This is a genomic window from Streptomyces sp. NPDC031479 (assembly GCF_055581065.1).
In genome coordinates this window covers 1-85,192 of record NZ_JBVIKC010000036.1, presented here as the reverse complement: position 1 = coordinate 85,192, position 85,192 = coordinate 1, and the positions used below count along the sequence as shown (strand labels likewise).

Annotated in this window: 69 protein-coding genes and 1 pseudogene; 44 read left to right on the top strand and 26 right to left on the bottom strand. The window is 72.6% G+C overall.

Annotated elements, in window-relative coordinates; genetic code table 11:
- Nucleotides 1–106: 106 nt before the first annotated feature.
- The 6 genes from ACZ5D2_RS30335 to ACZ5D2_RS30310 form a co-directional block, all read right to left on the bottom strand.
- Nucleotides 107–1,012 (bottom strand): DMT family protein, encoded by a 906-nt coding sequence (locus ACZ5D2_RS30335; protein ID WP_468933731.1) that lies wholly within the window; start codon nt 1,010–1,012, stop codon nt 107–109.
- Between the two features lie 90 nt (nt 1,013–1,102).
- Nucleotides 1,103–2,194 carry an LOG family protein gene (locus tag ACZ5D2_RS30330; protein WP_371676448.1) on the bottom strand — a complete coding sequence of 364 codons (1,092 nt, stop codon included), beginning with the start codon at nt 2,192–2,194 and terminating at the stop codon, nt 1,103–1,105.
- A 26-nt stretch (nt 2,195–2,220) separates the two neighbouring features.
- The gene (locus ACZ5D2_RS30325) at nt 2,221–3,303 is read right to left on the bottom strand and encodes a hypothetical protein (RefSeq protein WP_371676447.1); all 1,083 of its coding nucleotides are present in this window, start codon (nt 3,301–3,303) and stop codon (nt 2,221–2,223) included.
- Nucleotides 3,285–4,040: an ABC transporter ATP-binding protein gene (locus ACZ5D2_RS30320; RefSeq protein ID WP_371676446.1), complete on the bottom strand. Its 756-nt coding sequence runs from the start codon at nt 4,038–4,040 to the stop codon at nt 3,285–3,287. Before ACZ5D2_RS30320 ends, ACZ5D2_RS30325 begins: the two co-directional genes overlap by 19 nt.
- Nucleotides 4,041–4,264: 224 nt before the next feature.
- On the bottom strand, nt 4,265–5,644 hold the full coding sequence (locus tag ACZ5D2_RS30315) for an aspartate aminotransferase family protein (protein ID WP_371676445.1): 1,380 nt from the start codon (nt 5,642–5,644) through the stop codon (nt 4,265–4,267).
- On the bottom strand, nt 5,629–6,132 hold the full coding sequence (locus tag ACZ5D2_RS30310; protein WP_007266859.1) for an Lrp/AsnC family transcriptional regulator: 504 nt from the start codon (nt 6,130–6,132) through the stop codon (nt 5,629–5,631). The genes ACZ5D2_RS30315 and ACZ5D2_RS30310 overlap by 16 nt, the downstream gene beginning before the upstream one ends.
- Before the next feature lie 170 nt (nt 6,133–6,302).
- Between ACZ5D2_RS30310 and ACZ5D2_RS30305 the strand changes: the two genes are divergently transcribed.
- Together ACZ5D2_RS30305 and ACZ5D2_RS30300 are read left to right on the top strand one after the other, a co-directional pair.
- Nucleotides 6,303–7,742: a gamma-aminobutyraldehyde dehydrogenase gene (locus tag ACZ5D2_RS30305; protein WP_468933735.1), complete on the top strand. Its 1,440-nt coding sequence runs from the start codon at nt 6,303–6,305 to the stop codon at nt 7,740–7,742.
- Nucleotides 7,743–7,857: 115 nt separating this feature from the next.
- Complete coding sequence (locus ACZ5D2_RS30300; protein ID WP_371676443.1) at nt 7,858–9,036, top strand: polyamine ABC transporter substrate-binding protein; 1,179 nt, start codon at nt 7,858–7,860, stop codon at nt 9,034–9,036.
- Between the two features lie 17 nt (nt 9,037–9,053).
- Here the strand turns inward: ACZ5D2_RS30300 and ACZ5D2_RS30295 are convergent, their stop codons facing one another.
- The 5 genes from ACZ5D2_RS30295 to ACZ5D2_RS30275 all read right to left on the bottom strand — a co-directional run bounded on the left by ACZ5D2_RS30295 (nt 9,054) and on the right by ACZ5D2_RS30275 (nt 14,121).
- Nucleotides 9,054–10,295, bottom strand: a complete 1,242-nt coding sequence (locus ACZ5D2_RS30295; RefSeq protein ID WP_468933724.1) for a serine hydrolase domain-containing protein — start codon at nt 10,293–10,295, stop codon at nt 9,054–9,056.
- 149 nt (nt 10,296–10,444) lie between these two features.
- Entirely contained in the window at nt 10,445–11,125 is a 681-nt protein-coding gene (locus ACZ5D2_RS30290; protein WP_468933721.1) for a response regulator, read from the bottom strand.
- The gene (locus ACZ5D2_RS30285; RefSeq protein WP_468933718.1) at nt 11,122–12,372 is read right to left on the bottom strand and encodes a sensor histidine kinase; all 1,251 of its coding nucleotides are present in this window, start codon (nt 12,370–12,372) and stop codon (nt 11,122–11,124) included. The genes ACZ5D2_RS30290 and ACZ5D2_RS30285 overlap by 4 nt, the downstream gene beginning before the upstream one ends.
- Nucleotides 12,369–13,058, bottom strand: a complete 690-nt coding sequence (locus tag ACZ5D2_RS30280) for a glycerophosphodiester phosphodiesterase (RefSeq protein ID WP_371676440.1) — start codon at nt 13,056–13,058, stop codon at nt 12,369–12,371. The genes ACZ5D2_RS30285 and ACZ5D2_RS30280 overlap by 4 nt, the downstream gene beginning before the upstream one ends.
- Nucleotides 13,059–13,095: 37 nt before the next feature.
- Nucleotides 13,096–14,121, bottom strand: coding sequence for an adenosine deaminase (locus ACZ5D2_RS30275; RefSeq protein ID WP_371676439.1), 1,026 nt, complete (start codon nt 14,119–14,121; stop codon nt 13,096–13,098).
- A 358-nt stretch (nt 14,122–14,479) separates the two neighbouring features.
- Here ACZ5D2_RS30275 and ACZ5D2_RS30270 point away from each other — a divergent pair, with 358 nt between their 5' ends.
- Nucleotides 14,480–14,947 carry a DUF4190 domain-containing protein gene (locus ACZ5D2_RS30270; RefSeq protein ID WP_468933713.1) on the top strand — a complete coding sequence of 156 codons (468 nt, stop codon included), beginning with the start codon at nt 14,480–14,482 and terminating at the stop codon, nt 14,945–14,947.
- A 60-nt stretch (nt 14,948–15,007) separates the two neighbouring features.
- Here the strand turns inward: ACZ5D2_RS30270 and ACZ5D2_RS30265 are convergent, their stop codons facing one another.
- A complete protein-coding gene (locus tag ACZ5D2_RS30265) occupies nt 15,008–15,427 on the bottom strand; it encodes an NUDIX hydrolase (RefSeq protein ID WP_468933711.1) in 420 nt (139 codons plus the stop codon).
- Nucleotides 15,424–15,981, bottom strand: a complete 558-nt coding sequence (locus ACZ5D2_RS30260) for an NADAR family protein (RefSeq protein ID WP_371676436.1) — start codon at nt 15,979–15,981, stop codon at nt 15,424–15,426. Before ACZ5D2_RS30260 ends, ACZ5D2_RS30265 begins: the two co-directional genes overlap by 4 nt.
- Nucleotides 15,982–16,163: 182 nt before the next feature.
- Here ACZ5D2_RS30260 and ACZ5D2_RS30255 point away from each other — a divergent pair, with 182 nt between their 5' ends.
- From ACZ5D2_RS30255 to ACZ5D2_RS30220, 8 genes and pseudogenes are all read left to right on the top strand, one after another.
- The gene (locus ACZ5D2_RS30255; RefSeq protein WP_371681141.1) at nt 16,164–17,678 is read left to right on the top strand and encodes a gamma-aminobutyraldehyde dehydrogenase; all 1,515 of its coding nucleotides are present in this window, start codon (nt 16,164–16,166) and stop codon (nt 17,676–17,678) included.
- Between the two features lie 46 nt (nt 17,679–17,724).
- Nucleotides 17,725–18,975, top strand: a complete 1,251-nt coding sequence (locus ACZ5D2_RS30250) for a polyamine ABC transporter substrate-binding protein (protein WP_468933708.1) — start codon at nt 17,725–17,727, stop codon at nt 18,973–18,975.
- Between the two features lie 81 nt (nt 18,976–19,056).
- Nucleotides 19,057–20,205 carry an ABC transporter ATP-binding protein gene (locus tag ACZ5D2_RS30245; protein WP_371676434.1) on the top strand — a complete coding sequence of 383 codons (1,149 nt, stop codon included), beginning with the start codon at nt 19,057–19,059 and terminating at the stop codon, nt 20,203–20,205.
- Nucleotides 20,202–21,131 (top strand): ABC transporter permease, encoded by a 930-nt coding sequence (locus ACZ5D2_RS30240; protein ID WP_371676433.1) that lies wholly within the window; start codon nt 20,202–20,204, stop codon nt 21,129–21,131. Before ACZ5D2_RS30245 ends, ACZ5D2_RS30240 begins: the two co-directional genes overlap by 4 nt.
- Nucleotides 21,131–21,937 (top strand): ABC transporter permease, encoded by an 807-nt coding sequence (locus ACZ5D2_RS30235; protein ID WP_371676432.1) that lies wholly within the window; start codon nt 21,131–21,133, stop codon nt 21,935–21,937. Before ACZ5D2_RS30240 ends, ACZ5D2_RS30235 begins: the two co-directional genes overlap by 1 nt.
- Nucleotides 21,938–21,967: 30 nt before the next feature.
- A complete protein-coding gene (locus tag ACZ5D2_RS30230; protein WP_371676431.1) occupies nt 21,968–23,386 on the top strand; it encodes an NAD(P)/FAD-dependent oxidoreductase in 1,419 nt (472 codons plus the stop codon).
- Between the two features lie 160 nt (nt 23,387–23,546).
- Nucleotides 23,547–24,020: a hypothetical protein gene (locus ACZ5D2_RS30225; protein WP_468933705.1), complete on the top strand. Its 474-nt coding sequence runs from the start codon at nt 23,547–23,549 to the stop codon at nt 24,018–24,020.
- 87 nt (nt 24,021–24,107) lie between these two features.
- A pseudogene (locus ACZ5D2_RS30220) lies at nt 24,108–24,860 on the top strand (carbohydrate binding domain-containing protein); the annotation flags it as partial.
- Between the two features lie 146 nt (nt 24,861–25,006).
- Here the strand turns inward: ACZ5D2_RS30220 and ACZ5D2_RS30215 are convergent.
- Entirely contained in the window at nt 25,007–25,552 is a 546-nt protein-coding gene (locus tag ACZ5D2_RS30215) for a phosphatase PAP2 family protein (RefSeq protein ID WP_371676429.1), read from the bottom strand.
- A gap of 412 nt (nt 25,553–25,964) precedes the next feature.
- Entirely contained in the window at nt 25,965–27,299 is a 1,335-nt protein-coding gene (gene gabT, locus ACZ5D2_RS30210; protein WP_371676428.1) for a 4-aminobutyrate--2-oxoglutarate transaminase, read from the bottom strand.
- Between the two features lie 236 nt (nt 27,300–27,535).
- Between gabT and ACZ5D2_RS30205 the strand changes: the two genes are divergently transcribed.
- The 11 genes from ACZ5D2_RS30205 to ACZ5D2_RS30155 all read left to right on the top strand — a co-directional run bounded on the left by ACZ5D2_RS30205 (nt 27,536) and on the right by ACZ5D2_RS30155 (nt 44,022).
- Entirely contained in the window at nt 27,536–29,899 is a 2,364-nt protein-coding gene (locus ACZ5D2_RS30205) for a type IV secretory system conjugative DNA transfer family protein (RefSeq protein ID WP_468933702.1), read from the top strand.
- A gap of 109 nt (nt 29,900–30,008) precedes the next feature.
- Entirely contained in the window at nt 30,009–31,589 is a 1,581-nt protein-coding gene (locus ACZ5D2_RS30200) for a PucR family transcriptional regulator (protein WP_468933700.1), read from the top strand.
- Between the two features lie 166 nt (nt 31,590–31,755).
- On the top strand, nt 31,756–33,201 hold the full coding sequence (locus ACZ5D2_RS30195; protein WP_371676425.1) for an aldehyde dehydrogenase family protein: 1,446 nt from the start codon (nt 31,756–31,758) through the stop codon (nt 33,199–33,201).
- A gap of 169 nt (nt 33,202–33,370) precedes the next feature.
- Nucleotides 33,371–35,323, top strand: coding sequence for an acyl-CoA dehydrogenase family protein (locus ACZ5D2_RS30190; protein ID WP_371676424.1), 1,953 nt, complete (start codon nt 33,371–33,373; stop codon nt 35,321–35,323).
- A gap of 62 nt (nt 35,324–35,385) precedes the next feature.
- On the top strand, nt 35,386–36,702 hold the full coding sequence (locus ACZ5D2_RS30185) for a serine/threonine-protein kinase (protein ID WP_468933697.1): 1,317 nt from the start codon (nt 35,386–35,388) through the stop codon (nt 36,700–36,702).
- 21 nt (nt 36,703–36,723) lie between these two features.
- The gene (gene dxr, locus ACZ5D2_RS30180; protein WP_468933693.1) at nt 36,724–37,977 is read left to right on the top strand and encodes a 1-deoxy-D-xylulose-5-phosphate reductoisomerase; all 1,254 of its coding nucleotides are present in this window, start codon (nt 36,724–36,726) and stop codon (nt 37,975–37,977) included.
- The gene (locus tag ACZ5D2_RS30175) at nt 37,974–39,275 is read left to right on the top strand and encodes a M50 family metallopeptidase (RefSeq protein WP_468933691.1); all 1,302 of its coding nucleotides are present in this window, start codon (nt 37,974–37,976) and stop codon (nt 39,273–39,275) included. The genes dxr and ACZ5D2_RS30175 overlap by 4 nt, the downstream gene beginning before the upstream one ends.
- 175 nt (nt 39,276–39,450) lie before the next feature.
- Nucleotides 39,451–40,608, top strand: a complete 1,158-nt coding sequence (gene ispG, locus ACZ5D2_RS30170; RefSeq protein ID WP_468933689.1) for a flavodoxin-dependent (E)-4-hydroxy-3-methylbut-2-enyl-diphosphate synthase — start codon at nt 39,451–39,453, stop codon at nt 40,606–40,608.
- A gap of 140 nt (nt 40,609–40,748) precedes the next feature.
- Nucleotides 40,749–41,594, top strand: coding sequence for a GNAT family N-acetyltransferase (locus ACZ5D2_RS30165; RefSeq protein ID WP_468933688.1), 846 nt, complete (start codon nt 40,749–40,751; stop codon nt 41,592–41,594).
- Between the two features lie 100 nt (nt 41,595–41,694).
- Entirely contained in the window at nt 41,695–42,300 is a 606-nt protein-coding gene (locus ACZ5D2_RS30160) for a GNAT family N-acetyltransferase (protein WP_468933686.1), read from the top strand.
- A 9-nt stretch (nt 42,301–42,309) separates the two neighbouring features.
- Complete coding sequence (locus ACZ5D2_RS30155) at nt 42,310–44,022, top strand: proline--tRNA ligase (protein WP_468933684.1); 1,713 nt, start codon at nt 42,310–42,312, stop codon at nt 44,020–44,022.
- Here the strand turns inward: ACZ5D2_RS30155 and ACZ5D2_RS30150 are convergent.
- Genes ACZ5D2_RS30150 through ACZ5D2_RS30135 form a run of 4 tightly spaced genes read right to left on the bottom strand, consistent with a single transcriptional unit; the run spans nt 44,019 to nt 46,989 of the window.
- On the bottom strand, nt 44,019–44,945 hold the full coding sequence (locus ACZ5D2_RS30150; protein WP_371676417.1) for a slipin family protein: 927 nt from the start codon (nt 44,943–44,945) through the stop codon (nt 44,019–44,021). The two genes, ACZ5D2_RS30155 and ACZ5D2_RS30150, sit on opposite strands and share 4 nt — an antisense overlap.
- A gap of 43 nt (nt 44,946–44,988) precedes the next feature.
- Nucleotides 44,989–45,891, bottom strand: coding sequence for an aminoglycoside phosphotransferase family protein (locus ACZ5D2_RS30145; RefSeq protein WP_371676416.1), 903 nt, complete (start codon nt 45,889–45,891; stop codon nt 44,989–44,991).
- Between the two features lie 16 nt (nt 45,892–45,907).
- A complete protein-coding gene (locus ACZ5D2_RS30140; RefSeq protein WP_468933681.1) occupies nt 45,908–46,366 on the bottom strand; it encodes a ferritin-like domain-containing protein in 459 nt (152 codons plus the stop codon).
- On the bottom strand, nt 46,363–46,989 hold the full coding sequence (locus ACZ5D2_RS30135; protein WP_468933679.1) for a hypothetical protein: 627 nt from the start codon (nt 46,987–46,989) through the stop codon (nt 46,363–46,365). The genes ACZ5D2_RS30140 and ACZ5D2_RS30135 overlap by 4 nt, the downstream gene beginning before the upstream one ends.
- 114 nt (nt 46,990–47,103) lie before the next feature.
- On the opposite strand from ACZ5D2_RS30135, the gene rimP reads away from it, so the two are divergent.
- The 9 genes from rimP (at nt 47,104) to ACZ5D2_RS30090 (ending at nt 59,563) form a co-directional block, all read left to right on the top strand.
- Nucleotides 47,104–47,616, top strand: a complete 513-nt coding sequence (rimP, locus tag ACZ5D2_RS30130) for a ribosome maturation factor RimP (protein ID WP_266842692.1) — start codon at nt 47,104–47,106, stop codon at nt 47,614–47,616.
- Between the two features lie 2 nt (nt 47,617–47,618).
- A complete protein-coding gene (gene nusA, locus ACZ5D2_RS30125) occupies nt 47,619–48,701 on the top strand; it encodes a transcription termination factor NusA (RefSeq protein ID WP_468933677.1) in 1,083 nt (360 codons plus the stop codon).
- 144 nt (nt 48,702–48,845) lie between these two features.
- Nucleotides 48,846–49,133: a YlxR family protein gene (locus tag ACZ5D2_RS30120; protein WP_371676412.1), complete on the top strand. Its 288-nt coding sequence runs from the start codon at nt 48,846–48,848 to the stop codon at nt 49,131–49,133.
- Between the two features lie 148 nt (nt 49,134–49,281).
- Nucleotides 49,282–52,386, top strand: coding sequence for a translation initiation factor IF-2 (gene infB / locus ACZ5D2_RS30115; RefSeq protein ID WP_371676411.1), 3,105 nt, complete (start codon nt 49,282–49,284; stop codon nt 52,384–52,386).
- Nucleotides 52,387–52,574: 188 nt separating this feature from the next.
- Nucleotides 52,575–52,868, top strand: coding sequence for a DUF503 domain-containing protein (locus tag ACZ5D2_RS30110; RefSeq protein ID WP_030227569.1), 294 nt, complete (start codon nt 52,575–52,577; stop codon nt 52,866–52,868).
- Between the two features lie 33 nt (nt 52,869–52,901).
- Nucleotides 52,902–53,354, top strand: a complete 453-nt coding sequence (rbfA, locus tag ACZ5D2_RS30105; RefSeq protein WP_266842698.1) for a 30S ribosome-binding factor RbfA — start codon at nt 52,902–52,904, stop codon at nt 53,352–53,354.
- Nucleotides 53,351–54,259, top strand: a complete 909-nt coding sequence (gene truB / locus ACZ5D2_RS30100; protein WP_371676410.1) for a tRNA pseudouridine(55) synthase TruB — start codon at nt 53,351–53,353, stop codon at nt 54,257–54,259. The genes rbfA and truB overlap by 4 nt, the downstream gene beginning before the upstream one ends.
- 260 nt (nt 54,260–54,519) lie before the next feature.
- Entirely contained in the window at nt 54,520–58,494 is a 3,975-nt protein-coding gene (locus tag ACZ5D2_RS30095) for a trypsin-like peptidase domain-containing protein (RefSeq protein WP_468933674.1), read from the top strand.
- A gap of 112 nt (nt 58,495–58,606) precedes the next feature.
- Entirely contained in the window at nt 58,607–59,563 is a 957-nt protein-coding gene (locus tag ACZ5D2_RS30090; RefSeq protein WP_266842703.1) for a bifunctional riboflavin kinase/FAD synthetase, read from the top strand.
- Between the two features lie 77 nt (nt 59,564–59,640).
- On the opposite strand, the gene ACZ5D2_RS30085 is transcribed toward ACZ5D2_RS30090, so the two are convergent.
- The 3 genes from ACZ5D2_RS30085 to eccE form a co-directional block, all read right to left on the bottom strand.
- Nucleotides 59,641–62,037: an SCO5717 family growth-regulating ATPase gene (locus ACZ5D2_RS30085; RefSeq protein WP_468933672.1), complete on the bottom strand. Its 2,397-nt coding sequence runs from the start codon at nt 62,035–62,037 to the stop codon at nt 59,641–59,643.
- A 164-nt stretch (nt 62,038–62,201) separates the two neighbouring features.
- Nucleotides 62,202–62,924 carry a hypothetical protein gene (locus ACZ5D2_RS30080; protein ID WP_371676407.1) on the bottom strand — a complete coding sequence of 241 codons (723 nt, stop codon included), beginning with the start codon at nt 62,922–62,924 and terminating at the stop codon, nt 62,202–62,204.
- Nucleotides 62,921–64,195, bottom strand: a complete 1,275-nt coding sequence (gene eccE, locus ACZ5D2_RS30075) for a type VII secretion protein EccE (RefSeq protein WP_468933668.1) — start codon at nt 64,193–64,195, stop codon at nt 62,921–62,923. The genes ACZ5D2_RS30080 and eccE overlap by 4 nt, the downstream gene beginning before the upstream one ends.
- A 254-nt stretch (nt 64,196–64,449) precedes the next feature.
- Here eccE and eccB point away from each other — a divergent pair, with 254 nt between their 5' ends.
- From eccB to ACZ5D2_RS30055, 4 genes are all read left to right on the top strand, one after another.
- The gene (gene eccB, locus ACZ5D2_RS30070) at nt 64,450–66,030 is read left to right on the top strand and encodes a type VII secretion protein EccB (RefSeq protein ID WP_468933665.1); all 1,581 of its coding nucleotides are present in this window, start codon (nt 64,450–64,452) and stop codon (nt 66,028–66,030) included.
- Nucleotides 66,027–67,292, top strand: a complete 1,266-nt coding sequence (gene mycP / locus ACZ5D2_RS30065) for a type VII secretion-associated serine protease mycosin (RefSeq protein WP_468933662.1) — start codon at nt 66,027–66,029, stop codon at nt 67,290–67,292. Before eccB ends, mycP begins: the two co-directional genes overlap by 4 nt.
- A gap of 213 nt (nt 67,293–67,505) precedes the next feature.
- Nucleotides 67,506–67,841, top strand: a complete 336-nt coding sequence (locus ACZ5D2_RS30060; protein ID WP_030227588.1) for a WXG100 family type VII secretion target — start codon at nt 67,506–67,508, stop codon at nt 67,839–67,841.
- Nucleotides 67,842–67,883: 42 nt separating this feature from the next.
- Nucleotides 67,884–68,192: a WXG100 family type VII secretion target gene (locus ACZ5D2_RS30055; RefSeq protein ID WP_371676403.1), complete on the top strand. Its 309-nt coding sequence runs from the start codon at nt 67,884–67,886 to the stop codon at nt 68,190–68,192.
- Between the two features lie 84 nt (nt 68,193–68,276).
- Here ACZ5D2_RS30055 and ACZ5D2_RS30050 read toward each other — a convergent pair whose 3' ends face one another.
- Both ACZ5D2_RS30050 and eccCa read right to left on the bottom strand, forming a co-directional pair.
- Complete coding sequence (locus ACZ5D2_RS30050; RefSeq protein ID WP_266842718.1) at nt 68,277–68,510, bottom strand: DUF397 domain-containing protein; 234 nt, start codon at nt 68,508–68,510, stop codon at nt 68,277–68,279.
- Between the two features lie 155 nt (nt 68,511–68,665).
- The gene (gene eccCa, locus ACZ5D2_RS30045) at nt 68,666–72,622 is read right to left on the bottom strand and encodes a type VII secretion protein EccCa (RefSeq protein WP_468933657.1); all 3,957 of its coding nucleotides are present in this window, start codon (nt 72,620–72,622) and stop codon (nt 68,666–68,668) included.
- 140 nt (nt 72,623–72,762) lie between these two features.
- On the opposite strand from eccCa, the gene eccD reads away from it, so the two are divergent.
- The 6 genes from eccD (at nt 72,763) to ACZ5D2_RS30015 (ending at nt 79,943) form a co-directional block, all read left to right on the top strand.
- Nucleotides 72,763–74,337, top strand: a complete 1,575-nt coding sequence (gene eccD, locus ACZ5D2_RS30040) for a type VII secretion integral membrane protein EccD (RefSeq protein WP_468933654.1) — start codon at nt 72,763–72,765, stop codon at nt 74,335–74,337.
- A 171-nt stretch (nt 74,338–74,508) separates the two neighbouring features.
- Nucleotides 74,509–74,796: a 30S ribosomal protein S15 gene (gene rpsO, locus ACZ5D2_RS30035; RefSeq protein ID WP_030227598.1), complete on the top strand. Its 288-nt coding sequence runs from the start codon at nt 74,509–74,511 to the stop codon at nt 74,794–74,796.
- A gap of 285 nt (nt 74,797–75,081) precedes the next feature.
- A complete protein-coding gene (locus ACZ5D2_RS30030) occupies nt 75,082–77,304 on the top strand; it encodes a polyribonucleotide nucleotidyltransferase (protein ID WP_266844075.1) in 2,223 nt (740 codons plus the stop codon).
- Entirely contained in the window at nt 77,301–78,680 is a 1,380-nt protein-coding gene (locus ACZ5D2_RS30025; protein ID WP_371676400.1) for a M16 family metallopeptidase, read from the top strand. Before ACZ5D2_RS30030 ends, ACZ5D2_RS30025 begins: the two co-directional genes overlap by 4 nt.
- A 26-nt stretch (nt 78,681–78,706) precedes the next feature.
- Nucleotides 78,707–79,459, top strand: coding sequence for a 4-hydroxy-tetrahydrodipicolinate reductase (gene dapB / locus ACZ5D2_RS30020; RefSeq protein ID WP_371676399.1), 753 nt, complete (start codon nt 78,707–78,709; stop codon nt 79,457–79,459).
- 16 nt (nt 79,460–79,475) lie between these two features.
- A complete protein-coding gene (locus ACZ5D2_RS30015; RefSeq protein ID WP_356222759.1) occupies nt 79,476–79,943 on the top strand; it encodes a hypothetical protein in 468 nt (155 codons plus the stop codon).
- Nucleotides 79,944–79,982: 39 nt separating this feature from the next.
- Here ACZ5D2_RS30015 and ACZ5D2_RS30010 read toward each other — a convergent pair whose 3' ends face one another.
- Together ACZ5D2_RS30010 and ACZ5D2_RS30005 are read right to left on the bottom strand one after the other, a co-directional pair.
- Nucleotides 79,983–80,537 carry a PH domain-containing protein gene (locus ACZ5D2_RS30010; protein WP_371676398.1) on the bottom strand — a complete coding sequence of 185 codons (555 nt, stop codon included), beginning with the start codon at nt 80,535–80,537 and terminating at the stop codon, nt 79,983–79,985.
- Nucleotides 80,538–80,585: 48 nt separating this feature from the next.
- Nucleotides 80,586–80,825, bottom strand: coding sequence for a hypothetical protein (locus tag ACZ5D2_RS30005; RefSeq protein WP_266573617.1), 240 nt, complete (start codon nt 80,823–80,825; stop codon nt 80,586–80,588).
- A gap of 262 nt (nt 80,826–81,087) precedes the next feature.
- Between ACZ5D2_RS30005 and thyX the strand changes: the two genes are divergently transcribed.
- From thyX to ACZ5D2_RS29990, 3 genes are all read left to right on the top strand, one after another.
- A complete protein-coding gene (gene thyX / locus ACZ5D2_RS30000; protein WP_030227608.1) occupies nt 81,088–81,828 on the top strand; it encodes an FAD-dependent thymidylate synthase in 741 nt (246 codons plus the stop codon).
- Between the two features lie 200 nt (nt 81,829–82,028).
- The gene (dapA, locus tag ACZ5D2_RS29995; protein ID WP_266842731.1) at nt 82,029–82,928 is read left to right on the top strand and encodes a 4-hydroxy-tetrahydrodipicolinate synthase; all 900 of its coding nucleotides are present in this window, start codon (nt 82,029–82,031) and stop codon (nt 82,926–82,928) included.
- A gap of 115 nt (nt 82,929–83,043) precedes the next feature.
- A complete protein-coding gene (locus ACZ5D2_RS29990) occupies nt 83,044–84,729 on the top strand; it encodes a ribonuclease J (RefSeq protein ID WP_371676397.1) in 1,686 nt (561 codons plus the stop codon).
- Nucleotides 84,730–85,192 lie beyond the last annotated feature (463 nt).

The following is an 85,192-nucleotide window of genomic DNA, read 5'->3' as shown; positions in this document are numbered from 1 at the left end:
CCCCCCCCCCCCCCCCCCCCCCCCCCCCCCCCCCCCCCCCCCCCCCCCCCCCCCCCCCCCCCCCCCCCCCCCCCCCCCCCCCCCCCCCCCCCGGGGCGCCCGCGCGTCAGGACACGGGCTCGGGGACGGGCTCCGGCGCCGGTTCCCCGGCCCCTTCGTGGTTGCCGTACCAGGCCACCGCCACGGCGCCCGTGACCGCCAGGACGAAGCCCAGTACGGCCAGCCAGGCCAGTCCCGGCCGGGAGGCGTCGCCGAGCCAGAGCACGCCGATGGCTCCCGGGAGCACCGTCTCGCCGACGACCAGCGCCGCCGTCGCACCGTTGACGGAGCCGATCTGGAGGGCGACGGTGTGCAGGTACATGCCACCCGCGCCGGCCAGCACGATGGCGTAGAGGGCCGGGTCGGCGAGCATCGTCCCCAGGGCGAAGGGCTCGACGCCGTCCAGGATCCGCACCCCGACGCCCAGCGCGCCGAAGGCCAGCCCCGAGAGCAGACCCGCCAGGATCGCCGCCCGGGCGCCGAGGAAGCGCACGGCCACCGTGCCGCCGACGATGATCAGCGCGGTCACCGCGAGCAGCCACCAGTGCGTGGCCATCGGGGCGTGGTGGCCGCCCTCGTGACCGGCGGCCGTGGCGAGCAGCACCAGCGCCGCGCACACCACTCCGATGGAGGCCCACTCCTTGCGGGTCAGCCGGATGCCCAGCATCTTGACGCTCAGCACGGCGGTGATGACCAGGTTCGCGCTGATGACCGTCTGGGACAGGAACAGCGGCAGCATCCGGGCGGCCAGCGCACCCAGTCCGAACCCGACGAAGTCGAGGATCGTGCCGACGATGAACTCCCAGGTCATCGCCGCCTTGGCGGTCGAGGTGAGGTTCGGTCCGCCGTGCGCCGTGACCCCGGCGGCGGCCGGCGAGGTCCGGGCGGCCCGGCGCGAGCCCACGGCTTGCAGGACGGATCCCGTGCCGTAGCAGATGGACGCCGCGACAGCGGTCAGCAGGCCTATGAGCACAGAGGGCTCCGTTCACGTCTGGCAGGTTTTGCGGTACCTAGACCAGACGTGTGAACGGCCCCGGAAGTTGCCTGCGGAGCGGGTGAGAAGTCAGCGCATCGAGGCGAGGGCGTCCGGGACCTCGTCCACGGAGTCCACCAGCGCGATCCGGGACTCCATCGCGCGGCCGCGCGCCAGCGCCTGGAGCAGCGGCCACACCGGCAGGTGCCCGGTCCAGTGGGCGCGGCCGACCAGGACCATAGGGGCCGGTACGGACCCCGACGCGTAGTAGTTGGGCGTCGCGTTGTCGAAGACCTCCTGCACGGTGCCCGCCGCGCCGGGCAGGAACACCACGCCCGCCGTCGACCGGGCGAGCAGCCCGTCCTCGCGGGTGGCGTTCGCGAAGTACTTGGCGATGTGGCCCGCGAAGGGGTTCGGCGGCTCGTGACCGTAGAACCACGTCGGGATGCCGACGGAGTCGCCGCCCTCGGGCCACCGCTCCCGTACGGCGAAGGCGGCGCGCGCCCAGTCGGAGACCGACGGGGCGAAGGAGGGCGCCTTGGCGAGCATGTCGAGCGCCTCGGTGAGGGCTCCGTCGGGGGCCGGCGCCAGGTAGGCGCCGAGGTTGGCGGCCTCCATGGCACCCGGCCCGCCGCCGGTGGCCACGGTCATGCCCGACCGGGCGAGCTCCCGGCCGAGTTCGGCGGCGCCCCGGTAGTCGCGGCCGCCGCGGTCCACGGCGTGGCCACCCATCACGCCGACCACGCGGGCACCCGCGAGGTGCTCGTCGAGGGCGTCGGAGACCGCGTCGTCGTGGACGGAGCGGAGCATCGAGGAGAAGACGTCCCCGTCGGCCTTGGTCTCCTGGAACCAGGCGTAGGCCTGGGCGTCCGGGGTGGACCCGTAACCGTCGGCGAGGCCGGCGAAGAGCTCGTCGGCCGTGTACAGCCGCCCCCGGTACGGGTCGAAGGGCAGGTCCGGCACCGGGGGGAAGACGAGCGCGCCGTCCGCGCGGACCTTCGCCGAGGCGTCGGGCTCCATCGCGCAGCCCAGGAACACGGCGTCGGAGGTGTCGGCGGACAGCAGCGCGAACGTCCGCTCCAGAAGGCTGACCGACTGGACGCGGTAGCCGCTCAGTGAGCCCCGGGCCGCGACCCGGTCGAATTCCGCGAGCGTCTCGATCTCGATGTCTGCGTTGACCATTCGGCCCACACTAGGCGCTGGTCCGCTCAGCGGGTCAAGGCGAGCGACGTCAGCTGCGCCACACCCCAGCTGAGCGGGAGGCACACGACGAGGAGTGCGGCGGCCCGCACGGTCACGGCCGTACGCAGGACCGTTCCCGGTGTTCCGAGGTCCAGGAGGGCCGCCCGGGCGGCGGAGCGGGAGTGGCGGGATTCGGCGGCCGATGTGAGAAGGGTCGCGCCCGCGCACAGGGCCACGAGGGCGGCGGCCGGACCGGTCAGCGGTCCGAGCGGGGTGAGGGAGCCGCCCCGGTCGCCCAGGGCCATCGAGGTGAGGGCGGCGGCGCCGACGGCGCACAGCACCCCGAGGGGCCGGCCGAGACGGGGGGCCTCTTCCTGGAGGGCCCGCCCGGCGAGCAGCCGCAGCGCGCCGGGGCGGACGGCCTGGACGAGGGTGCCGCAGGCGTAGGCCAGACCGGGCCCGGCGAGGGCCAGCCCGACCGCGATCAGGACCCAGCCGGCCGGAACGGCCGCGCCGCGAGGGCCGGCGTAGGTCTCGACGGCGAGCCCGCTGGCGGCCAGCGCCACGCCCCAGGGCACTCCCGACCGGGGACTGAGCCCGGCCGCCGGGGGGCGGGGGCGCAGGGCGACGACGGTGGCGGCGGAGGCCGTGAGGGGGATCAGGGACAGCAGGGTGAGGGCCCCGGCCACCGGCAGCGGCTGGTCGGCGTGGAGCAGCCCGGCCCCCGCGCCGTCGAAGGGCAGGCCCGTCAGTTCGCCCCGCAGGTGCAGGAAGACGGCCAGGGCCAGGGCGCTGCCGAGGGCGCAGGCGACGGCGGTGGAGACCGCGCCGACCAGGGAGAGCCGTACGGGTCCCAGGCCGACGGCGTCGAGGCCCTCGCGGGGCCGGGTCGCCGGGTCGGTCCGGGCCACCGCCACCGCGAACTGCACGGTGGCGGCGAGCGGCACGAGGGCCCACAGCAGCCGGGGCAGCGATCCGGCGGGCCGGGCCATCGCCTCAGCGAGGACGTACAGCAGCAGGAACCCGGTACCGGCCGAGGCGGCGGCGACGAGCATCCGGCGCAGCTGGACCGCGGGGCGGGAGCCGCGGGCTAGGCGGAGAGCGAGCACGCGGCCTGGTCCTCCGTGGTCCGGGGGGAGTCGGCCGCCGTGGCGGCCCCGGCCGGGCGGCCGTCGAGCAGGTCCAGCCGGTGGTCCGCCTGGGCGGCGGTCTCCTCGTCGTGGGTGGCCAGCACCACGGTGATCCCGTGGGAGCGGGCGGCGGTGGTGAGCGTCCGCAGCAGCAGGGCGCGCTCGGCACGGTGCAGCGGGGCGGTCGGCTCGTCGGCGAAGAGCACGGCGGGCTCGCCGACCAGGGCCCGGGCGAGGGCGACCCGCTGGCATTCGGCGCGGGTCAGGGCGCCGGGGCGCTTGCGGGCGAACCCGCCGATGTCGAGGCGGTCCAGCCAGGCGCAGGCGGCGTTCTTGGCGGCGCGGTGCGTGGCGCCGGTGAGCAACAGGGGCAGGGCTGTGTTCTCCCACACCTTGAGCTCCGGCAGCAGCTGGGGCTCGGGTCCGATCCAGGCGAACCGGTCGCGGCGCAGCCGCTCGCGGGCGACGGGTCCCAGGGTGTGGACGGGGACGCCGTCGAACCAGACCTCGCCCTGTTCGGGCACCAGCCGGCCGGTCAGGCAGCGCAGCAGCGTGGTCTTCCCGCTGCCGCGCGGGCCGGTCACGGCCAGGATCTCGCCCTGGCGCACTCCGGCGGTGACCCCGATGAGTCCGGGGGAGCCGCCGTGGGAGTAGTGAAGGGACCGTGCCCAGAGCACGTCATTGTCCGGTGGGGCATTGTCCGATGGAGCCACCATGGCGTACACACCTCCGTCCGGGGGAACGAAGCGGAGCCCCTTCGGTCACTGGCGCCGCACTGAGATGTAAAGAGATGAACGTCTTGGATGGTGACAGCACACGGCCCGGACCCCCGCGTTCTCACTCGAACGGAGGATCCGGGCCGTGTGATCGGACTATCGCTACGTCCGGCCGCTGCCGTGCCGGACGGTTCGGCGCCCGGCCGGGGCCGGGGGCGCCGGGGTTACAGCTTGGTCCAGGCCTCGGTGAGCACCGAGCGCAGGATGCCTTCGATCTCGTCGAAGGTGCCCTGGTCCGCGATCAGCGGCGGGGCCAGCTGGATGACCGGGTCCCCACGGTCGTCGGCGCGGCAGTACAGGCCGTTGTCGAAGAGCGCCTTGGAGAGGAAGCCGTAGAGCACGCGCTCGGTCTCCTCGTCCGTGAAGGACTCCTTGGTGACCTTGTCCTTGACGAGCTCGATGCCGTAGAAGAAGCCGTTGCCGCGGACGTCGCCGACGATCGGGAGGTCGTGCAGCTTCTTCAGGGTGTTGAAGAAGTTGCCCTCCTGGTCCAGCACGTGCTGGTTCAGGCCTTCCTTGTCGAAGATGTCGAGGTTGGCCAGGGCCACGGCGGAGGACACCGGGTGGCCGCCGAAGGTGTAGCCGTGCAGGAAGGTGTTGTCGCCCTTGTAGAAGGGCTCCGCGAGGCGGTCCGAGATGATGCAGGCACCGATCGGGGAGTAGCCCGAGGTCATGCCCTTGGCGCAGGTGATCATGTCCGGCACGTAGTTGAACTTGTCACAGGCGAACATCGTGCCGAGACGGCCGAAGGCGCAGATCGTCTCGTCGGAGACGAGGAGCACGTCGTACTCGTCGCAGATCTCGCGGACGCGCTGGAAGTACCCGGGCGGCGGCGGGAAGCAGCCACCGGCGTTCTGCACCGGCTCCAGGAAGACGGCGGCGACGGTGTCGGCGCCCTCGAACAGGATCTCCTGCTCGATCTGGTCGGCGCACCAGCGGCCGTAGGCCTCCGGGTCGTCGCCGAAGATCGGGGCGCGGTAGATGTTGGTGTTCGGCACCTTGTGCGCGCCGGGGACCAGCGGCTCGAAGGGGGCCTTGAGGGCCGGCAGGCCGGTGATGGACAGGGCGCCCTGCGGGGTGCCGTGGTAGGCGACCGCGCGGGAGATGACCTTGTACTTGGTGTGCTTGCCCTGCAGCTTGAAGTACTGCTTGGCGAGCTTCCAGGCGGTCTCGACGGCTTCGCCGCCACCGGTGGTGAAGAAGACCTTGTTCAGGTCGCCCGGGGCGTAGTGGGCGAGGCGCTCGGCCAGCTCGACGGCCTTGGGGTGCGCGTACGACCAGATGGGGAAGAACGCGAGTTCCTGCGCCTGCTTGTAGGCGACCTCGGCCAGTTCCTTGCGGCCGTGACCGGCGTTGACCACGAACAGGCCCGCGAGGCCGTCCAGGTAGCGCTTGCCCTTGTCGTCCCAGATGTAGGTGCCCTCGCCCCGGACGATGGTGGGGACGGGGGAGTTCTCGTAGGACGACATGCGGGTGAAGTGCATCCACAGGTGGTCGTACGCGGTCTTGGAGAGGTCCTGGCTCACGGTTATCTGGTTCCCCACATGTAGGTCTGCTTCTTGAGCTTCAGGTAAACGAAGCTCTCGGTTGATCGCACGCCGGGGAGCGTGCGGATCTTCTTGTTGATCGTCTCCAGCAGGTGGTCGTCGTCCTCGCAGACGATTTCCACCATGAGGTCGAACGACCCCGCGGTCATCACGACGTATTCGCACTCGGCCATCGCGGTCAGCGCGTCGGCCACCGGGTCGAGGTCGCCCTCGACGTTGATGCCGACCATGGCCTGGCGTCTCAGCCCCACGGTGAGCGGGTCGGTGACGGCGACGATCTGCATGACGCCCTGGTCCAGCAGCTTCTGGACGCGCTGGCGGACGGCGGCTTCGGAGAGGCCGACGGCCTTGCCGATCGACGCGTAGGGACGGCGACCGTCCTCTTGGAGTTGCTCGATGATCGCCAGGGACACAGCATCGACCGAAGGGGACGGTTGTCTGTTCCTGGAATCTGCGCTTCGACTGACCACGACCTCACTGTGCACGAGGAGTCGTCCGTTCCGCAACCCGTAATCGATGAAATCCGTTGCGGGAGGTCTCCGATTGCACGGATTTCGTAGTTGGTGGTGTCTGGCTCTGTCGAAAGCGTCGCCGGAGGGGCTAGTCTTTGGGGGTCGTCTCAATCATTGGACATGTGATCAGGAGAGTGGCTGTAGTGACCACCGAACTGCGTCGTCTGCGCAACTACATCGGCGGGGAGTTCAAGGACGCCGCCGACGGGCGGACCACCGAGGTGGTCAACCCCGCCACCGGAGAGGTGTACGCGACCGCCCCGCTGTCCGGCCAGGCCGACGTGGACGCCGCCATGGCCGCCGCCGCGGCCGCCTTCCCGGGCTGGCGCGACACCACGCCCTCCGAGCGGCAGAAGGCCCTGCTCAAGATCGCGGACGCCTTCGAGGCGCGCGCGGACGAGCTCGTCGCCGCCGAGTCGGAGAACACCGGCAAGCCGCTGGGCCTGACGGCCAGCGAGGAGCTGCCGCCGATGGTGGACCAGATCCGCTTCTTCGCCGGCGCCGCGCGCCTGCTGGAGGGCCGTTCGGCCGGCGAGTACATGGACGGGATGACCTCGATCATCCGCCGTGAGCCGGTCGGCGTGTGCGCCCAGGTCGCGCCGTGGAACTACCCGATGATGATGGCCGTGTGGAAGTTCGCCCCGGCGATCGCCGCGGGCAACACCGTGGTCCTGAAGCCCTCGGACACCACCCCGGCCTCCACCGTCCTGATGGCGGAGATCATCGACTCCGTACTGCCCAAGGGCGTCTTCAACGTCGTCTGCGGCGACCGCGAGACCGGCAAGGCCATGGTCGAGCACTCCACCCCGGCGATGGCCTCCATCACCGGTTCCGTGCGCGCGGGCATGCAGGTCGCCGAGAGCGCCTCCAAGGACGTCAAGCGCGTCCACCTGGAGCTCGGCGGCAAGGCCCCGGTCGTGGTCTTCGAGGACGCCGACCTGGCCAAGGCCGTCGAGGACATCGCCGTCGCCGGCTACTTCAACGCCGGTCAGGACTGCACCGCCGCCACCCGCGTACTCGTCCACGAGTCGATCCACGACGAGTTCGTTGCCGCGCTCGCCAAGGCCGCCGCGGAGACCAGGACCGGACAGCCGGACGACGAGGACGTGCTGTACGGCCCGCTGAACAACCCCAACCAGCTCCAGCAGGTCGCGGGCTTCATCGAGCGCCTCCCCGCCCACGCCAAGGTCGAGGCGGGCGGCCACCGGGTCGGCGACAAGGGCTTCTTCTACGCCCCGACCGTCGTCTCGGGCCTCAAGCAGGACGACGAGATCATCCAGAACGAGGTCTTCGGCCCCGTCATCACCGTCCAGTCCTTCACGGACGAGACGCAGGCCCTGGAGTACGCGAACGGAGTCGAGTTCGCCCTCGCCTCATCCGTGTGGACCAAGGACCACGGCCGCGCGATGCGCATGTCCAAGAACCTCGACTTCGGCTGTGTGTGGATCAACACCCACATCCCGCTCGTCGCCGAGATGCCCCACGGCGGCTTCAAGAAGTCCGGCTACGGCAAGGACCTCTCCGCCTACGGCTTCGAGGACTACACCCGCATCAAGCACGTGATGACCTCGCTCGACGGCTGATCCGCCGCGACCGTCGCGGTGACGTGCGCGCACTGATCACCGCAGGCCACTGAAGGGGCGGGCAGTAGACACCTTGTCTATTGCCCGCCCCTTCGCGTTCACCGAGGCTGGGGCCATGCCTGAACTCGCCTTCTCCCGCCGCGCGGCGCTGCGCGGCCTCGGTGCCGCGGGCCTGCTGGCCGCCCTCACCGGATGCGGTGTGCCCGCCGCCTACGTCCCCGAAGACCGGCGGCAGGCCCAGGACCTCTCGGACCGGGACCAGAGCGTCGCCTTCTCCAACTGGCCGCTCTACATCGACACCGACGACCAGGACGAGGAGAGCCGCCCGACGCTGGAGGCCTTCACGAAGAAGACCGGCATCGAGGTCCGGTACACCGAGGAGATCAACGACAACGACGAGTTCTTCGGCAAGGTCAGCCCGGCCCTGATGAACCACCAGTCGACCGGTCACGACCTCGTGGTCGTCAGCGACTGGATGGCCGCCCGCTTCGTCCACCTGGGCTGGGCCCAGAAGATGGACCGCTCCGCCCAGGGCAACGTGGCCAGGTACCTCGACCCCCAACTGCGTTCCCCCGCCTTCGACGAGGGCCGGCTGCACACCGTCCCCTGGCAGTCGGGGATCACCGGCATCGCCTACAACCGCAAGGCCCTGGGCCGGGAGATCAAGTCTGTCAGGGACCTCTGGCAGCCGGACCTGGCCGGCAAGGTGACGCTCTTCTCCGGTCTCGACGAGTCCTTCGCCCTGCTCATGCAGGGCAACGGCGCCGACGTCACCCGGTGGACCGAAACCGACTTCCACCGGATGTGCGACCAGGTCGAGAGCATGGTGAAGAAGAGGCACATCCGCCGCTTCACCGGCAACGACTACACCTCCGACCTCAGCAAGGGCGACGTCCTGGCCTGCCAGGCCTACTCCGGCGACGTCATCCAGCTCCAGGCCGACAACCCCGACATCGAGTTCGTGGTCCCCGAGGAGGGCGCCGAGCTCTGGGCGGAGAGCCTGCTCGTCCCCAACCTCGCCCGCCACAAGACCAACGCCGAGGCCCTCGTCGACTACTACTACGACCCCGCGGTGGCCGCGGAACTCGCGGCCGCGGTCAACTACGTCTGCCCGGTGCCCGCAGCCCGCGAGGTGCTGGCCGCCTCTCCGGACAAGGAGACCGCCAAGCTCGCCGAGAACCCGCTGATCTTCCCCGACGAAGGGATGCGCAAGCGCCTCGTCGTCGCCCGGGACATCTCCTCGGCCGAACGCTCGTCCTTCGCCAAGCGCTGGAACTCCATCGTCGGACTCTGACCGGGTCCGCCGCGCCCCTACTTGGCGAAGGCCGCACCCACGATGCCCATGGCCACCTTGTTCATTTCCCGGCCCTTGGCATCGGTGGAGTTCACCGAGTACACGAGGGTGCGGGAGAGGTCGCGGCTGCCGCCGATCACCGTGTTGTAGCCGAAGCGGCCACCGGTCTTGCCGTAGACCACGGCGCCGCCCGGCAGCTTGAACTCCTTCAGGCCGGCCGTCTGCACCGCGTGCCCGCCGGTCTCGGCGTCCTGCACGTCGGGGACGGTGAACATCTCCTCCAGCTGGGGCCGCGGGACCACCTTGCCGCCGAAGAGCGCCACCGTGAAACGTTCCAGGTCCGCCGTGGTCGATATGAGGTCCCCGGCAGCCCAGTTGGAGGAGGAGTTCCACTCCGTCACGTCCACCAGGGAGCTGCCCCCGCCCGGCCGCGGCACCGCCTGGTAGCCGTGGTTGTGGGGGCCCGGTATCCGGGTCTGGGTGCGGCCCGGGAACGAGGTGTCACGCAGACCCAGCGGCTTGAATATCCGCTGGGTCACCGCCTTCTCGTACGTCGTCCCCGTCACTTTCTCGATCAGCACGCCGAGCACCGTGTAGTGGATGTTGCTGTAGTGCTGCTTTTCGCCGGGCCGGGACTCGGGGCCCTTGGCCGCCGCGTTGGCGATCAGTGCCCGCGGGTCCACCACGTCGAAGCGGTGGGCGTACTCGTCCGCGAACTCGTCCCCCGGGCCGTCCGCCGACCTCAGGCCGCTCGTGTAGTTCAGCAACTGGCGCACGGAGACGGGCTCGAAACCGCCGGGGCCGCCGGGCAGCAGCCCCGGCAGGTACTCCTGCACCGGCCGGTCCAGATCCAGCCTGTGCTCGGCGGCCAGCTGCAGCACCACGGCCGCGGTGAAGGCCTTCGTCACCGAACCCGCCCGGAACCGGCCGTCCTCGATCGCCCCGCGCCCGCTGCGGACGTCCGCCACCCCGGAACTGCCCTTCCAGGAACCACTCGTACCGCCCACCCGCACCAGCGCGGCCGTCGCCTCCGGGTGGTCGGCGCCCAGACCCGCGATGGCCCGCTCCAGCGCCGCCGCGTCGGGCGGGGCCGAGAACAGGGGCGCCTTCACCCCGGCCGCCCGGACCGGGGCCGCCGAGGCAGCCGCGGCGGGCGCCGGCGTCCGGGCGGTGCCGGCGGCGTGCGCCGCGACCGCCGGGCCGGACGCGATGCCCAGCACCAAAGTGGCCGCGATCAGCGTGCGCGTACGTGCCTTCATGATGGTGATCCCCCTGTGTGCGATCCGTGGGGCCGACTGCCCCGATGTCCTCAATGGTGCTGTTCACAGGGGTGGTTGCGGATCACCGGTGAGAGGGGTCTTCCGCGGTACGACAACTCACCGGCGCGGGGGAGACGACACGCCGTTCCTCACTCTCCAGAGGGAGAACCGGCCGCGATCAGGCCCGTCTCGTACGCGCAGATCACCGCCTGGATCCGGTCCCGCAGACCCAGCTTCCCCAGCAGGTTGCCCACGTGCGACTTCACCGTGTGCTCGCTCACCGTCAGCGCCGCCGCGATCTCCGCGTTCGACAGCCCCCGCCCCAGGTGCAGCAGCGTCTCCCGCTCCCGGGCCGTCAGCACCTCCAGCCGGTCCTCCGACAGGGCCCGCGCACCCGCCGGCCGGGCCGTCGCCGCCGTGTACTCCTCGATCAGCCGCCGCGCCACCGAAGGCGCCAGCAGGGACTCGCCCGCCGCCACGACCCGTACCGCGTGCACCAGATCGTCCCGCCGCACGTCCTTCAGCAGGAACCCGCTCGCCCCCGCGTGCAGCGCCTCGTACACGTACTCGTCCGAGTCGAAGGTGGTCAGCATCACCGACCGGCAGGCGCCGCCCGCCGAGATCCTCCGGCAGGCCTCGATCCCGTCCAGCACCGGCATCCGGATGTCCAGCAGCGCGACGTCCGGCGCGAGCCGGGCGACCGCCTCCACCGCCGCCGCACCGTCCCCCACCTCCGCCACGACCTCGATGTCCTCCTGGACGTCCAGGATCATCGCGAAACCGCTGCGCACCAGTTCCTGGTCGTCGGCCACCACCACACGGATCGTCATTTCCCCACCTCCAGCGGCGAGGTTACAAGGACCACCCGCACCGAGAACCCCCCGTCGGGCCCCGGACCGCACCGGGCCGTCCCGCCGTGTGCCGCCGCCCGCTCCCGGATCCCGATCAGCCCGTGCCCGCCGTTCGCGGAGCCCGCCGAGGAGGCCGCCGAGGAGCCGTCCGAGGAGGCGTTCGCGAAGCCGCCCGCCGCGCCGTTCCGCGCACCGCCGCGCGCGCCGTCCGGTCCGCGGCCGTCGTCGGTGACCGTCACCGTCAGGTCCCCCACCCCGTACTCCAGGCGTACGTCCACCGTCGAGGCCCCGGCGTGCCTGACCACATTGGTCAGCGCCTCCTGCACCACCCGGTGCACCGTCGCCTCCAGCGCGGCCGGCAGCGCGCGCACCTCGCCCGTCCGCTCGTAGGAGACCTTCGGCCCGCTCGCCCGGACCCGGTCCAGCAGGGCCGGCAGCCCCGCGATCCCGGGCTGCGGCGCACGCGGAGCCGCCTCGTCCGTCCGCAGGACCCCCAGCATCGTCCGCAGCTGCGCCATTGCGTCGCGGCCCGTCTCGGCGATCGCCTCGAAGGCCGCCTCGGCCCGTTCCGGGGCCCGGCGCACCGCCACCGGACCCGCCTCCGCCTGCACGATCATGATGCTGACCGCGTGCGAGAGGATGTCGTGCATCTCCCGCGCGATACGGGCCCGTTCGCGCGCCGCCGCCTGTTCCGCCTCGATCCGGTTCGCCCGCTCCAGCTGCTCCGCCCGCTCCAGGGCCGCCTCGGTGTACGCCTGCCGGGTCGCCTGCAGCCGCCCCAGCGCGAACGCCGCCCCGAACACGAACAGCGCGAACAACAGCTCCCGTGCCGTCTGCGTGTTGAGCGCGACCGAACCGAGGATCACCACCACCACGACCGCGCCCATGACCAGCCGCACCCGCTCCGGGCAGTGCAGCGCGATCGTGTAGAGGGCGATCAGCCCGGCGTACGGCAGCGGCTGGCCGGGCCCGTCCAGGGCCAGCCGGTACACCGTCCCCGCCGCGACCACCCCGAACAGCGCCAGGACCGGGGCCCGGCGCCGCCACACCAGCGGCAGGTTGCCGAGCGTGGTCAGCAGGTACGCCGCCCAGGTCGCGGGCGACTCCCGCGGGTCGCGGGGCACCACGAACGGAATGGTCGTCGCCACCTGCACCAGCAGCGTCAGCCCCAGGTCCCGCCGACGCGGATCCGCCGTCCGGATCCGCTCCCCCCAGGCCCGGATCACCGGCCGGACTCGGCCCGGACCGCGGTCAGCGCGTCCACCCTGTTCGTGGTGACGGAGTCCACGCCCGCCGCGGCCAGGGCGCGCATCGACCGCTTGGTGTCCGCCGTCCAGGCCGACACCAGCAGCCCGTCCCGGTGCAGGGCGTCCGTGAGCTCCCGGTCGACCAGTCCGAAGCGGTAGTTGAGCCAGCGGGGGGCGACCGCGTCGATCAGCACCCGGCGCGGCGGCGAGAGGGTGGTCCAGGTCAGGGCGATCTCCGCGCCCGGGTCGGCGGCGCGGACCGCGAGCATGGTGTCCGGCCCGGCGCAGTAGTACGTGCGCTCGCGCGCCCCGCACTCGCGCACCAGGCCCACGACGGTCCGTACGGTCTCGGCCGTGGCGCCCGGCAGGTCCAGCATCAGCCGGCCGGCCCCGGCCGCCATCAGGGCCTCGCGCAGGGTGGGGATCCCGCCCTGCGCGAGCTCCTCCAGCTGTGCGGCGGTGACGTCGTCCAGCCGCACGTCGTGGCCCCACAGCCGCTGGAGGGTCTCGTCGTGGAGCAGGACCGGCACGCCGTCGCGGGTCAGCCGCACGTCGACCTCCACCGCGTCCGCCCCGCGCGCGAAGGCGGAGCGGACGGAGGCGAGGGTGTTCTCGCGGACTCGGTAGGGATCGCCGCGGTGACCGACGGCAGTCAGGGTGTTCATGTCCCCATTCTCAGGGGACGCCGGGTCCGACGGGACGTCAGCGGGCGAGCCAGTCAGCGGTGTACGCGTCGATCTCCGCGCTGAGCTTCTCCTTGCCGGCCTCGTCCAGGAAGGAGGCCTCGACGGCGTTCTTCGCGAGCCGCGCCAGTCCGCGCTCGTCGAGGCCGAGGAGGCGGGCGGCGACCGCGTACTCGTTGTTGAGGTCGGTGCCGAACATCGGCGGGTCGTCGCTGTTGATGGTGACGAGCACGCCCGCGGCGACCATCTCCTTGACGGGGTGCTGGTCGAGGTCCGCGACGGCGCGCGTGGCGATGTTGGAGGTCGGGCAGACCTCCAGCGCGATGCGGTGCTCGGCCAGGTACGCCAGCAGCTCCGGGTCCTTGGCGGCGCTCGTGCCGTGGCCGATGCGCTCGGCGCCCAGCTCGCGGACGGCGTCCCAGACCGTCTCCGGGCCGGTGGTCTCGCCGGCGTGCGGCACGCTGCGCAGGCCGGCGGCACGGGCACGGTCGAAGTACGGCTTGAACTGCGGGCGCGGCACGCCGATCTCGGGGCCGCCCAGGCCGAAGGAGACCAGGCCCTCGGGGCGCAGGTCGACGGCGAGGCGCAGGGTCTCCTCGGCGGCTTCCAGGCCGGCCTCGCCGGGGATGTCGAAGCACCAGCGCAGGATGACGCCCAGTTCGGTCTCGGCGGCCTTGCGGGCGTCCTCGATGGCCTCCATGAAGGCGTGCTCGTCGATGCCGCGGCGCGTCGAGGAGTAGGGGGTGATGGTGAGTTCGGCGTAGCGGATGTTCTGCCGGGCCATGTCGCGGGCGACCTCGAAGGTCAGCGTCCGCACGTCGTCGGGGGTGCGGACCAGGTCGACGACCGAGAGGTAGACCTCGATGAAGTGGGCGAAGTCCGTGAAGGAGAAGTAGTCGGCGAGGGCCTCGGGGTCGGTGGGGACCTTCGAGTCGGGGTGGCGGGAGGCGAGTTCGGCCACGATGCGCGGCGACGCCGAACCGACGTGGTGGACGTGGAGTTCGGCCTTGGGCAGCCCCGCGATGAAGGGGTGCAGATCGGGCATGGGGTGCCTCCGGGAGGACTCTGGTGCGGGCAGGTCGGCTTCATCGTAGGCAGCCCCGGGCCGTGTCGGCGGCAGCGCTTAGCATGGCCGTACGAGAGGGGGGCGCCGTATGACCGACCAGAGCCCTGAGCCGAGGGACCCGTGGGCCCCGCCCGAGAGGTCCGCGGCGGAGCCGGGCAAGCGGGCCGGGGCGGCGCCGGTGACGCCCTCCGTGCCCCCGGTGCCCCCCGGTCCGGCCGCACCCGCCGCCGTTCCACCGGTCCACGAGCAGGACCCGTCCGTACGGGCACCGGAGGCCCAGGGGGCGCCCGCCCCGCCGTCGCCGTACGCGCCGCCCCCGATACCTGCGCCGGCACCCGTGCCTGGGGCCACGGCCGCGTACGGGTACCCGGCCCAGCCGGACCCGGCGGCCTACGCGTACCCCGGCCCGCCGCCCCCCGCCCGGCCGGGGTACCAGGGCTACGCCGGCTACCCCGGTTATGCCGGGTACCCGCCCTACGCCCGGCCCGCCAGCAATGGCTTCGGCGTCGCCGCCCTGGTGCTCGGCATCCTCTCGGTGGTCGGCTGCGTGACCATGGTCGGGTCGATCGCCCTCGGCATCGCGGCCGTCGTCTTCGGCGCGCTGGGCCGGGGCAAGGCGAGCCGCGGCGAATCCACCAACGGCGGGATGGCCCTGGCGGGGATCATCCTCGGCGGGGTCGGCATCGTGCTGGGCATCGGCATGACCCTGCTGGTCTTCTTCGGCCCCACCCTGGAGGAATCCGGCGGTGGCCGGGGCGGCCCGTCGGTCTCCGTGACCGACGACCAGCCCCGCGCACGCGTCTGACGCCCCGGCCCGTACCGCACCCCGGGCGCGGGGCGGGCCACGGGGGTGAGGCCACGGGGGTCAGGGCGTGGCGGCCGACAGCAGGGTGGGGACCATGTAGGGCCCGTCCGCGCCGGTCCGGGGGAGGGGGACCCACGTCAGGCCCACCATCCGGGGGCAGTCGCACTCCAGCTCCGCGTCCACCCCCAGTACCGGCTCCCCGGCCGCCACCTCCACCCGGAAGCAGGTGGTCCAGCCCGAGGGGTACGGGGCCTCGAACGCGCGGCGCACCGACAGGGCCCGCAGCCCCGTCTCCTCGGCCACCTCGCGCCGCACGGCCGCCTCCAGGTCCTCCCCGGGCTCCACCCCGCCGCCCGGCAGGGTCCAGTACTCCGCCCCGTCATGCCGGCCGGACGGCCCCCGTCCCCGCTCGCGCACCATCAGCACGCTGCCGTCCCGCACGATGACCGCCGCCACCCGGCGCCGCTCCGCGGGATTCACCCCGCGTTCCCCTCCCGCAGCCGCTCCCGCGCCTCCATCAGCGCGAAGCCCAGCAGGTTCAGCCCCCGCCAGCGCGCCGGGTCGAGGGCGCGCTCGTCGTCGGCGGCCAGTCCGATGCCCCAGATCCGGTCCACCGGGCTCGCCTCCACCAGCACCCGGTTCCCCGTACCGAGCAGGTACGCCCGCAGCGCCGGATCGGAGCCGAACTTGTGGACGCTGCCCTCCACGACCAGCGCGAACCGCTCCCGCTGCCACACGGTCTCGTCGAAGCCGCGCACCAGCCGTCCGGCCGCCTTCGCCGCCCCCGGACTCCCGGCCCGCAGCGCCGCCCGCTCCGCCTCCGCGTCCCCGAACAACCGCGCCTTGCCGGCCATCATCCAGTGCTCGGCCGTGGCGTACCGGACATCACCCACAGTGAAAGCGGACGGCCACCACTGGCTCAGACAGCTCGGACCGAGCCGTCCGTCGGCCTGCGGCCGGTGCCCCCAGAAGGGCAGGTACTTCAGCCGCTCACCACGGCTGACCTGCCCGATCAACTTGTCGGTCATCTCCATGCACGCGAGTCTTGCAGTCACCACTGACACTTCGTACGGGATTTCGGGCGCGCCTCGACACATGGTCGACCGATTCCGTCGCGTAATCAAAAGGCAACAACGGAATCACTTGGCGGAGGGGAACGCCTCTGTCAGGATCGGCACTCAATTCGAGCTGTAGCTACGGAGAGCGTGAGAGCGTGATGGGTAACCGCTTCCAGGTTAAGGACCGCTTCGCAGACGGCGCGCAGTACATCGACGGCCGGCTCCGCTCCGGTACGTCGGGTCACTCGCACACGGTGGTCGACCCCGCGACCGGCCAGGAGGTCCTCACCTACGAACTGGCGGGCACGGCGGACGTGGACGAGGCCGTCGCCGCCGCCAAGCGGGCCTTCCCCGCCTGGTCGGCCGCGACCCCCGGGGAGCGTTCGGACGCCCTGCACCGGCTGGCCGGCGTACTGGCCGAGCAGGCGGAGGACTTCGCGTACGCCGAGTCCCTGCAGTGCGGCAAGCCGGTCAAGCTGTCCACGGAGTTCGACGTGCCGGGGACCATCGACAACACCGCCTTCTTCGCGGGTGCGGCCCGTCACCTCCAGGGCCAGGCGGCCGGCGAGTACTCCGGGGACCACACCTCCTACGTACGGCGCGAGGCCATCGGGGTCGTCGGCTCCATCGCCCCCTGGAACTATCCGCTCCAGATGGCCGCCTGGAAGATCCTCCCGGCCATCGCCGCGGGCAACACCATCGTCCTCAAGCCCGCCGAGCTCACCCCCCTGACCTCCCTGATGTTCGCCCAGGCGGCCAAGGAGGCGGGCATCCCGGACGGCGTGGTCAACATCGTCACGGGTGCCGGGCGGGACGCGGGCGAGCACCTGGTCGGCCACCCCGACGTGGTCATGACCTCCTTCACCGGCTCCACCGCCGTCGGCAAGCGGGTGGCCGAGATCGCCACCGCCACCGTCAAGCGGCTCCACCTGGAGCTCGGCGGCAAGGCCCCCTTCCTCGTCTTCGACGACGCGGACCTGGAGGCCGCCGCCCACGGCGCCGTCGCCGCCTCGCTCATCAACACCGGCCAGGACTGCACCGCGGCCACCCGCGCCTACGTCCAGCGCCCCCTGCACGACGCCTTCGTCGCCCGGGTCGCCGAGCTGATGGAGACCGTCCGGCTCGGTGACCCCTTCGCGCCCACCACCGATCTCGGCCCGTTGGTCTCGCACGCCCAGCGCGACCGGGTCGCCGCCTTCGTCGAGCGCGCCCGCGCGTACGCCACGGTCGTCACCGGCGGCGAGATCCCGGGCGGCGAGCTGGAGGCGGGCGCCTACTACCGGCCGACGCTGATCTCCGGTGCCGCGCAGGACAGCGAGGTCGTCCAGTCCGAGATCTTCGGCCCGGTCCTGGTCGTCCTGCCCTTCGACACCGACGACGAGGGCCTCGCGCTGGCCAACGACACCCCGTACGGGCTCGCCGCCTCCGCCTGGAGCCGGGACCTCTACCGGGCGAACCGGGCCACACGCGAGCTCAAGGCCGGCTGTGTGTGGGTCAACGACCACATCCCGATCATCAGCGAGATGCCCCACGGCGGCTACAAGGCCAGCGGCTTCGGAAAGGACATGTCAACCTACTCCTTCGAGGAGTACACGCAGGTCAAGCACGTGATGTACGACAACACCGCGGTGGCGGCCAAGGACTGGCACCGCACCATCTTCGGGGACCGATAACAGCCACCGCCCGACCAGCGGCACACCTCCCGAAAGGCCACAGCCAATGGAGCAGCTCGACCCCGACCGCCTCTCCGCGGCGCAGCTCGCCGCGATGCGGCGCAGTCTCACCAGCGGGCGGGGCGCCCTCACCCGCCGTTCGCTGCTGCGCGCGTCCGGCATCGGGGCGCTCACCCTCGGCGGCCTCTCCGCCCTGACCTCCTGCGGCATTCCGCCCGCCCGGCGCGAGGACGGCGCGGCCGCCGCCTCCGCCGACCACTCGGACCGGGAGAAGCAGCTCAACTTCTCCAACTGGACCGAGTACATGGACACCAGCGAGGACGAGAAGTCCCGTCCGACGCTGGAGGAGTTCGGCAAGCGCACCGGCATCGAGGTCAAGTACAGCGAGGACATCAACGACAACGTCGAGTTCTTCGGCAAGATCCGCCCGCAGCTGGCCGCCGGCCAGGACACCGGGCGCGACCTGATCGTCGTCACCGACTGGCTCGCCGCCCGGATCATCCGCCTCGGCTGGGCGCAGAAGCTGGACCCCTCCCACCTGCCGCACGCCTACGCCAACCTCTCCCCGCAGTTCCGCAGCCCCGACTGGGACCCGGGCCGCTCCTACAGCTATCCCTGGACCGGCATCTCGACGGTCATCGCCTACAACTCCAAGGCCACCGAGGGCAGGAAGGTCGACTCCGTCACCCAGCTGCTCGACGACCCCTCGCTCAAGGGCCGCGTCGGCTTCCTCACCGAGATGCGCGACAGCGTCGGCATGACCCTGCTCGACCAGGGCAAGGACCCGGCGAACTTCACCACCGCGGACTTCGACGGCGCCATAGGCCGGCTCCAGAAGGGCGTGGACACGAAGCAGATCCGCCGCTTCACCGGCAACGACTACACCGCCGACCTCGACAAGGGGGACCTCGCGGCCTGCCTGGCCTGGGCGGGCGACGTGATCCAGCTCCAGGCCGGCAACCCCGACATCAAGTACGCGGTCCCGGCGGCCGGGTACATCACCTCCAGCGACAACCTGCTGGTCCCGGCCCAGGCCCGGCACAAGGCCAACGCCGAGAAGCTCATCGACTACTACTACGAGCTCCCGGTGGCCGCCCGGCTGGCCGCGTTCATCAGCTACGTCTGCCCCGTGGACGGCGTCAAGGACGAGCTCGCCAAGATCGACCCCGCGCTCGCGGAGAACACGCTGATCGTCCCGGACAAGGCGATGACCGCCAAGTCCCACGCCTTCCGCTCCCTCAGCAGCGAGGAAGAGACGGCGTACGAGGAGAAGTTCACCCGGCTCATCGGCGCCTGACCCACCGCTCCGCCCCCCGCCAGACCCCTCCACCCCCGCGCTCCCGCACCCTTCCGACGACACCACCGAAGGCCGCGACCCATGACTGACAAGACCGCGAGCGGCGACGTCCGCCTCGCCGGGATCAGCAAGCACTACGGATCGTTCACCGCCGTGCACCCGCTGGACCTCACCATCCCCCAGGGCTCCTTCTTCGCCCTGCTCGGCGCCTCGGGCTGCGGGAAGACCACCACCCTGCGCATGATCGCCGGCCTGGAGGAGCCCTCCACCGGCACGGTCAGCCTCGGCGACCGCGAGGTCACCCACCTGCCGCCGTACAAGCGCCCGGTCAACACCGTCTTCCAGAGCTACGCGCTGTTCCCGCACCTGAGCATCTACGAGAACATCGCGTTCGGGCTGCGCCGCCGAGGCATCAAGTCCGTCAAGAAGCAGGTCGACGAGATGCTGGAGCTGGTGCAGCTCGGCCAGTTCGCCCAGCGCAAGCCCCACCAGCTCTCCGGTGGCCAGCAGCAGCGCGTCGCCGTCGCCCGCGCCCTGATCAACCACCCCCAGGTGCTCCTCCTCGACGAGCCGCTGGGCGCCCTCGACCTCAAGCTGCGCCGCCAGATGCAGCTGGAGCTCAAGCGGATCCAGACGGAGGTCGGCATCACCTTCGTGCACGTCACGCACGACCAGGAGGAGGCCATGACGATGGCCGACACGGTCGCGGTGATGAACGGCGGCCGGGTCGAGCAGCTGGGCGCCCCCGCCGAGCTGTACGAGAACCCGCGGACCACCTTCGTCGCGAACTTCCTCGGCACCTCCAACCTGATCCAGGCCTCGGTGGAGTCCGCGGGCACCGACGTCGTCGTCTCGGCCTCCGGCACGACGCTGCGCCTGCCCGGGCAGCGATGTTCGACCACGCCCAGCGCCGGCGGAAAGCTGCTGGTCGGAGTGCGCCCCGAGAAGATCTCCCTGGTCCACGCGGACGAGGAGGACACCGTCGCCGCCGGCCGGAACAAGATCAGGGGCCGGATCGCCGACTCCTCCTTCATCGGCGTCTCCACCCAGTACGTCATAGACAGCCAGGTCTGCCCGGAGCTGGAGGTGTACGCGCAGAACATCGAGCGCGACGCCCGCCTCGTCCCCGGCGCCGAGGTCATACTCCACTGGAACCCGGAGCACACCTTCGGCCTGGACGCGGCCATGGACATCGACGCCGGCGTCGAGACCGTCGAGGAGAGCGCGTGACCGCCGTCTCCGCGCCGCCCCGGGAGGCCGGCCCGGCCGAACCCCCGGTGCACAAGGCGTCCCTGCGCAAGCGCCTGATCCCGTACTGGCTGCTGCTCCCCGGCATCCTGTGGCTGCTCGTGTTCTTCGTGCTGCCGATGATCTACCAGGCCTCCACCTCGGTGCAGACCGGTTCGCTCGAAGAGGGCTTCAAGGTCACCTGGCACTTCCAGACCTACTGGGAGGCCTTCGGCGACTACTACCCGCAGTTCCTGAGGTCCCTGCTCTACGCGGGCACCGCGACCGCGCTGTGCCTGCTGCTCGGGTACCCGCTGGCCTATCTGATCGCCTTCAAGGCCGGCCGCTGGCGCAACCTCCTGCTGGTGCTGGTCATCGCCCCGTTCTTCACCAGCTTCCTGATCCGCACCCTGGCCTGGAAGACGATCCTCGCTGACGGCGGTCCGGTGGTCGGCGCCCTCAACGCCGTCGGCTTCCTCGACGTCACCAGCTGGCTCGGCATGACCGAGGGGGACCGGGTGCTGGCCACGCCGCTCGCGGTGGTCTGCGGCCTGACGTACAACTTCCTCCCCTTCATGATCCTGCCGCTCTACACCTCGCTGGAGCGCATCGACACCCGCCTCCACGAGGCGGCCGGGGACCTGTACGCCCGCCCCTCCACGGTGTTCCGCAAGGTGACCTTCCCGCTGTCGATGCCGGGCGTGGTCTCCGGGACCCTGCTCACCTTCATCCCGGCGAGCGGCGACTACGTCAACGCCGAACTGCTCGGCTCGACCGACACCCGGATGATCGGCAGCGTCATCCAGTCGCAGTACCTGCGCATCCTCGACTACCCGACGGCCGCCGCGCTGTCCTTCATCCTCATGGCCATCGTGCTGATCATGGTGTCCATCTACATCCGCCGTGCGGGGACGGAGGACCTGGTCTGATGAACAAGCCCCTTGGCTGGCTCCGCCGCAACTTCGTGGTCATCGCGGGACTCGGCACGCTCGCGTACCTGATCCTGCCCAACGTCGTCGTGACGGTCTTCTCCTTCAACAACCCCGCCGGGCGCTTCAACTACGCCTGGCAGGAGTTCTCGCTCGACGCCTGGAAGGACCCCTGCGGGGTCGCCGACCTGTGCGGATCCCTCTCGCTCTCCCTCCAGATCGCCTTCTGGGCCACCATCGGCGCGACCGCGCTCGGCACAGCGATAGCCTTCGCGCTCGTGCGCTACCGGTTCCGGGCGCGCGGCGCGGTCAACTCGCTGATCTTCCTGCCGATGGCCATGCCCGAGATCGTGATGGCGGCGTCCCTGCTCGCCCTCTTCCTCAATATGGGCATCCAGCTGGGCTTCTGGACCATCCTGATCGCCCACGTGATGTTCTGCCTCAGCTTCGTCGTCGCCGCCGTCAAGGCGCGCGTCCTGTCGATGGACCCGAGGCTGGAGGAGGCCGCGCGCGACCTCTACGCCGGACCGGTGCAGACGTTCCTGCGGGTCACCCTGCCGATCGCCGCCCCCGGCATCGCGGCGGGTGCGCTGCTGTCCTTCGCGCTCTCCTTCGACGACTTCATCATCACCAACTTCAACTCGGGCAACACCGTCACCTTCCCCATGTTCGTATGGGGGTCGGCCCAGCGCGGTACGCCCGTCCAGATCAACGTCATCGGTACGGCGATGTTCGTCATCGCGGTCCTGGTGGTGCTGGCCGGCCAGTGGGTCGGCAGCCGCCGCAAGAAGGCACAACCGAAGTAGTCAGTTCAGTTCCGTAGGGAGTTGGAAGCCATGGCCCCAGTCGCCATGCGTAGTGTCGCGAAATCCCTTTCCGAAGCGAAGCCGGTCGCGTACTGGCTGGACGACCCCGGCAAGCCCGCCGCGCAGCCGGCGCTCACCTCCGACGAGCGCTGCGACCTGCTCGTCGTCGGCGGTGGCTACAGCGGGCTGTGGACCGCCCTCATCGCCAAGGAGCGCGACCCCGGCCGGGACGTGGTCCTGATCGAGAGCAAGGAGGCGGGCTGGGCCGCCTCCGGCCGCAACGGCGGCTTCTGCGCGGCCTCCCTCACCCACGGGCTCGCCAACGGCATGGCCCGCTGGCCCGGCGAACTCGCCAAGCTGGAGGAGATGGGCGCCCGCAACCTCGACGAGATCGAGGCGGCGGTCGCCCGCTACGGCATCGACTGCGACTTCGAGCGCACCGGTGAGATCGACGTGGCCACCGAGCCCCACCAGGTCGAGGAACTGCGCGAACTCCACGAGGAGGCCCGCAAGCTCGGCCTCGCGGACGGCTCCGAATGGCTGGACCAGGAGGCGCTGCGCGCCGAGGTCGACTCCCCGACCTTCCTCGCGGGCCTGTGGGACCGCGAGGGCGTCGCGATGCTCAACCCGGCGAAGCTCGCCTGGGGCCTCAAGCGGGCCTGCCTGGAGCTGGGCGTGCGGATCTACGAGAACACGCGCGGTTTGAAGATGTCCTCCGTCGGCGCCGGGATGGCCGTCACCACCCCGTACGGCACGATCCTCGCCCGCCGGGTCGCGCTGGGCACCAACATCTTCCCCTCGCTGGTCAAGCGGATCCGTCCCTTCACGGTCCCGGTGTACGACTACGCGCTGATGACCGAGCCGCTCGACGAGGAGCAGCTCGCCGCCATCGGCTGGAAGGGCCGCCAGGGCCTGGGCGACAGCGCCAACCAGTTCCACTACTTCCGGATCACCAAGGACCACCGGATCCTGTGGGGCGGTTACGACGCCATCTACCCGTACCGGGGGAAGCTCGACTCCGAGTACGACCACCGGCCCGAGACCTACCTCAAGCTCGCGGAGCACTTCTTCACCGCGTTCCCGCAGCTGGAGGGAGTGAAGTTCAGCCACGCCTGGGGCGGGGCCATCGACACCTGCTCCCGCTTCTCGGCCTTCTTCGGTACGGCCCACTCGGGCCGGGTCGCCTACGCGGCCGGCTTCACCGGGCTCGGCGTCGGCGCCACCCGCTTCGGGGCCGACGTGATGCTGGACCTGCTGGACGGGGTGTCCAGCGAACGGACGCGGCTGGAGATGGTGCGCAGCAAGCCGATGCCGTTCCCGCCGGAGCCGTTCGCCTGGACCGGGATCACCCTCACCAAGTGGTCGCTGGCCCGGTCCGACGCCCGGGGCGGCCACCGCAACCTCTGGCTGCGCACCCTGGACCGCTTCGGGCTCGGCTTCGACAGCTGACGCCCGGGCCCGCCGCGCGCCCCCCTCGGCGTACAGGGGTGCGCGCCGTGTGACCCCCTTCACCATGACGGAGTAACGGAACTCGCGTCATACCGTCGCGCGGCCCCGCTCTCTCCCGGTGAGAACCCTTCACCGCGCACGAGAGAACGGAGGCCGGGCGATGACGTTCCCGGGGGCCAAGGCGGCAGTGGAATGGCTGGTATCGGTGGCGCCGGATCCCGACGCCTGCCGGTGGGAATGGGAGCGGGGCCCCCTCGGCGTCGCCCTCCTGCCCGCCGGCCGGAGCTGGGACGTGCTGATCCTGCCGGGGGAGCTGGGCCGGGCCACCCTCGACGTACTGCACCTGCTCACCGGCCGGCCAGGTCCGGTGCTCGCGGACTGCGGCGACGCCCGGGTGGGCTTCTTCGTGCCCCCGGGGACGGCGTCGCGCTGGCTCGGCACGGGCGTGCGCGGCGCCGGGCGCGGGACCTGGATCGCGGTCCCGCACCCGGTCCGTGAGGCGGACGGAGTGCGCTGGCTGGTGGTCCCGGACGGGGAGGGGACGCTCACCGACCCCGTGCTGCTGGAGCTCGCGATGCACGAGGCGGTGGGGCGGGTCCTGGCGGGGGAGGCCGGTGAGGACCGCACCCCTTGACGAGAGGATTGGTCTGGACCATCTTGGGCGCCGCCGTCGCTCCCCGCCAGGGGCCCGGCTCCATCCCCCCATGTTCCGGAGGCAGTCGTGCGCAGAGTGCTCCCCCTCCTCGCGGCCGCCGCCCTGGCGGTGGCCGGACTCCTCACGGCGGGCCCGCCCGCCGCGGCCGTGGACGCCGACCTCGTCCGCAACGGCGGCTTCGAATCCGGCCTCGACGGCTGGAGCTGTTCCGGCGCGTCCGGAGCCGTCGTCACCGCCCCGGTCCACGGCGGGGCTTCCGCCCTCAGGGCCACCCCGGCCGGCCAGGACAACGCCCGCTGCTCCCAGACCGTCACCGTCAGGCCCGACTCCGCGTACACCCTCTCCGCCTGGGTGCAGGGCGCCTACGTCTACCTCGGCGCGAGCGGCACCGGCACCACCGACGTCTCCACCCGGACCCAGACCCCCGGCACCTGGAAGCAGCTCACCACAGGCTTCCGCACCGGCCCCGCCACCACCTCGGTGACCGTCTACACCCACGGTTGGTACGGCCGGCCCGCCCACCTCACCGACGACCTCACCCTCGTCGGCCCCGACCCGGGCGGAACCGGACCCGGCGGGCCGCAGCCCCCGGCCGCCCCCACCGGCCTGACGGGCTCCGCGGCCTCCTCCACCGCGGTCACCCTCGCCTGGGCGGCGGCCACCGGAGCCACCTCGTACAAGGTCTACCGGGACGGCGCCGGCCCGCTGACCGTCACCGCCACCTCGGCCACCGTCACCGTCCTCGCCGCGTCCACCCCGTACACCTTCCGGGTCGCGGCCCTCAACGCGGGCAACGGCCACCCCCCGACGGCCGAGGTGGGCAAGGCGCTGGACTGCCTCACGAAGAAGCTGAACTGCGGCGCGTACCAGACCCACGGCACCTGGCCGGCCCTGCGCGGCCTGATGACCTGGTCCGTCAACTGGGACCGGTTCGGCGGCTGGGAGTTCAGCCGCGGCTTCGACGCCTACTTCGGCGGCTGACCCGCCGCCGCCCGTCCGTCCCGCCGGCGGTCCGCCCGTGCGGGGCGGGCCGCCGCACGGCGCACGGCCAGCAGGAGCGGGGTGCACAGCAGCAGGCTGGCCAGGACGTCCAGGGGCCAGTGGAAGCCGCGCAGGACCAGGCCCGTCGCGGTGAGGGCCGTCAGCAGGGCCGCGAGGGCGGGGGGCCAGGGGCGGCGGGTGTGCGGGGTGAGCAGCAGGGCGGCCGCCGCATAGGCCGTCAGGGCGGTCGCCGTGTGCCCCGAGGGGAAGTAGCCGGCGGCCCAGGGCTCCAGGGGGCCAGGGCGGGCGGTCCACTCCTTGAGCGGCACGATCAGCGCCGGCACCAGGGCCATCGCCAGGCCGGCCGTCAGCGCGGCGCGGGCCCGGCCGCGCCGGGCGGCGTAGAGCATCGCGAGGACCAGGACGGGCACGGCGACCTGGATGTTCCCGAGGTCGGCGAGGCGTTCGGTGACGGCGTCGGGAACGGTGCGCACCACGGCGCGGCTCAGCGCGTGATCCGGGGTCAGCAACGGTCCCGACGTGCGGACCTGCCAGGTGATCAGGGCGAAGAGGACGGCGCAGAGGGCCGAGAGGGCCGCGGCGGAGGAGAGGATGGCCGGCCGTCCCGGAACAGGGGGGATGGTTCCGGGACGGCCGCCCGGATCGGGTTGCCGTGCGCCCCGGGGGGTTTGGGGCGGACGGCCGTCCGATCTGAGAGGAGTGTGCGCGAACGCATGCCCAGTACGGCGCTGGGGAAGCCCGGTACCGGAATCGTCCCCGGTCGCCCGGGAACGGTCTGTCTCACTCATCTGCAGAAACCGTACGCCAACGGGAGGGGGGCCGACAGCGGGAACGCGCTCCCGCCATCGGCCCCCCACACCTTCTTCACAGTGCCCGACCGTTACCGGCGGTAGCGACGGGAGCCTGTGTTCGGGCGTTCGCTCAGATGCCCGCGAAAGCGGCCTCGATGACGTCCAGGCCCTCGTTCAGCAGGTCCTCGCCGATGACGATCGGGGGCAGGAAGCGGAGCACGTTGCCGTAGGTGCCGCAGGTGAGGACGAGCACGCCCTCGGCGTGGCAGGCCTTGGCGAGCGCGCCGGCCGCCTCCGGGAACGGGGTCTTGGAGACCGGGTCCTTGACGAGCTCGATCGCGATCATGGCGCCGCGGCCGCGGATGTCGCCGATGATGTCGTACTTCTCCTGCATGGCCGTCAGGCGGGTCTTCATGACCGACTCGATCTTCTTCGCCGCGGCGTTGAGGTCGAGCTCCTTCATGGTCTCGATGGAACCGAGCGCACCGGCGCAGGCCACCGGGTTGCCGCCGTAGGTGCCGCCCAGGCCACCGCCGTGCACGGCGTCCATCATCTCGGCGCGGCCGGTCACGGCGGCGAGCGGCAGACCGCCCGCGATGCCCTTCGCGGTGGTGATCAGGTCCGGGACGATGCCCTCGTCCTCGCACGCGAACCACTGGCCGGTGCGGCAGAAGCCGGACTGGATCTCGTCGGCGACGAAGACGATGCCGTTGTCGTTGGCGAACTTCACGAGCGCCGGGAGGAAGCCCTTGGCCGGCTCGATGAAGCCGCCCTCGCCGAGGACCGGCTCGATGATGATCGCGGCGACGTTCTCGGCGCCGATCTGCTTGCTGATCTGGTCGATCGCCTGGGCGGCGGCCTCGGGGCCACAGTTCTCGGCGCCGGTCGGCCAGCGGTAGCCGTAGGCGACCGGGACGCGGTAGACCTCGGGGGCGAACGGACCGAAGCCCTGCTTGTACGGCATGTTCTTCGAGGTCAGGGCCATCGTGAGGTTCGTACGGCCGTGGTAGCCGTGGTCGAAGACGACGACGGCCTGGCGCTTGGTGTACGAACGGGCGATCTTGACGGCGTTCTCGACGGCCTCGGCGCCCGAGTTGAACAGGGCCGACTTCTTGGCGTGGTCACCGGGGGTCAGCTCGGCGAGGGCCTCGCAGACCTCGACGTAGCCCTCGTAGGGGGTGACCATGAAGCAGGTGTGGGTGAAGTCGGCGAGCTGCGCGGAGGCGCGGCGCACGACGGCCTCGGCGGAGGCGCCGACCGAGGTCACGGCGATGCCGGAACCGAAGTCGATCATGCGGTTGCCGTCGACGTCCTCGATGATGCCGCCGCCCGCGCGGGCCGTGAAGACGGGCAGGACGGAGCCCACGCCGCCGGCCACCGTCGAAAGGCGGCGGGCCTGCAGCTCCTGCGACTTGGGGCCGGGGATCGCGGTGACGATGCGGCGCTCCTGCGGGACAGCGGTCATAGGGGGCTCCTGGGGGGTGTTTTCGGACGCACTTGTGTCTTTGTCCGCAGGCTAGGCCCGGGGGAGGGGGTTAGGCATGCTCCGTTCGGGAGTGGTGCCCGCGTGTCCTTGTCCGCGGCGGCCATAGGAAGGAAAGGGGACGCGTCCCGCGGAACCCGGTGGGCGACGGCCGCCGGGCCGTACCGGGCACTAGATTGAGCGCCGCAGCGCTTGGCACGGTCAGGGGGCAGGGGTTCATGGACACCGAAGGCACGCACGACGGACAGACGGCCCGGGCAGGGCAGGTCCCCCGCCCGGCGGGCCCCCCGACCCCCCTCCCCCCCAAGCCGGCGCACGCACCGGCGGTGGGCTCTCCGCTGGCGGCCTGGGTCCGGACGTCGCGCCCGAGGGCGGAGCCGGGGGTCTGGCGGTTCGGGTACGTGCCGAGGGCCGGGCAGGAGCCCGTGGCCGGGAGCGGCCGCACCGTGCTCAGCAGCGCCGTCCTGGCGCTGGTCGTCTGTGTGATCGTCTGGACGGTCATGCGCAACGGCTACCTTCCGTATTGGACGCTGCCGGTCAAAGTTCTTACCCCCGGCGGCTGGTGGACCGGGGACCGGTGGGCCGCGCTCTCGGGGGAACCGGTCAAGGGCAGCGGCGGGGAAGTTGCCCTACCCCTCTACCAACTCCTCTTCGACGCCGCACTCCTGTACGGCTTCGGGCGGCTGGGCAGCTGGCCCAGGGCCTGGCGGCTGCTGGTCGCCGCACGTGGCCGACTCGTCCACGCCGGGGCGGTCGGCCTGCTCGGCCTGATCACGCTCTGGCTGGTGAGCGAGATGGCCCTGCCGGTCGGGATGGTCGTATACCCGTTCCTCAGCCTGGACGCCCAGGACTTGGAGGCCAACGTCGCCACGATGGGTCAGGCCGACACCGTCATCAACGTGCTCGTCGTCGCGGTCTTCGTCTGGTTCGCCCTGCGCCCCCCCAGGCTTGAGCCCCGGCCCGCCACCCCGGCCGTCCCCGGAGATGCCGGGCCCGTCCCGCAGGACGGCGTCGATCCCGCCCAGTGGCCCCAGCTCCGCGCCGCCGGGCTCCCGGAGGTGGCCGACCGGCTCGGGGGGGAGGTCGCGGGCGGGCGGATGAACGACGTGGACTACGCCCGCATCCGCCGCGCCTGGGACTCCGTCCAGGCCGACCCCACCCGTGTGCGGGCCTTCGCCGACTCCGTGCGCGACAAGGGCGCCGCCGCCTGCCTCCACCCCTCCGGCGACCGGGACCTGCCCGTGCGCGCCGCCCGGCACGACCTGATCGCCCGGCAGGTGCTGCTCGGCAGCGTCGAGGACCAGGAGCGCAACCCCTACGCCCGCCGCGGCACCCCCCTCGCCCTCGACCCCGAGGTGCTCGGGACCTCCCTGCTCGCCGTCGGGCCCTCCGGGACCGGGAAGACCGCCCGGCTGGTGCGGCCCGTCGTCGAGTCCCTCGCGCTGCAGGCGCTGGCCGGCCAGGCCGCCGTCATCGCCGTCGGCTCCGCCGGCGCCGGGCTGGGCCCCGACGGCGGCTACGACATCGTCGTCCGCGTCGGCGACCCCGACTCCGTCCACGACCTCGACCTCTACGGCGGCACCGCCGACCCCGACGAGGCCGCCACCCTCCTCGCCGAGGCCTTCGTCGGAGACGTCCCCGGCATCGACGTGCGCCGCGCCGCGACCGCCCTCGCGCAGCTGCTCGGCCCGTACCGGGCGGCGTACGGACGCTTCCCCGCCGTGCCGGAGCTGCGCGAGCTCCTCGACGGGCTGCCGCCCGCCCTGGACGCGCTGCGCCACAGGCTGGAGGACGCCGGACAGCAGGCCATGCTCCGCGAGCTCGACGCGCGCACGCGCCAGCACGGCGCCCCCGCCGACCCCGGCCCCGCCCTCGCCGACCGGCTCGCCCTGCTGGACCGGCCCGCCTTCGCCGGGTTCTTCGACACCACGGGCCAGGGCCGCCCCTTCTCCATGCGCGCCCTGGAACACCCGGTCCGGGTCCGGATCGACCTCCCCGAACGGGGCCACGCCGACGCCTCCCGGATGCTGGCCCGGCTGCTCCTCGCCCAGTTCAACGCCTGCGCCACCGCCCGCGCCGACCGCTCGCTCTTCGCCTTCCTCGCCCTCGACGACGCCTCGCACACCCTGACCCCCGAGACGGTCCGCGGGGTGCAGCGGCTGCGGTCGGTGAACGCCGGGGTGCTGCTGACCCTGCGCGCGCTGGACGACGTACCGGAGGCCCTGCGCACCCCGCTGCTCGGCGCCGTCGGCTGCCGGATGGCCTTCTCCGGCGTCACCACCTGGGACGGGAAGCGCTTCGCCGAGGCCTGGGGCACCGAATGGGTCGAGACCCGGGACGTCACCCACCGGACCGTCTTCGCCGACCAGCCGCTCACCCGGGCCATCCACGCCTTCCGCAAGATGGTCACCGGCAAGGCGGTCACCACCGACGCCGTCACCGTGCGCCAGGTCGAGCGCGAACGGTGGTCGGCCTCCGAGCTGGCGCACGCCGTACCGCCCGGCTGCGCGGTGCTCTCGCTGACCTCGGTCCGCGGGGAGCGGGCGGCGCCGCTGCTCGTCCGGTTGGCCGGAACGGGCTGAGCCGACCCGTACGGGGTGGCAGAATCGAGAAGGGCCGTTCATACGTCACGGCGAAATCCCGAAGGCCCCGCAGTCTCCCTCCCCTCCCGCCGAAGGCCCCTGGTACCCGATGCCGCTCACCCTTGCCTCGCTCGTCCAGCACTCGGCGCTCAAACTCAGCGTCCGGGCCGGGGAGACCCGCCTCGACACCCCCGTCCGCTGGGCCCACGTCAGCGAGCTCGCCGACCCGGTCCCCTACATGGAGGGCGGGGAGCTGCTGCTCGTCACGGCGATGAAGCTGGACGCCGAGGACCCCGAGGAGATGCGCCGCTACGTACGGCGCCTCGCGGCCGCCGGGGTCGTGGGGATCGGCTTCGCCGTCGGCGTCAACTACGAGGCGGTCCCGCAGGCGCTGGTCGACGCGGCCCGCGAGGAGGACCTGCCGCTGCTGGAGGTGCCCCGGCGCACCCCGTTCCTCGCCATCAGCAAGGCTGTCTCGGCGGCCCTCGCCGCGGACCAGTACCGGGCCGTGACGGCCGGCTTCGAGGCGCAGCGGGAGCTGACCCGGGCCGCGCTCTCCGCCGACGGCCCCGCCGACCTGCTGGCGAAGCTGGCCGCCCACGTGCACGGCTGGGCCGCGCTGTACGACACCTCCGGCGCCGTCGTCGCCGCCGCCCCCGAGTGGGCCGCGCGCCGGGCCGCGCGGCTCACCCCCGACGTGGAGCGGCTGCGCGAGCGGCCCGCCCCGGCGAGCGCGGTCGTCGGCGGCTCGGAAGACCGCGTCGAGCTTCAGTCGCTGGGCACCGGACGGCGGCCCCGGGGCGCGCTGGCCGTCGGTACGGGGGCCCCGCTGGGCACCGCCGAACGGTACGCGGTGCACTCCGCCGTCGCCCTGCTCACCCTGACCACCGAGCGCTCCCGGTCGCTGCACGACGCGGAGTCCCGGCTCGGCGCGGCCGTGCTGCGGATGCTGCTGGAGGGGCAGGCGGAGCACGCCCGGGCGGTGGCGGGGGACCTGTACGGGGCCCTGCTGGAGGCGCCGTTCCGGATCGTCGTCGCGGAACCGGCGCTGCCGGGCACCGCGCAGCCGGAGGGGCTGGCGCTGCTGGCCGACGCGGTGGAGTCGGCGGCCGCGCGGACCGGCGAGGCGCTGCTGGTGGTGCCGGAGGAGGGCCGGCTGGTGGTGCTCGCCGCCGACGGGGGTTCGGCCGTACAGGCGTGCGCGGACCACGCCGAGGCGCTGGAGACCCGGCGCGGCCGGGACGCGGCGGGGCCCGAGCCGGACGAGCTGGTGGTCGGGCTGTCGGCGCCCGCCGCGGCGGCGGGCGTGGCGGCCGCCTTCAAGCAGGCCGACCAGGCCCTCGCCGTGGCCCGCCGCCGCGGACGGCCGCTCGTCGAGCACGAGGACCTCGCGGCGGGCTCCGTCCTGCCGCTGCTGGCCGACGACGCCGTACGGGCCTTCGCGGACGGCACCCTGCGGGCCCTGCGGGAACACGACGCGACCGGCCGGGGCGATCTCGTGGCCTCCCTCCAGGCCTGGCTCTCGCGCCACGGGCAGTGGGACGCGGCGGCGGCCGACCTCGGTGTGCACCGCCACACGCTGCGCTACCGGATGAAGCGCGTCGAGGAGATCCTCGGTCGCTCCCTGGACGATCCGGACGTACGGATGGAGCTGTGGCTCGCCCTGAAGGCCGGCTCGACCGCCCCGTAGCCCCCGCCGGCACCCCGCCGCACGGGAGGTCCGGGCCGCGACACTGACAAAGCGGCGCAGGGCGGGAGGGCGGCGCTCCATGCCGGATAAACACCGAAAGCCCGGCGGAGTCCTACGGTGGTCTCGACAGGACCCCACCGCACCAACCCGAAGGGCCGGGATTCGCATGACTTCCACCCACGCCTTCTGGCTCGCCGGCCGCCAGGCCACCGGCGAGGACAGCTTCGACGTCCACAACCCGTGGGACGGCCGTCTGGTCGGCACGGTCAGCGTGCCCACCGACGCCCAGGTCGAAGAGGCCGTGGCCGCGGCGTACGCCGTGACGGCGGAGTTCTCCGCGACCCCCGCCCACGTACGGGCCGCCGCCCTGGACCACGTGTCCAAGCGGCTCACCGAGCGCACCGAGGAGATCGCCCAGCTGATCTCCGCCGAGAACGGCAAGCCCGTCAAGTGGGCCCGCGGTGAGGTCGGCCGTGCGGTGTCCGTGTTCCGCTTCGCCGCCGAAGAGGCCCGCCGCTTCAACGGCGGAGACGCCCAGCGCCTGGACACCGACGCCGGTGGCGTCGGCCGCCTGGCCCTGACCCGCCGCTTCGTCAAGGGCCCGGTCCTCGGCATCGCGCCGTTCAACTTCCCGCTGAACCTGTGCGCCCACAAGGTGGCCCCGGCCATCGCCGTCGGCGCGCCGATCATCCTGAAGCCGGCCCCGGCCACCCCGCTCTCGGGTCTGATCCTGGGCGAGCTGCTGGCCGAGACCGATCTCCCGGCCGGCTCCTGGTCGGTCCTGCCGGTCGCCAACGACAAGATGCCGGCCCTGGTCAAGGACGACCGCCTCCCGGTCATCTCCTTCACCGGCTCCGACACCGTCGGCTACGCCATCCAGCAGTCGGTGCCCCACAAGCACTGCACCCTGGAGCTCGGCGGCAACGCCGCGGCCGTCGTCCTCGCCGACTGGTCCTCCGAGGCCGACCTCGACTGGGCCGCGACCCGTATCGCGACCTTCTCGAACTACCAGGCCGGCCAGTCCTGCATCTCCGTGCAGCGCGTGATCGCCGACGCCTCCGTCTACGACCGCCTCGTCGAGAAGGTCGTCGCGAAGGTCCAGGCGCAGGTCACCGGCGACCCGGCGGACGACGCCACCGACGTCGGCCCCCTCGTCTCCGAGGACGCCGCCAAGCGCGTCGAGTCCTGGGTGGACGAGGCCGTCTCCGCCGGCGCCAAGCTGCTCACGGGCGGCAAGCGCGACGGTGCCACGGTCGAGCCGACCGTCCTCGCGGAGATCCCGGCGGGCGTCAAGCTCGCGACCGAGGAGGTCTTCGGCCCGGTCCTGACCATCACCCGGGTCGAGAACACCGACGAGGCCTTCGCCGCCGTCAACGACTCGAAGTTCGGCCTGCAGACCGGCGTCTTCACCCGCGACATCCAGGTCGCCTTCCGCGCCCACCGCGAGCTCGAGGTCGGCGGTGTGATCATCGGCGACGCGCCGTCCTACCGCGCCGACCAGATGCCGTACGGCGGCGTCAAGCAGTCCGGCGTGGGCCGCGAGGGCGTCCGCTACGCGATGGACGACTACACGTACGAGCGCGTCCTGGTCCTCACGGGCCTCGACATCTGACCGACTCGTACGGTCACGGACCGACGGCCGGAGCCCACTGTGCGGGGGCTCCGGCCGTCCCCCATTTCCCCGCCACCCGCACGGGCCTTTTCCCGGGTGCCCGGAACGGGTACGACTCACAGGTAGCACCGATCGGTAGTCCCCCCGATACGGCGAGGTGAGCACCCGGATGTCAGCGACGCAGCCCGTACAGCCCGTACAGCCCAAGGTGACCGAGCGCGAGGCGCGGCAGGTCGCGGAGGCGGCCCGGGAACAGGACTGGCGCAAGCCCAGCTTCGCCAAGGAGCTGTTCCTCGGGCGGTTCCGGCTCGACCTGATCCACCCCCACCCGCTCCCCGCCGACGAGGACGTCCGGCGCGGGGAGGCCTTCCTGGCCCGGCTGCGGGTCTTCTGCGAGAACGAGATCGACGGAGCCCGCATCGAGCGCGAGGCGCGGATCCCCGACGAGACGGTGCGCGGGCTCAAGGAGCTCGGCGCCCTCGGCATGAAGATCGGCACCGAGTACGGGGGCCTGGGGCTGACCCAGGTCTACTACAACAAGGCGCTGGCCCTCGTCGGCTCGGTCAGCCCGGCCATCGGCGCCCTGCTCTCCGCGCACCAGTCGATCGGGGTCCCGCAGCCCCTGAAGATGTTCGGCACGAAGGAGCAGAAGGACGCCTATCTGCCCCGCTGCGCCACCTCCGCGATCAGCGCCTTCCTGCTCACCGAGCCCGACGTCGGCTCCGACCCGGCGCGCCTGGCCACCACGGCCGTGCCGGACGGCGAGGACGGCTACGTGCTCGACGGGGTGAAGCTGTGGACCACCAACGGGGTGGTCGCCGACCTCCTCGTGGTCATGGCCCGGGTCCCCGCGAGCGAAGGGCACCGCGGCGGGATCACCGCCTTCGTCGTGGAGGCGGACTCGCCGGGGATCACCGTCGAGCACCGCAACGCCTTCATGGGCCTGCGCGGCCTGGAGAACGGCGTCACCCGCTTCCACCGGGTCCGCGTGCCCGCCGCCCAGCGGATCGGCGCCGAGGGAGCGGGCCTCAAGATCGCGCTGACCACGCTCAACACCGGCCGCCTGTCGCTGCCCGCCATGTGTGTCGGCGCCGGCAAGTGGTGCCTGAAGATCGCCCGCGAGTGGAGCGGCGTACGGGAGCAGTGGGGCCGCCCGGTCGCCCGGCACGAGGCCGTCGGCGCCAAGATCTCCTTCATCGCGGCCACCACCTTCGCCCTCGAAGCCGTGGTCGACCTGGCCTCCCAGATGGCCGACGAGGACCGCAACGACATCCGCATCGAGGCGGCCCTCGCCAAGCTCTACGGCTCGGAGATGGGCTGGCTGATGGCCGACGAGCTGGTCCAGATCCGCGGCGGCCGAGGCTTCGAGACCGCCGAGTCGCTGGCCGCGCGCGGCGAGCGGGCCGTGCCCACCGAGCAGATGCTCCGCGACATGCGCATCAACCGGATCTTCGAGGGCTCGACGGAGATCATGCACCTGTTGATCGCCCGCGAGGCCGTCGACGCCCACCTCTCGGTGGCGGGGGACCTCATCGACCCCGACAAGGCCCTGGCGGACAAGGCCAGGGCGGGAGCCCGCGCCACCGGCTTCTACGCCCGCTGGCTGCCGAAGCTGGCCGCCGGCCCCGGCCAGGTCCCCGGCACCTACCGGGAGTTCCACCCGGCGGGCCACCCCGACCTCGCCACCCACCTGCGCTACGTCGAACGCGGTTCGCGCAAACTCGCCCGCTCCACCTTCCTGGCCATGGCGCGCTGGCAGGGACGCATGGAGACGAAACAGGGGTTCCTCGGCCGGATCGTGGACATCGGCGCCGAGCTCTTCGCCATGAGCGCCGCCTGCGTCCGCGCAGAGCACCTGCGCGCCACCGGCGACCACGGCCGCGAGGCGTACCAGCTCGCCGACGCGTTCTGCCGGCAGTCCCGGCTCCGCGTCGAGGAGCTCTTCGGCCGCCTCTGGTCCAACACCGACGACCTCGACCGCAAGGTCGTCGAAGGTGTCCTCGGCGGCACCTACACCTGGCTGGAGGAAGGAGTCCTCGACCCCTCGGGCGACGGCCCGTGGATCGCGGACGCGGCCCCCGGCCCCTCCGTACACAAAAACGTGCACCGCCCGCTCCGCTGACCTGCGATCATCGCCGCACGGCGGGGAAGCGGACAGGCGTACGAGCGGCACGGAGCAAGGCAATGGACGGACACAGGGACAGCCGGCGGCAGGCCTGGTGCGTGGCGCTCGTACTGCGCCACGCACCGCAGCACATCGCCGCCGACCTGATCGGCCGGCTCGACCCCGACACCCGCGACCACCTCTGCCGCGACGAACGCCTGCCCGCCTCCGCCGTCACCCTCCTCGTGCGCGACGGCACCGACCGCGACCGGCACTTCGTCGCCCGCAACCCCTACGTACGCGGCTGCCCGCTGCCCGGCCTGCCGGGCCCCGCACGCTACGCGGCCCGCCGCACCCCCGAGGCGCTGCTGCCGCTGCTGCGCGCGGAACTGGGCCGCGACCCCGCCGACGGCCCCCTGAGCGGCGAGGAGCTCATCGGCCTGCTCCGCCGCCACGGCACGCACCATCCCAGGGTCCCGCTCGACATCCTGGCGCTCCCGCACACGGCGGACCCGGAGCTGCCGGCCTCCGAGCACCTGCGGCGGCCCCTGCCCCCCGGCTCCGTCGAGGCCCTGCTCATGCGCGCGGAGCCGTCCCGGGAGACCGTGCGCACGCTCCTGACGACCACGGGCGCCGGCCCGTACGGCAGGGCCTGGCACCGCCCGTTCGTCCGCGCCGTCCGGATGGGCCTGCTCACCCCGGCCGAACTGGTCGCCCACACCGCCCCCGCGCACCGCGCCCTGCTCCTGTGCCGGCCGACCGGGACCCGCGGCCTGCGCTGGAACCTGTCCGAGCGGGCGGAGATTCGCACCGCGGCCACCCGCGCGCTGGAACCCCTGGGGGACGACCCGCGGCTGTGGGCCGAACTGCTGAGGCAGGCCCCGTCCTTCCCGGGAGCGCTGACCGCGCTCGCCCACGGCGTCGCGAACGGCGTCCTGGCCGGTCCCCCGCCCGGCCCGCCCGCCGACGGCCTCGCCGAGGCCGTGCGCGCCTTGGCGCCTGCCGCCCTGGAACCGACCGGGGGAGTGGAGCGGGAACTGGCCCTGACCAGCCTCGCCGTACCCATGGAGACCGTCGACGAGGACATCCGCTGGGTCCGGGACTGCCTGGACCGCGGGCTGCTGACCGGCACCGACGTGATCCGGCACAAGCTTCCCGCCTGCTGGGCCCTGGACGAGGACCACTGGCTCGGCGACGTGGACCACCCCGACCGCTACGACCGGCCGGAGGCCGTGCTCGCCGCGCGCGCCGAGGCCGCCCGGCTGTTCGCACTGGCCCTGGACGGGGACCCGGACGCCTGGTGGGAGGCGGCCCGGACCCTCCCGGACTTCGCCGGAACGCTCCCGCACCTCCTCCTGAGGGTCGCGGACGGGGACTCCCTGTCCGAGCGCTCCTGAGTTGCGGCAACAATGGTGGGCATGAGCGACAGTCCAGCCCCCCTCGCCGACCCGCACCTCCTCTTCGACGCCTCGGCCGGCCGCCGGGACATCGTCATCCTCGGGTCGACCGGGTCCATCGGCACCCAGGCCATCGACCTCGCCCTGCGCAACCCGGAGCGCTTCCGGGTCACCGCCCTGTCCGCCGCCGGCGGACGCGTCGGGCTGCTGGCCGAACAGGCCAGGCTGCTGCGGGTCGAGAAGGTGGCCGTCGCCCGCGAGGACGCCGTACCGGCCCTCAAGGAGGCGCTGAGCGAGCAGTACGGCGCCTCCGAGCCGCTGCCGGAGATCCTCGCCGGACCCGACGCGGCGACCGAACTCGCCGCCTCCGCATGCCACACCGTCCTCAACGGCATCACCGGTTCCATCGGCCTGGCGCCCACCCTGGCCGCACTGCGGGCGGGCCGCACCCTGGCCCTGGCCAACAAGGAGTCGCTGATCGTCGGCGGGCCGCTGGTCAAGGCGCTCGCGAAGCCCGGCCAGATCATTCCGGTGGACTCCGAGCACGCGGCCCTCTTCCAGGCACTGGCCGCCGGCACCCGCGCCGACGTCCGCAAGCTCGTCGTCACCGCCTCCGGCGGTCCCTTCCGCGGCCGCACCCGCGCGGAGCTGGCCTCCGTCACGGTCGAGGACGCCCTCGCACACCCCACCTGGGCCATGGGCCCGGTGATCACCGTCAACAGCGCCACCCTGGTCAACAAGGGCCTGGAGGTCATCGAGGCCCACCTGCTCTACGACATCCCCTTCGACCGCATCGAGGTCGTCGTCCACCCGCAGTCCTACGTGCACTCCATGGTCGAGTTCAGCGACGGCTCCACCCTCGCCCAGGCCACCCCGCCGGACATGCGCGGCCCCATCGCGATCGGTCTGGGCTGGCCCGAGCGGATCCCGGACGCGGCCCCCGCCTTCGACTGGACCAAGGCGTCGAGCTGGGAGTTCTTCCCGCTGGACACCGAGGCCTTCCCGTCCGTGGGCCTGGCCCGGCACGTCGGCACCGTGGGCGGCACCGCGCCCGCCGTGTTCAATGCGGCGAACGAGGAGTGCGTCGAGGCCTTCCTGGCCGGTCGGCTGCCGTTCACAGCAATCATGGATACCGTCTCTGCGGTGGTCGACGAGCACGGGACGCCGGAGTCGGGAACTTCCCTGACCGTGGCGGACGTCCTCGAAGCGGAGACCTGGGCCAGGGCCCGGGCACGGGAGATGGCGGCGCGGGCCGCCCTGGAGGCGAGCGCATGACGCTGGTGCTGAATCTGATCGGTGTACTCGTCTTCGTGGGCGGACTGCTGTTCTCCATCGCCTGGCACGAGCTCGGCCACCTCTCCACGGCCAAGCTCTTCGGCATCCGCGTGCCCCAGTACATGGTCGGCTTCGGCAAGACCATCTGGTCCCGCAGGAAGGGCGAGACCGAGTACGGGATCAAGGCCATCCCCATGGGCGGCTACATCCGCATGATCGGGATGTTCCCGCCCGGCGAGGACGGCAAGGTCACGGCCCGCTCCACCTCCCCGTTCCGCTCCATGATCGAGGACGCCCGCTCGGCGGCCTACGAGGAGCTCCGGCCCGGGGACGAGTCGCGGCTCTTCTACACGCGCAAGCCCTGGAAGCGCGTCATCGTGATGTTCGCGGGCCCCTTCATGAACCTGGTGCTCGCCCTGGCGATCTTCTTCGGCGTCTGGATGACCTTCGGGATCAACCGGACGACCACCCAGATCGCGAGCGTCTCGCCCTGCGTCATCCAGCAGAGCGAGAACCGCGAGGTCTGCAAGGCGCAAGACCCGGTGGCCCCGGCCAAGAAGGCCGGCCTGCGGGCCGACGACAAGATCGTCGCCTTCGGCGGGCGGCCGGTCTCCGACTGGTCCGAGCTGCAGAAGCGCATCCGCGACACCATCGGCGCCACCACCGTCACCGTCGTGCGCGACGGGCAGCGGGTGGTCGTCCCCGTGGACCTCATCGAGAACCGGGTCGCCAAGACCGACGGCCACGGCGGCTACGTCAAGGGCGAGTACGTGACGGCCGGCTGGCTCGGCTTCAGCCCGAAGAACGAGATCGCGGCCCTGTCCTTCGGCGAGTCCGTGAACCACATGGGCGAGATCGTCGACGGCAGCATCCAGGGCCTGGTCAAGCTCCCCGCCAAGATCCCCGCCCTGTGGAACGCGGCCTTCGACGGCGCCGAGCGCGAGCCCGACTCCCCGATGGGCATCGTCGGCGCGGCCCGCATGAGCGGGGACATCGCCGCCCTGGACCTGCCCGGCGAGCAGAAGTTCTCGATCCTGCTCAACGTCCTGGGCATGTTCAACCTCTCCCTGTTCCTGTTCAACATGCTGCCCCTGCTGCCCCTGGACGGCGGACACATCGCCGGCGCCCTGTGGGAGTCCCTGCGCCGCAGCGTCGCCAAGCTCTTCCGGCGCGCCGACCCCGGCCCCTTCGACGTGGCCAAGCTGATGCCCGCCGCGTACGTGGTCGCCGGTGTCTTCGTCTGCTTCACCCTGCTGGTGCTCGTCGCGGACGTGGTGAACCCGATCAAGATCACCTAACGGCGGAGCGCGGTACAGGACGGACCGGGGAGCCGGGCACGCATCGTGCCCGGCTCCCTACGTTCGGGTGGCGCACCCCCTCGGATGCGGGGGGACCGTGTTGATTGGCGTAATCTCGAAGGCTGGAGCCCGCCGATCTCGGGACCTTGATCCACACCTTGGGGTTGCACAGCAGATGACTGCCATCTCTCTCGGAATGCCGTCCGTGCCGACGAAGCTTGCCGACCGCCGGGTCAGCCGCAAGATCCAGGTCGGTTCCGTGGCCGTCGGCGGCGACGCACCCATCTCGGTGCAGTCGATGACCACCACCCGCACCTCCGACATCGGCGCCACGCTCCAGCAGATCGCCGAGCTGACCGCCTCCGGCTGCAACATCGTCCGCGTCGCGTGCCCGACCCAGGACGACGCCGACGCGCTGGCCGTCATCGCGAAGAAGTCGCAGATCCCGGTCATCGCCGACATCCACTTCCAGCCGAAGTACGTGTTCGCCGCGATCGAGGCCGGCTGCGCCGCCGTCCGCGTGAACCCGGGCAACATCAAGCAGTTCGACGACAAGGTCAAGGAGATCGCGCGGGCCGCCAAGGACACCGGCACCCCGATCCGCATCGGCGTCAACGCCGGCTCCCTCGACGCGCGCCTGCTGAAGAAGTACGGCAAGGCCACCCCCGAGGCGCTGGTCGAGTCCGCGCTGTGGGAGGCCTCCCTCTTCGAGGAGCACGGCTTCGGCGACATCAAGATCTCGGTCAAGCACAACGACCCGGTCGTCATGGTCAACGCCTACCGCCAGCTGGCCGCCGCCTGCGACTACCCGCTGCACCTCGGCGTCACCGAGGCCGGCCCCGCCTTCCAGGGCACCATCAAGTCCGCCGTCGCCTTCGGCGCGCTGCTCTCCGAGGGCATCGGCGACACCATCCGCGTCTCCCTCTCGGCCCCGCCGGTCGAGGAGGTCAAGGTCGGCAACCAGATCCTGGAATCGCTGAACCTCAAGCCGCGCCGCCTGGAGATCGTCTCCTGCCCGTCCTGCGGCCGCGCCCAGGTGGACGTCTACAAGCTGGCCGAGGAGGTCACGGCGGGCCTGGAGGGCATGGAGGTCCCGCTGCGCGTCGCGGTCATGGGCTGCGTCGTCAACGGCCCCGGTGAGGCCCGTGAAGCCGACCTCGGCGTCGCCTCCGGCAACGGCAAGGGCCAGATCTTCGTGAAGGGCGAGGTCATCAAGACCGTCCCCGAGTCGAAGATCGTCGAGACCCTCATCGAAGAGGCGATGAAGATCGCCGAGCAGATGGAGAAGGACGGCGTCGCCTCCGGCGAGCCCACCGTCGCCATCGGCGTCTGAGCCCCGCAAGCAGCGGCCCCGGTCCCGTTCCCGCAGTTCGGGGGCGGGGCCGGGGTCTTTTCGTGACCTGTGGGACAGGGCATCCGCAGGCGACGCCGGGTACAGTGCGGAGATCAGCGGACTTGCACGGTGAGGCCCCAGTGTTGACGCAGACCACCACCCGGGTCCTTGGCCCCAGTGATCTCGACGCCGCGCTCGACATCCTCGGACGCGAGCCGGTCGAGAACGCCTTCGTCACCTCCCGGGTCCAGGTCGCGGGGCTCGACCCCTGGCGCCTGGGCGGGGAGATGTGGGGCTGGTACGCCGACGGCGAGCTCCGCGCGCTCTGCTACGCCGGCGCCAACCTCGTCCCCGTCTGCGCCGGACCCGACGCCGTACGGGCCTTCGCCGACCGGGCCCGCCGCACCGGCCGCCGCTGTTCCTCCATCGTCGGGCCCGCCGAGGCCACCCGGCTGCTGTGGAAGCTCCTGGAGCCCAGCTGGGGACCGGCCCGCGACGTGCGCGCCCACCAGCCCCTCATGGTCATCGAGCAGCCGTCCGCCAAGGTCGCCGCCGACCCCCTGGTGCGCCGCGTCCGCAAGGACGAGATGGACCTGATCATGCCCGCCTGCGTGGCCATGTTCACCGAGGAGGTCGGCATCTCCCCGCTCGCCGGCGACGGCGGTCTCCTCTACCAGGCCCGGGTCGCCGAGCTGGTCGGCTCCGGCCGCTCGTTCGCCCGCGTCGAGGACGGCAAGGTCGTCTTCAAGGCCGAGATCGGCGCCGCCACCGCCCGCGCCTGCCAGATCCAGGGCGTCTGGGTCGATCCCGATTTCCGCGGCCGCGGCCACTCCGAGACCGGCATGGCCGCCGTCGTCGAGTACGCCCTGCGCGACATCGCCCCCGTCGTCAGCCTCTACGTCAACGACTTCAACACCGCGGCCCGCGCCTCCTACCGAAGGGTCGGCTTCCGCGAGGTCGGCGCGTTCATGAGCATCCTGTTCTGAGGGCCCCCTCCCGGGCCCGCCGCCTCCCCCCCGTCCCGAGCTCCCCTTTTCCTCGCGGAAGCCGTACCCGAGCGGCACTACCCCGCAGTAAGGTCGCCGCATGCTTCCTACCCCCGGGGGCGACGACCCCGCACGGCCCGCCGGACTCCGCATCGGGCCCCTCGACCTCGCCGGCCGCGTGGACGAGGCCCTGCGCGTCCAGGCCGTGGCCTTCGGGCTCAGCGAGGAGGAGGTCGGCATCCGGCGCTACATCGTCCAGCGCCACATGACCTGCCCCGGCGCCCGCGCGCTCGGCGCCTGCACCGACGACGGGACCCTCGCCGGTTTCGTCTACGGAATGCCCAACGACCGCGCCCACTGGTGGTCCACCGTCGTCGAGCCGTACCTGCGCGCCGGCGGCGCCGACGGCTGGCTCGACGGCTCCTTCGTCATCACCGAGCTCCACGTCCACCCCGGGTTCCAGGGCCACGGCGTCGGCCGCGCCCTCATCACCCGGCTCACCGACGAGGCGAGCGAAGCCCACTCGATCCTCTCCGCCATCGACACCGACAGCCCCGCCCGGGGCCTCTACACGGCCCTCGGCTACCGGGACCTGGCCCGCCGCGTGCACTTCCCGAGCGCGAGCCTCCCGTACGCGGTCATGGGCGCGCGGCTCCCGCTGCTCGGCCGGCGAAACGGTTTCCGGGAGCCGCACCCGCCCCGGTAGCCTCCGGACATGTCAACGCAACACGTGCAGCGCATGTCCCGCCTCATGGCCAAGACCCTCCGTGAGGACCCGGCCGACGCCGAAACCCTCAGCCACCGCCTCCTCGTCCGCGCCGGCTACGTCCGCCGCAGCTCGGCGGGGGTGTGGACCTGGCTGCCGCTCGGCAAGCGAGTCCTGGACAACGTCTCGCGCATCGTCCGCGAGGAGATGGACGCCATCGGGGCGCAGGAAGTGCTGCTGCCGGCGCTGCTGCCGAAGGAGCCCTACGAGGTCAGCGGCCGCTGGTCCGAGTACGGCGACCTGCTGTTCCGGCTCAAGGACCGCAAGGGCGCCGACTACCTGCTCGGCCCCACCCACGAGGAGATCTTCACCCTCGTCGTGAAGGACCAGTGCACGTCCTACAAGGACCTGCCGGTCATGCTCTACCAGATCCAGACCAAGTACCGCGACGAGGCCCGCCCCCGCTCCGGAGTGCTGCGCGGGCGCGAGTTCCAGATGAAGGACTCGTACTCCTTCGACGTGTCCGACGAGGGCCTGGCCGAGTCCTACCGGCTCCACCGCGAGGCCTACGTACGGATCTTCGAGCGACTCGGCCTGGACCACCGGATCGTCTCGGCGGTCTCCGGGGCGATGGGCGGATCGGCGTCCGAGGAGTTCCTGGCCCCGGCCGCGGCCGGCGAGGACACCTTCGTGGACTGCCCGTCCTGCGACTACGCGGCGAACACCGAGGCCGTGACCTTCGCGCTGACGCCCGTGACCGCCGAACACCCCGCGATCGAGGAGGTGGACACCCCCGACACCCCCACGATCGAGACGCTGGCGGCGCACCTGGGCGTCCCCGCCTCGGCGACCCTGAAGAACCTCCTCGTCAAGGTCGACGGAGAGATCACGGCCGTCGGCGTCCCCGGCGACCGCGAGGTGGACCTCGGCAAGCTCGGCGAGCACCTCGCCCCGGCGGTGGTGGAGCTGGTGACGGCGGAGGACTTCGCCGGCCGGCCCGACCTCGTACGCGGCTACGTCGGCCCGCAGGGCCTGGACAAGGTGCCCTACATCGCCGACCCGCGCGTGGCTCCGGGCACGGCCTGGGTCACCGGCGCCAACCGGGCCGACACGCACGCCCGCAACGTGGTCTGCGGCCGGGACTTCGAGGTCGACCGCCACCTCGACGTGGTCGTCGTCGAGCCGGGCGACCCCTGCCCCTCCTGCGGGGCCGGACTGCGCCTGGACCGGGCCATCGAGATCGGGCACATCTTCCAGCTCGGCCGCAAGTACGCCGACGCCTTCGGGCTCGACGTCCTCGGCAAGGAGGGCAAGCCCGTCCGGGTCACCATGGGCTCCTACGGCATCGGCGTCTCCCGCGCCGTCGCCGCGCTCGCCGAGCAGACCGCCGACGACCGGGGCCTGTGCTGGCCCGCCGCCGTGGCACCGGCCGACGTCCACGTCGTGGCCGCCGGCAAGGCCGTCCCGCTGGCGCTCGCCGAAGAGGCCGCCGAAGCGCTGGCCGCCGCCGGACACCGGGTCCTGCTCGACGACCGGCCCGGACTCTCCCCGGGCGTCAAGCTCACCGACGCCGAACTCATCGGCGTGCCCCGGATCCTGGTGGCGGGCCGCCGCTCGGGCGACCGCGTGGTCGAACTCCAGGACCGCGCGGCCGGCACCCGCGAGGAACTCCCCCTGGAGGAGGCCCTCGCCCGCCTGAACGCACCGGCCGCCAAGGCCTAGGCGGGCTCGGCCCGCCGCTCCTCCGGTCGCTCCTCGGTCGGCCCGTCGGGCCGTGCCGGGGGCGGCGGCGACGCGACCGGCGTCAGCCCGCCCGGAGCCCGGCCCCGGTTGACGGCGTCCGGCGCGGGCGCCGCCGCCGGGGCGTCCGGGGCCGTCGCGGGGGCCGGGGCCGCGCGTTCCAGGAAGCGCAGCAGCTCCACCGGGAACGGCAGTACCAAGGTGGAGTTCTTCTCCGCCGCGACCGCCACCACCGTCTGGAGCAGGCGCAGTTGGAGGGCGGCGGGCTGCTCCGACATCACGGCCGCGGCCTCCGCCAGCTTTCTCGACGCCTGGAGCTCCGCGTCCGCGTTGATCACCCGGGCCCGCCGCTCGCGGTCGGCCTCCGCCTGCCGGGCCATCGACCGCTTCATGGTCTCCGGCAGCGACACGTCCTTGATCTCGACCCGGTCGATCTGCACGCCCCAGCCCACCGCCGGACTGTCGATCATCAGCTCCAGCCCCTGGTTGAGCTGCTCCCGGTTGGACAGCAGGTCGTCCAGGTCGCTCTTGCCGATGATCGAGCGCAGCGAGGTCTGCGCCATCTGGGAGACCGCGAACCGGTAGTCCTCCACCTCGATGATCGCGTTGGCCGGGTCCACGACCTTGAAGTACACGACCGCGTCCACCCGCACCGTGACGTTGTCCCGGGTGATGCCCTCCTGGGCCGGCACCGGCAGCGTCACGATCTGCATGTTCACCTTGCGCAGCCGGTCCACGAACGGCAGCACCATCGTGAACCCGGGCCCGCGGACGCCCTCCCGCAGCCGGCCGAAGCGGAAGACCACGCCCCGCTCGTACTGCTTCACCACCCGGGCCGCCACGCCCGTGTACACCATCACACCCGTGGCGGCGGCCACCGCCGCTGTCAGCAGTTCCTCGACCATGACGGCCCCCTGCCGGACTCATACCTCTTACCTACGGTATGCCCTACAACCAGGCGGCGAACTCCAGCAGCAGCTCCGCGTCCCCGCGCCGCCCGGCGGCCAGTGCCCGCACCCCGGACTCCACCGCCCTGAACACCGTCCAGCCCCGCAGCCGGTCGCGGTCCACCTCCAGCGAGTCCGCGAGCCGGTGCACCCGCCGCCGGGCCCCGGCCGCCCCCGCCGAGGTGGCCATCTGGTCCTCCAGCCGGTCCCGCACCAGCCGGGCCAGGTCGTAGGACCGCTCGCCCACCAGCGGGTCCGGGCCCACCGTCAGCCACGGCGCCCGCTCCCCGGCCAGTACCTTGCCCTGCCGGAAGTTCCCGTGCAGCAGCAGTTCCTCGCCCGGCAGCGCCGTCAGCTCCGCGCGCAGCGCCAGCGCCGAGTCCGCGAGCGCCCGCACCTCCGCGGGCGCGGCGCGCAGCGCCCCGCCCTGGCGGGCCGTGCGCTCGGCCACCGTCTCGAAGGGGTGACCGGGCGGCGGTTCCACCCACAGCCGCCGCAACGTGCCGCACGCCTCCAGCAGGGCCTTGGCGTCCGGCAGCGAACGCAGCGAGACCTCCGGGTGCAGCCGCTCCAGCAGCAGGGCCCCGTCCGCCTCGTGGTGGCGGGAGTCGAGGACCCGTACGGCCCCGAAACCGCCCCAGTGGGCGAGCGCCGCCAGCTCCCGGTCCGGCCGGGCTCCGGGCGGGGCCAGCTTGAGGGCGGCCGGGGTGCCGTCGGCGTACCGGACGAGGAGCACCAGGCTGCTGCGGCCGCCCGGGGCCTGGACCCGCTGGGCCACGACCTGCCGCCGGTGCAGCGCCTCCTCGGTGAGCTCGGGCAGGTGCCCCAGCCACTGGGTGTCCCGCTCCTCCTCCGGCAGCTCGCCGAGCGCCCGTACAAGCCGCTGCGGCGGTTCGAAAGCCATGCGTGCGTGATCCCTTTCAGCTGGTGGGAGCTCGGTCGGAGCGTTCCGTGAGCCCAGGGAAGGCTACGCCGCTGCCGCGCCAGCGCGCCGCGCGGACGGCCGCGGCGCTCAGCGCGTCGGCCGCCTCGCGGCGCAACCGGCCGTCCGCCGCCCGCACCAGATCGGAGTACGCGCCCGCCACCCGGTCCTCGATCACGGCGGCCAGCCGCGTGGTGTCGTCGGGGGTGCGCAGCTCGAAGGGCAGGGCGTACGCCGCCTCGGCGGCCACGGGCGTGCCGCCCAGCTCGCGCACCGTGCGGGTGAGCGCGTCGCGCCGGGCCACGTGGGTGCCGTACGCGTCGCGGGCCTCGGTGGCGCGGTCCGCCGCGACCCGGGCGCCGATCACCCCGTACCCGTACGCCGCCGCGTGCTCGGCGGCCAGGGCGGCCTGGGCGGCCCGCAGCGCACGGCCGGCGGGGGAGGGTTCGGGCTTCACGAGGCGGCTCCGGGGGTGGAGGTGAGCAGGTACGCGTGGACGGCGCCGCAGGCGGCGACGGAGGCCAGCAGCCGGGCCAGTTCCCCGGGGGCCCCGGCCAGCGCGATGGTCCGCGCCTCCGACAGGCTCCGCTCGGCGTCGGCGAGGGAGCTCAGCGCCTCGGCGGGCTTCGGCGGGACGGCCTCACGGCTCGCCGCCGGGGGCCCGGACGGCGCGGTGGCGGCCGCGGAGGCGGAGGGCGAGGGCGAGGGCGGGGCTGAACGGGCGGCCGAGGTGCGGCCCCCGGCGTCCGGGGCCGGGAAGGCCAGGGCCGCCGAGTGCGCCGCGACGGCGGCCCGCAGCGGTGCGAGCCGCTCCGCCAGCGCGGGATGCACGGCGGCGGTGGCGTCGTAGCGTTCGAGCAGCCGCGCGCTGTCACGAACGGCGCCCTCCCGCATCCGCCGTTCGAGTGGAATTCCGGTGCCTTCCCCGGACGGGCCGCCCCCGCCGGTGCATCCGGCGAGCAGGGCGGCCCCGGCCGCGCCGGCGGCTCCGGTGAGCAGGCTCCTTCGGGAGGGCCGGGGGGGCAGGGTCCAGGGCACGGCGCCGTCCTCGGGGGTGGTGTCTGGGCAGGGTGTGATCACGGTACCTGGGGGCCCGTCGGGAGAGCGGACGGCAACACCCTCCGCGACCGGATACCCTTTGACCTGACACGCGACGAAAACCACAACAGCACACGCGGCCGAGGAGTCACCCGGATGAGCACCACCCAGAGCGACAGGCTGCGCGGATTGCTGGAGCCGCTCGTCACCGCCAAGGGACTGGACCTCGAAGAGATCGAGCTGTCCAAGGCGGGCAAGCGCCGCATGCTGCGGATCGTCGTGGACTCCGATGAGGGCGTGGAGCTGGACGCCTGTGCCGAGCTGAGCCGTGAGGTCTCCGACCTGCTCGACGCCTCCGATGTGATGGGTGAGGACGAGTACGTCCTCGAAGTCAGTTCCCCGGGTGCGGACCGGCCGCTCAGCGAGCACCGTCACTACGTTCGGGCGACCGGTCGTCTCGTGAAGTTTCAGCTGTCCGCCGACGGTGAAAAGGGTGCCGGGGAACTGGTCGCCCGCATCCTCGGCGTCGACGACGAGGGCCTGGACCTCGAAGTACCGGGTGTGAAGGGCCGCAAGGCGACCACCCGCCGCATCGCGTTCACCGACATCGCCAAGGCGCGTGTCGAGATCGAGTTCAACCGCAAGGACAAGAAGGAAGAGGAGGCGTAGCCGTGGACATCGACATGAGTGCCCTGCGGGGTCTGGTCCGGGAGAAGGAGATCTCCTTCGACCTGCTCGTCGAGGCGATCGAGTCGGCCCTCCTCATCGCGTACCACCGCACCGAGGGCAGCTTCCGGCGTGCCCGCGTCGTGCTCGACCGCACCAACGGTCACGTGGTCGTGTGGGCGACGGAGGACCCGAGGGACCTCGAAGAGGGCCAGGAGCCCAAGGAGTTCGACGACACCCCGTCGGACTTCGGGCGGATCGCCGCGACGACCGCCAAGCAGGTGATCCTCCAGCGTCTGCGCGACGCCGAGGACGACCTGACCTTCGGCGAGTTCGCCGGCCGCGAGGGCGACGTCATCACCGGCGTCGTCCAGCAGGGCAAGGACCCCAAGAACGTCCTGGTCGACATCGGCAAGCTGGAGGCCATCCTGCCGGTGCAGGAGCAGGTCCCGGGTGAGGAGTACACGCACGGGCTCCGTCTGAAGACGTACGTCGTGCGCGTGGCGAAGGGTGTCCGCGGGCCTTCCGTGACCCTGTCGCGCACCCACCCCAACCTGGTGAAGAAGCTGTTCTCGCTGGAGGTCCCCGAGATCGCCGACGGCAGCGTCGAGATCTCCGCGATCGCCCGCGAGGCCGGCCACCGCACCAAGATCGCCGTCCGGTCCACCCGTTCGGGCCTGAACCCGAAGGGCGCCTGCATCGGCCCGATGGGCAGCCGCGTGCGCAACGTGATGGCCGAGCTGCACGGCGAGAAGATCGACATCGTCGACTGGTCGGACGACCCGGCGGAGATGGTCGCGAACGCCCTGTCACCCGCTCGGGTGAGCAAGGTCGAGGTCGTCGACTGGGACTCGCGTTCCGCCCGGGTGACCGTGCCCGACTACCAGCTGTCGCTCGCCATCGGCAAGGAGGGCCAGAACGCCCGCCTCGCCGCGCGGCTCACCGGCTGGCGCATCGACATCCGCCCGGACACCGAGGAGACCCCGGACCGGGACGGCGAGGGTGACGGCGGCCGAGGCCAGGACCGGACCCAGGACCGGACCCAGGACCGCGGTCACGACCGTGGCCAGGGCCGGGGCCGGGAATAAACCAGTACCGGCCGGAGGTTTCCGGCCGGTAGACAGGGACACGGAGCGCGGTCCGCAAGTGGAGGCCCGCTCGTGGATCACAACAACGTCCGTTCGATTTTTCACCTGAAGGGGTGAGGTCGGTGCGGGGAGGTAGACTTAGGCGTGTCTGGCCGGACGCAAGCCCGCGCATGCCCCGAACGCACCTGTGTGGGGTGTCGGGTGCGAGCGGCCAAGAGCGATCTGCTGCGCATCGTGGCGGTCGGGGACGAATGCGTCCCCGATCCACGCGGTACGCTGCCCGGCCGGGGTGCCTACGTGCACCCTGCCGCGGTCTGCCTCGACCAGGCGGTCCGCCGCAGAGCGTTCCCCCGGGCCCTACGGTCCGCAGGAGCGCTCGACACGGCGGCACTGCGCACAGCCCTGGCCGTCGAGGCCGAGGCGACACCGTAAGAAGAAGTACGGCACGGACATCCCGTGCGGTCAGGTACCTCGCGAGTTGGAAGTAGGTCGAGATTGCGATGAGCACTCGATGAGTACGCGATGAGTACGCCCATGAAGTAGCGACGGTCCGGCGTAACCCGGACCTAAAAGGAGCGAAGTGGCTAAGGTCCGGGTATACGAACTCGCCAAGGAGTTCGGGGTGGAGAGCAAGGTCGTCATGGCCAAGCTCCAAGAACTCGGTGAATTCGTCCGTTCGGCGTCCTCGACGATCGAGGCGCCGGTTGTACGCAAGTTGACTGACGCACTGCAGGGGCCCGGCGGCAACGCCGGCAAGTCCGCTGCGAAGCCCGGCGCGCCCCGCAAGGCCGCGCCCGCCAAGCCCGCGGCGCCCTCCCCGGCCGCCGCGGCACGTCCCGCTGCCCCGAAGCCCGGTGCGCCGGTGGCCCCCAAGCCGCCCGTCGCCGAGGCCCCGGCCGTCAGCGCCCCGGTGACTCCGGCCGCCCCCGGCCCGCGTCCCGGTCCCAAGGCTCCGGCCGCCCCGAAGCCCGCTCCGGCGGCTCCCGTGGCGACCGAGTTCTCCGCGCCTCCGGCGGCCCCGGCCGCCCCGGCGCGCACCGAGCGTCCCGCCGCGGCCCCCGGCCCCCGTCCGGCGCAGCAGCGTCCGGCGCAGGGTCAGGGCGGTGCCCGTCCCGGCGCCCCGCGTCCGGCCGGCGCCACGCCCGGTGCCCAGGCCCCGCGCCCCGGTGGCGCTCAGGCCCCGCGTCCCCAGGGCGCCCGTCCGGCCGGTCCCCGTCCGGGCAACAACCCCTTCACCTCCGGTGGCTCCACCGGCATGGCGCGCCCGCAGGCGCCCCGTCCGGCCGGTGCTCCGCGTCCCGGTGCCCCCGGCGCCGGTGGCGGCCAGGGTGCTCCGCGTCCGCAGGGCGGCCCCGGTGGCGCTCCGCGTCCGCAGGGTCCCGGCGGCGCCCGTCCGACCCCGGGCGGCATGCCCCGTCCGCAGGGCGGCGCCCCGCGTCCCGGTGGTGCTCCCGGCGGTAACCGTCCGAACCCGGGCATGATGCCGCAGCGTCCCGCTGCCGGTGGTCCCGGTCCCCGTCCCGGTGGCGGCCCCGGTGGCCGTGGTCCCGGTGCGGGCGGTCCCCGTCCCGGTGGCGCCGGTCGTCCCGGCGGCGGCTTCGCCGGTCGTCCGGCCGGTCCGGGCTCGCGTCCGGCGGGCGGCGGCTTCGGCGGCCCGCGTCCGGGTGGCGGCGGCTTCGGCGGCGGTCCGGCCGGTGCCGGTGGCGGCGGTCGTCCCGGCTTCGGCGGGCGTCCCGGTGGTCCCGGTGCCCGTGGTGGCACGCAGGGTGCCTTCGGCCGTCCCGGCGGTCCGGCCCGTCGTGGCCGCAAGTCCAAGCGTCAGAGGCGCCAGGAGTACGAGGCCATGCAGGCCCCGTCGGTCGGCGGCGTGATGCTGCCCCGCGGCAACGGCGAGACCGTTCGCCTGTCGCGCGGTGCGTCCCTCACCGACTTCGCGGAGAAGATCAACGCCAACCCGGCGTCGCTCGTCGCCGTGATGATGAACCTCGGCGAGATGGTCACGGCCACGCAGTCCGTCTCCGACGAGACCCTCGAAATGCTGGCCGGCGAGATGAACTACCAGGTTCAGATCGTCAGCCCGGAGGAAGAGGACCGCGAGCTCCTCGAGGGCTTCGACATCGAGTTCGGCGAGGACGAGGGCGGCGAGGAATACCTCATGCCGCGTCCGCCGGTCGTCACCGTCATGGGTCACGTCGACCACGGTAAGACCCGCCTGCTCGACGCCATCCGCAAGACGAACGTCGTCGCGGGCGAGGCCGGCGGCATCACCCAGGGCATCGGTGCCTACCAGGTGGGCACCGAGGTCAACGGCGAAGACCGCAAGATCACCTTCATCGACACCCCGGGTCACGAGGCGTTCACCGCCATGCGTGCCCGTGGTGCGAAGTCGACCGACATCGCGATCCTCGTGGTCGCGGCCAACGACGGCGTCATGCCGCAGACGATCGAGGCGCTCAACCACGCCAAGGCCGCCGGCGTCCCGATCGTCGTCGCGGTCAACAAGATCGACGTCGAGGGTGCCGACCCGGTCAAGGTGCGCGGTCAGCTCACCGAGTTCGGTCTGGTCGCCGAGGAGTACGGCGGCGACACGATGTTCGTCGACATCTCCGCCAAGCAGGGTCTGCACATCGACTCCCTGCTGGAGGCCGTCGTCCTCACCGCCGACGCCTCGCTCGACCTGCGCGCCAACCCCGAGCAGGACGCTCAGGGTATTGCGATCGAGTCCCACCTCGACCGTGGCCGCGGTGCCGTCGCCACCGTCCTCGTCCAGCGCGGTACCCTCCGCGTCGGCGACACGATGGTCGTGGGCGACGCCTACGGCCGTGTGCGCGCCATGCTCGACGACAAGGGCAACAACATCGAGGAAGCGGGTCCCTCGACCCCCGTCCTGGTCCTGGGTCTCACCAACGTCCCCGGCGCCGGCGACAACTTCCTCGTCGTCGACGAGGACCGCACCGCCCGTCAGATCGCCGAGAAGCGTGCTGCGCGTGAGCGCAACGCCAACTTCGCCAAGCGCGTCCGCCGGGTGTCCCTGGAAGACCTCGACTCGGTCCTCAAGGCCGGTCTGGTCCAGGAACTCAACCTCATCATCAAGGGCGACTCGTCCGGTGCGGTGGAGGCCCTGGAGTCCTCGCTGCTCCAGCTCGACGTCGGCGAAGAGGTCGACATCCGCGTCCTGCACCGCGGTGTGGGTGCGGTCACCGAGTCGGACATCTCGCTGGCGATGGGCTCCGACGCCATCGTCATCGGCTACAACGTCCGTGCCGTGGGCCGTGCCGCGCAGATGGCGGACCGCGAGGGCGTCGACGTCCGCTACTACTCGGTGATCTACCAGGCCATCGAGGAGATCGAGGCGGCCCTGAAGGGTCTGCTCAAGCCGGAGTACGAAGAGGTCGAGCTCGGTACGGCGGAGGTCCGCGAGATCTTCCGCTCGTCCAAGCTGGGCAACATCGCGGGTGTCCTCATCCGTTCCGGCGAGGTCAAGCGCAACACCAAGGCGCGGCTCCTGCGCGATGGCAAGGTCATCGCCGAGAACCTCACCATCTCCGGTCTGCGCCGCTTCAAGGACGACGTCACCGAGATCCGCGAGGGCTTCGAGGGTGGTATCAACCTCGGTTCCTTCAACGACATCAAGATCGACGACGTCATCGCGACGTACGAGATGCGCGAGAAGCCCCGCGCGTAAGCGCGAGGCGGTTCGCACCGTGTCGTAGTCAGCTGTAACACCGGGGCCGGTCGGCGGAATATCCGTCGATCGGCCCCGGCCGTTGCGTGTACGGTTCTGGTGACCGGCCGCTCGCGCGACCGGGAGATCCCTCCGGGCGACGGCCCGGCGGGCCACCTAACCCGCACCGGCGGGACATCCGGAACTGCATGTACGTGGGGACTCTGTCCTTCGATCTGCTCCTCGGCGACGTTCACTCGCTGAAGGAGAAACGCTCCGTCGTCCGGCCCATCGTCGCCGAGCTCCAACGCAAGTTCTCCGTGAGCGCGGCCGAGGTGGGCGACCAGGACCTGCACCGCAGGGCCCGCATAGGGGTCGCCCTGGTGAGTGGGGACGCGGGGTTCGTATCGGACGTGCTCGACCGCTGTGAGCGGCTGGTCGCGGCGCGTCCGGAAGTGGAGCTGCTGTCCGTGAGGCGGCGGTTCCACGGTGATGAAGACTGATTGCTTGTCTGCAAGGAAGAAGGAGACGGACCAGTGGCCGACAATGCGCGGGCGAAGAAGCTGGCGGACCTCATCCGGGAGGTGGTGGCCGAGAAGCTGCTGCGCGGTGTCAAGGACCCCCGCCTCGGTACGCACGTGACCATCACGGACACCCGGGTCACCGGCGATCTGCGGGAGGCCACGGTCTTCTACACGGTCTACGGTGACGACGAGGACCGGGCCAGCGCGGCCGCGGGCCTCGAAAGCGCCAAGGGCGTACTGCGCTCCGCGGTCGGCCGGGCGGCGGGAACCAAGTTCACGCCCACCCTGACCTTCGTCGCGGACGCCCTCCCGGAGAACGCCAAGACCATCGAGGACCTCCTCGACAAGGCACGCTCCTCCGACGCCCAGGTGCGGGAGGTCTCCTCCGGCGCCCAGTACGCCGGCGAAGCCGACCCGTACAAGAAGCCGGGCGACGAGGACGACGAGGACGCAGCCGCGGAATGAGCACCGACGCAGGGAAGACTCCGGACGGCCTTGTCATCGTCGACAAGCCGTCCGGCTTCACTTCGCACGACGTGGTCGCCAAGATGCGCGGGATCGCCAAGACCCGCCGCGTCGGCCACGCAGGCACCCTCGACCCGATGGCGACGGGCGTCCTCGTCCTCGGCGTGGAGAAGGCCACCAAGCTCCTCGGCCACCTCGCCCTGACCGAGAAGGAGTACCTCGGGACCATCCGTCTGGGGCAGTACACCCTCACGGACGACGCCGAGGGCGAGATCACGTCGTCCGCCGATGCCTCCGGGGTGACCCGCGAGGCGGTGGACGCGGGCATCGCCAAGCTGACCGGCGACATCATGCAGGTCCCGTCGAAGGTCAGCGCCATCAAGATCAAGGGCGTGCGCTCCTACAAGCGCGCCCGCGACGGCGAGGACTTCGAGATCCCGGCCCGCCCGGTGACCATCTCGTCGTTCCAGGTGTACGACATGCGGGAGGCGGAGGCCGAGGACGGCACCAAGGTCGTCGACCTCGTCGTCTCCGTGGTCTGCTCCAGCGGTACGTACATCCGCGCCCTCGCCCGCGACCTTGGCGCCGACCTCGGCGTGGGCGGCCACCTCACGGCGCTCCGGCGCACGCGGGTGGGCCCGTACAAGCTCGACCGCGCGCGGACTCTGGACCAGCTCCAGGAGGAGCTGACCGTGATGCCGATCGGCGAGGCGGCCGCCGCCGCCTTCCCGCGCTGGGACCTGGACGCCCGGAGGGCCTCGCTGCTCGCCAACGGGGTCCGGATCGACATGCCGGACGAGTACGCGGACGGCCGGACGGTCGCCGTCTACGGGCCCAAGGGGCAACTGCTCGGGCTCGTGGAGAGCAAGAACGGCAAGGCGAAGTCCCTCGCGGTCTTCGTCTGACCCGGTCCTGCGACCGGCTTGCGCGCCGCCGGCGCGTTGACGTGGAGCGGTGAGCGCACACGGACTGCCGCTCACCGCTCCACGACCCCCCTCGGGTAGGTCTCTATCCACCCGGAGGCCCGTATTCACCCGTCCGAGCGGGCGCTCGGAGTGAATGCGGGGAGCGTTGGGGGGCGCTTTCGCCCCACGTGCTTTTCGTGCTGATCTTCACTTGCCTACCGTCGTGACCAGGGGTCCCGCGGCAGGGGAGTGGTACGGCGATGACGGACGAGGTCACCGGCGGTGCGAGGGGTTGTGGGGCCGAGCCCCGGACGGACTCCGGCACGGACTTCGGCGCGGGCTTCGGCTCGCGGCCGGGGACGGGCGTCGCCACGGACGTCCCCGGGGACGCCTCCGGGGACGTCCTCGCGGACGGCGACGGCGACGGAGACGGCGACGGAGACCGCGACGGGGCGGGAACGGGGACCGGTGGCGCCGTGCGGCTCGTGCTGGTCTGCGACGAGGCCGGGCGACCGCGCGGCAGCGGCTTCGTGGCCGACGACCGCGGCACGGTGATCACCAGCCACGCGGCCGTCGACGGACCGGCCCGGCTGGTGCTGCACGGCCCGGGGGACCGGAGCTGGCCCGCCGGCCCGCAGGACGTGACCGCCCTGCCGGACCTCGGGCTGGCCCTCGTGCGGACCGACGGGCTGGGGCTGCGCCCGCTGCCGGTCGCGATGCGCGAGGTGATCCCTCCGGGGACGTACGTACGCCTCCCCGCGCGGGGCTGGCGCCAGGCGCGGGTGCTCGCGGCCGGTGCGGAGGTCACCTACACCGCGGCCGGCCGCGCCCACCTCCTGCCCGCCACCGTCGAGTTGGCGATCGGCACGGACGGCCGGGACGCCCTCACGCGGGGCGCGGAGACCTGCGGGGGGCCGGTCCTCGACGCGGAAACCGGAGCGGTCCTCGCGGTCCTCGGCACCGCTCTCGGCACGGAGCACCGCTCCGGAAGCTTCGCGGTCCCCCTGCGCGCCTGCGCCGCCGCGGCTCCCGACGGCCCCCTCGCGGCCCTGCTGGAACGCAACTCCGCCACCGTGCCGGGGTACGGGGCCGACCTCAACCTCGCCGGCGTGCTGGAGCTGACCGCGATCACCCTCGGCTCGGCCTTTCCCCCGGCCCCCGGATCCGCGCCCGGATCCACCCCCGGCGCCCTGCCGGACCCGGTGGCACGTCCTGCGGTCGCCGCCGGGCTGGCCGCCTTCACCACCGGGGACCGCCAGGTCCTGGGTCTGGTCGGCGCCCCCGGCACCGGCCGCACCACCGCCCTCGCCGCCCTCGCCGCCGACCGCGCGCGCGGCCCCCTCCCCGCGCCGACGCTGTGGCTGCGCGGGGCCGACCTGCGGGGCGGGGACGCCTCCCTGGCCGACGCCGTGACACGGGCCCTCGAAGCCGCCGGCCGGATCGTCACCGCCGGCGGGGCGGGGCCCGTACCGCCGGGGACGGCCGAGCGGGTGGCCGGGCTGGCGACGGACGCCGGGCGGGCGCTGCTGGTCGTGCTGGACGCCCCCGAGGAGATGCCGCCGCAGCTCGCGCACCGCCTCGCGCCGTGGACCGGAGCCACCGCCGGGTGGCTGGGCGGGACCGGGGCCAGGCTGGTGGTCGCCGCCCGGCCCGAATACTGGGAGCGGGCGGGGGAGCTGTACCCGCCGGGGGTGCTGCACGTCCCGGACCGGGCGGCCCGGCGGCTGCCGCCCGCGCTCCCGGTCGGGGACCTGACCCCGGACGAGGCGCGGACGGCGCGCGCCCGCCTGGGGATCCCGGACGACGCCGTGCGGGAGGCCTGCGCCCGGCACCCCCTCACCCTGAGCCTGCTCGCCGGGATCCGGGCCGCCGGGGTCACGGCGGGCCGCCCGGGGCGCGACGAGGTGTTCGCGGCGCACCTGGACCTGGTGGCCCTGCGCGCGGCTGTCCGGATCGCCGTCGCCGACACCGCCCCGGCGTGGGGCCCCGGAGGCGCGAAGCCCCCGGGCACACCCCCCGCGGGCCCGCGGGCGGGCACCCGTACCGCGGGAGCCGCGGATACCGGAGGCGCACCGGCCGGGGCCGCGCGGACCGCGGGGGACGCGCGCCCCGGCGGCCCGGACCCGGAGGCGGCCGGTGGCGCCCGGGTTGCCGGGGAGCGGATCCGCCGGAGCCCGGCCCCGGACGGCGGGATCCCGCGACCGCGGAGCGCCGGGTCGCCCGGTCCGTGGACGGGAGCCGGTGACGGCCGCGGACCCGCCCGGGAGGAGACGTGGCGCCCCGGGGACCGGAGCGCCGGGGCGGGGGCGGGCCGGGGCTCCGCCGGGCCGGGTGAGAGCCGTACCGGGACCGGGGGCGGCGGAGCGGGCCGGGGGGTGGTGTACGGCCCCGGGGTGCGGCGGCTCGCCGCGCGGGTGGCCGGGCGGGTGCACGAGGCCGCCCGGCGCTGCCTCGGCCCCGGGCAGGGCCAGCTGGACCGGGCCTCCTTCGAGGAACTGTTCCCCTGGCGCACCGGCTGGGCCTCCGCCGTCCTCACCGAGGGCCTGCTCGTCCCCGCCGGCCCCGGCTACCGCTTCGCGCACGAGGAGCTCTCCGACTGGCTCCAGGCGGCCCACCTCGACGTCCCCACCGCCCTCGACACCCTCGTCCACCACGGCCCCGCCACCCCCGGCCCGCCCGTGCCCCGCCACCGCATCGGTCCCGTCCTGGAGGCCCTGCGGCGGCTCCCGCCCGCCGAGACCCGGGGTGTGCTGGCCCGCCTGGTAGGCGCCCTCAACGCCTTCACGGAACAGCCGGCGGAGCCGGACGGCCCCGTCCACCCCGACCGCCTCTGGTGGGCCGCCCGACTGCTGCGCGGCACCCTGCTCGCCGCCCCCGACGCCGCCGCCCACCTCCCCGTCCTGCACGCCCTCGCCGAGCACGTCGCCCGGGCGGGTCCCGGGGAGTTCGGCGGCTGGTTCTGGAACCGGCTCCGGCTGCCCGAGTCCGACCGGCTCGACCTGCTGCGCCGCCTGCTGCCCTCCGACCACCACTACCTGGACGCCGCCGCCCGCCGCCTCGTCCGCGCCCCGCAGCTCGTCCTGCCCCTGGTCTGCGCCTGGTTCACCGACGAACGCCGCCTGCGCGGCCGCCCCGGAGCCACCGTCGCCACCGCCGCCCAGGCCCTCCTGCACACCCACCGGGCCCTGGCCGTCGACGACCTCACCGAGGCCCTCGTCGGCGCCGGACACCCCCGCGCCGACGAACTGCTCGCCGTGCTCGCCGAGGACGAGCCCTCCGCCATGTCCCGCGCCGTCGACCGCTGGGCACACGACGAGCGCCCCGGCCGCCGCGTGGCCGCGGCCGCGTACGGCCTCGCCACCGCCCCCCACGTGCGCAGCACCGCGGACCGCGAGCCGCTGCGCCACGCCGCCCAGGCGCTGCTCGCCCGCCCCGGCGACGCCCCCCTGCACGGCAGCGCCCTCGCCGTGCTGCTGCGCGACCCCCAGGTACGGGCCCGCTACCTGCCCGACGCCCTCGACTGCTTCCGCGAGCCCGGGAGCGGTGCCCGGCTGCCCGCCTCCGCGCTGGTCGCCGCCCTGCCCGTACTGCCCGACCCGGACGCCGTGTTCGCCGCCCTGCGGGCCCGCGCCGACGGCGAGGTGCTGCGCGCGCTGGCCGGGCTGACCACTCCGGGGCTGGCCCGGCGCGCGGGCGACCTCGTACGGGAGCACCTGGCCGGCCACCCCGAGGACGCCCCGCACGCCGCCGCGTTCGTCGACCGGCGCCTGGAACAGGGCCCGGCCGCCGAACCCGTGCTGCGCGCCCTCGTCCTGGACCTGCTGCGCACGGCCCCGTCGCCGGTACGGTCCGAGCTGGCCCGGGTGCTGGCCGCGCCGGGCGGGGAGCCCTCCCGGACGCTGCGCGGCGAGCTGGCCGACGTACTGCTGCGCGAGGAGGCCGATCCGTCGGTCCTGGGGGCCTTCCTGGAGGCCCTCGCCGCCGCTGCCTCCGTACGCCCCGAGGAGCGCACCCGGGAGCTGCTCCGGCGGACCGGCCGCCGGCTGCTGCGGGCCCCCGGCGGGCCCGTCGTCTTCGAGCACCGCACGGTGGAGCTGGCGCGCGCCGATCCGGCGTTCGGGGCACTGGTGGCACGCTGGCTCACGGACGCGGAGGCCGATGCCGCGGCCCTCCTCGGACCCGGTGCCCGGCGTACCGTGGAGACCCTCAGCAGGGCCGCCCCGGACGTCACATGAGGCGGGCCGGCCCTCAGCCGGACGCCGATGCGGGGCCCCGGCCACCGGCATGGCAGTCTTAGACCTGCAATCGGTACAGGGACTACACGGGTTCGGGCGAGGAGCGGTCACAGTGCAGCGCTGGCGTGGCTTGGAGGACATCCCCCAGGACTGGGGACGCAGCGTCGTCACCATCGGCTCCTACGACGGTGTGCACCGGGGACACCAGCTGATCATCGGGCAGGCCGTCGCGAAGGCGCGCGCCCTCGGCGTGCCCTCGGTGGTCGTCACCTTCAGCCCGCACCCCAGCGAGGTCGTCCGGCCGGGCAGCCACCCGCCGATCCTGGCCCCCTACGACCGCCGCGCCGAGCTGATGGCCGGTCTCGGGGTCGACGCACTGCTGATCCTGCCCTTCACGGCGGAGTTCTCGCAGCTGTCCCCGGCCGACTTCATCGTGAAGGTGCTGGTCGACAAGCTGCACGCGCGTGCCGTCATCGAGGGCCCGAACTTCCGCTTCGGCCACCGGGCCGCCGGGAACGTCGACTTCCTGACCGAGCTGGGCGCCACGTACGACTACGAGGTCGAGGTCGTGGACCTGGTGGAGCGCGGCGAGGCGGGCGGCGGGGTGCCGTTCTCGTCCACCCTCGCGCGCAGGCTCGTCGCCGAGGGGGACATGGACGGCGCCGCCGAGATCCTCGGCCGCCCGCACCGGGTCGAGGGCGTCGTGGTGCGCGGCGCGCAGCGCGGGCGCGAGCTCGGCTACCCGACGGCGAACGTCGAGACCCAGCCGCACACCGCGATCCCGGCCGACGGGGTGTACGCGGGCTGGCTGACGGCGGACGGCGAGCGGATGCCGGCGGCGATCTCGGTCGGCACGAACGTGCAGTTCGACGCCACGGAGCGGACCGTGGAGGCGTACGCGATCGACCGCGTGGGCCTGGACCTGTACGGGATGCACGTGTCCGTCGACTTCCTCGCGTACGTGCGGGGGATGGCGAAGTTCGAGTCGCTGGACGGGCTGCTGGAGGCGATCGCCGACGACGTGAAGCGGGCGCGGGTGCTGACGGAGGCGTACGACTCCGAGCGCTGACGCGCCGCGCGAGCCGAGAGGGCCCGTACCGTCCTGGGGACGGTACGGGCCCTCTCGCTCGTCTGCCGTGTTCCGGCTCAGCCGAGGCGCGGGTCGCGCGGGGGCTGGCCCGGGGGCTGCTGCCAGGGCTGGCCGGGCTGCGGGTAGGGCTGGCCGCCGTACGGGGGCTGCTGCGGTTGCTGGTACGGGCCCGCCGGCTGCGGAGCCGGAGCCTGCGGGGCTTGCTGGGGGTACGGCTGCTGCTGGGGCTGCTGGGGCTGCTGGGCTTGCTGGGGTCCGCCCCAATGCGCCTGCGCGCCCTGCTGCTGTGCGCGGACGAAGTCCTCGGCGACCAGCGCGGAGAGGGTGAAGTACGCCTCCCGGGTCTTGGGCCGCATCAGGTCCAGGTCCACCTCGGCGCCGGCCGCCAGGTGTTCGTCGAAGGGCACGACGACGACCCCGCGGCAGCGGGTCTCGAAGTGCTGCACGATGTCCTCGACCTTGATCATCTTGGCGGTCTCGCGGACCCCGGAGATGACGGTGATCGAGCGCGAGACCAGGTCGGCGTACCCGTGGGCGGACAGCCAGTCGAGGGTGGTGCTGGCGCTGCTCGCGCCGTCCACCGACGGGGTCGAGATGATGATCAGCTGATCGGCCAGGTCCAGGACCCCGCGCATGGCGGAGTAGAGGAGCCCGGTGCCCGAGTCGGTGAGGATGATCGGGTACTGGCGGCCGAGCGTCTCGATGACGCGGCGGTAGTCCTCGTCGTTGAAGGTCGTCGAGACCGCCGGGTCCACGTCGTTGGCGATGATCTCCAGGCCCGAGGGGGCCTGCGAGGTGAACCGCCGGATGTCCATGTACGAGTGCAGGTACGGGATCGCCTGGACCAGGTCGCGGATCGTCGCGCCGGTCTCGCGGCGGACACGGCGGCCGAGGGTGCCGGCGTCGGGGTTGGCGTCGATGGCCAGGATCTTGTCCTGGCGCTCGGTGGCGAGGGTCGCGCCGAGGGCGGTGGTGGTCGTGGTCTTGCCGACGCCGCCCTTGAGGCTGATGACGGCGATGCGGTAGCAGGACATCACCGGAGTGCGGATCAGTTCGAGCTTCCGCTGGCGGTCGGCCTCGGCGGCCTTGCCGCCGAAGCGGAAGCCGGAGCGGGTGGGCTTCGGCTTCTGCTTGGCGCGGATCAGGCGGTCGGAGGACAGCTCGACGGCGGCGGTGTAGCCCAGCGGCGCGCCGGGTCCCTGGCCGGGCTGCTGCTGGTACGGGCCCTGCGGAGGCTGCGGCTGCGGCGGTTGTGGCTGTGCGGCCTGCTGCTGGGGCCACGGGGCGGCGGGGGCCTGCGGTGTCGCCTGCGGCGGGAAGCCGTAGCCCTGCGGGGCCTGGGCCTGGGGCTGCTGCTGGCCGACGGGCGGGAACCCGTACCCCTGGGGCGGACCCGAGGACGGGAACGCGGGCGGCAGCGGAGGCAGTTCACCCCCGGGGCCGGGTCCCCCGAACGGAGTATCCGCGGGAGAGGGGGCGGTGGCGTACGGCCCCTGCGGGGTGTCCTGGGGCACCTTGACGCCCTCGGCGGGCGTGGCGGTCCGGGGCACCGCGGGGGCCTCCGGCAGTGCGGGCACGACGATGGGCTCCACCACCGGCACCCGGAACGGGGCGTCCGCCGCCCCTTCCCGGGGCTGGTCCGGGGCGGGCGCGTCGGCGTGGGCCGTGCCCTCGGAGGCCGAGGACGCGGCAGTGGCCGGAGACCCGGCGGGTCCCTCCGGGGGCGACGGCGGCGCGTCGGCGGCCGCCCGCGCCGGGGCGGCCGCGTCCCCGGCAGGGCCGGCGGGAGCCGGACTCCCCGCCTGTCCCGGGTGGGCGGGCGGGGCCTGACCGGGGAACGGCGCCGGGGTCTCCCCCTGCGCCGGGTAGGGGGCCGCAGCGGCACCCGGGAACGCCGGCACGGCGTCGGCGGGGGCGGGGTATGCGGCCGGACCCTGCGCCGGGAACGCGGGCAGCGCGTCGGCCGGGGCCGGGGCCGGGGCCTGGGCGGCGAACGGCGCCGCGCCATCGGCCTGGCCGGGGTAGGCGGGCGGAGCCGGCGCGTCGGCCGGGGCCGGGAAGGCAGCCGGACCCTGCGCCGGGAACGCGGGCGGAACCGCGTCCGCCGGGGCCGGGAACGCGGGCGCGCCCGAGTCCGCCTGCGCCGGGAACGCGGGCAGCGCCGCCTCGGCCGCCGACGGGGTGTCGGACGGGGTACGAGGGGCCGGCGGGGCGATCCGCATCGTCGGCGGGGAGACCACGTCCGACGGCCGGTGGGGTTCGAATCCGCTGCCCTCGGGCAGCCCCGGCAGCCCCGGAACCGGCGCGGCCGGCGCCGACGCGCCCTGCGTGTACCAGGCCGGCGGGGTGTAGTCGATGGTGAACTCGCCCGTCACATCGGGCTCCGCGTCGGACTGATCGTCCGTCGGGACGTCCCACGTCCCGCCGCGCCTCTCGTTCCGATCGCCGCTCACTGGTCCTCCTGGTCTGTCGAACACCGGTCGGGCGCCCAACTCGACGCCGCGCCCGTGCTCAGCCTAATCGCGCCCCGTGACCGCGAGGCCCCCGAGGTCGCGCCCCCGCACTCCTGCCTACAGGCCGCCCGCGCCCTGAGCAACCGTCATTGCGCACCACCGTCTCAGTCGATGCGCCGCGCCGGGCCCAGCAGGCCCGTCTCCGTATCCGTGCCCTGCGTCATCACGAACTTCCGGTCACGCGGCGTACACCACAGCGTCACCCCGTCCCCGAGGGTCGGCAGGGACTCCACCGCCGCCCGCGGCAGCCCCATCAGGGCGCCGATCCGCTCCGCCTCTTCGGGGGACACCCGCTGCACCCCCACCAGCGCGGAGTTCCGGCACAGCCGCGGAGCCGTCGGGCTCAGGTACGGCAGCAGGGTCAGCACCGACTGCCACGGCCCCGCCACCACCCGTCCGCGCGGCGGCCGCATCCCGCAGTCCCGGATCACCAGCACCGGGCTGCCCGCCGAGGCGCCCTGCGGCGGCACCCGGCCCACGTCGTGCAGGGTCACGCACTGCTGCCCGCCGCCGGCCGCCTGGGCCAGCCCGGACCACACCTGCCCGCGCCCGGTCTCCACCGCGACCCGGGCCCCGGTCGCCGCCGTCCGCAGGGCCAGCACCTGGGCCGTCCACAAGCCGCCGATCAGCGTGACCTCGTACGGCGTGGGCCGGTTCACGCCGAGCACCGCCGGGCGGCCCTCCGCGTCCACGCCGATGACGACCCCGTCGTCCCCGACGGGCAGCGCCAGCGCGTCCAGATCGCCCGCCGGGACCACGTGCCGCTCCCGGCGCGGCCCGATCAGCCCGAAACCGCCCCTGACCGCGTTCCTCGCCGAGCCCGTCACCGCGCGCCTCCCAACGGCAGCGAGGCCAGCAGCCCCGGCACCTGTTCCCGGTCCAGCCGGACCAGCCCCGTCCGCACGCCCCGCGCGGTCCGCTCCAGTTCCCGCCGGGCCGCGACGAGCTCCTCGTCGCTGCGCCCGGTCACCCGGACGTGCCCGGTCAGCGTCACGCCCTGCCGCTCGGCCGGGGCCATCGTCAGGCTGAAGTTCGTCGCCAGCGCGGGCAGCGAGGTCAGCAGGGCCACGAACTGCGGCAGCCCCGCCCCGGTACCGCCCAACTGCGGCCAGCGGGCTATCCAGTACGTGGTGTGCCGCCGGTCGTCGCAGCGCCAGGCCCGCGGGGTCTCCTCCGTGCGCCGGCCCGAGCTCGCCGCACGTCCCGCCTGGGTGATCGCCATCGGGTTCGCGCAGGAGGAGGTCGCGAGCGCGCCCGTCAGCTCCTGCTCCGTCAGCACGGCCGCCCGGAACCCGGCCCCGGTCAGCCGGCTCGCCAGCTGGTCAGCGACCCGCACCAGACACCGCTGGGCCCCCGCCGGTCCGCCGCCGCGGGCGGCGACGGCCTCCGGGCACAGCTCGGGGTCGAGCTTGAGCGCGATCCACGTCAGCCGCACGGCCGGGGCGCCCGTCCGGGCTTGGAGCGGCGCGTAGTTGAGCGTGGCCATCGACCGGGCCGGCAGGTGCGGGGCCGGAGCGGGCTGCGTGTGCTGGACGAGCTGTGCCGACTCCAGCCGGATGCCGTCCACTTCGAGGACGTCCCGCACGGCGGACAGCGGGAGCGGTCGCGCCCCCCGGTCCGGCCGCAGCGCGGTGGCGTCCATGTCCACCTGGACCACCGCCGTCAGGAAGGTCCCGTCGCCGACCATGCCCACCGGCCGCCGGTCACGGTCACTGAAGGTCAGCGTCCGCAGGGCGGGATCGGCCTCGACCAGCGGGGCCAGCCCCGGCTCGGTCCCCGCGGGCACCGCGAGCGACGCGGCCCTGCGGCGCCGGGCCCGCAGCGCGAGCGCGCCGCCGATCCACTCGGGCAGGGACCGCTGGTGGCGGCGTACGACGGCCAGCAGCACCAGGACGAGGGCCAGGACGCCGGCGGGCACCAGCAGCAGCGGCTCCACCACCCACGCCACGAGCAGGACGGCCGCGGCCAGCTGGAGGAGTACGAGCTGTTGCAATCGGAACGGTCCGAACCGGCCCGGGCCCGACTTCGGATGCGGCGTCACCCCGCCCCGTGCGGGTGCGGGCGCGGCCGCCTGCGGCTCCGTCGCGGTGGCCCTCACTCGCGCACCTCCCCATCAAGGGGGCGGACCCGGCGCGTCCGGCACCGCGCGGCAGCGGCCGCCGGCTCCGGAACCTCCCCGATCCACCCCAACAAGCCCTGATTACCCCGGTACCGGAAGGCGCTGAGCGGAATTCCCAGCCTACCCGGCCCCTGCCGACCCTCCGTCAAGAGGCATAGTAGGTCCCCGGTCCGACAACCAAGGCCCGGGGAGCGGCCCCACCGGCCGGGCCGTGCGGGGAGAAGCAGGCGGTCATGGCATCACGACGTGATGAGCTCAACGCGTACACCTTCGCGAAGCGGCGCACGGTGGCCGCGTTCCTGCAGCCCTCGGCCACCGGCACCGAGGAGGGTGCGCCCAGGCCGCTGCGCGCCGTCGTGCCCGGGGTCGTGATCGGGGCGCTCGTGGTCGCGGGCTTCGGAGCCTGGGGCATGTTCAAACCGCAGGCGCCCAAGGGCTGGGACGAGCCCGGGGCCACCGTCATCGTCGGCAAGCAGTCGACGACCCGGTACGTGGTCCTCACCACCAAGGTCGGCGGCAAGGACCAGACCCGGCTGCACCCCGTGCTGAACCTGGCCTCCGCGCGGCTCCTCCTCGACCCGCAGAAGTTCAAGGTCGTCCAGGTCGAGGACAAGGTGCTCGACGCGGGCGAGCCCCCGCGCGGCCCCATCATCGGCATCCCCTACGCCCCCGACCGGCTCCCCGCGAAGCAGGACGCCGGCAAGGCCAAGCGCTGGGCCGTCTGCCAGCAGCCCGGCGGCAACGGCCGGGGCGTCCAGACGGCGGCGTTCGTGCTCGCCGACCGCGAGGCCGGACTGCTCGACGACGCCCGCCGCACCGCCGACGGGCAGGTGCTGTACGTGCAGAGCACCGGCGGGGCCAAGGAGCGCTTCCTCGTGGACGCGACGGGCACCAGGTACCGCTTCCCGGAGGGCAAGCCGGACTCCGCGACCCTCACCACCGCCCTGGTCGGCACCGGCGCCACCCCGCAGCCCGTCACCGAGGAGTGGCTCGCCACCCTCAACGCGGGCGACGACCTGGGCTTCCCGCAACTGCCCGGCACCCCGGGCGCGAACGCGGCGGTCCCGGGCCTGGGCGCGGCCGACGCCAGGGTCGGCATGGTGCTGACGGCCCAGACCGGCTCCGGTACGCAGCACTACGTGGTCCTGCCCGACCGGGTCGCCCCCGTCTCGGAGTTCGTGGCCTGGCTGCTGATCTCCTCGCCGGCCACCGACAGCCTCAACATGCACGGCAAGGCCCACGAGATCGACCTGCAGTCCCTGGGCCCCGACGCCACCCCCTTCAAGGACGAGGCCCGGTGGCCGCGCAAGCGCGGAAAGCAGGTCAACCGGGTCGCCGACACCCCCGGCGCCGCGCAGGGCGCCGAACGGCGCGACACCGTCTGCAACGTGCTGCGCGCGGTCGACGCGCAGGGCAACCAGACGCTGAGCACCTGGGCCGGGACCGGTTTCCCCGTCGACATCGCCGCGAGCGGCACCAGTTCCTACGTCACGCCCGGCACGGGCCTGCTCTACACCCAGCTCCAGGGCCGTCAGACCAGCGCCGGCGGATCGCTGTTCCTGGTCACCGACACCGGCCTGCGCTACGCCGTCCAGGCCAACGGCGACAGCGACGCCGCGCAGTCGAAGATCGGCGCGCCCGACCCGCAGGCCCCGGGCGGGGCCGGTGACGGCCGTCCCGAGGCCAGCCAGGCGCAGATCCGGCTCGGCTACGGCGGGGTCGTGCCCGCCATGGTGCCGATCGCCTGGTCGGAGTTCCTCTCCAAGGGACCCCGCCTCGACACCAACTCCGCCCGTCAGCCGCAGGGTTCATGAGGAGGCCGCCCGTGCCGCAGACGCCCCGCGCCGTGCTGGCGGGCACCGCGTTGGCCCTCGTGGCGGCGTACGGAGCCGGAGCCGGCGCCGCGCCCGGCGCCCGGTCCGCGCCGCCAGCCCCGGCCCCGGCCCCGTACGCCCTGAGGCTCGCCGGGGCGGGGGAGTGCACCTTCCCCATGAAGAAGCAGATCGCCGACCGGCCCTGGGCCCTGCAGCGGCTCATGCTGGACGCGCTGTGGGCGCGGACCAAGGGCAAGGGCGTCCGCGTCGCGGTCATCGACACCGGTGTGGACCGCGCCAACCCGCAGCTCTCCGGCGCCCTCGATCCCGGCGCCGGCCGGGACTTCCTCGACCCCAAGGGCGGCGACGGCACCAACGACACCGTCGGGCACGGCACCAAGGTCGCCGGCCTGATCGCGGCCCGTCCCCAGGACGGCACCGGCTTCGTCGGCCTGGCCCCCGAGGCGACCGTCATCCCCATCCGGCAGAACGACGGGCAGGGCAACGGCAACGCGGCCACCCTCGCCCAGGCCATCGACCACGCGGTGGCCAAGGGCGCCCAGGTCATCAACATCTCCCAGGACACCGACGCCCCGCTCACGCCCGACTCCGACCTGGGCAAGGCGGTCCAGCGGGCCCTGGACGCCAAGGCGGTGGTCGTCGCCTCGGCCGGCAACGACGGCCTGAACGGCCAGAAGCGCCGCACCTATCCCGCAGCCTTCCCCGGGGTCCTGGCCGTGGCCTCCTCCGACCGCAACAACGAGCGGGCCGCGTTCTCCCAGCCGGGCGACTTCATCGGCGTCGCCGCCCCGGGCGTCGACATGGTCTCCACCGTCCCCGGCTTCGGCCAGTGCATCGACAACGGCACCAGCTTCTCCGCCCCCTACGTCGCCGGGGTCGCGGCCCTGCTGCGCGCCGAGCACCCGCAGTGGACCCCGCAGGAGGTGGTCTGGCAGATCCAGAACACCGCCGAGCGCGCCGTCAACGGCCGTGACGACTACGTCGGATGGGGCGTGGTGGACCCGGTCCGCGCCGTCACCCAGGACCGCGACGCGCCCCGGGCACCCGTCCCGGACCCCGGCCCGCCCCCGGCGGCCGCGCCCCGGGCGGCCGCACTCGCCCTGTCGGAAACCGCCCATGAGCGCGAGGAGCGGATCGGCACGTACGCTCTCGGCGTCGGCGCCGTGCTCATCGCCGTCATCGCCGCCACGGCGACGGTCGTCCGCGAGGCCCGGGGCCGCCGCCGACGCCGTTTGCAGTGAACGGTAACGGTTCATCTACGGTGACGGGCCACCTGTGTTGGGCGTGGGACCCGAACTGACTAGAGTGACCGCAGGCTTCACGACTGTGATCGGGGGATTCGTGAAGCGGAGGGGGAAGTGCGGCGCGCGTGACTGGAATTCCGCGCCGCGAAGGTCCGCTCCGCCCTGCAATCCGCCGGTTCTGCCGGGGAATTGAGAAGTGAGGAGCTTCGGATGACGAACAACTTCGGTCTTGCGGACGATCCGGTCGTCAAGGCGGCCAACAAGATCTCCGAGACGGCCAACGCCGTGACCACGCAGTCCCGCGAGCTGGCCGACATCCTGGCCACCGTCAGCGCGGGCTGGACCGGTGTGGGTGCCGAGGGCTTCAAGAAGGCCCAGTCGGACCTCAACATCGACCACGACGAGATCCGCCGTCTGCTCGGCGTCCTGCACAACGCCGTCTCGCAGACGAAGAACCTGACCAACGCCCAGGACGACGAGGTGCGCGCCGCGTTCAACTCGATCGGCGGCGGCAGCGGCGGCCGTTCGGGCCTCGACGGCATCTGATTCCGGCGCCGTCCCCAGCAACCCACCGCGAAGGAGAAGATCATGTCCGGCACCGACGGCCACACCCGGGTACGGTACGAGAGCGTCCAGCAGATGGCGGACCGCATCCGCGTCGTCTCGAAGAACATCCTCAAGGACCTCGACGAGATGGAGGCGGCCGTGAAGGTCGTCACCGACACCTGGGACGGTGAGGCGCACCTGGAGTACGTCAACCTCCAGACGAAGTACCACCGCCGCGCGGACCACATGCAGCAGGAGCTCGAAAAGGTCGCCCGGATCATCGAGCAGGGCAAGGGCGACTACCGCGCCACCGACGTGAAGGCCTCGCGCCTGTTCACCGAGGCCTTCTGAGCCCCGTACCCATCCGGCACGGCGCCCGCGCGAAGGGGGCGCGCCCACCGCGGGCGCGCCCCCTTCGCGCATGCGCGACCGCCCTCAGGTGAGGTCGAACTCCCCGTCCCGGGCCCCCAGGACGAAGGCCTCCCACTCGGCCGCCGTGTACCGCAGCACCGTGTCGCGGTCCAGCGAGGACCGCATCGCCACCGCGCCCTCGGGCAGCCTGGCGATCTCGACCCGCTCCTCGTCCGGGCTGGTCCCGGGCGGGCCCTGCCACTCGACGCCGCTGATGTCGAGCGCGTACAGCTCGTCCTTCTCCTGCTGGGTGCCCATGTGCGGCCCTTCCCTCGGTGGTGCGGTGCTACCGCGGTCTGCCGATTATCGGTGCTGCCGGCCGGGGCGGGGGAGTGTTTCCCGATGATCACCGAGGGCGCCCGCGGGGCGGCGGCCTCCGCCCCGCCCGGAGACGAGGGCGGCCGGCCTCCCCGTCAGGACGGCCCCGCCATCCGCCCGAGCTGGACGAGCGACGTGCCGCGCCTGCGCGAGACGAAGTAACCGCGGCCCGGCGGCATCGGGCGGCACCGTACGGTGCCCAGCAGATCGCCCTCGGACGGGTCGCCCGACAGCACCACGCCCTGCGCGCCCAGCTCCTTGACGCGCTGCATGAAGGGTTCGTACAGCGCCCGGGAGGCGCCCGCCGAGCTGCGCGCGATGATGAAGCGGACCCCCGTGTCGCGGGCGAACGGCAGGAACTCCACCAGCTGCGCCAGCGGATTGCCCTGGCTCGTCGCGACCAGGTCGTAGTCGTCGATCACGATGTACACGTCCGGGCCCGTCCACCAGCTGCGGTCGCGCAGCTGCTGCGGAGTGACGTCGGTGGGCGGCTGCCGGCGTGAGAACACCCCGCCCAGCGCCTCCATGTGCATCTGCAGCGAGCTCGCCATCGGCGCGTACTCCAGCAGGTACTCCTCCGGCAGCGCCCCCAGCAGCCCGCGCCGGTAGTCGCCCACGACCAGCTTGGCCTGGTCCGGGGTGTACCGGTCGGCGATCTGCCGGGCGATGAGCCGCAGCAGGTTCGTCTTGCCCGACTCGCTCTCGCCGAACACCAGGAAGAAGGGGTCCGCCTCGAAGTCGACGAACACCGGCTCCAGCGCGGTCTCGTCGATGCCGATCGCGATCCCGCGCTCCGGGAACTCCCCGCCCTTGGGCAGCTGGTCGGCGTGCAGCAGCCGCGGCAGCAGCCGTACGCCCGGAGCCGCCGGCCCCGACCAGCCCGAGCGCACCGCCGCCACGAAGGCGGCCGTGGCCTCCGAGAGGCTCTCGGCGTCGTGCGCGCCGTCGACGCGCGGCAGCGCGCCCAGGAAGTGCAGCTTCTCCGGCACCTGGCCGCGTCCCGGCATCCCCGTCGGCACGTTGGCCGCGACCCGCCGGTCGAACTCGGAGTCCATCACGTCGCCGAGCCGCAGCTCCAGCCGGCTCAGCATCTGGTCCTTCAGCGCGGCCCGCACCTCCATGTACCGGGCCGCCGTGACCACCACGTGGATGCCGTAGCCCAGACCCCGGGACGCGATGTCCGTGACCACCGGCTCCAGGCCCTCGTACTCGGTACGGAAACCGCCCCAGCCGTCGACGATCAGGAACACGTCGCCCCACGCCTCGCCGGGCAGCTCGCCCGCCGCGCGCCGCCGCCGGTAGGTGGCGATGGAGTCGATGCCGTTCGCCCTGAAGAACTCCTCGCGCCGGTTGAGGACCCCCGCCACCTCCGCGACCGTACGCCGTACCCGCTCCGGATCGAGCCGGGAGGCGATCCCGCCCACGTGCGGCAGCTCCGACACCGCGGACAGTCCGCCGCCGCCGAAGTCCAGCCCGTAGAACTGCACCTCGCGCGGGGTGTGCGTGAGCGCGAACGCCGAGATCAGCGTCCGCATCAGCGTCGACTTGCCCGACTGCGGACCGCCGACCACCATCATGTGGCCCGCCGCCCCGGAGAAGTCCCGGTAGAGCACCTCGCGGCGCTGCTCGAAGGGCTTGTCGATCAGACCGAGCGGAACCACCAGCCCACCGGGCCGGGTGTACCCCTCCGCGTGCAGCCCCCGCTCCGCCGAGGGCGCCAGCGCCGGCAGCAGCTGGTCCAGCGGCGGAGCCTGGTCCAGCGGCGGCAGCCACACCTGGTGCGCCGGCACCCCCTGCCCCTCCAGCCGGCCCACGATCACGTCGAGCACCGTGTCCGCGAGCGCGTCGTCCTCCCGGACCGCGCCCGCCGCCAGGTACGCCGGGTCCGGGGCCGCGTACACCACCGGCACCGGAGCCGCCGTGAACAGCACCGGCCGCCGCTCCACCGGGAACGGCCCCACCGACAGGTCCGGCCCGCCCGAGCGGTAGGTGCCCGACACGTACGCCGCCTTGAACCGGGTCATCTCGTCCGTGCCGAACTTCAGGTACCCCGAACCGGGCACCGACGGCAGGTGGTACGCGTCCGGAACGCCGATCGCCGTGCGCGACTCCGCCGCCGAGAAGGTCCGCAGACCGATCCGGTACGACAGGTACGTGTCCAGCCCGCGCAGCTTGCCCTCCTCCAGCCGCTGCGAGGCCAGCAGCAGGTGCACGCCCAGCGAACGGCCGATGCGGCCGATCTGGATGAACATGTCGATGAAGTCGGGCTTCGCCGTCAGCAGCTCGCTGAACTCGTCGATCACCAGCACCAGCGAGGCCAGCGGCTCCAGCGGGGCGCCCGCCGCGCGGGCCTTCTCGTAGTCGTGGATGTTGGCGTAGTTGCCCGCGGAGCGCAGCAGCTCCTGCCGGCGCTGGAGCTCCCCGCGGATCGAGTCGCCCATCCGGTCCACCAGGGTGAGGTCGTCCGCCAGGTTGGTGATCACCGCCGCGACGTGCGGCATCTGACCCATCCCGGTGAAGGTCGCACCGCCCTTGAAGTCGGCGAGCACGAAGTTCAGCGTCTCCGACGTGTGCGTCACCGCCAGGCCCAGCACGAGCGTGCGCAGCAGCTCCGACTTGCCCGAACCGGTCGCGCCCACGCACAGCCCGTGCGGGCCCATGCCCTCCTGCGCGGCCTCCTTCAGGTCCAGCATCACCGGCGCGCCGCCCTCGCCCACGCCGATCGGCACGCGCAGCCGCTCACCGGCCGAACGCGGCCGCCAGGTCCGCGACACGTCGACGGCCGCCGCGTCGCCCAGGTTCAGCAGATCGGTGAAGTCCAGGTTCGCCAGCAGCGGTTCGTCGTCGTCCCCGCCGCCCGTGCGCAGCGGCGCCAGCTGACGCGCCAGCGCCTCCGCCGCCGGCAGCGACAGGGTGTCCGGCGTTCCCTCGTACACGACGCCCGCGCCCGACTCCAGCCGCAGCCTGCCCGGCCGCACCACGACCGACAGGCCACCGCGCGGCTCGTCCAGCCCGCCCGCCACCACCTCCACGATGGTCACGCCCTGGAGACCCTCGGCCGCCGCGAACGCCGAGTCCGGCGGCACCAGTCCACCGTCGAGGACCACCACCAGGTGCGGCTGGTCCAGCACCGGGGACACCTCGCGGCTGAACCGCGACCGTCCCTCCAGCCGGGGACCCAGCAGCTCCTCCAGCTCACCGAGGTCGTCGCCGAACAGCCGCTTCGTACCCGCCCCGTCGACCTGGCCCGGCACCTGCGTGTGCGGCAGCCACTTCACCCAGTCCCACGACGGCACCGCGCCCGGCGCCGCCACCACCGCCACCACCAGGTCCTCGGGGGAGTGCAGCGTCGCCAGCTGCGCCACGAGCGCCCGGGCCGTCCCGCGCGCCGACTCCGGCTCCCCGGAGACCGTCACGTGGTAGAACGCCCGGATCGACAGCGCCACCGGCAGCCCGTCCAGCGAGGAGTGCACCCTCAGGAAGCGCTGCATCGCGCCCGCCGTCAGCGGCTCCAGCTCGTCCACCGGAGCCGTGTCCGGAGCCACCAGCGCCGTCGCGAGCCGCTGCGCGCCCAGACCCAGCCGGGCCTGGCCGAAGTCCGCGTCGCCGACCCGGCGTTCCCACAGCCGCGAGCCCTCCGCCACCACCGACCACAACTGCTCGGGCGCCGGGTGCAGGTACAGCTGCGCGTCACGCTGCGCCCGCGCCGTCCTGCGCACCTGACGGCGGGTCTGCGCGAGGTACTTGAGGTAGTCCCGGCGCACGTCCGCCATTTGCCCCTGCGTACCGCGCCGGAAGCGCACGAGCTGGGCGATGACCATGCCCACCGTCGACGCCAGCATCAGCACGCCCATGATGCGCATGAACGGCGCCGCACCCGGCATGAAGAAGAAGACGACCGACGAGCCCATGCCCAGCATCGGCAGGAGCTGCATCAGCATGCCCTCCTGCTGCCCCCGCGGGAGCTCCGGCGGAGCCTCCAGTCTCAGCTCGTCCGAAGGCACTTCCGGCGGCAGGGACCGGGGCGGGCGTTTGACGACGATCTGGCTCACCGGAGCATCAATCCCTTGAAAACGGACGGGACGTCGCAACCGGCATCCCCAAGTCCCGGGCGTGGAGGGGGACTCCTCCGCGTCCGGTGATCCTACTTGCCGACAGTCGCACCCCCGCCGGGTAGGGTGGCGCGCGCAGCATGCGCATCCGCGAATCCGACGCCGCCACCGGCGCCAACCAGGGGGTCCCACAGGTGAGTACGGCCGAGGCGACGGGGTTCTGCAGGGTCACCGTCGTGGCTCCCGACAGCCGCATCGACGTCGCCCTCCCCGAGGACATCGCCGTCGCCGACGTCTACCCCGAGCTGCTGCGCCTCACCGGCCAGACCCAGCCCGTCGGCGCCCCCACCGGATTCCACCTCGTGCGCCGCTCCGGCACCGTCCTCGACGGCGCCCGCACCCTCGCCGCCCAGCAGGTCCTCGACGGCGAGGTGCTCAGCCTGCGCCCCTTCGCCGAGTCCCTGCCGCCGGCCGTCTTCGACGACGTCTCCGACGCCGTCGCCGCGGCCGTCGTGCGCGACCGGCACCGCTGGAGCGACGACATGCTGCGCGGGGCGGGGCTGGCCGGCGCCGCCCTGCTGCTCGTCCTGCTCGGGTTCGTCCTCTGGTACGCCGACCCGCTCCGGCACGACATGCACGGCCTGCCGGGGATCATCGCCGGGGCCGTGGGCGTCCTGCTCACCGCCGCCGCCGGGGTGCGCGCCCGCGTCTACCGCGACCGCGGCTCCGCGGTCGCGCTCGGCCTCGGCGGCCTGCCGCACCTCCTGATCGCCGGCTCCGGCATCGTCGCCGCCGGCGCGGGCCGGGGTCCGGGCCGTCTGCAGTTCCTGCTCGGCTGCCTCTGCGTGCTCGTCGCCTCCGTGGCCCTCGTCGCGCTCACCCCGCACGGCGACGCCCCCTTCGTCGCGGCCACCTTCCTCGCCGTCACCGGGACCCTGGCCACCTTCGCCGCCATCGCCGCCGAGGCCTCCGCCACCGCGACCGCCGCCGTCTGCGCCCCCGTCGCCATCGGGCTCGTCGCCTTCCTCCCCGGCCTCTCGGCCCGCTTCGCCAGGCTGCCCATCGGGTACGCCGCCCCGCGCAGTGCGACCGAGTACGTCGAGTACACAGCGACCCCGGACCGCTACGAGACCGCCCCCGGCCTCGACCCGGACGCCCCCGCCGCCCCCGGGCACGACCAGGCCGCCCCGCTCGACGCCGAGCAGATCGCCGCCCAGGCCCGCCGCGGCCACGAGATGCTCCTGGGCCTGGTCGGGGGCTGCGCCGCCGTGGTCGTGGGCTCGGCCGCCGTCCTCGGCTTCTCCGACAACACCTGGGGCCGGCTGCTGGCCCTGGCCGCGGGCCTGGCCATGCTGCTGCGGGCGCGGCTCTTCCGGTACACCTCCCAGGTGGTCTGCGCCCTCGTCGCCGGCCTGGCCTCCGTGGCGCTGCTGGTCCTGGGCCTCGCGCTGCACCCGCCCGTCGATCTGATGTTCGACTTCGTGCGCTACCACGACCGCGGCGGCCTGGACCTCCGTACGGTCTGGCTCTCGGCCGCCGTCGCCGCCGGCGCGGCCCTCCTCGCGGGAATTGCGCTTGTCATCCCCCGCAAGGGCCTGTCACCCTTCTGGGGACGGCTGCTCGACCTCACCGAGGCCGCAGTACTGCTCAGCCTGGTCCCGCTGACCCTGGCCGTGCTCGACGTCTACGGCCGCGCCCGCTCTCTCACCAGCTGAGACGGCGCGACCCGGCAGCCTGGTACGCTGTGTGACGGCCGTTTGTGTACGCGCCCCCGGAGATCCTCTGGAGGCTGCGCTCAGCGGACCCCGCCTCCCGAGTTACGGAAGATCCCCAGAGAATTCGACCTGGGGCACTCGGTGGCTACGAAGACCAAACGAGGAGTACGCGTGCCGCTCGACGCCGCTACGAAGAAGCAGATCATCGCAGAGTTCGGTGCCAAGGAGGGCGACACCGGCTCTCCCGAGGTCCAGGTCGCGATGCTCTCCCGCCGCATCTCGGACCTGACCGAGCACCTGAAGGCCCACAAGCACGACCACCACTCCCGTCGTGGTCTGCTGATCCTGGTCGGCCAGCGTCGCCGCCTGCTGCAGTACCTGGCCAAGAAGGACATCCAGCGCTTCCGTACGCTGGTCGAGCGCCTCGGCATCCGTCGCGGTGCGGCCGGCGCCAAGTAAAGACGCTGTGAAGGGAGCGGTTCCCACACCGATGGGGCCGCTCCCTTTGCTGTACGTGCGCGACGCACCGGACGCTTTGTAGTCTGGACACAGCGCACGACCGAAGAGGAGGAGCGCCGGCCCTACGCCGCCGGTCCTCGGTAGTGGCATCCGGAAATCCCCGTGACGGGGATCGGAACCGGGTGCTTCGATCGAAGACCGGCCCGCACGCCAGGAGCGCTTCTCCGACACCGTCCCCCACCACACGGGTGGTGGACGGAGACGACGAAAATGGAGAAAACGCTAGTGGAGAACGAGACCCACTACGCCGAGGCCGTCATTGACAACGGTTCCTTCGGCACCCGCACCATCCGCTTCGAGACGGGCCGTCTGGCCCGCCAGGCCGCCGGCTCCGCCGTTGCCTACCTGGACGACGACACGATGGTGCTGTCCGCCACCACCGCGTCGAAGAAGCCCAAGGACCAGCTCGACTTCTTCCCCCTGACGGTGGACGTCGAGGAGCGCCAGTACGCGGCCGGCAAGATCCCCGGATCCTTCTTCCGCCGTGAGGGCCGCCCCTCCGAGGACGCGATCCTCACCTGCCGCCTGATCGACCGCCCGCTGCGCCCGTCCTTCAAGAAGGGCCTGCGCAACGAGATCCAGGTCGTCGCGACGATCATGGCGCTCAACCCCGACCACCTGTACGACGTCGTCGCGATCAACGCCGCGTCCGCGTCCACGCAGCTGGCCGGCCTGCCCTTCTCCGGCCCGATCGGCGGCGTCCGCGTCGCGCTGATCCGCGGCCAGTGGGTGGCCTTCCCGACGCACACCGAGCTCGAGGACGCCGTCTTCGACATGGTCGTCGCGGGCCGCACCCTCGAAGACGGCGACGTCGCGATCATGATGGTCGAGGCCGAGGCCACCGAGCAGACCATCGCCCTCGTCAAGGGCGGCGCCGAGGCGCCGACCGAGGAGATCGTCGCCTCCGGCCTCGAGGCCGCGAAGCCGTTCATCAAGGTCCTCTGCAAGGCCCAGGCCGACCTGGCCGCCAAGGCCGCCAAGCCCGAGGGCGAGTTCCCGGTCTTCCTGGACTACCAGGACGACGTGTACGCGGCCCTCGCGGCCGCCGTCAAGGGCGAGCTCTCCCAGGCGCTGACCATCGCGGGCAAGCAGGACCGCGAGGCCGAGCTGGACCGCATCAAGGAGATCGCCGCCGAGAAGCTCCTCCCGGCCTTCGAGGGCCGCGAGAAGGAGATCTCCGCCGCCTACCGCAGCCTGACCAAGGCCCTGGTGCGCGAGCGCGTCATCAAGGACAAGGTCCGCATCGACGGCCGCGGGCTCACGGACATCCGTACCCTCGCCGCCGAGGTCGAGGCCATCCCGCGCGTGCACGGCTCGGCGCTGTTCGAGCGTGGGGAGACGCAGATCCTGGGCGTCACCACCCTCAACATGCTCCGCATGGAGCAGCAGCTGGACACCCTCTCCCCGGTGACCCGCAAGCGCTACATGCACAACTACAACTTCCCGCCGTACTCCGTCGGCGAGACCGGCCGCGTCGGCTCCCCGAAGCGCCGCGAGATCGGCCACGGCGCGCTCGCCGAGCGCGCGATCGTGCCGGTCCTGCCGACGCGCGAGGAGTTCCCCTACGCGATCCGCCAGGTGTCCGAGGCCCTCGGCTCCAACGGTTCGACGTCCATGGGCTCGGTCTGCGCCTCCACCATGTCGCTGCTGAACGCCGGTGTGCCCCTCAAGGCCCCCGTCGCCGGCATCGCCATGGGCCTGATCTCCCAGGAGATCGACGGCAAGACGCACTACGTCGCCCTCACCGACATCCTCGGTGCGGAGGACGCCTTCGGCGACATGGACTTCAAGGTCGCCGGCACCAAGGAGTTCGTCACCGCCCTCCAGCTCGACACCAAGCTGGACGGCATCCCGGCCTCCGTCCTGGCCGCGGCCCTCACCCAGGCCCGCGACGCCCGCCTCCACATCCTCGACGTGATGATGGAAGCGATCGACACGCCGGACGCGATGTCCCCGTTCGCCCCGCGGATCATCACCGTCAAGATCCCCGTGGACAAGATCGGTGAGGTCATCGGCCCCAAGGGCAAGATGATCAACCAGATCCAGGAGGACACCGGCGCCGAGATCACGATCGAGGACGACGGCACCATCTACATCGGTGCCTCCGACGGCCCGGCCGCCGAGGCCGCCCGCGCCACGATCAACGCGATCGCCAACCCGACCATGCCGGAGGTCGGCGAGCGCTACCTGGGTACGGTCGTCAAGACCACCACCTTCGGTGCCTTCGTCTCCCTGATGCCCGGCAAGGACGGCCTGCTGCACATCTCGCAGATCCGCAAGCTCGCCGGTGGCAAGCGCGTGGAGAACGTCGAGGACGTGCTCGCGGTCGGCACCAAGGTGCAGGTCGAGATCGCCGAGATCGACCAGCGCGGCAAGCTCTCCCTGATCCCCGTGATCGACGGCGAGGCCGCCGGTGACGACGCTGACAAGGACGACTCCGACAAGTGACGTCGCGTAGTTCGCGTGTGACGGCCCGCCCCTCTTCGGAGGGGCGGGCCGTCGCCCGTACCCAAACCCTGCTCAAGGGGCAGAACGGCATCGGCACCGTCCGGCGCACCGTCCTGCCCGGCGGCCTGCGCGTCGTCACCGAGACGCTGCCCTCCGTCCGCTCCGCCACCTTCGGCATCTGGGCGAACGTCGGCTCCCGGGACGAGACGCCCACCCTCAACGGCGCCACGCACTACCTGGAGCACCTCCTCTTCAAGGGCACCGCCACGCGCAGCGCCCTCGACATCTCCTCCGCGATCGACGCGGTCGGCGGCGAGATGAACGCCTTCACGGCGAAGGAGTACACCTGCTACTACGCCCGGGTGCTCGACACCGACCTGCCGCTGGCCATCGACGTGGTCTGCGACATGCTGACCGGCTCGCTGATCCGCGAGGAGGACGTCGACGCCGAGCGCGGGGTCATCCTCGAAGAGATCGCGATGACCGAGGACGACCCGGGCGACATGGTCCACGACCTGTTCGCGCAGACCATGTACGGGGACTCCCCGCTCGGCCGCCCCGTCCTCGGCACCGTCGACACGATCAACGCCCTCGGCGCCGACCGGATCCGCCGCTTCTGGAAGAAGCACTACGATCCCACCCGCCTGGTCGTGGCCGCCGCCGGCAACGTCGACCACAACAAGGTCGTACGCCAGGTCCGCGCGGCCTTCGAGAAGGCCGGCGCGCTCGGACACACCGACGCGGCGCCGATCGGCCCCCGCACCGGTACCAAGCGCATCCGCACCGCGGGCCGCGTCGACCTGGTCAACCGCAAGACCGAACAGGCCCACGTGGTCCTCGGCATGCCGGGCATCGCCCGCACCGACGAGCGCCGCTGGGCCCTGGGCGTGCTCAACACCGCCCTCGGCGGCGGCATGTCCTCCCGCCTCTTCCAGGAGGTCCGGGAGAAGCGCGGCCTCGCCTACAGCGTGTACTCGTACACCTCGGCCTTCGCCGACACCGGTCTCTTCGGCGTCTACGCGGGCTGCCGGCCGAGCCAGGTCCACGACGTGCTGCGGATCTGCCGTGACGAGCTCGACAAGGTCGCCTCCGAAGGTCTCACCGACGAGGAGATCCGGCGCGCCATCGGCCAGCTGTCCGGCTCCACCGTCCTCGGCCTGGAGGACACCGGCGCGATCATGAACCGGATCGGCAAGAGCGAGCTGTGCTGGGGCGACCAGATGTCGGTCGACGACATGCTGTCCCGCATCGCGGACGTGACCCCGGACGACGTCCGCGCGGTCGCCCAGGATGTACTGGCACAGCGGCCCTCGCTCGCCGTGATCGGCCCGCTCAAGGAGAAGCAGGCCGCCCGCCTCGACGAAGCGGTCGCCTAGTTCCGTACGGACACGAAGGAAGCAACATGAGCAAGCTGCGCGTGGCAGTCCTCGGCGCCCGGGGCCGCATCGGCTCCGAGGCGGTCAAGGCGGTCGAGGCCGCCGAGGACATGGAGCTGGTGGCGGCCCTGGGCCGTGGCGACAAGCTGGAGGCGCTCGCCGAGGCGGGCGCCCAGGTCGCGGTCGAGCTGACCACCCCCGACTCGGTGATGGACAACCTCGACTTCCTCATCGGCCACGGCATCCACGCCGTGGTCGGGACCACCGGCTGGACCGAGGACCGCCTCGCACGGCTGGACACCTGGCTCGCCGCCTCCCCGGAGACCGGCGTGCTCATCGCCCCGAACTTCTCCATCGGCGCGGTCCTCACCATGAAGTTCGCCGTCCAGGCCGCCCGCTACTTCGAATCCGTCGAGGTCGTCGAGCTGCACCACCCGAAGAAGGTCGACGCCCCCTCCGGCACGGCGACCCGTACGGCCCAGCTCATCGCGGCCGCCCGCGCCGAGGCCGGGCTCGGGGCCCAGCCCGACGCCACCGCGACGGCCCTCGACGGCGCCCGCGGCGCGGACGTCGACGGGGTCCCCGTGCACGCCATCCGCCTGCGCGGCCTGCTGGCCCACCAGGAGGTGCTCCTCGGCGGCGAGGGCGAGACCCTGACCATCCGTCACGACTCCCTGCACCACAGCAGCTTCATGCCGGGCATCCTGCTCGGCACCCGCCGCGTGACGCAGACCCCGGGCCTCACCTTCGGCCTGGAAAACTTCCTCGACCTCGGCTGATGAGGCAGTAGCACCCATGCGCGCGAAGATCACGTACTTCCTCACGGCCGCCGTCCTGGTCGTCTACTTCGTCCTGGTCGGCAGCCGGGGCGTGATGCTGCTCCAGCAGGGCACCTGGCTCACCGTCACCTTCGGTGCGGCCGTGCTGATCCTGCCGGTCATCGGCATCTGGTTCCTCTGGATGAACACCCGGTTCGTCACCCGCGCCAACCAGCTCGCGGCCGAGCTGGAGGCCGAGGGCGGCCTGCCCGTGGACGAACTGGAACGGGACGGCTACGGGCGGATCCTGCGGGACTCCGCCGACGAGGTCTTCGCGCGCCGCAAGGCCGAGACGGAGGACGCTCCGGGGGACTGGCGCAGCTGGTTCCGGCTCGCCGTGGCCTACCACGACGCCCGCGACACCCCGCGGGCCCGCAAGGCGATGCAGCGGGCGATCGCCCTGCACGCCGCCCGGCCGGCACACGAAGGGCCCGTACAGGTCTGATCCCCGTACGGGCCCCACAGGGCGGGCCGCTCCCCGCCGTCAGGCGGGCACGGCCCGGTACTCCCGGGCCCACGCCTCGACCCGGCCGGCCGCGCGGTCGAAGGCCTCGCCCCGGGACAGGAAGTCGGCGCTGTGGTCGGTCAGCAGCACCGGGAGCTCCGCGCCGCCGTGCCCGGCCACCGTAAGGGCCTGTCCCTGCACGGTCCTCGGCAGCCCCAGCCAGCGCACCGGCTGCTGGACCTTGCGGACCGTTTCGATCTCGCTCCAGGCGATCGAGCGGGTCCCGAAGAACCCGACCCGGCGGAGTCCCGCCGGGCTCACCCACACGCCCGTGCGCAGCATGCGCAACGCACAGCCGATCACGGTGAGCGAAGCCGCCCCGGCGACGGCGGCGCCGCTCCAGGTGCCGGCGAAGGCGATGATCACCGTGGCCAGCAGCATGAAGGCGGAGACCAGGAGCAGCAGCGCCGCGCCGGCGACCCGCCAGGGGCCGGGCCGGTAGGGGCGCCGCCAGCGTTCGGGATCCGCATGGGGGAGGGCTTCGTCCTCGTGTGCGTCGAATACGCCGTCGGCCGTCAAGAAGGGCAGGGGCACGGCTGGACCTCACTCACATGCACGTTCGGTTGGACTGTGCCCGTGAGGCTACCGCCCCTCGGACGCCTCCGACTGCTGCGCCTTCTCGGTCGCCTTGTACGGCTGCAGTGCGGGCATCCCGAAGAGCAGCGAGCCGACGAGCCCTGCCACCACGGTCAGTCCGACCAGACTACGGGCGGCGATCTGGGTCTTGCTCAGACTCTCGCGCGGCGGCGGAGTGACGTTACTGCGGAATCGGTCGGCCTCGGCGACGAAGGCGAAGGGGACTGGTTCGCGCCGGCGAAACATCGGGAGCGACTCTCCTCACGGTCGGGCCCCTGGGGGCACTGCGGACAGGACGGAACATGTTCTCCCTGTAAGACGAGCGGAGCGCCCAATCGGTGCCGAAATTCGGGACATTAACCAAAATTCATGGCGGTCCGTCAGCCGGTCGGGTGACGCGGGTGCGCCCGGAGCGGCCCTCCGGAGGTCCCGGTGCCTGCGCGGCCGCCCCCGGTCTGCGCCGTAGAGTGGGCGCGCCCCAGGAAAGACCCGTTCGGAAGGACCCCGCGTGAGCGAGACCGCCGCTTCAGACCAGAAACCCAGCTTCCGCAGCGATGTGACGGTGGAGCTGGTGAAGCACTCCGCCGCCGACTCCGACGTGCTGTGGGCCGCCCGCGTCTCCACGGCGGGCGAGCAGTCCCTGGAGGAGCTGCAGAAGGACCCCGAGCGCTCCAAGGGCCTCATCAACTACCTGATGCGCGACCGCCACGGCAGCCCCTTCGAGCACAACTCGATGACCTTCTTCATCAGCGCCCCGATCTTCGTGTTCCGCGAGTTCATGCGCCACCGGGTGGGCTGGTCCTACAACGAGGAGTCCGGCCGCTACAGGGAGCTCCAGCCGGTCTTCTACGTCCCCGACGCGGAGCGCAAGCTCGTCCAGGAGGGCCGTCCGGGCAAGTACGTCTTCGTCGAGGGCACCGAGGCGCAGCAGGAGCTGACGGGCCGGGTCATGGAGGACTCGTACCGCCAGGCCTACGAGGCGTACCAGGAGATGCTCGCGGCCGGCGTCGCTCGCGAGGTGGCCCGTGCGGTCCTGCCGGTGGGCCTCTTCTCCTCGATGTACGCCACGTGCAACGCGCGCTCGCTCATGCACTTCCTCGGTCTGCGCACGCAGCACGAGCTGGCGGCGGTGCCGTCCTTCCCGCAGCGGGAGATCGAGATGGTCGGCGAGAAGATGGAGCGGGAGTGGGCCAAGCTCATGCCGCTGACCTACGCCGCCTTCAACGGCAACGGTCGCGTTGCCCCGTAAGGCCCGATGCACGTGCGGCGTACAGATGTGCGGAGATAAGTCCCAAGTGTCCGTATTGCGGCGTTTCGTAAAGTTCATCTAGGCTGATCAAACGGACCCGGCACTGCTTGAACCCCCGAGCAGGCAGTGCCGGGCTCCAACCCAGTGTTGACGTCCCCCGAGGGGACACCGCGAGCATGGCAGCGAGTAGCGTGTTACCCATGGCTCCGATCTCGACTCCGCAGACCCCCTTCGGGCGGGTCCTCACCGCCATGATCACGCCGTTTACGGCGGATGGCGCACTTGACCTCGACGGCGCGCAGCGGCTCGCCGTCCACCTGGTGGACGCAGGCAACGACGGCCTGATCATCAACGGCACCACCGGTGAGTCGCCCACGACCACCGACGCGGAGAAAAACGACCTCGTACGAGCCGTACTCGAAGCGGTCGGCGACCGCGCCCACGTCGTGGCCGGAATCGGCACCAACGACACCCGGCACACCCTGGAGCTCGCCCGCCAGGCGGAGCGCACCGGCGCCCACGGCCTGCTCGCGGTGACCCCGTACTACAGCAAGCCGCCGCAGGAGGGCCTCTACCGGCACTTCACGGCCATCGCGGACGCCACCGAGCTGCCGGTCATGCTCTACGACATCCCGGGCCGCAGCGGTGTCCCGATCAACACCGAAACCCTGGTCCGCCTCGCCGAGCACCCCCGTATCGTGGCCAACAAGGACGCCAAGGGCGACCTCGGCCGCGCCAGCTGGGCCATCGCCCAGAGCGGCCTGGCCTGGTACTCCGGCGACGACATGCTGAACCTGCCGCTCCTGTCGGTCGGCGCGGTCGGCTTCGTCTCGGTGGTCGGCCACCTGGTCAGCCCCGAGCTGCGTGCCATGCTCGACGCCCACCTGGGCGGCGACGTGCAGAAGGCCACCGAGATCCACCAGAAGCTGCTGCCCGTCTTCACCGGCATGTTCCGCACCCAGGGCGTGATGACCACCAAGGGCGCGCTGAACCTCCAGGGCCTGCCCGCGGGCCCGCTGCGCCTCCCGCTCGTCGGCCTCACCGACGAAGAGACCGCGCAGCTCAAGATCGATCTTGCCGCCGGCGGGGTACAGCTCTGACAACAGACTTCACAACTGAATAACCAAGATCAAAAAAGACAAAAGCAAGTGCACGAATGACATGCGCGCCGCGTGCCTCCAGGGGTACGTGGCGCGCGTGGTGAAGGAGAAACTTTTGAGCCATCCGCACCCTGAACTGGGCCCGCCGCCGAAGCTCCCGAAGGGCGGCCTGCGGGTCACCCCGCTGGGCGGTCTCGGCGAGATCGGCCGCAACATGACCGTCTTCGAGTTCGACGGTCGTCTGCTGATCGTCGACTGCGGTGTCCTCTTCCCCGAGGATGAGCAGCCGGGCATCGACCTGATCCTGCCGGACTTCTCGTCGATCCGGGACCGTCTCGACGACATCGAGGGCATCGTCCTCACCCACGGTCACGAGGACCACATCGGCGCCGTCCCGTACCTCCTCCGGGAGAAGCCGGACATCCCGCTGATCGGCTCCAAGCTGACGCTGGCCCTCATCGAGGCCAAGCTCCAGGAGCACCGCATCCGCCCCTACACCCTTGAGGTGAAGGAGGGCGAGCGCGAGAACCTGGGCCCCTTCGACTGCGAGTTCATCGCCGTCAACCACTCCATCCCGGACGCCCTGGCCGTGGCCATCCGCACCGGCGCCGGCATGGTCGTGTGCACCGGTGACTTCAAGATGGACCAGCTCCCGCTGGACAACCGCCTCACCGACCTGCACGCCTTCGCGCGTCTGAGCGAAGAGGGCATCGACCTCCTCCTCTCGGACTCGACGAACGCCGAGGTCCCGGGCTTCGTCCCGCCGGAGCGCGACATCTCCAACGCCATCCGCGGCGTCTTCGCGGGTGCCCAGAAGCGGATCATCGTGGCGTCCTTCGCCAGCCACGTGCACCGCATCCAGCAGATCCTCGACGCCGCCCACGAGTACGGCCGCCGCGTCGCGTTCGTCGGCCGCTCGATGGTCCGGAACATGGGCATCGCCCGTGACCTGGGCTACCTGCGGGTTCCGGCCGGCCTGGTCGTCGACGTCAAGACCCTCGACGACCTGCCGGACGACGAGGTCGTGCTGGTCTGCACCGGTTCCCAGGGCGAGCCGATGGCGGCCCTGTCCCGCATGGCCAACCGCGACCACCAGATCCGGATCGTCCCCGGTGACACGGTCATCCTGGCGTCGTCCCTCATCCCCGGCAACGAGAACGCGGTCTACCGCGTGATCAACGGCCTGACCCGCTGGGGCGCCAACGTCGTGCACAAGGGCAACGCCAAGGTGCACGTCTCCGGCCACGCCTCCGCGGGCGAGCTGCTGTACTTCTACAACATCTGCAAGCCGCGGAACCTGATGCCGGTCCACGGCGAATGGCGCCACCTGCGGGCCAACGCCGAGCTCGGTGCCATGACGGGCGTCCCGAAGGACCGCATCGTCATCGCCGAGGACGGTGTCGTCGTCGACCTGATCGACGGCAAGGCCCGGATCTCCGGCAAGGTCCAGGCCGGCTACGTGTACGTGGACGGCCTCTCGGTCGGCGACGTCACCGAGGCCTCCCTCAAGGACCGCCGCATCCTCGGCGACGAGGGCATCATCTCGGTCTACGTCGTGGTCGACAGCACCACCGGCAAGGTCGTGAGCGGCCCGAACATCCAGGCCAGGGGCTCCGGCATCGAGGACTCGGCCTTCGGCGCGGTCACCGCGAAGATCGAGGAAGCCATCGCCCGCGCCGCCGCCGACGGCGTCGCGGAGCCGCACCAGATCCAGCAGCTCATCCGCCGGACCATGGGCAAGTGGGTGTCGGACAGCTACCGCCGCCGCCCGATGATCCTCCCGGTCGTCGTAGAGGTCTGACCTCCGCGTTCGTAGCGACCTCACTGGAGCGGGGCAACCGGATTTGCGTCCGGGGGCCCCGCTCCAGTACGTTTACGTCTCCACCTCGCAAGGACCCGGGCACACACGTGTGCCCGTTGCCGCGTGCGGGCGGGTGGGAATCAGAACCAGGGAGACCTGATAAAGTCTGATCCACCCGAAAGGGAAAGGCCCCCCGAAGGCCATCGGAATTCCAATCCAGTCGGTAACGGCCAGGAAAGAGAATCTGATAGAGTCGGAATCGCCGGAAAGGGAAAGCGCGAAAGCGCAGAACCTGGAAAGCGAAGCGCGAAAGACTCTGATAGAGTCGGAAACGCAAGAACAGAACGAAAGCCCGGAGGAAAGCCCGAGAGGGTGAGTACAAAGGAAGCGTCCGTTCCTTGAGAACTCAACAGCGTGCCAAAAATCAACGCCAGAAGTTGATACCCCGTCCACTTCGGTGGAT

Excerpts from the sequence above, each read along its gene's own strand:
- ACZ5D2_RS30330 (WP_371676448.1), bottom strand. The coding sequence starts at position 2,194 with ATGGTCAACGCAGACATCGAGATCGAGACGCTCGCGGAATTCGACCGG.
- ACZ5D2_RS30320 (WP_371676446.1), bottom strand. The coding sequence starts at position 4,040 with ATGGTGGCTCCATCGGACAATGCCCCACCGGACAATGACGTGCTCTGG.
- ACZ5D2_RS30300 (WP_371676443.1), top strand. The coding sequence starts at position 7,858 with ATGCCTGAACTCGCCTTCTCCCGCCGCGCGGCGCTGCGCGGCCTCGGT.
- ACZ5D2_RS30295 (WP_468933724.1), bottom strand. The coding sequence starts at position 10,295 with ATGAAGGCACGTACGCGCACGCTGATCGCGGCCACTTTGGTGCTGGGC.
- ACZ5D2_RS30290 (WP_468933721.1), bottom strand. The coding sequence starts at position 11,125 with ATGACGATCCGTGTGGTGGTGGCCGACGACCAGGAACTGGTGCGCAGC.
- ACZ5D2_RS30280 (WP_371676440.1), bottom strand. The coding sequence starts at position 13,058 with ATGAACACCCTGACTGCCGTCGGTCACCGCGGCGATCCCTACCGAGTC.
- ACZ5D2_RS30275 (WP_371676439.1), bottom strand. The coding sequence starts at position 14,121 with ATGCCCGATCTGCACCCCTTCATCGCGGGGCTGCCCAAGGCCGAACTC.
- ACZ5D2_RS30260 (WP_371676436.1), bottom strand. The coding sequence starts at position 15,981 with ATGGAGATGACCGACAAGTTGATCGGGCAGGTCAGCCGTGGTGAGCGG.
- ACZ5D2_RS30255 (WP_371681141.1), top strand. The coding sequence starts at position 16,164 with ATGGGTAACCGCTTCCAGGTTAAGGACCGCTTCGCAGACGGCGCGCAG.
- ACZ5D2_RS30250 (WP_468933708.1), top strand. The coding sequence starts at position 17,725 with ATGGAGCAGCTCGACCCCGACCGCCTCTCCGCGGCGCAGCTCGCCGCG.
- ACZ5D2_RS30245 (WP_371676434.1), top strand. The coding sequence starts at position 19,057 with ATGACTGACAAGACCGCGAGCGGCGACGTCCGCCTCGCCGGGATCAGC.
- ACZ5D2_RS30235 (WP_371676432.1), top strand. The coding sequence starts at position 21,131 with ATGAACAAGCCCCTTGGCTGGCTCCGCCGCAACTTCGTGGTCATCGCG.
- ACZ5D2_RS30230 (WP_371676431.1), top strand. The coding sequence starts at position 21,968 with ATGGCCCCAGTCGCCATGCGTAGTGTCGCGAAATCCCTTTCCGAAGCG.
- ACZ5D2_RS30225 (WP_468933705.1), top strand. The coding sequence starts at position 23,547 with ATGACGTTCCCGGGGGCCAAGGCGGCAGTGGAATGGCTGGTATCGGTG.
- gabT (WP_371676428.1), bottom strand. The coding sequence starts at position 27,299 with ATGACCGCTGTCCCGCAGGAGCGCCGCATCGTCACCGCGATCCCCGGC.
- ACZ5D2_RS30205 (WP_468933702.1), top strand. The coding sequence starts at position 27,536 with ATGGACACCGAAGGCACGCACGACGGACAGACGGCCCGGGCAGGGCAG.
- ACZ5D2_RS30200 (WP_468933700.1), top strand. The coding sequence starts at position 30,009 with ATGCCGCTCACCCTTGCCTCGCTCGTCCAGCACTCGGCGCTCAAACTC.
- ACZ5D2_RS30195 (WP_371676425.1), top strand. The coding sequence starts at position 31,756 with ATGACTTCCACCCACGCCTTCTGGCTCGCCGGCCGCCAGGCCACCGGC.
- ACZ5D2_RS30190 (WP_371676424.1), top strand. The coding sequence starts at position 33,371 with ATGTCAGCGACGCAGCCCGTACAGCCCGTACAGCCCAAGGTGACCGAG.
- ACZ5D2_RS30185 (WP_468933697.1), top strand. The coding sequence starts at position 35,386 with ATGGACGGACACAGGGACAGCCGGCGGCAGGCCTGGTGCGTGGCGCTC.
- dxr (WP_468933693.1), top strand. The coding sequence starts at position 36,724 with ATGAGCGACAGTCCAGCCCCCCTCGCCGACCCGCACCTCCTCTTCGAC.
- ACZ5D2_RS30175 (WP_468933691.1), top strand. The coding sequence starts at position 37,974 with ATGACGCTGGTGCTGAATCTGATCGGTGTACTCGTCTTCGTGGGCGGA.
- ispG (WP_468933689.1), top strand. The coding sequence starts at position 39,451 with ATGACTGCCATCTCTCTCGGAATGCCGTCCGTGCCGACGAAGCTTGCC.
- ACZ5D2_RS30160 (WP_468933686.1), top strand. The coding sequence starts at position 41,695 with ATGCTTCCTACCCCCGGGGGCGACGACCCCGCACGGCCCGCCGGACTC.
- ACZ5D2_RS30155 (WP_468933684.1), top strand. The coding sequence starts at position 42,310 with ATGTCAACGCAACACGTGCAGCGCATGTCCCGCCTCATGGCCAAGACC.
- ACZ5D2_RS30150 (WP_371676417.1), bottom strand. The coding sequence starts at position 44,945 with ATGGTCGAGGAACTGCTGACAGCGGCGGTGGCCGCCGCCACGGGTGTG.
- ACZ5D2_RS30145 (WP_371676416.1), bottom strand. The coding sequence starts at position 45,891 with ATGGCTTTCGAACCGCCGCAGCGGCTTGTACGGGCGCTCGGCGAGCTG.
- rimP (WP_266842692.1), top strand. The coding sequence starts at position 47,104 with ATGAGCACCACCCAGAGCGACAGGCTGCGCGGATTGCTGGAGCCGCTC.
- ACZ5D2_RS30110 (WP_030227569.1), top strand. The coding sequence starts at position 52,575 with ATGTACGTGGGGACTCTGTCCTTCGATCTGCTCCTCGGCGACGTTCAC.
- truB (WP_371676410.1), top strand. The coding sequence starts at position 53,351 with ATGAGCACCGACGCAGGGAAGACTCCGGACGGCCTTGTCATCGTCGAC.
- ACZ5D2_RS30095 (WP_468933674.1), top strand. The coding sequence starts at position 54,520 with ATGACGGACGAGGTCACCGGCGGTGCGAGGGGTTGTGGGGCCGAGCCC.
- eccB (WP_468933665.1), top strand. The coding sequence starts at position 64,450 with ATGGCATCACGACGTGATGAGCTCAACGCGTACACCTTCGCGAAGCGG.
- mycP (WP_468933662.1), top strand. The coding sequence starts at position 66,027 with ATGAGGAGGCCGCCCGTGCCGCAGACGCCCCGCGCCGTGCTGGCGGGC.
- ACZ5D2_RS30060 (WP_030227588.1), top strand. The coding sequence starts at position 67,506 with ATGACGAACAACTTCGGTCTTGCGGACGATCCGGTCGTCAAGGCGGCC.
- ACZ5D2_RS30055 (WP_371676403.1), top strand. The coding sequence starts at position 67,884 with ATGTCCGGCACCGACGGCCACACCCGGGTACGGTACGAGAGCGTCCAG.
- ACZ5D2_RS30050 (WP_266842718.1), bottom strand. The coding sequence starts at position 68,510 with ATGGGCACCCAGCAGGAGAAGGACGAGCTGTACGCGCTCGACATCAGC.
- eccD (WP_468933654.1), top strand. The coding sequence starts at position 72,763 with ATGCGCATCCGCGAATCCGACGCCGCCACCGGCGCCAACCAGGGGGTC.
- dapB (WP_371676399.1), top strand. The coding sequence starts at position 78,707 with ATGAGCAAGCTGCGCGTGGCAGTCCTCGGCGCCCGGGGCCGCATCGGC.
- ACZ5D2_RS30015 (WP_356222759.1), top strand. The coding sequence starts at position 79,476 with ATGCGCGCGAAGATCACGTACTTCCTCACGGCCGCCGTCCTGGTCGTC.
- ACZ5D2_RS30005 (WP_266573617.1), bottom strand. The coding sequence starts at position 80,825 with ATGTTTCGCCGGCGCGAACCAGTCCCCTTCGCCTTCGTCGCCGAGGCC.
- dapA (WP_266842731.1), top strand. The coding sequence starts at position 82,029 with ATGGCTCCGATCTCGACTCCGCAGACCCCCTTCGGGCGGGTCCTCACC.